103 protein-coding genes, 4 tRNA genes, 1 pseudogene and 1 riboswitch (2 of these 109 only partly in view) are annotated in these 114,120 nt (G+C 60.8%); of the genes and pseudogenes, 41 read left to right on the top strand and 67 right to left on the bottom strand.

The window, feature by feature from the left end; genetic code table 11:
• Positions 1-414: the 3' portion of a DUF5680 domain-containing protein gene (locus tag ASD02_RS27070; RefSeq protein ID WP_025426603.1), read on the top strand. The gene continues 54 nt to the left of window position 1, outside the view; only the last 414 of its 468 coding nucleotides appear in the window; its start codon lies beyond the left edge, outside the window; it ends in the stop codon at positions 412-414.
• 63 nt (positions 415-477) lie between these two features.
• Here the strand turns inward: ASD02_RS27070 and ASD02_RS27075 are convergent, their stop codons facing one another.
• The 25 genes from ASD02_RS27075 to ASD02_RS27195 all read right to left on the bottom strand — a co-directional run bounded on the left by ASD02_RS27075 (position 478) and on the right by ASD02_RS27195 (position 24,641).
• Positions 478-1,164 (bottom strand): ABC transporter ATP-binding protein, encoded by a 687-nt coding sequence (locus ASD02_RS27075; protein WP_025426602.1) that lies wholly within the window; start codon positions 1,162-1,164, stop codon positions 478-480.
• A 16-nt stretch (positions 1,165-1,180) separates the two neighbouring features.
• Complete coding sequence (locus ASD02_RS27080; RefSeq protein ID WP_025426601.1) at positions 1,181-2,491, bottom strand: lipoprotein-releasing ABC transporter permease subunit; 1,311 nt, start codon at positions 2,489-2,491, stop codon at positions 1,181-1,183.
• A 20-nt stretch (positions 2,492-2,511) separates the two neighbouring features.
• Positions 2,512-3,840 carry a proline--tRNA ligase gene (proS, locus tag ASD02_RS27085; RefSeq protein WP_025426600.1) on the bottom strand — a complete coding sequence of 443 codons (1,329 nt, stop codon included), beginning with the start codon at positions 3,838-3,840 and terminating at the stop codon, positions 2,512-2,514.
• Positions 3,841-4,620: 780 nt separating this feature from the next.
• A complete protein-coding gene (locus ASD02_RS27090; protein WP_025426599.1) occupies positions 4,621-4,890 on the bottom strand; it encodes a DUF1467 family protein in 270 nt (89 codons plus the stop codon).
• 232 nt (positions 4,891-5,122) lie between these two features.
• Positions 5,123-5,527 carry a methylmalonyl-CoA epimerase gene (gene mce / locus ASD02_RS27095; protein ID WP_025426598.1) on the bottom strand — a complete coding sequence of 135 codons (405 nt, stop codon included), beginning with the start codon at positions 5,525-5,527 and terminating at the stop codon, positions 5,123-5,125.
• A 69-nt stretch (positions 5,528-5,596) separates the two neighbouring features.
• Positions 5,597-7,264: a ribonuclease J gene (locus ASD02_RS27100; protein WP_025426597.1), complete on the bottom strand. Its 1,668-nt coding sequence runs from the start codon at positions 7,262-7,264 to the stop codon at positions 5,597-5,599.
• 24 nt (positions 7,265-7,288) lie between these two features.
• Positions 7,289-8,053, bottom strand: a complete 765-nt coding sequence (locus tag ASD02_RS27105; protein WP_162249774.1) for a biotin--[acetyl-CoA-carboxylase] ligase — start codon at positions 8,051-8,053, stop codon at positions 7,289-7,291.
• The gene (nuoN, locus tag ASD02_RS27110; RefSeq protein ID WP_057211423.1) at positions 8,053-9,498 is read right to left on the bottom strand and encodes an NADH-quinone oxidoreductase subunit NuoN; all 1,446 of its coding nucleotides are present in this window, start codon (positions 9,496-9,498) and stop codon (positions 8,053-8,055) included. Before nuoN ends, ASD02_RS27105 begins: the two co-directional genes overlap by 1 nt.
• A 19-nt stretch (positions 9,499-9,517) precedes the next feature.
• Positions 9,518-11,029, bottom strand: coding sequence for an NADH-quinone oxidoreductase subunit M (locus ASD02_RS27115; protein ID WP_057211424.1), 1,512 nt, complete (start codon positions 11,027-11,029; stop codon positions 9,518-9,520).
• Positions 11,029-13,023 carry an NADH-quinone oxidoreductase subunit L gene (gene nuoL, locus ASD02_RS27120; protein ID WP_057221472.1) on the bottom strand — a complete coding sequence of 665 codons (1,995 nt, stop codon included), beginning with the start codon at positions 13,021-13,023 and terminating at the stop codon, positions 11,029-11,031. Before nuoL ends, ASD02_RS27115 begins: the two co-directional genes overlap by 1 nt.
• A 7-nt stretch (positions 13,024-13,030) precedes the next feature.
• A complete protein-coding gene (gene nuoK / locus ASD02_RS27125) occupies positions 13,031-13,339 on the bottom strand; it encodes an NADH-quinone oxidoreductase subunit NuoK (RefSeq protein ID WP_025426592.1) in 309 nt (102 codons plus the stop codon).
• A gap of 28 nt (positions 13,340-13,367) precedes the next feature.
• The gene (locus ASD02_RS27130) at positions 13,368-13,982 is read right to left on the bottom strand and encodes an NADH-quinone oxidoreductase subunit J (protein WP_025426591.1); all 615 of its coding nucleotides are present in this window, start codon (positions 13,980-13,982) and stop codon (positions 13,368-13,370) included.
• Positions 13,983-14,119: 137 nt separating this feature from the next.
• Positions 14,120-14,611, bottom strand: a complete 492-nt coding sequence (nuoI, locus tag ASD02_RS27135) for an NADH-quinone oxidoreductase subunit NuoI (RefSeq protein WP_025426590.1) — start codon at positions 14,609-14,611, stop codon at positions 14,120-14,122.
• A 64-nt stretch (positions 14,612-14,675) separates the two neighbouring features.
• On the bottom strand, positions 14,676-15,719 hold the full coding sequence (nuoH, locus tag ASD02_RS27140; RefSeq protein ID WP_025426589.1) for an NADH-quinone oxidoreductase subunit NuoH: 1,044 nt from the start codon (positions 15,717-15,719) through the stop codon (positions 14,676-14,678).
• Between the two features lie 20 nt (positions 15,720-15,739).
• Positions 15,740-17,812 (bottom strand): NADH-quinone oxidoreductase subunit NuoG, encoded by a 2,073-nt coding sequence (nuoG, locus tag ASD02_RS27145; RefSeq protein ID WP_025426588.1) that lies wholly within the window; start codon positions 17,810-17,812, stop codon positions 15,740-15,742.
• A gap of 103 nt (positions 17,813-17,915) precedes the next feature.
• Entirely contained in the window at positions 17,916-18,590 is a 675-nt protein-coding gene (locus tag ASD02_RS27150) for an NADH:ubiquinone oxidoreductase (protein ID WP_057221473.1), read from the bottom strand.
• Between the two features lie 6 nt (positions 18,591-18,596).
• The gene (gene nuoF, locus ASD02_RS27155; RefSeq protein WP_025426586.1) at positions 18,597-19,901 is read right to left on the bottom strand and encodes an NADH-quinone oxidoreductase subunit NuoF; all 1,305 of its coding nucleotides are present in this window, start codon (positions 19,899-19,901) and stop codon (positions 18,597-18,599) included.
• A gap of 11 nt (positions 19,902-19,912) precedes the next feature.
• A complete protein-coding gene (locus tag ASD02_RS27160) occupies positions 19,913-21,040 on the bottom strand; it encodes an NADH-quinone oxidoreductase subunit E (RefSeq protein ID WP_025426585.1) in 1,128 nt (375 codons plus the stop codon).
• A gap of 16 nt (positions 21,041-21,056) precedes the next feature.
• A complete protein-coding gene (locus ASD02_RS27165; RefSeq protein ID WP_025426584.1) occupies positions 21,057-21,311 on the bottom strand; it encodes a hypothetical protein in 255 nt (84 codons plus the stop codon).
• Entirely contained in the window at positions 21,311-22,501 is a 1,191-nt protein-coding gene (locus tag ASD02_RS27170) for an NADH-quinone oxidoreductase subunit D (RefSeq protein ID WP_025426583.1), read from the bottom strand. The genes ASD02_RS27165 and ASD02_RS27170 overlap by 1 nt, the downstream gene beginning before the upstream one ends.
• A gap of 57 nt (positions 22,502-22,558) precedes the next feature.
• Positions 22,559-23,164, bottom strand: a complete 606-nt coding sequence (locus tag ASD02_RS27175) for an NADH-quinone oxidoreductase subunit C (protein ID WP_025426582.1) — start codon at positions 23,162-23,164, stop codon at positions 22,559-22,561.
• An 18-nt stretch (positions 23,165-23,182) separates the two neighbouring features.
• The gene (locus ASD02_RS27180; RefSeq protein ID WP_025426581.1) at positions 23,183-23,761 is read right to left on the bottom strand and encodes an NADH-quinone oxidoreductase subunit B; all 579 of its coding nucleotides are present in this window, start codon (positions 23,759-23,761) and stop codon (positions 23,183-23,185) included.
• A complete protein-coding gene (locus ASD02_RS27185) occupies positions 23,752-24,117 on the bottom strand; it encodes an NADH-quinone oxidoreductase subunit A (protein ID WP_025426580.1) in 366 nt (121 codons plus the stop codon). The genes ASD02_RS27180 and ASD02_RS27185 overlap by 10 nt, the downstream gene beginning before the upstream one ends.
• 295 nt (positions 24,118-24,412) lie before the next feature.
• Positions 24,413-24,489, bottom strand: a tRNA-Asp gene (locus ASD02_RS27190).
• Between the two features lie 75 nt (positions 24,490-24,564).
• Positions 24,565-24,641, bottom strand: a tRNA-Asp gene (locus ASD02_RS27195).
• 471 nt (positions 24,642-25,112) lie between these two features.
• Here ASD02_RS27195 and ASD02_RS27200 point away from each other — a divergent pair.
• Positions 25,113-25,188, top strand: a tRNA-Val gene (locus tag ASD02_RS27200).
• 298 nt (positions 25,189-25,486) lie between these two features.
• Here the strand turns inward: ASD02_RS27200 and ASD02_RS27205 are convergent.
• Genes ASD02_RS27205 through ASD02_RS27215 form a run of 3 tightly spaced genes read right to left on the bottom strand, consistent with a single transcriptional unit; the run spans position 25,487 to position 30,676 of the window.
• Positions 25,487-25,885 carry a cupin domain-containing protein gene (locus ASD02_RS27205; RefSeq protein WP_025426579.1) on the bottom strand — a complete coding sequence of 133 codons (399 nt, stop codon included), beginning with the start codon at positions 25,883-25,885 and terminating at the stop codon, positions 25,487-25,489.
• 52 nt (positions 25,886-25,937) lie between these two features.
• Positions 25,938-29,399 (bottom strand): AAA family ATPase, encoded by a 3,462-nt coding sequence (locus tag ASD02_RS27210; protein ID WP_057211428.1) that lies wholly within the window; start codon positions 29,397-29,399, stop codon positions 25,938-25,940.
• Positions 29,399-30,676 (bottom strand): exonuclease SbcCD subunit D, encoded by a 1,278-nt coding sequence (locus ASD02_RS27215; RefSeq protein ID WP_025426577.1) that lies wholly within the window; start codon positions 30,674-30,676, stop codon positions 29,399-29,401. Before ASD02_RS27215 ends, ASD02_RS27210 begins: the two co-directional genes overlap by 1 nt.
• A gap of 376 nt (positions 30,677-31,052) precedes the next feature.
• Here ASD02_RS27215 and ASD02_RS27220 point away from each other — a divergent pair, with 376 nt between their 5' ends.
• Positions 31,053-32,891, top strand: coding sequence for a HAMP domain-containing methyl-accepting chemotaxis protein (locus tag ASD02_RS27220; protein WP_025426576.1), 1,839 nt, complete (start codon positions 31,053-31,055; stop codon positions 32,889-32,891).
• Positions 32,892-33,074: 183 nt separating this feature from the next.
• Positions 33,075-33,548, top strand: coding sequence for a MarR family transcriptional regulator (locus ASD02_RS27225; RefSeq protein ID WP_025426575.1), 474 nt, complete (start codon positions 33,075-33,077; stop codon positions 33,546-33,548).
• 94 nt (positions 33,549-33,642) lie between these two features.
• On the opposite strand, the gene ASD02_RS27230 is transcribed toward ASD02_RS27225, so the two are convergent.
• The 9 genes and pseudogenes from ASD02_RS27230 to ASD02_RS27270 form a co-directional block, all read right to left on the bottom strand.
• Positions 33,643-35,838: an esterase-like activity of phytase family protein gene (locus tag ASD02_RS27230; RefSeq protein ID WP_057221474.1), complete on the bottom strand. Its 2,196-nt coding sequence runs from the start codon at positions 35,836-35,838 to the stop codon at positions 33,643-33,645.
• A gap of 98 nt (positions 35,839-35,936) precedes the next feature.
• Positions 35,937-36,836, bottom strand: coding sequence for a DMT family transporter (locus ASD02_RS27235; protein WP_057212386.1), 900 nt, complete (start codon positions 36,834-36,836; stop codon positions 35,937-35,939).
• Positions 36,837-36,922: 86 nt separating this feature from the next.
• Positions 36,923-37,175: riboswitch (FMN riboswitch) on the bottom strand.
• A 122-nt stretch (positions 37,176-37,297) separates the two neighbouring features.
• A complete protein-coding gene (hupB, locus tag ASD02_RS27240) occupies positions 37,298-37,573 on the bottom strand; it encodes a DNA-binding protein HupB (protein WP_025426572.1) in 276 nt (91 codons plus the stop codon).
• 222 nt (positions 37,574-37,795) lie between these two features.
• Positions 37,796-40,216 (bottom strand): endopeptidase La, encoded by a 2,421-nt coding sequence (gene lon, locus ASD02_RS27245; protein ID WP_025426571.1) that lies wholly within the window; start codon positions 40,214-40,216, stop codon positions 37,796-37,798.
• A 378-nt stretch (positions 40,217-40,594) separates the two neighbouring features.
• Positions 40,595-41,872, bottom strand: a complete 1,278-nt coding sequence (clpX, locus tag ASD02_RS27250; protein WP_025426570.1) for an ATP-dependent Clp protease ATP-binding subunit ClpX — start codon at positions 41,870-41,872, stop codon at positions 40,595-40,597.
• A 294-nt stretch (positions 41,873-42,166) separates the two neighbouring features.
• Entirely contained in the window at positions 42,167-42,799 is a 633-nt protein-coding gene (clpP, locus tag ASD02_RS27255) for an ATP-dependent Clp endopeptidase proteolytic subunit ClpP (protein WP_025426569.1), read from the bottom strand.
• Between the two features lie 291 nt (positions 42,800-43,090).
• Entirely contained in the window at positions 43,091-44,650 is a 1,560-nt protein-coding gene (locus tag ASD02_RS27260; RefSeq protein WP_025426568.1) for a phospholipase D family protein, read from the bottom strand.
• A gap of 22 nt (positions 44,651-44,672) precedes the next feature.
• Positions 44,673-45,530: an endonuclease/exonuclease/phosphatase family protein gene (locus ASD02_RS27265; RefSeq protein WP_025426567.1), complete on the bottom strand. Its 858-nt coding sequence runs from the start codon at positions 45,528-45,530 to the stop codon at positions 44,673-44,675.
• A gap of 236 nt (positions 45,531-45,766) precedes the next feature.
• A pseudogene (locus tag ASD02_RS27270) lies at positions 45,767-46,337 on the bottom strand (VOC family protein).
• Between the two features lie 257 nt (positions 46,338-46,594).
• On the opposite strand from ASD02_RS27270, the gene ASD02_RS27275 reads away from it, so the two are divergent.
• On the top strand, positions 46,595-47,842 hold the full coding sequence (locus tag ASD02_RS27275) for a cytochrome P450 (RefSeq protein ID WP_025426566.1): 1,248 nt from the start codon (positions 46,595-46,597) through the stop codon (positions 47,840-47,842).
• Positions 47,843-47,936: 94 nt separating this feature from the next.
• Here the strand turns inward: ASD02_RS27275 and ASD02_RS27280 are convergent, their stop codons facing one another.
• Positions 47,937-48,755, bottom strand: a complete 819-nt coding sequence (locus ASD02_RS27280; protein ID WP_025426565.1) for an SDR family oxidoreductase — start codon at positions 48,753-48,755, stop codon at positions 47,937-47,939.
• Between the two features lie 128 nt (positions 48,756-48,883).
• Between ASD02_RS27280 and ASD02_RS27285 the strand changes: the two genes are divergently transcribed.
• Positions 48,884-49,372, top strand: coding sequence for a MarR family winged helix-turn-helix transcriptional regulator (locus tag ASD02_RS27285; protein WP_025426564.1), 489 nt, complete (start codon positions 48,884-48,886; stop codon positions 49,370-49,372).
• Positions 49,373-49,380: 8 nt separating this feature from the next.
• Here ASD02_RS27285 and ASD02_RS27290 read toward each other — a convergent pair whose 3' ends face one another.
• From ASD02_RS27290 to ASD02_RS27300, 3 genes are all read right to left on the bottom strand, one after another.
• A complete protein-coding gene (locus ASD02_RS27290) occupies positions 49,381-49,725 on the bottom strand; it encodes a cupin domain-containing protein (RefSeq protein ID WP_025426563.1) in 345 nt (114 codons plus the stop codon).
• 56 nt (positions 49,726-49,781) lie between these two features.
• On the bottom strand, positions 49,782-51,065 hold the full coding sequence (locus tag ASD02_RS27295; protein WP_025426562.1) for an O-acetylhomoserine aminocarboxypropyltransferase: 1,284 nt from the start codon (positions 51,063-51,065) through the stop codon (positions 49,782-49,784).
• A gap of 212 nt (positions 51,066-51,277) precedes the next feature.
• The gene (locus tag ASD02_RS27300) at positions 51,278-51,706 is read right to left on the bottom strand and encodes a CoA-binding protein (protein ID WP_025426561.1); all 429 of its coding nucleotides are present in this window, start codon (positions 51,704-51,706) and stop codon (positions 51,278-51,280) included.
• 198 nt (positions 51,707-51,904) lie between these two features.
• Here ASD02_RS27300 and ASD02_RS27305 point away from each other — a divergent pair, with 198 nt between their 5' ends.
• Positions 51,905-52,741, top strand: coding sequence for an EamA family transporter (locus ASD02_RS27305; RefSeq protein WP_025426560.1), 837 nt, complete (start codon positions 51,905-51,907; stop codon positions 52,739-52,741).
• 19 nt (positions 52,742-52,760) lie between these two features.
• On the opposite strand, the gene ASD02_RS27310 is transcribed toward ASD02_RS27305, so the two are convergent.
• Positions 52,761-53,582, bottom strand: a complete 822-nt coding sequence (locus tag ASD02_RS27310; protein WP_025426559.1) for an enoyl-CoA hydratase — start codon at positions 53,580-53,582, stop codon at positions 52,761-52,763.
• Positions 53,583-53,754: 172 nt separating this feature from the next.
• Here ASD02_RS27310 and ASD02_RS27315 point away from each other — a divergent pair, with 172 nt between their 5' ends.
• The 3 genes from ASD02_RS27315 to rpsI all read left to right on the top strand — a co-directional run bounded on the left by ASD02_RS27315 (position 53,755) and on the right by rpsI (position 55,343).
• Entirely contained in the window at positions 53,755-54,186 is a 432-nt protein-coding gene (locus ASD02_RS27315; RefSeq protein ID WP_025426558.1) for a PaaI family thioesterase, read from the top strand.
• A gap of 225 nt (positions 54,187-54,411) precedes the next feature.
• Positions 54,412-54,876 (top strand): 50S ribosomal protein L13, encoded by a 465-nt coding sequence (gene rplM / locus ASD02_RS27320; RefSeq protein WP_025426557.1) that lies wholly within the window; start codon positions 54,412-54,414, stop codon positions 54,874-54,876.
• Entirely contained in the window at positions 54,876-55,343 is a 468-nt protein-coding gene (gene rpsI / locus ASD02_RS27325) for a 30S ribosomal protein S9 (RefSeq protein WP_025426556.1), read from the top strand. Before rplM ends, rpsI begins: the two co-directional genes overlap by 1 nt.
• Before the next feature lie 54 nt (positions 55,344-55,397).
• Here the strand turns inward: rpsI and ASD02_RS27330 are convergent, their stop codons facing one another.
• Positions 55,398-55,871: an Lrp/AsnC family transcriptional regulator gene (locus ASD02_RS27330; RefSeq protein WP_051509158.1), complete on the bottom strand. Its 474-nt coding sequence runs from the start codon at positions 55,869-55,871 to the stop codon at positions 55,398-55,400.
• A gap of 112 nt (positions 55,872-55,983) precedes the next feature.
• Here ASD02_RS27330 and ASD02_RS27335 point away from each other — a divergent pair, with 112 nt between their 5' ends.
• Together ASD02_RS27335 and speB are read left to right on the top strand one after the other, a co-directional pair.
• Complete coding sequence (locus ASD02_RS27335; protein ID WP_025426554.1) at positions 55,984-56,775, top strand: phenylalanine 4-monooxygenase; 792 nt, start codon at positions 55,984-55,986, stop codon at positions 56,773-56,775.
• Between the two features lie 183 nt (positions 56,776-56,958).
• Positions 56,959-57,921, top strand: coding sequence for an agmatinase (gene speB, locus ASD02_RS27340; protein ID WP_057221475.1), 963 nt, complete (start codon positions 56,959-56,961; stop codon positions 57,919-57,921).
• 12 nt (positions 57,922-57,933) lie between these two features.
• Here the strand turns inward: speB and ASD02_RS27345 are convergent, their stop codons facing one another.
• A complete protein-coding gene (locus ASD02_RS27345; RefSeq protein WP_025426552.1) occupies positions 57,934-59,619 on the bottom strand; it encodes a sulfatase-like hydrolase/transferase in 1,686 nt (561 codons plus the stop codon).
• 300 nt (positions 59,620-59,919) lie between these two features.
• Here ASD02_RS27345 and argC point away from each other — a divergent pair, with 300 nt between their 5' ends.
• Positions 59,920-60,852: an N-acetyl-gamma-glutamyl-phosphate reductase gene (gene argC, locus ASD02_RS27350; RefSeq protein WP_025426551.1), complete on the top strand. Its 933-nt coding sequence runs from the start codon at positions 59,920-59,922 to the stop codon at positions 60,850-60,852.
• A 71-nt stretch (positions 60,853-60,923) separates the two neighbouring features.
• Here the strand turns inward: argC and ASD02_RS27355 are convergent, their stop codons facing one another.
• The gene (locus ASD02_RS27355) at positions 60,924-62,027 is read right to left on the bottom strand and encodes a COX15/CtaA family protein (RefSeq protein WP_025426550.1); all 1,104 of its coding nucleotides are present in this window, start codon (positions 62,025-62,027) and stop codon (positions 60,924-60,926) included.
• A gap of 156 nt (positions 62,028-62,183) precedes the next feature.
• Here ASD02_RS27355 and ASD02_RS27360 point away from each other — a divergent pair, with 156 nt between their 5' ends.
• From ASD02_RS27360 to ASD02_RS27370, 3 genes are all read left to right on the top strand, one after another.
• The gene (locus ASD02_RS27360; RefSeq protein ID WP_025426549.1) at positions 62,184-62,396 is read left to right on the top strand and encodes a DUF2842 domain-containing protein; all 213 of its coding nucleotides are present in this window, start codon (positions 62,184-62,186) and stop codon (positions 62,394-62,396) included.
• 16 nt (positions 62,397-62,412) lie between these two features.
• Complete coding sequence (locus ASD02_RS27365) at positions 62,413-63,156, top strand: metallophosphoesterase family protein (RefSeq protein WP_025426548.1); 744 nt, start codon at positions 62,413-62,415, stop codon at positions 63,154-63,156.
• Positions 63,157-63,369: 213 nt separating this feature from the next.
• A complete protein-coding gene (locus ASD02_RS27370) occupies positions 63,370-64,542 on the top strand; it encodes a GNAT family N-acetyltransferase (RefSeq protein ID WP_244494304.1) in 1,173 nt (390 codons plus the stop codon).
• Positions 64,543-64,566: 24 nt separating this feature from the next.
• Here the strand turns inward: ASD02_RS27370 and ASD02_RS27375 are convergent, their stop codons facing one another.
• Positions 64,567-66,759 (bottom strand): exopolysaccharide transport family protein, encoded by a 2,193-nt coding sequence (locus ASD02_RS27375; protein ID WP_057211434.1) that lies wholly within the window; start codon positions 66,757-66,759, stop codon positions 64,567-64,569.
• A gap of 206 nt (positions 66,760-66,965) precedes the next feature.
• Between ASD02_RS27375 and ASD02_RS27380 the strand changes: the two genes are divergently transcribed.
• The 7 genes from ASD02_RS27380 (at position 66,966) to ASD02_RS27410 (ending at position 74,798) form a co-directional block, all read left to right on the top strand.
• On the top strand, positions 66,966-67,541 hold the full coding sequence (locus ASD02_RS27380) for a polysaccharide biosynthesis/export family protein (RefSeq protein WP_025426545.1): 576 nt from the start codon (positions 66,966-66,968) through the stop codon (positions 67,539-67,541).
• Between the two features lie 5 nt (positions 67,542-67,546).
• On the top strand, positions 67,547-68,719 hold the full coding sequence (locus ASD02_RS27385) for a glycosyltransferase family 4 protein (protein WP_025426544.1): 1,173 nt from the start codon (positions 67,547-67,549) through the stop codon (positions 68,717-68,719).
• Positions 68,720-68,775: 56 nt separating this feature from the next.
• Positions 68,776-70,338, top strand: coding sequence for an undecaprenyl-phosphate glucose phosphotransferase (locus tag ASD02_RS27390; protein WP_057211436.1), 1,563 nt, complete (start codon positions 68,776-68,778; stop codon positions 70,336-70,338).
• Entirely contained in the window at positions 70,335-71,579 is a 1,245-nt protein-coding gene (locus tag ASD02_RS27395; RefSeq protein ID WP_025426542.1) for an O-antigen ligase family protein, read from the top strand. Before ASD02_RS27390 ends, ASD02_RS27395 begins: the two co-directional genes overlap by 4 nt.
• Positions 71,576-72,766 (top strand): glycosyltransferase, encoded by a 1,191-nt coding sequence (locus tag ASD02_RS27400; RefSeq protein ID WP_225906178.1) that lies wholly within the window; start codon positions 71,576-71,578, stop codon positions 72,764-72,766. Before ASD02_RS27395 ends, ASD02_RS27400 begins: the two co-directional genes overlap by 4 nt.
• Before the next feature lie 122 nt (positions 72,767-72,888).
• The gene (locus ASD02_RS27405) at positions 72,889-73,944 is read left to right on the top strand and encodes a glycosyltransferase family 2 protein (RefSeq protein ID WP_081788848.1); all 1,056 of its coding nucleotides are present in this window, start codon (positions 72,889-72,891) and stop codon (positions 73,942-73,944) included.
• A gap of 11 nt (positions 73,945-73,955) precedes the next feature.
• A complete protein-coding gene (locus ASD02_RS27410; protein ID WP_025426539.1) occupies positions 73,956-74,798 on the top strand; it encodes a glycosyltransferase family 2 protein in 843 nt (280 codons plus the stop codon).
• Positions 74,799-74,908: 110 nt separating this feature from the next.
• Here the strand turns inward: ASD02_RS27410 and ASD02_RS27415 are convergent.
• Positions 74,909-74,985, bottom strand: a tRNA-Pro gene (locus tag ASD02_RS27415).
• Between the two features lie 344 nt (positions 74,986-75,329).
• On the opposite strand from ASD02_RS27415, the gene ASD02_RS27420 reads away from it, so the two are divergent.
• On the top strand, positions 75,330-75,563 hold the full coding sequence (locus tag ASD02_RS27420) for a hypothetical protein (protein ID WP_025426538.1): 234 nt from the start codon (positions 75,330-75,332) through the stop codon (positions 75,561-75,563).
• 409 nt (positions 75,564-75,972) lie between these two features.
• On the opposite strand, the gene ASD02_RS27425 is transcribed toward ASD02_RS27420, so the two are convergent.
• The 6 genes from ASD02_RS27425 to ASD02_RS27450 all read right to left on the bottom strand — a co-directional run bounded on the left by ASD02_RS27425 (position 75,973) and on the right by ASD02_RS27450 (position 80,505).
• Positions 75,973-76,509: a MerR family transcriptional regulator gene (locus ASD02_RS27425; RefSeq protein ID WP_025426537.1), complete on the bottom strand. Its 537-nt coding sequence runs from the start codon at positions 76,507-76,509 to the stop codon at positions 75,973-75,975.
• A 139-nt stretch (positions 76,510-76,648) separates the two neighbouring features.
• Positions 76,649-76,987 (bottom strand): integration host factor subunit alpha, encoded by a 339-nt coding sequence (locus ASD02_RS27430; RefSeq protein ID WP_025426536.1) that lies wholly within the window; start codon positions 76,985-76,987, stop codon positions 76,649-76,651.
• Between the two features lie 92 nt (positions 76,988-77,079).
• Positions 77,080-78,051, bottom strand: coding sequence for a beta-ketoacyl-ACP synthase III (locus tag ASD02_RS27435; protein WP_057211437.1), 972 nt, complete (start codon positions 78,049-78,051; stop codon positions 77,080-77,082).
• 4 nt (positions 78,052-78,055) lie between these two features.
• Complete coding sequence (gene plsX, locus ASD02_RS27440; protein WP_025426534.1) at positions 78,056-79,114, bottom strand: phosphate acyltransferase PlsX; 1,059 nt, start codon at positions 79,112-79,114, stop codon at positions 78,056-78,058.
• 201 nt (positions 79,115-79,315) lie between these two features.
• On the bottom strand, positions 79,316-79,867 hold the full coding sequence (locus ASD02_RS27445; protein WP_025426533.1) for a DUF177 domain-containing protein: 552 nt from the start codon (positions 79,865-79,867) through the stop codon (positions 79,316-79,318).
• A 98-nt stretch (positions 79,868-79,965) separates the two neighbouring features.
• On the bottom strand, positions 79,966-80,505 hold the full coding sequence (locus ASD02_RS27450; protein ID WP_025426532.1) for a ubiquinol-cytochrome C chaperone family protein: 540 nt from the start codon (positions 80,503-80,505) through the stop codon (positions 79,966-79,968).
• A gap of 138 nt (positions 80,506-80,643) precedes the next feature.
• Between ASD02_RS27450 and ASD02_RS27455 the strand changes: the two genes are divergently transcribed.
• Entirely contained in the window at positions 80,644-81,150 is a 507-nt protein-coding gene (locus ASD02_RS27455; protein WP_025426531.1) for an outer membrane protein assembly factor BamE, read from the top strand.
• A gap of 70 nt (positions 81,151-81,220) precedes the next feature.
• On the opposite strand, the gene ASD02_RS27460 is transcribed toward ASD02_RS27455, so the two are convergent.
• The 4 genes from ASD02_RS27460 to ribH all read right to left on the bottom strand — a co-directional run bounded on the left by ASD02_RS27460 (position 81,221) and on the right by ribH (position 85,733).
• Positions 81,221-83,356, bottom strand: coding sequence for a sodium-translocating pyrophosphatase (locus tag ASD02_RS27460; RefSeq protein ID WP_025426530.1), 2,136 nt, complete (start codon positions 83,354-83,356; stop codon positions 81,221-81,223).
• Positions 83,357-83,555: 199 nt separating this feature from the next.
• Positions 83,556-84,761: an MFS transporter gene (locus tag ASD02_RS27465; RefSeq protein ID WP_038576864.1), complete on the bottom strand. Its 1,206-nt coding sequence runs from the start codon at positions 84,759-84,761 to the stop codon at positions 83,556-83,558.
• A gap of 31 nt (positions 84,762-84,792) precedes the next feature.
• Positions 84,793-85,275: a transcription antitermination factor NusB gene (gene nusB, locus ASD02_RS27470; RefSeq protein WP_025426528.1), complete on the bottom strand. Its 483-nt coding sequence runs from the start codon at positions 85,273-85,275 to the stop codon at positions 84,793-84,795.
• Complete coding sequence (gene ribH / locus ASD02_RS27475) at positions 85,272-85,733, bottom strand: 6,7-dimethyl-8-ribityllumazine synthase (protein ID WP_025426527.1); 462 nt, start codon at positions 85,731-85,733, stop codon at positions 85,272-85,274. The genes nusB and ribH overlap by 4 nt, the downstream gene beginning before the upstream one ends.
• A gap of 278 nt (positions 85,734-86,011) precedes the next feature.
• On the opposite strand from ribH, the gene ASD02_RS27480 reads away from it, so the two are divergent.
• The 4 genes from ASD02_RS27480 to ASD02_RS27495 all read left to right on the top strand — a co-directional run bounded on the left by ASD02_RS27480 (position 86,012) and on the right by ASD02_RS27495 (position 88,616).
• Entirely contained in the window at positions 86,012-86,725 is a 714-nt protein-coding gene (locus ASD02_RS27480) for an HAD family phosphatase (protein ID WP_057211439.1), read from the top strand.
• 171 nt (positions 86,726-86,896) lie between these two features.
• Positions 86,897-87,397 carry a cupin domain-containing protein gene (locus ASD02_RS27485; protein ID WP_025426525.1) on the top strand — a complete coding sequence of 167 codons (501 nt, stop codon included), beginning with the start codon at positions 86,897-86,899 and terminating at the stop codon, positions 87,395-87,397.
• Between the two features lie 33 nt (positions 87,398-87,430).
• A complete protein-coding gene (locus tag ASD02_RS27490) occupies positions 87,431-88,009 on the top strand; it encodes a GNAT family N-acetyltransferase (protein WP_025426524.1) in 579 nt (192 codons plus the stop codon).
• Positions 88,010-88,265: 256 nt separating this feature from the next.
• Positions 88,266-88,616, top strand: coding sequence for a hypothetical protein (locus tag ASD02_RS27495; RefSeq protein WP_025426523.1), 351 nt, complete (start codon positions 88,266-88,268; stop codon positions 88,614-88,616).
• 83 nt (positions 88,617-88,699) lie between these two features.
• Here the strand turns inward: ASD02_RS27495 and ASD02_RS27500 are convergent, their stop codons facing one another.
• From ASD02_RS27500 to ASD02_RS27530, 7 genes are all read right to left on the bottom strand, one after another.
• Complete coding sequence (locus ASD02_RS27500; RefSeq protein WP_025426522.1) at positions 88,700-89,320, bottom strand: riboflavin synthase; 621 nt, start codon at positions 89,318-89,320, stop codon at positions 88,700-88,702.
• Entirely contained in the window at positions 89,320-90,429 is a 1,110-nt protein-coding gene (gene ribD / locus ASD02_RS27505) for a bifunctional diaminohydroxyphosphoribosylaminopyrimidine deaminase/5-amino-6-(5-phosphoribosylamino)uracil reductase RibD (protein ID WP_025426521.1), read from the bottom strand. Before ribD ends, ASD02_RS27500 begins: the two co-directional genes overlap by 1 nt.
• A gap of 18 nt (positions 90,430-90,447) precedes the next feature.
• Complete coding sequence (gene nrdR, locus ASD02_RS27510; RefSeq protein ID WP_003529310.1) at positions 90,448-90,921, bottom strand: transcriptional regulator NrdR; 474 nt, start codon at positions 90,919-90,921, stop codon at positions 90,448-90,450.
• 10 nt (positions 90,922-90,931) lie between these two features.
• Entirely contained in the window at positions 90,932-92,227 is a 1,296-nt protein-coding gene (glyA, locus tag ASD02_RS27515; RefSeq protein ID WP_025426520.1) for a serine hydroxymethyltransferase, read from the bottom strand.
• Between the two features lie 183 nt (positions 92,228-92,410).
• Entirely contained in the window at positions 92,411-93,736 is a 1,326-nt protein-coding gene (locus ASD02_RS27520) for a murein L,D-transpeptidase (RefSeq protein ID WP_025426519.1), read from the bottom strand.
• 388 nt (positions 93,737-94,124) lie between these two features.
• A complete protein-coding gene (locus ASD02_RS27525; protein WP_025426518.1) occupies positions 94,125-94,637 on the bottom strand; it encodes a MarR family winged helix-turn-helix transcriptional regulator in 513 nt (170 codons plus the stop codon).
• A 130-nt stretch (positions 94,638-94,767) separates the two neighbouring features.
• Complete coding sequence (locus ASD02_RS27530) at positions 94,768-95,205, bottom strand: DUF6163 family protein (RefSeq protein WP_025426517.1); 438 nt, start codon at positions 95,203-95,205, stop codon at positions 94,768-94,770.
• A gap of 183 nt (positions 95,206-95,388) precedes the next feature.
• Between ASD02_RS27530 and hemB the strand changes: the two genes are divergently transcribed.
• The 4 genes from hemB (at position 95,389) to ASD02_RS27550 (ending at position 98,796) form a co-directional block, all read left to right on the top strand.
• Positions 95,389-96,405: a porphobilinogen synthase gene (gene hemB, locus ASD02_RS27535; protein WP_025426516.1), complete on the top strand. Its 1,017-nt coding sequence runs from the start codon at positions 95,389-95,391 to the stop codon at positions 96,403-96,405.
• Positions 96,406-96,508: 103 nt separating this feature from the next.
• Positions 96,509-96,973, top strand: a complete 465-nt coding sequence (locus tag ASD02_RS27540) for an RDD family protein (RefSeq protein ID WP_025426515.1) — start codon at positions 96,509-96,511, stop codon at positions 96,971-96,973.
• A 134-nt stretch (positions 96,974-97,107) separates the two neighbouring features.
• Positions 97,108-97,896, top strand: coding sequence for an arginyltransferase (locus tag ASD02_RS27545; RefSeq protein WP_025426514.1), 789 nt, complete (start codon positions 97,108-97,110; stop codon positions 97,894-97,896).
• 3 nt (positions 97,897-97,899) lie between these two features.
• On the top strand, positions 97,900-98,796 hold the full coding sequence (locus ASD02_RS27550; RefSeq protein ID WP_025426513.1) for a DMT family transporter: 897 nt from the start codon (positions 97,900-97,902) through the stop codon (positions 98,794-98,796).
• A gap of 50 nt (positions 98,797-98,846) precedes the next feature.
• Here ASD02_RS27550 and ASD02_RS27555 read toward each other — a convergent pair whose 3' ends face one another.
• Together ASD02_RS27555 and parC are read right to left on the bottom strand one after the other, a co-directional pair.
• Positions 98,847-99,185, bottom strand: coding sequence for a helix-turn-helix domain-containing protein (locus ASD02_RS27555; protein WP_025426512.1), 339 nt, complete (start codon positions 99,183-99,185; stop codon positions 98,847-98,849).
• A gap of 136 nt (positions 99,186-99,321) precedes the next feature.
• Positions 99,322-101,598 carry a DNA topoisomerase IV subunit A gene (gene parC / locus ASD02_RS27560; RefSeq protein ID WP_025426511.1) on the bottom strand — a complete coding sequence of 759 codons (2,277 nt, stop codon included), beginning with the start codon at positions 101,596-101,598 and terminating at the stop codon, positions 99,322-99,324.
• A gap of 451 nt (positions 101,599-102,049) precedes the next feature.
• Between parC and ASD02_RS27565 the strand changes: the two genes are divergently transcribed.
• The 5 genes from ASD02_RS27565 to groL all read left to right on the top strand — a co-directional run bounded on the left by ASD02_RS27565 (position 102,050) and on the right by groL (position 108,331).
• Positions 102,050-103,243, top strand: a complete 1,194-nt coding sequence (locus ASD02_RS27565) for a hypothetical protein (RefSeq protein WP_057211441.1) — start codon at positions 102,050-102,052, stop codon at positions 103,241-103,243.
• Between the two features lie 526 nt (positions 103,244-103,769).
• Entirely contained in the window at positions 103,770-105,200 is a 1,431-nt protein-coding gene (locus ASD02_RS27570) for a cytochrome P450 (protein ID WP_025426509.1), read from the top strand.
• On the top strand, positions 105,190-106,197 hold the full coding sequence (locus ASD02_RS27575) for a hypothetical protein (RefSeq protein WP_057221476.1): 1,008 nt from the start codon (positions 105,190-105,192) through the stop codon (positions 106,195-106,197). Before ASD02_RS27570 ends, ASD02_RS27575 begins: the two co-directional genes overlap by 11 nt.
• 171 nt (positions 106,198-106,368) lie before the next feature.
• A complete protein-coding gene (locus ASD02_RS27580; protein WP_025426507.1) occupies positions 106,369-106,587 on the top strand; it encodes a hypothetical protein in 219 nt (72 codons plus the stop codon).
• 115 nt (positions 106,588-106,702) lie between these two features.
• Positions 106,703-108,331 (top strand): chaperonin GroEL, encoded by a 1,629-nt coding sequence (gene groL / locus ASD02_RS27585; RefSeq protein ID WP_057211442.1) that lies wholly within the window; start codon positions 106,703-106,705, stop codon positions 108,329-108,331.
• 186 nt (positions 108,332-108,517) lie between these two features.
• On the opposite strand, the gene aspS is transcribed toward groL, so the two are convergent.
• A complete protein-coding gene (aspS, locus tag ASD02_RS27590; protein WP_057212547.1) occupies positions 108,518-110,305 on the bottom strand; it encodes an aspartate--tRNA ligase in 1,788 nt (595 codons plus the stop codon).
• A 316-nt stretch (positions 110,306-110,621) separates the two neighbouring features.
• Between aspS and ASD02_RS27595 the strand changes: the two genes are divergently transcribed.
• The 3 genes from ASD02_RS27595 to rnd all read left to right on the top strand — a co-directional run.
• On the top strand, positions 110,622-111,860 hold the full coding sequence (locus ASD02_RS27595; protein ID WP_025426504.1) for an MFS transporter: 1,239 nt from the start codon (positions 110,622-110,624) through the stop codon (positions 111,858-111,860).
• Positions 111,861-111,963: 103 nt separating this feature from the next.
• A complete protein-coding gene (locus tag ASD02_RS27600) occupies positions 111,964-113,364 on the top strand; it encodes a multicopper oxidase family protein (protein WP_025426503.1) in 1,401 nt (466 codons plus the stop codon).
• A gap of 78 nt (positions 113,365-113,442) precedes the next feature.
• Positions 113,443-114,120 carry the 5' portion of a ribonuclease D gene (gene rnd, locus ASD02_RS27605; protein ID WP_038575996.1) on the top strand. It continues 474 nt past the right edge of the window, so 678 of the gene's 1,152 nt are visible here — the first part of the coding sequence; it begins with the start codon at positions 113,443-113,445; its stop codon lies off the right edge, out of view.

Below are 114,120 nucleotides of genomic sequence, written 5' to 3' on the forward strand. Positions count from 1 at the left end.
TATGTCGGTGGCGGGATAACAAGCCCGCCATCGCGCGCGGGCTCGCGCGATATCGGCTACCAACGCGACCGGTGGCGGTATCTCGACAGTTACTTCGGTGGGACCGATTTCGCAGGACAGGAAACCGTCTGGTTCGAGGACGACACCCGCTGGGCCATGAATTATTTCGGCCGCGTCATCCGGCCCGATCTGATCGATGCGGAACGCGCCGGCATCGTCATCAAAGCCGCGCTCGATACCATGTATCGCGAGAAGCGGCACTTTCTCGGTGGAATGGAATATCGCCACGCCTACGGCTACTACATCGACAACAGCCGCGGCGACACCGGGCACTTTTCCGGACGTGAAGTCATCTTTGTCGACGGCGACGAAGCCTACGAACTCGACTATCGAGGTGGCCTCATCGTGCCTTAAACTAAAGGTTTCGCATCACATTGATATCGCGCGCTCCATTGGAAACGGGCTTTGACGCGAGCGTTATTTCAGCTCGACGACCTTGCCGTCCTCGATCGTCACCCGCCGGTCCATAAGCGATGCCAGCTCGTGATTGTGCGTGGCGATCAGGGCTGCAAGACCGGACTGGCGAGCCAATGCTTCGAGCGCTTCGAAGACGTATCCCGCAGTTTCCGGATCGAGATTGCCGGTCGGCTCATCGGCCAGCAATACCAAGGGAGCATTGGCAACGGCGCGGGCGATCGCCACGCGCTGCTGTTCGCCGCCTGAAAGCTCCGACGGGCGGTGATCGGCGCGGTGGCCGATACGCATGTAGTCGAGCAGCGCCCGCGCACGCTCGGCGGCCTCAGCCTTGCCAAGGCCGGCGATCAGCTGCGGCATCATGATGTTTTCGAGAGCGGTGAACTCCGGAAGCAGATGATGGAACTGGTAGACGAAACCGATCTCGTTGCGACGGATAGCGGTGCGCCTGTCGTCGTTGAGACCGTCGCAGGTCACGCCGTTGACCACGACCTTTCCGCCATCCGGCCGCTCCAGCAGGCCCGCAACATGCAGAAGCGTCGACTTGCCAGTGCCTGACGGCGCCACAAGCGCAACGGTCTCGCCGCTTTTCAGCGTGAAGTCCGCGCCCTTGAGGATCGAGAGGAAGGTGTCCCCCTGCCCGTAATTACGCTCGATGCCCGAAAGCTGCAGTGCCACGCGCGCATTCATTCAGATGATGTCCTTGTCATTCGTACCGCAGGGCCTGCACGGGATCGAGGCGCGAGGCGCGCCATGCCGGAAAGATCGTGGCAAGGAACGACAGGCTGAGGGCCATGACGACGACGAGGATCGTCTCGTCGGCGTTCATATCTGCCGGCAACTGGCTGAGGAAATAGAGCTCGGGGCTGAACAGCGTCGTGCCTGAAATCCAGGAGAAGAATTGGCGAATGGACTCAATGTTCAGGCAGACGACGACACCGAGCAGCACGCCGGCAACGGTTCCCGCCGCACCGATGGCAGCTCCAGTCATGAAGAAGATGCGCATGACGGAGCCGGAGGTCGCGCCCATCGTGCGAAGGATGGCGATGTCGCTCCCCTTGTCCTTCACCAGCATGATCAGTCCGGAAATGATGTTCAGCGCCGCGACCAGAACGATCAACGTCAGGATCATGAACATCACATTACGCTCGACCTCGAGCGCCGAGAAGAACGTCTTGTTGCGGTCGCGCCAATCGGTGATGAAGATCTGCCGCTCGGCAGCGTCCTCGACCGGCTTGCGCAAATCGTCGACCATATCGGGGTGCTCGACGAAGATCTCGATCTGCTGGGCCAAGCCTTCGGCATTGAAGAACAGCTGCGATTCCTCAAGCGGCATGAAGATGATCGACGCATCATATTCCGACATACCGATCTCGAAGATTGCCGAGACCGTATAGGCCTTGACCCGCGGGTTCATGCCCATCGGCGTGACGTCGCCGTTCGGCGATGTCAGCGTGATCGTGCCGCCCACCTGAATGCCGAGCTGCTCAGCCATACGTGAACCGATCGCCACGCCGGTGCCGGCGGCGAAGCCGACGAGATCGCCGGATTGAATATGGTCGGAGACCGACTTCATCTTGCTGAGGTCATCGGCGCGGATGCCGCGCACGAGCGCACCGGTCGAAGAATCGCCGACGCCCTGGGCCAGAACCTGGCCTTCGACCAGCGGGATCGCCATCGTCACACCCTTCACACCGGAAAAGCGGGTGGCGAGGTCGGGGTAATTGTTGAGCGGACCGTCGATCGGTTGCACGATCATGTGGCCATTGATGCCGAGGATGCGCGAGATGAGCTCGGTGCGAAAACCGTTCATCACCGCCATGACGATGATCAGCGTCGCGACGCCGAGCATGATGCCGATGAAGGAGAAGCCGGCGATCACCGAAATGAAGGCTTCCTTGCGCCGCGAACGCAGATAGCGCCAGGCGACCATGCGCTCAAAGGCGGAAAAAGGGCGGCTGGCGGACTTTGCAGACTGGCCAGCGGCCTGCACCTGATCTTCCGTCACGGCGGTCATCCTGCCTCCCCTTGCCTCACTTACTTCGTCGCGATCAGCTTGTTGAGGGCTGCCTCGACAGTCATGGTCTCGCGCTCACCGGTCTTGCGATCCTTGAGCTCGACTTCGCCGTTGGCGATAGAACGCGGTCCGACGATGATCTGGACAGGTACGCCGATAAGATCGGCAGAGGCGAACTTGGCGCCGGCGCGGTCGTCCGTATCGTCGAGCAGCGCATCGAATCCTGCGGCGCCGAGCTTCGAATAGAGCGTCTCGCAGGCTGCGTCGCAAGCGGCATCGCCCGCTTTCATGTTGATGATCACACCATCGAACGGCGAGATCGACTTCGGCCAGATGATGCCGTTGTCGTCATGCGACGCCTCGATGATCGCCGGAACCAGCCGTGTCGGGCCGATGCCGTAGGAGCCCATATGGACCGCGTGTTCCTTGCCATCCGGACCGAGAACCTTCGCGCCCATCGCCTCGGAATACTTGGTGCCGAAGTAGAAGATATGGCCGACTTCGATGCCGCGTGCCGACAGGCGATCGCCTTCGGCGACTTCGTTGAACGCCGCTTCGTCGTGCATTTCGGACGTGGCCGCGTAGCGCGAGGTCCACTTGTCGAAGATCGTCTTCAGACCAGCGACATCATCGAAATTGGTGTCTTCGCCGGGAATATCGAAGCCGAGGAAGTCCTTGTGGCAGAACACTTCGGATTCACCGGTTTCGGCGAGAATGATGAATTCATGGCTGAGATTGCCGCCAATCGGTCCGGTGTCGGCACGCATCGGAATGGCACGCAGCCCCATGCGCGAGAAGGTGCGCAGGTAAGCGGCGAACATCTTGTTATAGGCGTGCTCGGCACCTTCGCGGTCGAGATCGAAGGAATAGGCATCCTTCATCAGGAACTCGCGCGAGCGCATGGTGCCGAAGCGCGGACGGATCTCGTCGCGGAACTTCAGCTGGATATGGTAGAGATTGAGCGGCAGATTGCGGTAGGACTTCACGTAGGAACGGAAGACATCCGTGATCATTTCCTCATTGGTCGGACCATAGAGCATCGGCCGATCCTGGCGGTCCTTGATGCGCAGCATTTCCTTGCCATAGGCGTCATAACGGCCGCTCTCCTGCCAAAGCTCGGCGGACTGCAGCGTCGGCATCAAAAGCTCATTCGCGCCGGTGCGGTTCTGCTCTTCGCGAACGATCGCATTGACCTTGTCGAGAACCCGCTTTCCGAACGGCAGCCAGGTATAGATCCCCGAGGACTGCTGCCGGATCATGCCCGTCCGGAGCATAAGACGGTGGGAAACGATTTCCGCTTCCTTCGGATTTTCCTTCAAGATGGGCATGAAAAAGCGGGACAGGCGCATGACGGGTTCCAGAACTTGATGAACGTCGCACTATCGACGGATTCGGGCGAAATGACGTTGAGCTCAGGTACGCCGGTCTCGCCGAAAACAGGCAAAGGCGACCATTGCTTCTTGGGGTCGGCTCTCAAATTTCCGTCACCGACAAGTCGGCAGGAACCTTTCCGAGCCCTGCGTTCATAGCCGCTTCGCGCCCGGATGAAAACCCTGCTTGCAGAAGGAACCACACAGAGTGGATCGAGAGATTCGAAGGAGAACCGACAAGCCAAAAGCTGCGTCAAAAGAGCACGGTAGTAACAGTATTGCGACGATGCTTGTCAACGGAGAAATTTTATCCAACTGTAGCAAAAATGCAAAAAAATAAGGTGACATCGCCCAATGTTTGGGCTAATTTCGGCTCACAAAACAGGCATGAAGTCTAAATTCTTGCCGACTTTCGCGGTCAAGTCTTGGGAGGATAAGATCTTAGGCGCGCTTCGTCGCTGCCGCCGGAAACGGATTAAAGATCACGCGATACTTGAAAAACAAGGCTTTTAGCCTTGTTTTTTTTTGCCTTTCGCCAAGCGAACCCTCATCGGAGCACCCGGGCTTTCTTGAACTATGTCAATTTCGGGGCGGTCAATCGTAGGATTGCCCGGGTTTCGCGCAGAGAGGCACCCGAGAGAACTCTACGGGCCTGTGCAGCGGTAAATCGATAATACTTAACTGGGGATTGTGAGGAAGCGGACACGATCACTCGATATCCCTAGACGCCGAGCGCCCACATGCTTGCCGATGCTTGGCTCAATAGAACTTCGGATAGAAGCGCGGAATGCTGTCGATGCCGTAGCCGAGCCGCACCGACACAATGTACCAGGCAAGCTGGATGACCGCCGCGATTGCAGTTGTCAGCAGGATGACCCGTTTGGCACGGAACCGCGCCGGCGCGCTTTCGACAGTGCCGGGCACCACCTCGTTTTCCTCCGCCTGCGTGCGCACGCCAAGCGGCAGCACTGCAAACAGCGTCAGCCACCAGATAATGAAGTAGATGGCAAAGGTTGAAAAAAGCGGCATTTCCGGCTCCTGATGAAGACCTGTCCCGAACTGGCTACTGGCCCTCAACGGAACGATCCTCGCGATATTCTACTGCATAATTCCTTAAATCGGCATCGATTTAAGGAGAAAATTATGCAGCAAGTTTAAAGTGTTACAGCGTGCTGAGCGCGTCAAACTTGACGCGCGGCGCTGTAGCCCGCTTATAACGCCACCGGCGCGATCACACAAACCGGCATCGCGCGGTCAACTGTCACACCTGTTCAAGCTCGATCAACGTGCCTTGAAAATCCTTCGGGTGCAGAAAAAGCACCGGCTTGCCGTGAGCGCCGATCTTCGGCTCGCCGTCACCGAGAACCCGCGCGCCGGACGCCTTCAGCGTGTCACGGGCAGCAATGATGTCCTCGACCTCGTAGCAAATGTGATGCATGCCGCCGGACGGGTTCTTGGCGAGAAACGCCGCAATCGGCGAGGCATCGCCGAGCGGCTCCAGCAGTTCGACCTTGGTGTTGGGAAGCGCGACGAAAACGACGGTGACACCGTGCTCGGGCAAGGCTTGCGGCTCGGTCACCGAAGCGCCGAGCGTCACTCGGTAGCCCTCAGCAGCGGATGCCAGATCCGGCACGGCGATTGCCACATGGTTTACACGTCCAAGCATCGCGATCCTCCAACCTTCGGGCTGTTTTCAAGCCCCCGGACGTCTACAGCGCCGGGAGCCTGAAGGAAATCAGACTTTGGTGACGAACACGGTCACCACGGGCTTCTTGCCCCAGATCTGGTTGACGGTGCTACGCACGGCGCGGCGCACCGCCTCCTGCAGCATGGCCAGATCCTTGCGCTTGGCACGCGGGATGCTTTCGACAGCACCGAGCACGGCGTCATAGAGCGTGTCTTCCATGTCCTCGCCCTCGTCGTCGAACTCGGGCAAGCCGATGGCAACGAGGTCAGGATCACCGAGGAAATCGTAGCGGTTGTCGAGCACGACGTTGACTGAGACATGTCCGGCAAAGGAGAGCTTGCGCCGCTCACCGATGCCCATTTCCTCGAAATCACCGATCAGCGAGCCATCCTTGTAGATCCGGCCATGCGGCGCAGTGTCGATGACTTCGGCCGGACCTGGCGCCAGCCGCAGCATATCGCCGTTGCGAAGCCGCGGAACGCTGGCGATACCCGACTGCAGGCCAAGTTCGGCATGCGCCGTCAGGTGTGCGGCCTCACCATGCACCGGCACGAGGATCTGCGGACGGACCCACTGGTACATCTGCTGCAGCTCGCTGCGACGCGGGTGGCCCGACACATGCACCAGCGCTTCACTGTCGGTGATGATGTGAATGCCCTGCTCGATCAGGCCGTTCTTGATGTCGTTGATCGCCTTCTCGTTACCGGGAATGGTACGCGACGAAAACACGACCGTATCGCCGGCGGAAAAGGCGACGTTGCGCATCTCGTCGCGGGCGATCTTGGCAAGTGCGGCACGGGGTTCGCCCTGGCTACCGGTCAGGATCACCACGACCTTGTCGCGCGGCACATAGCCGAACTCGTCTTCGGCGAGGAAAGGCTTGATGCCTTCCATCAGGCCGAGATCGCGGGCGACGGCGACGACGCGCTTCATCGAGCTGCCGAGAAGCAACACCTCGCGGCCCGCCTCTTCCGCAGCTTCCGCAATCGAGCGGATGCGCCCGACATTGGAAGAGAAGGTGGTGATCGCCACACGTCCTTCAGACTTGGAGATGATCTGCGTCAGGCTTGCCGAAACCTCCTGCTCGGACGGCGAGACCCCGTCACGAAGCGCATTGGTCGAATCGCAGACCAGCGCCAGCACGCCCTCGTCACCGATCTTGCGGAAGCGCTGCTCGTCGGTCAGGGGCCCGAGCGACGGCTGAAGATCGATCTTCCAGTCGCCGGTGTGAACGATCGCGCCAAGCGGCGTGCGGATGATCAGCGACATCGGCTCGGGGATCGAGTGGTTGACGCCGACCGCTTCGATTTCGAACGGGCCAACATTGATGCGGTCGCCCTGCTTGAAGATCGTTATCGGGATTTCGCCGCGGCTCCTTTCGAAGTCGCGTTTCGCCTCAAGCATGCCCGCGGTAAACGGCGAGGCATAGACCGGTACGTTCAACCCCGGCCAAAGATCGTTGAGACCACCATAGTGATCCTCGTGGGCATGGGTGATGATGATGCCCTTGAGATTGCGGCGTTCTTCCGCCAGGAAACTGATATCGGCCAGAACCAGATCCACTCCCGGCAGCTCCGGCCCCGGGAAGGTGACGCCGCAATCGACCATTATCCACTGTCGATGACCGGGTTTGCCATAGCCATAGAGGCCGAGGTTCATCCCGATTTCACCGACGCCGCCGAGCGGCAAGAACACCAGTTCTTCTTCTTGCGCCATGTTTTTGATGCGCCCTTGTTTTGATTATCCGAAAAATACGTCGCCGGCGGCGATCGTCTGCATCGTGTCCGAGCCCGTATCGAGCATCAGCCGGCCGTCCTGATCAATACCGGCAAAGCGGCCGGAAAGCGACCGATCCGGCAGGTTCACCGTAATGGTCTCGCCGATGCCGCGCGCTGCCGCCCGCCATTGGTCTATGATGTGTGCCACACCCCTGCCCTGGTCCCAAACGGAGAGCGTTTCGGCCATGGTCAGGAAAAGGTGGGCAAACAAGTCGTCCGGCGATACCGACGCCCCTTCGTTGCGAAGCGAAGTCACCGGGTAGAGTGCCTCGTCGGGCATGACGGCGATGTTGATGCCGCAGCCGATGACCAGCGCGCGACGTCCGTCTGCAAGACTCTCGCCTTCAAGCAGGATGCCGCAAGTCTTCTTGCCGTCGATGAGGATATCGTTCGGCCATTTGATCTCGACCGGAGCGCCGGCCAGCGGCATTACCTGTCGGATGGCCCTGTGAACCGCCACTGCCACTGCCAGCGGCAGCGAGTGCAGCAGCTCGATCGGAGCCGGCTCGATCAAGAGGAGCGAAGCATAGAGATTGCCGGGCTCTGAAAACCAGGCCCTACCGCGTCGACCACGTCCACCTGTCTGGCGGGCGGCGGTGATCCAGAGATTTCCCCTGTCCCCCTCGCGCGCCCGCACCAGGCATTCGCTGTTGGTCGAACCGACTTCATTGAGAGCGACGTGCCGGAAATCGTCGAGCGAAACCCGGCCGCCGCCTTCAAGGCCTATCAAAAGAAGGTCCGAGCCGCGACTTCAGCGGCGTTGCCGAGCGGACCACCGATCAGGACGTAGCCAAGCACGAACAGGCCCGAGAGACCGAAAACCAGGCGAAGCTCGCCGGCCGTCCGGGCAAACTCGCCCTTGGCATCGTCGAACCACATCACCTTGATGACACGCAGGTAGTAGTAGGCGCCGACGACCGAAGCGAGCACGCCGATGATGGCAAGCGCATAGAGATGGGCTTCGATAGCCGCCATGAACACGAAGTACTTCCCGAAGAAGCCTGCCATCGGCGGGATGCCGGCGAGCGAGAACATCAGGATGGTAAGGACCGTGGCCATGAAGGGGTTGGTCTGCGACAGGCCAGCGAGATCGTCGACGCTTTCGACGTTCTCGCCATCCTTGCGGCGCATGGCGAGGATGCAGGCGAAGGTGCCGAGCGTCATGACCATGTAGATGAGCATGTAGAGCAGAACGCCGCGAACGCCCGCCATAGAGCCGGCGGCGAGACCGACGAGCGCGTAGCCCATGTGACCGATGGAGGAATAGGCCATCAGGCGCTTGATGTTCTTCTGGCCGATCGCCGCAAAGGCTCCGAGCAGCATCGAAGCGATCGAGATGAAGACGACGATCTGTTGCCACTGGACAACGACCGGCTCGAACGCGTTGATGACGATGCGAACGAAGATGGCCATGGCGGCAACCTTCGGGGCCGCGGCGAAGAATGCGGTGACCGGCGTCGGCGCACCTTCATAAACATCCGGCGTCCACATGTGGAACGGAACGGCAGAAATCTTGAATGCAAGGCCGGCAAGGATGAAGACCAGTCCGAAGATCAGGCCGAGCGACGGCGTGCCCGTAGTCGTCAATGCAGCGGCAATCTCGTCAAAGCCGGTGTGGCCGGTGAAGCCGTAGACCAGCGACATGCCATAAAGCAGCATGCCCGAAGACAGCGCGCCGAGGACGAAATACTTCAGGCCGGCTTCCGTCGAACGGATGCTGTCACGGTTGATGGCGGCTACGACGTAGAGCGCCAGCGACTGCAATTCCAGCGACAGGTACAGCGACATCAGGTCGTTGGCCGAGATCATCAGGAGCATTCCGAGGGTGGCGAGCACCAGCAGCACCGGGAACTCGAAACGATCGATCTGCGCGGAACGGGCATGGCCGACCGTCATCACCATGGCGGTGATCGAGCCGATCAGCGCCAGCACCTTCATGAACTTGGCGAAGGGATCGGACAGGAAGGCGCCGCCGTAAGCTTCGCCCTCGCCCGTCTTCAGGACGAGCCAGAGGCCGGCGATGATGAGAAGGGCAACCGCAAGGCCGGTGACGGTCGAGGTCGACTTTTCACCGGCGAACACGCCGATCATCAAGAGCGCCATCGCGCCGACCGCGAGGATCAACTCGGGGATCGAGAGCTGCAGGCTAGCGAGGAGGATTTCAGCAGTCATGTCCAATCACGTCCTGTGGTCATTGCACCGAAAGCGCAACGTTTTGCGCTGCCTGCAGGGCTGCGGAGTAGTTGTTGACGAGCAGATCCACGGAGGCTGCGGTCGCATCGAAGATCGGCGCCGGATAGACACCGAAGAAGATCGTCAGGATCACCAGCGGGTAAAGGATCGCCTTCTCGCGAGCCGAAAGATCGAGCAGAGCCTTCAGGCTTTCCTTTTCCAGCGCACCGAAGATCACTCGGCGGTAGAGCCAGAGCGCGTAGGCAGCCGAGAGAATAACGCCGCTCGTTGCAAAGAACGCAACCCAGGTATTGACGCGGAAGACGCCGACGAGCGTCAGCACTTCGCCGACGAAGCCTGATGTGCCGGGTAGGCCGACGTTGGCCATGGTGAACACCATGAAGGCGACGGCGTATTTCGGCATGTTGTTGACGAGGCCGCCATAGGCCGAGATCTCGCGGGTGTGCAGCCGGTCATAGACGACGCCGACGCAAAGGAAGAGCGCGCCGGAGACGATGCCGTGCGACAGCATCTGGAAAATCGCACCCTGAACACCCTGCGTATTGGCCGCGAAGATACCCATCGTCACGTAACCCATATGTGCGACGGACGAATAGGCGATCAGTTTCTTGATGTCGGTCTGCATCATCGCCACCAGCGAGGTGTAGATGATCGCGATGACCGACAGCGTGAAGACGAAGGGCGCGAAATAGTCGGACGCCAGCGGGAACATCGGCAGCGAGAAGCGCACGAAGCCGTAACCGCCAAGCTTCAGGAGGATGGCGGCCAGGATGACCGAACCCGCCGTCGGCGCCTGAACGTGCGCGTCGGGAAGCCAGGTGTGCACCGGCCACATCGGCATCTTCACCGCGAAGGAAGCGAAGAAGGCGAGCCATAACCACGTCTGCATCTCACGCGGGAAGTTGTAGGCGAGAAGTTCAGTGATGTCGGTGGTACCGGCCTGCCAGTACATCGCCATGATGGCGAGCAACATCAGCACCGAGCCGAGCAGCGTGTAGAGGAAGAACTTGTAGCTCGCATAGACGCGATCCTTGCCGCCCCAGACACCGATGATGAGGAACATCGGAATGAGGCCGGCTTCGAAGAACACGTAGAACAGCACGATGTCGAGCGACACGAACACGCCGATCATGAACGTTTCCAGGATCAGGAACGCGATCATGTATTCCTTCAGCCGCTTTTCGACCGAGAACCAGCTTGCGAGCACGCAGAACGGCATCAGGAAGGCAGAGAGAACGACGAAGAGCACCGAGATGCCGTCGACGCCGAGATGATAGGAAATCCCGGTGCCGAGCCATTCGTGCTTCTCGGTCATCTGGAAACCCGGGTTCGAGCTATCGAACTGGTACCAGATATAGACCGACACGGCGAACGTGAAGAGCGTCGTCAGCAGCGATACGTTCAGGATGTTGCGGCGGCCGTAGGCGCTGTCTTCTCTTGTCAGCAAGAGAAGCAGGACGCCGACGAGCGGCATGAAGGTGACCGCGGAAAGTACGGGCCAATCGGTCATCAGAAGGAACTCCCGAGCATCATCCATGTAACGAGCGCAGCAATGCCGATCAGCATGGCGAACGCGTAGTGATAGAGGTAACCGGTCTGCAGCCGGACCACACGATCGGTGACATCAAGCACGCGTGCCGCAATTCCGTTAGGGCCAAGGCCGTCGATGACCCGGCCGTCGCCTTCCTTCCACAGGAAGACGCCGAGGCGCTTGGCCGAGCGTACGAACAGGAAGTCGTATAGCTCGTCGAAGTACCACTTGTTGAGCAGGAACTGGTAGAGGCCGCGATGCTGTTCCGCCAGGTACTTCGGCAGCTCAGGCCGACGGATGTACATGTACCAGGCCGTGAAGAGACCAAGCGCCATGGCGCAGAACGGGCTCCACTTAACCCACAGCGGAACGTGGTGGTACTCATTGAGGATTTCGTTTTCAGCCGAGGTGAACAACGCACCCTTCCAGAACTCGGCATAGCCCTCGCCGAAGAAGTGGTCGTGGAACAGGAAGCCTGCGAGCAGAGCACCGGCAGCCAGGATGTAGAGCGGCACCAGCATGACCTGAGGTGATTCATGGACGTGATGCATGACATCCGACGAAGCGCGTGGCTTGCCGTGGAAGGTCATGAAGGTCAGGCGCCAGGAATAGAAACTGGTGAACAGAGCGGCGATCACCAGCATCGCAAAGGCAAAGCCCGAAACGATGCTGTGCGAAGCGAACGTCGATTCGATGATGGCATCCTTCGAGAAGAAGCCGGCCGTACCGATGACGGTGCCGGGGATGCCGACGCCGGTGAGCGCGATCGTGCCGATGAACATCATCCAATAGGTGACCTTAATATGCTTCCGCAGGCCACCCATGTAACGCATATCCTGTTCGCCATCGACGGCGTGAATGACCGAACCTGCACCCAAGAAAAGGAGAGCCTTGAAGAAGGCGTGCGTGAACAGATGAAAGATGGCCGCGCCATAGGCGCCGACGCCGAGGGCCACGAACATGTAGCCAAGCTGCGAACAGGTCGAATAGGCGATGACGCGCTTGATGTCGTTCTGGACCAGACCGACGGTTGCGGCGAAGAAGGCCGTGATCGCGCCGATCAGCGTGACGACCGTCAGTGCAGTCGGCGACAGCTCAAACAGCGGCGACATGCGAGCGACAAGGAAGACGCCGGCGGTGACCATGGTTGCGGCGTGAATGAGGGCCGAAACCGGGGTCGGGCCTTCCATCGCGTCCGGAAGCCAGGTGTGCAGCAGGAACTGAGCCGACTTGCCCATCGCGCCCATGAAGAGCAGCAGGCATGCGGCCGTGATGGCATCTGCCTTGTCGAGGTGCATGCCGAACAGCGTAACAACCGCCTCCCCTGCTGCGGCACCTTCGGCCGGCAGGTAGGTCTGGGCTGCTGCAAAGATGGTTTCGAGGTTGACCGAACCGAACAGCACGAAGACGAGGAAGATGCCAAGCGAGAAACCGAAGTCGCCAACGCGGTTGACGATGAACGCCTTCATCGCCGCCGCGTTCGCCGACGGCTTCTTATACCAGAAGCCGATCAGCAGGTAGGATGCGAGACCCACGCCTTCCCAGCCGAAGAACATCTGCACCAGGTTGTCCGACGTGATCAGCATCAACATCGCGAAGGTGAAGAGCGACAGATAGGCGAAGAAACGCGGACGATGCGGATCGTGGTGCATATAGCCGATCGAATAGACATGCACGAGCGTCGACACTGTGTTGACGACCACGAACATGACTGCGGTCAGCGTGTCGACGCGGAACGCCCATTCGACGTCGAAGCCGCCGGACTGGATCCAGCGCAGCACCGAAACCTTGATCAGTTCCTGCTCGCCCATCGCGACGTCGAAGAAGACGTACCACGACAATGCGGCGGCGATGATCATCAGTCCGCTGGTGACATATTCAGAAGCCTTGGCGCCGATCGAAGTGCCGAAAAGGCCGGCGACCAGAAAGCCAATCAAAGGCAGGAAGACGATAGCCTTGATGATGGTATCCATAGCCCAATCAGCCCTTCATCATGTTGACGTCTTCAACAGCGATCGAGCCGCGGTTGCGGTAGAAGACGACGAGAATTGCAAGCCCGATGGCGGCTTCCGCGGCCGCGACGGTCAGAATGAACAGAGCAAAGACCTGGCCAGTGATGTCGTTCAGGAACGACGAGAAGGCGACCATGTTGATGTTGACCGCAAGCAGGATCAGTTCGACCGACATCAGGATGACGATGACGTTCTTCCGGTTCAGGAAGATGCCGAAGACACCAAGCGTGAACAGGATGGCGCTGACGGTGAGATAGTGGGAAATTCCGATTTCCATTTTTTGGTTCCTCGACCTCGCGTCCGAATTAAATGCCCTGCCCGGGCTTGACCGTGATCACCTCGACGGCGGTCTCGGGCGTGCGGGCAACCTGCTGCGGAATGCTCTGGCGCTTGATGTTCGTGCGGTGGCGCAGCGTGAGGACGATGGCGCCGATCATGGCGACCAACAGCACAAGGCCCGCGATCTGGAAGAAGTAGACGTAGTGGGTATAGAGCACGTCGCCGAGTGCGGCGGTGTTCGTCCGGTCGGCAACCGCCGGGATCGGCATCGAGATGCCCTTGGCAATCTCCGGCGAGAAGGTCGCGCCGCCGACGACGATGATCAGTTCGGCAGCCAGGATCAGACCGATCAGCGCACCGACGGGCGCATATTCAAGCACGCCGGCTCTGAGTTCGGCGAAATCGATATCGAGCATCATGACGACGAACAGGAAGAGCACCGCAACCGCGCCGACATAGACCACGAGCAGGATCATCGCCAGGAACTCGGCGCCAGCCAGCAGGAACAGGCCCGCCGAATTGAAGAAGGTCAGGATCAGGAACAGCACCGAATAAACGGGGTTCCTGGCCGCAATGACCATAAATGCCGATGCCACCGCGATGAAGGCAAAGAGATAGAAAAAAAGAACCTGCAGACCCATGATCGGTGCCTTTTTCGTCTTGCACGGCGTGAGGCTCTTGCAGCCCCCACTCCACTGGCAAAGCCGGACTGATGTCCGGCCTTTGCCCCAAACTGTTTCACATGTGCCGCCTTGAAGGGCGACACCACGCATCGGCCTCAGCGATAGGGCGAGTCCATTGCGATGTTGCGTGCGATTTCCCGCTCCCAACGGTCGCCATTGGCGAGGAGCTTGTCTTTGTCGTAGTACAGCTCTTCACGCGTCTCGGTGGCGAATTCGAAGTTCGGTCCCTCGACGATGGCGTCGACCGGACAGGCTTCCTGGCAGAAACCGCAATAGATGCACTTCACCATGTCGATGTCGTAGCGCACCGTGCGGCGGGTGCCGTCGTTGCGGCGCGGGCCGGCCTCGATGGTGATGGCCTGGGCAGGACAGATCGCCTCGCAGAGCTTGCAGGCGATGCAGCGCTCTTCGCCGTTCGGATAACGGCGCAGGGCGTGTTCGCCACGGAAGCGCGGGCTGACCGGCCCCTTTTCGAAGGGGTAGTTCAACGTCGCCTTCGGCTTGAAGAAGTAGCGCATCGACAGAAAGAACGCGCCGACGAATTCCTTGAGGAACAGCGAGCTGACGGCTTGCGAAAGACCGGCCATCATTTACCTCCAGACTTGCCGACCTGGGAGCGGCCAGCGGTATGCAACCGAGCGAAAGCCAGCATCATGCAGCTCCCGTCAGCTTGAGAACGAATGCAGTGATCACGACCATTGCCAGAGAAATCGGCAGGAAGACCTTCCAGCCGAGACGCATCAGCTGGTCGTAGCGGTAACGCGGAACGAAAGCCTTCACCATCGCGAACATGAAGAACACGAAGGATGCCTTGAGAACGAACCAGATGATGCCCGGGACCCAGTTGAGGAACCAGACGTCAACCGGAGGCAGCCAGCCGCCGAGGAAGAGAATGGTCGTCAGCGCGCACATCAGGCAGATGGCGGCATACTCGCCGAGCATGAACATCATGTAAGGCGTGGAGCCGTATTCGACCATGAAGCCGGCGACGAGTTCGGATTCCGCTTCCGGCAGATCGAAGGGCGGGCGGTTCGTTTCAGCCAGCGCCGAAATGAAGAACACGATGAACATCGGGAACAGTGCGAGCCAGTGCCAGTCGAGGAACGATGCGGGCAGACCCAAGTTCGTACCGATGCCGTTGCTCTGCGCATTGACGATATCAGTCAGGTTCAGCGAACCCACGCACAACAGGACGGTGACGATGACGAAGCCGATCGAGACTTCGTAAGACACCATCTGCGCGGCAGAACGAAGCGCGCCGAGGAAGGGATATTTGGAGTTCGACGCCCAGCCACCCATGATGATGCCATAAACTTCAAGAGAAGATATGGCGAACACGAAGAGGATGCCGACGTTGATATTCGCGATCACCCAGCCGGCATTGAGCGGAATAACCGCCCAGGCGGCGAGCGCCAGCGTCACGGAGACGAGCGGCGCGAGCAGAAAGATTGCCTTGTTTGCGCCAGCCGGAATCACCGGCTCCTTGAAGACGAACTTCAAAAGGTCGGCAAAGGACTGGAAAAGACCCCAGGGGCCCACCACATTCGGACCACGGCGAAGCTGGACAGCAGCCCAGATCTTGCGGTCGGCCAGCAGAACGTAGGCGATGAAAAGCAGCAGCGCGACCAGCAGCAGCAGCGACTGGGCGACCATGATGATCGCAGGCCAGACATAGGTCGAAACGAAAGCGTCCATGATACTCTATTCCCTCGCGCTCATTCCGCCGCAGCTTTGAAGTTGTTGCGTGCCAAAGCCGAGCATTCGGCCATGACGGCGGATGCGCGCGCTATCGGGTTCGTCAAATAGAAGTCTTTGACCGGAGACGCAAACACGGATTTGCCCATCTCACCGGCTTTTTGAGCAAGTGCGGCAATTTCGTCGCCACTGCCGACGGCAATCGCGTCGACATCGGCGAAATGCGGCTGCGCGGCGTAAAGCTTCGAGCGTAATTCGCCAAGCGAATCAAAGGGCAGCTTCTTGCCGAGAACGTCGGAGAGCGCACGGATGATCGCCCAGTCCTCGCGGGCGTCGCCCGGAGCGAAGCCGGCACGGTTGCCGATCTGCACGCGGCCCTCGGTGTTGACCCAGGTGCCGGATTTTTCGGTGTAGGTGGCGGCGGGCAGGATGACGTCGGCAGCGTGGGCGCCATTGTCGCCATGCGAACCGATATAGACAGTGAAGCCGGACTTGCGGCCAGCAAGATCGATCTCGTCGGCGCCGAGCAGGAAGAGAACGTCAGTGGCCGAAACCATTTCGGCGGCCGTCTTGCCGTTCTTGCCCGGGACGAAGCCGAGGTCGAGACCACCGACGCGGGACGCTGCGGTGTGCAGAACGGCAAAGCCGTTCCAGTCGGCCGTCACTGCGCCGACAAGCTTGGCGGCAGCGGCGAGAACGGCGGCACCGCCCTCCCCTGCAACGGCGCCCTGGCCGATGATGATCATCGGACGCTGCGCCTTCTTCAAGGTCGCAGCGAACTTGCCCTTGCCGGACACGAGTTCGGCCAGCGTGTCGGTGCCTGCACCGAGGTATTCGTATTCGTAGCGCAGTTCACCCTGCTCGCCGATGACGGCGATCGGGAAATTGCCCATCCGGTAACGCTTGCGGATGCGTGCGTTGAGAACGGATGCTTCGAAGCGCGGGTTCGAGCCGATGATCAGCAGCGCGTCGGCGCTCTCGATCCCCTGAATGGTCGGGTTGAAGATGTAGCTGGCGCGGCCGAGCGACGGATCGAGCGCTGCACCATCCTGGCGGCAGTCGACGTTTTCGGAACCGAGCGAAGCAAGCAGTTCCTTCAGCGCGTACATTTCTTCTACGGAAGCAAGGTCACCGGCGATGGCGCCGATCTTGTCGCCGGAGGTCGCTGCAACGGCAGCCTTGACCGCCTGGAACGCTTCGCTCCACGTTGCAGCCTGCAGACGGCCGTCCTTCTTGACATAAGGACGGTCGAGACGCTGAGTCTTCAGGCCGTCCCAGATGAAGCGGCTCTTGTCGGAGATCCACTCTTCGTTGATGTCCTCGTTGACGCGCGGCATGATGCGCATCACTTCGCGGCCACGGGTATCGACGCGGATGGCCGAACCGAGCGCGTCCATCACGTCGATCGATTCGGTCTTGTTCAGTTCCCACGGACGCGCCGTGAAGGCGAACGGCTTGGAGGTCAGCGCGCCGACCGGGCAGAGGTCAACGACATTGCCCTGAAGCTCGGAGGTCATGGCCTGTTCAAGATAGGTAGTGATCTCGGCGTCTTCGCCGCGGCCGATCAGGCCGAGTTCGGCAATGCCGGCCACTTCCGTGGTGAAACGGACGCAGCGCGTGCAATGGATGCAACGGTTCATCACCGTCTTGACCAACGGGCCGATATACTTGTCTTCGACAGCGCGCTTGTTTTCCTGGTAGCGCGAACTATCGATGCCGAAGGCCATCGCCTGGTCCTGCAAGTCGCATTCGCCACCCTGGTCGCAGATCGGGCAATCGAGCGGATGGTTGATCAGCAGGAATTCCATGACGCCTTCGCGCGCCTTCTTGACCATCGGTGTGGTCGTGAAGACTTCCGGCGTCTCGCCGTTCGGACCCGGACGAAGGTCGCGCACACCCATGGCACAGGAGGCGGCGGGCTTTGGTGGCCCTCCCTTCACCTCGATCAGACACATGCGGCAGTTGCCGGCGACCGACAGCCGCTCATGGAAACAGAAGCGCGGAACCTCGGCGCCGGCTTCTTCGCACGCCTGAAGCAGCGTGAAATGATCCGGGACCTCGATCTCTTTTCCGTCGACTTTCAGCTTTGCCATCTTCGTACTCAATCCTGTCTTCCATCCGTCCACCTTGAGGCGACGGACAATTCCAACACAGCCATGCTGCTTGCCGGTGGCGACCTCTGCCGGTCACCGCCTCTTATTCTTTTGCGCCTTTCAGCGCCTTTGCCTGCTTTACCCAGTCGTCGCGCAGAATACGTCCGCCAAAGCCCAGTTCGTCGTCGAAGCGGGCAATGTCGGCGTCACTCCAGGCGGCGATATCGGCGAACCGGCGAATGCCCTTGCCGTTCAGGACCTGCTCGAGCTTCGGGCCGATGCCGGAAATCCGCTTGAGGTCGTCGGCGGTGCGGGTCTTGGACCGCGAAGCTGCCGGCGCCTTCACGCGCTCCGCCAGCTTGTTCTCAGCCTTCGGCTTTGATACCGCGCCTTTCTTGGCGACTACCGGCTTCACCGTCTCTTGCGGCATTGCTTCTGCCTGAACCGGAGCTGCTTGGGTCGGAACGACCTCAGCCGGGGCGTCTGTCTGCATCTGGCCAGCCAAGGCCGAGCCCTTCTGCAGCGCTTCGACGGCGCCCTGCATCGCGCCGAACATAACGCCGGCGATGTGGCTCGACAGACCGAAACCAAGCGCGGTGGCAGCTGCCACGGCGCCTGCCGGATGCGCCATCAGCGGATGCAGCGGCACTTTGGGCATGGTCTTCATCCATTCGGCCATGCCGAACGGATCGGCCGGATCACTGCCAAGCGGACGTGCGGACGGAATGCCGCTCTCGGCCTCTCCCCTCACCTGTCCATCCTTGCGTGTGCCGGCCATGGCCCGTTACTCCGCCGCTTCCAGCACCGCGCCGTGCGACGTCGCGTTGCGGGTGTATTCGTCGATGCGCTTTTCGATCTCCGGACGGAAGTTGCGGATCAGGCCCTGGATCGGCCAGGCGGCCGCATCACCCAGAGCACAGATCGTGTGACCTTCGATCTGCTTGGTGACGTCGAACAGCATGTCGATCTCGCGCTTCTGGGCGCGGCCCTGCACCATGCGTTCCATCACGCGCCACATCCAGCCGGTGCCTTCGCGGCACGGCGTGCACTGGCCGCAGCTCTCGTGCTTGAAGAAAGCCGAGATGCGGGCAATTGCCTTGATGATGTCCGTGGAGCGATCCATGACGATGGCAGCCGCCGTGCCGAAGGACGATTTGACTTCACGAAGCCCGTCGAAATCCATCGGGCAGTCAATGATGTCTTCCGCCTTGACCACCGGGCACGATGCGCCGCCGGGAATGACCGCCAGCAGGTTGTCCCAGCCGCCGCGAATGCCACCGGCATGCTTGTCGACGAGTTCACGGAAGGTGATGCCCATCGCTTCTTCGACCGTGCACGGCTTGTTGACGTGACCGGAGAGCATGAACAGCTTGGTGCCGACGTTGTTCGGACGGCCGATCGACGAGAACCAGCCAGCGCCGCGGCGCAGGATCGTCGGGGCAACTGCGATCGACTCGACGTTGTTGACGGTCGTCGGGCAGCCGTAGAGACCCATGTTCGCCGGGAACGGCGGCTTCAGGCGCGGCTGGCCCTTCTTGCCTTCAAGGCTTTCGAGCAGCGCGGTTTCTTCGCCGCAGATGTAGGCGCCGGCGCCGTGGTGGACGTAGATGTCCATGTCCCAGCCCAGCTTGTTGTTCTTGCCGAGCAGGCCGGCGTCGTAGCATTCGTCGATCGCAGCCTGCAGCGCCTCGCGCTCGCGGATATATTCACCGCGCACGTAGATGTATGCGGTGTGCGCACCCATGGCGAAGCTGGCGATGACGCAGCCTTCGATCAGGGTGTGCGGATCGTGACGCATGATGTCACGGTCCTTGCAGGTGCCCGGTTCGGATTCGTCGGCGTTGACGACCAGATAGTGCGGACGCCCGTCGCTTTCCTTCGGCATGAAGGACCACTTGAGACCGGTCGGGAAGCCTGCGCCGCCACGACCGCGAAGACCCGAAGCCTTCATCTCGTTGACGATCCAGTCGCGACCCTTTTCGAGGATCTGCTTGGTGCCATCCCAATGGCCGCGGCTCATCGCGCCCTTGAGAGACTTATCCTTGAGGCCGTAGATATTGGTAAAGATGCGATCTTCATCTCTGAGCATGGTTCACCTCTTTACCGCGGCTTCTTGCCGAAAACTCTGATGTATTCGGCTTCGCCACCCTTGGCGAGCGCCTTGGCCTGCTTGACCCAATCGTCACGTTCGATCCGGCCCTTGAAATTGAGATAGCTGTCGACCCATTCGCGCTCGGCCTTCTTCCACGACGCGACTTGCGCGAACGTGTAGATGCCGAGTTCGTGCAGCGTGCCTTCGATCTTCGGGCCAACGCCGGAGATCAGCTTGAGGTCGTCGACAGCCGCCGGCCTAGCGATGCCTGCCGGGCGGTTCTTGTCTTCAAGCGACGGCTTGCCGGAAACGTCGGCCGCCCTGGCGGGCTTCGACTTGTCGGCGGTGTCGCCCTCGACCTTGGCGTTTGCCGCCGCTTCCTTCTTCGCCGTCGCCGGCGTCTTCACGGCGGCGTTGGTTTCGCTGGCAGCGGTCTTTGCCCGTGCAGCGTTCGATGGCGGAACGCTGACAACAGGCGCATCGCTGACCTTCTTCGCGCTCGCGGGAGCCTTCCTGGCCGGCGCGTCCGGCGTCATGAGCGTGGTCGGGCCACCTTCCGGCGCCGAGAAGACACGATCGATCTGCGGACCGGTGGCGACTTCGGCACCCTTGCCTGCATCGAAGCGGTCGATGATCTGCTCGAGCTGCTCGGGCGTCAGGTCTTCATAGGTGTCCTTGAAGATCATGACCATCGGCGCATTCACACAGGCGCCCTGACATTCCACTTCTTCCCAGGAAAGCGTGCCGCTCTCGTTGAGGGTGAAAGGATCGTGGGCGATCTTGCTCTTGCAGACCCGGATCAGGTCTTCGGCGCCACGCAGCATACACGGCGTCGTGCCGCAGACCTGCACGTGAGCGCGCGTTCCGACCGGCTTCAGCTGGAACTGGGTATAGAAGGTCGCAACTTCGAGCACGCGGATATAGGCCATGCCGAGCATGTCAGCGATCGATTCGATCGCGGCCTTCGTTACCCAGCCGTCCTGCTCCTGCGCCCGCATCAACAACGGAATGACCGCGGACTGCTCACGGCCTTTCGGATACTTCTGGATTGTCTTCTTTGCCCAAGCGGCGTTTTCGCGATTGAACGCGAATGCGGCCGGCTGAACATTGTCTTCGGCTAGTCGACGAACAGACATTCTTCACGACACCTTATCAGTTAATCGACCCACACCGCGATTTCGTCACCGAAACGAATTCGCAGGCATAGGCTGACTGGTCTTTTTGTAAAAATACGATGTAGCGCGTGCCGTTGGCCACGGCCGCCTTGATCTCGTAGCCCTTGGCCACGAGATCGGCCATCGAGCCCCCACGCATCGCGGCAGACGCTTCGCTGTTGACGGAATCCTGTGCGGATGCCGCCGTCGCAAGCATAAGAAATCCTGCCATTGCCAGGGGCGCGAAACGCATCAGCGATCCACCTCACCGAACACGATATCGAGGGAGCCCAGCACGGCTGACACGTCGGCAAGCTGGTGTCCGCGACAGAGGAAGTCCATCGCCTGCAGATGCGCGTAGCCCGGGGCACGGATCTTGCAGCGATAGGGCTTGTTGCTACCGTCGGAGACGAGATAGACGCCGAATTCGCCCTTGGGCGCTTCAACGGCTGTATAAACCTCGCCGGCCGGCACGTGGTAGCCTTCGGTGTAGAGCTTGAAGTGGTGGATCAGCGCTTCCATCGAGCGCTTCATCTCACCACGTTTTGGCGGAACGATCTTACCGTCCATCGACGAGACCGGGCCAATCTTGGCATCGCCGAGCAGACGGTTCACGCACTGACGCATGATCTTGGCCGACTCGCGCATTTCGATCATGCGGATGAGGTAACGATCGAAGCAGTCACCGTTCTTGCCGATCGGAATGTCGAAATCCATGTCCGAATAGCATTCGTAGGGCTGCGAACGGCGCAGGTCCCAGGCAGCGCCGGAACCGCGAACCATCACGCCCGAGAAACCCCAGGCCCAGGCGTCTTCCAGCTTGACGACGCCGATGTCGACGTTGCGCTGCTTGAAGATGCGGTTGCCAGTCAGAAGCTCGTCGATATCGTCGACGGTCTTGAGGAACGGGTCGATCCACTTGCCGATATCCTCGACCAGCTCATGCGGCAGATCCTGGTGCACGCCGCCGGGACGGAAATAGGCCGAGTGCATGCGCGCGCCGCAGGCACGCTCATAGAACACCATCAGCTTTTCGCGCTCCTCGAAGCCCCAGAGCGGCGGCGTCAGCGCGCCGACGTCCATGGCCTGCGTGGTCACGTTCAGAAGATGCGACAGGATACGGCCGATTTCCGAATAGAGAACGCGGATCAGCTGGCCGCGGATCGGAACTTCGGTTCCGGTCAGCTTTTCCACTGCAAGCGCAAAAGCATGCTCCTGGTTCATCGGCGCGACGTAGTCGAGCCGATCGAAATAGGGAATCGCCTGCAGATAGGTCTTGGTTTCGATCAGCTTTTCGGTGCCGCGATGCAGCAGACCGATATGCGGGTCGACACGCTCGACGATTTCGCCATCAAGCTCGAGCACCAGACGAAGAACGCCGTGCGCCGCCGGATGCTGCGGACCAAAGTTGATGTTGAAATTGCGGACGTTATGTTCGGTCATACCGATTGCTCCAGGCCGGACGGCGCCCTCAAAGGGTCGCCGCGGGCCGACTTAGTCTCACCGTGCTTTCGCCTTCTCGTCGCCGGGCAGGACGTATTCCGTCCCTTCCCACGGGGAGAGGAAGTCGAAGTTACGGAATTCCTGCTTCAGTTCAACGGGCTCATAGATGACGCGCTTGGCTTCGTCATCATAGCGAACCTCGACAAACCCGGTGACCGGGAAGTCCTTGCGCAGCGGATGCCCTTCGAAACCGTAGTCCGTCAGGATGCGACGCAGGTCCGGATGGCCGGTAAACAGAATGCCATACATGTCGTAGGCTTCGCGTTCGAACCAGTCGGCGCCCGGAAAGACGCTGGTGGCCGACGGCACAGGCTCGCCTTCACCGGTCGCAACCTTGATGCGCACGCGGAAATTCTGGCGTGGCGACAGCAGGTGGTAGACGACATCGAAACGGTCCGGCCGCTGAGGCCAGTCGACACCGCAAACATCGACGAAGTTGATGAAGGCGCACTGCACGTCGTCGCGCAGGAACGTCAAGAGCTCGATCAGGTTTGCAGCCGTCGTCGTCAGCGTCAGTTCGCCGTAGTTGATGGCGGCATCCGAAATCAGCTGGCTGCGCGTCTCGCGCAGATAGGAGGCAAGCTCGTTCAGGGCTTCACTCATGTTAAGGACCCCCTACCCTTAGCGTTCGATCGTGCCGGTCCGGCGGATCTTCTTCTGCAGCAAAAGCACGCCGTAAAGCAGCGCTTCTGCTGTGGGAGGACAGCCTGGCACATAGATATCAACGGGCACGACACGGTCGCAGCCACGCACGACGGAATAGGAATAGTGATAGTAGCCGCCGCCATTGGCACACGAGCCCATCGAGATCACGTAACGCGGCTCCGGCATCTGGTCGTAGACCTTGCGGAGCGCTGGCGCCATCTTGTTGGTCAGGGTGCCGGCGACGATCATCACATCGGACTGGCGCGGTGAAGCGCGCGGCGCGAAGCCGAAGCGCTCGGCGTCGTAACGCGGCATCGACATCTGCATCATCTCGACGGCGCAGCAGGCAAGACCGAAGGTCATCCACATCAGCGAACCAGTGCGCGCCCAATTGATGAGCTCGTCGGTCGACGTAACCAGAAAACCCTTGTCGGCGAGCTCATTGTTGATCTCGCCGAAGAATGCATCATTGCTGCCGATCGGCTTGCCGGTCGAGGGATCGATGATCCCCTTCGGCTTGGGCGCAACGAGCGTGGTGCCGGATGCTAGTTCCATTCCAGCGCTCCCTTCTTCCATTCATAGATAAAGCCGATCGTCAGCACACTGAGGAAGACCATCATGGACCAGAATCCGAACCAGCCCAGCTGGTGGAACGAGACGGCCCACGGAAAGAGGAAGGCGACTTCCAAGTCGAAGATGATGAAGAGGATCGACACAAGATAGAAACGAATGTCGAACTTCATTCGAGCGTCGTCGAACGCATTGAAACCGCATTCGTAGGCCGACAGCTTTTCCGAATCAGGCGCCTTGAACGCGACGGCGAAGGGGGCAATCAAAAGTGCCACGCCGATCACAAGTGCGATTCCAATGAAAATCGCGATCGGAACATAGGAACCGAGAAGTTCAGTCATTGTTATCCGTCCCTGCCTGCGGGAGGGCGCATGGGAGAGCGCCAAACAACAAATCTCGCAGGCCGAAAAATATGTTGCAACGCCAGAGTGGTTAGCGCAGCCCGCGCTTGCGCGCAAGCCTTCGAGGGCCATTTAAACCGGTTCGCGGCACAGGATTGGACGACGTGTCGCGGCAAAGCGCTGATTTGCAGGCACGGGCAGACTTTACGGTAAAAGCGACGCCAGAAGGACAGATTGCCGCACTGCAAAAAACAGAATTTGCAGTGACGTTGTATCGGAGGAATCAAGAGGTAAATGGCGCGAGTGACGGGGCTCGAACCCGCGACCTCCGGCGTGACAGGCCGGCACTCTAACCGACTGAGCTACACCCGCGCATATGACCCAAGGGGTCAGTATTACCACCATCGGCGCTTCGTGAGAATGCCTCAAGTCAAACCATGTCAAGAATGGCGCGAGTGACGGGGCTCGAACCCGCGACCTCCGGCGTGACAGGCCGGCACTCTAACCGACTGAGCTACACCCGCATCATCTTGAAGTGGCTGGAGCGTTTCCGCCCCGGCACCGAGCGGGCTTGCCCGTTCGATGAGCGGCTAACTAAGCGGTTCGCATTTGGGTGTCAAGCGTGTTTGGAGACAAATCCATAACGGAGCCAATTTTGATCCACAGGCAATGTCAAAGCCGCCCTCGACCTCCCCTTAAGAGAGAGGGCCCCTGCCCTTTGCGCAGCAGCCGGCTCTGGCGTGAGGAAAGACAATGCACAGATACATGCCAGCGACTGATGGATTCGGATGAAAGTCGTCGCGTGGCCAATCACCTTTTTCCACAGTCGCCGCTCTCCGCTTTTTTCCACAATGTGAAAACCCGGCAACTCCTGCACTTTTGTCGCCTCGTGCAAAAAAAATCAATAAAACGACGGAAATGCTCTTGCGGTTTTTTTCGGTTACGCCTAGATCACGGCCACCGACGCGGCGGACACATCCGGTCCGAACGCTGAAGGGCGATTAGCTCAGTTGGTAGAGCGCCTCGTTTACACCGAGGATGTCGGGAGTTCGAGTCTCTCATCGCCCACCATTTTTTCCTTGGAACTTCCACCGCCGACTCAACAAGCGCATTTGCGTTCATGTTTTCACTGTCGAACTGTCCGTGGCCAAAATTCTGCGCTTCCTGTGTTCAGGCGTTCATCAGATCGAGCTGTCGGTACCGTGACCCAAGGCAAACGCCCGCACAGGCTTCGACGATAGAGCGACCTGCGCCTTTCGCGCGATGCAACCGAATTTGTTGAAAGCGATCCTTACGCCACGTGCGCTGTGAACGCGCTGGCGACAGATTCGTCACGAATCGCAAAGCAGCAGACGAGCAAAAGAATCAGCTAGCTGCCGCGATACTGTTCGTCGGTGACATGCTCCAGCCAGTCGACCGCCTTGCCGTCGAGCGCTTCCTGGATGGCGAGGTGAACCATGGCCGTGTCAGGCGCGGCACCGTGCCAATGTTTTTCGCCTGGCGGAAACCAGACCACGTCTCCCGTACGAATCTCACGCACCGGCTCGCCCCAGACCTGCGCCAGGCCTCTGCCCGATGTCACCACCAGCGTCTGCCCAAGCGGATGCGTATGCCATGCGGTCCGCGCGCCGGGCTCGAAGGTCACGTTGACGGCGCGCACACGGGCCGGCTCTGCTGCCTCGATGACGGGATCCTGCCTGACTGTCCCGGTGAAGTAGTCGGCCGAGGGTCGTGTCGACGCTCGCGATCCGCTGGGTATGATTTCCATCTGCCGTTCCTCCGGGTTTCCGTCACGATCATTCGCCGACGGCATGTCGGCATCATAACCTGTGGATAGTCACTTCCGGGCACGCCGTTCGGGCAATATCGCAAAGATGCTCGTGGTGCGTCAGGTAGATCACCTGCCCGACGCGGGCCATATCCGCCATCAGCTCGAAGGCGCGACCGGCGCGGCCGTCGTCAAACGTCTCCATGATGTCGTCTGCGATGAAGGGCAAGGTTTCGCGCGCCGCGGCGACCTCGTGATAGCCGGCGATCCTGAGCGACAGATAAAGCTGAAAGCGCGTCCCCTTGGAAAGATCGCGCGCCAGCTTGGACCCGCCAGTTGCGGCGTTGGCAATCAGGAATTCCTGACCCTTGTCGGCCTGCGCCGACAGGCTGGAATATTCTCCACCGCTGATGCGGCTGAAGGTTTCCGAGGCGCGCCGCATCATGCCGCTGCGATGGCGCTCGCGAAAGAGCCGGAGTGCCTGCTCGGCGGCGATCAGGCCGGCTCTCAGCTTGAGATAGCCGAGCGCCTTGGCCTCGATCTCCAGAAGCAGCGTGCGGCGACGCTGATCGAGTGCTGCGACAGCGTCGTCGCCGGCGATATTGGCGAGCGCCCCTTCCTTCGTCCGCATGTCGGCGTGCAATTCACTTACATCACGGTCACTCTCTTCAAGCAGCGCCTCGACGCGAGCCAGTTCCAGCCGCACCGCTTCGTCGTCAAGCGCAGCCAGCAACGCCTCGGCGTCTTCGCTGCGGGCGACACCAAGGCGCTGCGCAAGGTCGGCCTCCGATTCGGCAATGCGCTGGCGCAGCCGTTCCTGCTCGCGGGAAGCGTCGAGCCGCAAGCCGGCTTCATCCAATGTCTCGCAGTCGAAGAAGTCGAGGACCAGACGTTTGCGGGCAATGTGAAGATCCTGCTCGGCAGCAACGCTGCGTTTCTCCTCCTCAAGGCGGGCAAGCTCCGTCAACAGCGTAGCGCGCCGATCCTCCTGCTTTTCAGCCTCTGCGGCACGCGCCTTCATGGCGGCGAAAATCGCAAGCGTATCTCCGGTGTCGGGCACACCGGCAAGATTTGCGATCGCCGCTTCAAAAGCCACTTGATCCTTGCGCATGCCGGCGACGCGGTGATCGAGATCGGCCTTGCGCTGCACCAGCTTGTCGAGATCCTGCAAGACCGCGAGCATGGGGGCGATTTGATCCGGCAGCAGCTGTTCCGGCCGACCGGCAAGCCAGGTGGTTGAGAGCAGATCGTCCCATTGCTCCCGCCAGGAGCACAGGGCGTCCTCGGCTTGCGCCAAGATCGACTTACGCTGCTCCAGCGCGTCACTGGAACGTCGGACCGCCTCGCGCGCCGCCTTGCCGGCAGAAAAAGCCGCCTGGGCCTGCCCGACAGCATTCTCGGCAAAGGCCATGAGATCGTCGAGCCGTTGCGGCAAACGCTCGGTCACACCGATCTCGGCAAGTGAATCCTTCAGAACATCGCGCGCGTCATTCTCGTCGGCCTGGGCGCGATCGAGCTCCAGCCGCGTAGAACGCTGTTGTGTGCGGACATCGAGCGCCGCGAGCCGGGACACGAGCCAGGCTTCCAGCTGCGTCAACTGCGTGACGTCAGGTAAACCGCTTGCAGAGGCTGTTGCTTTGACCGCCTGTGCAAGTGCAGACGCCTCCTCGGCGAGCGAGCATTGTTGTCGCCCAAGCTCATCAAGACGCGCCCGGCGCTCGGCGATCGACAAAGCGAGCGAGCGCATATCCGCGACCTTTGCTGCCTCGGCGAGCCGCAATGCCGTCGCATCGTCGTCGCGACCCAACGCGTCCTCAAAGATTTCCGCAGTCGTCGCATCCAACCGGACCTTGTGCCGCTCCCAGGCGTGTTGTCGCTGCTGGCGAATCTCGATGGACGCCCGGTCGTCAAGGGCGCCGCCCGAAGCAATCAGGGCCGCGAGGCGAGCTTCCTCTCCGGCCAGTTGTTCAGTTTCGCTCGCGACGCGGTCGGCAAGGCGCAGGCGCCTTTGGTCCTGCGCCGCCGTGTCGCGTCGCCAGGTCTCGATCGTGCCGGCAGCGGGCACAGTCAGGCCAAGCAGATCATCGGCGCTGCCTGAATAGGGTTTCAAAGCCGCCAGCTTGTCGGCAAGCTCTGCATCCAGGCGTTCGAGCACTTGTCGGGTGGCCTGCAGGCGCAGGGAGCAATCATCCTGCCGAACACGCCGCAAGCGCTCGACAAACGCGCTCGGATCGATGGCCGAGCTGCGTTCGGCCTGCAGCCGCGCCAGCTCGTCTGTCGCCTCCCGCTCCATCCGTTTTGCCCCATCCGCCTCCTGTCGAGCCGATGCCGCACGCTCCTGCAACGCGGAATGCCGCCGTGAGAGTTCCTGCAGGCGAGCGCCTGTGGCCGTCGGCAACAGCAGCGATGCCGGATCCTGGTCGCCGCGCTCGCCGAGCCTAACGAGGCAGGCAGAAATTTCGATATTTGTCCGCGACAGTTCGTCGATCCGTGCGGGCATGTCGCGCGCGGCTGTGACGTAACGCGCATCGAGCGCCGTCTCCTGCAGCGCGTTCAAACGTTCCACCAGGATGAGGGCCGCCTTGTCATGCGGCAGGACCTCCAGCTCTTCCTGCCGACGGCGACTTTCGTCCGCGAGTTGACGCAACCTGGTCGCAATTTCGATGTCGCGCCGTCGCAGTGCGGGCAGTTCTGCGGCCCACTCGGCCGGCGCTGGCGGCAAGGCCGGCGCCTTTGCCAGATCAATGCGCAAGCCACACAGGCGCCGGAAGAGCGGCAAGGCATCGATCTGCGCTCGCAGGCGATCGCGCTCCACTCGCAGTTCGACGCGCCGCGCCATGGCCGCGTCGTGGCGCTCGCGGGCGGCAAGAAGCGTCTTGCGCAGCGATGCATATTCACGCGCATTGACGTCCAGCCCGTTGCGCTCGACTTTCAACGCATCGAGTTCGGCCTTCAGCTCGGAAAGCTGATGCTTGCGTGCCTGGGGTCGATAGAAGGCATCCGCCTCGGCGCGCAGGATAGACAGGATCGCAGCGCTGTCCGGCAGACCTGAACTGGCGGAAAAGAGCAGGGAGCCGAGTTCGCCCTCGCTCTTCAGGATCGCCTCCCCTCCCTGCTCGATACTGTCGTCGTCGAGCGAGAACATCATGCGGTAGGTCGCGCGGTCGATCGAGCCGAGCGCGGCGGAAAACAGATTGTCCGGCAACGGCTGATCGTCGGCACCGACCAGCGTGTTGGTCTTGCGCTTTATCCGGAAGGCCTGATGGGTGCGGCCGGCCGCCTCGATCGTGCCGCCAACCCGCATCGTCTGATAGGCGTGCAGAAAGCCGTAGGAGCTGTAATGCTCGATGCCGAAGAGCAGGTCGAGGAAGCCCGAAAACAGCGTCGACTTGCCGGCCTCGTTCGGGCCGTAAACGATATGCAGGTCTGGCCTACCTGATATCGCCGGACCGAAGTCGAGGCGCCGCTCGGTAAACTTGCCGTACCGCACCAGGTCGAGTTCGCGCAGCCGCATCAGCGTGAACCCTCGCCTGCATTGCCATGAAGGTGTGCGAGCACCTCCGCAGCACCGGAGACACCGGCATCGAACGCCAGTCTTTCGACCGCCGCCTCATCCGGCGCCAGAACCTGGCGCAGGTCCGGCGGCAACTGCTGCAGCAATTCCTCGACCGCAGAGCGCACTTCCTGACGGAAACCGTGGGCCGGCAGGACATCGCTGCCGACAAGGGCCGCCAGTTCGTCGACCGGATCAGCCATAACCGCCCCCGCCTCTGCACCAGGACTGCGGCAATCGAGCTCGATTTTCTCGACCCAGCAGCCGCCGTTGCCCGCAGCCACATTGTCGATCTCGGCCCGGAGCAGATCGCCATCACGGCGCATGCGCCAGGAAAGCGGCGTCGCGCCAGTCAGTGTCAGGCGGAAGATCACATTGTCGGCAGCGGTCGTCTCGCGCGACTGCAAGAAAGCGTTCCCGACCGTATCAAGCATATCGCCCCACTCGGAAACGCCGGTGAGGTCAAGGCTGATCCGCTCGAAGGTGGCAAGGCCGATTGCCCGCTCCTCGATCGAAACCCGCCCTTCGTCGGTCACCGTCACCAACGTCACGCCCTTGCTGCCGGCTTCGTTGATGTCGCGCCCCTGCGGCATGCCCGGCATGACGACGAAAGGTTCGCTGGCATGGACCTGACGCTGATGGACATGGCCGAGCGCCCAATAGTCGAAGCCGTGCGCCTGGAGATCCGCCACGCTGCAGGGAGCATAGAGGTCATGGCCGGCAGCGCCGGCGAGGCTCGTGTGCAACATGCCGATATTGATCGCGTCGGCGACCGGTGACTGAAAGGACGGCAGCAAGCTTTCCGACGCATGGGGGTTCGCAAAGCTCACACCATGGATATAGACATCGCGGCCGCTCTCCAGCGTCTTTGCGAGGACTGCCTTGCCGCGGCCCTTGAAGACGTGTGTCGATGGCGAGAGCGTCAGCTCGTTCGTCACTTGCGATTGGGCATCGTGATTGCCGCGGATGATGAAGACCCGGATGCCGGCCTCGTCGAGCCGGCGCAGTTCGCCAGCGAGAAACAGCGCGGTGTTCATCGAGGTCTGGCTGCCATCATAAAGGTCGCCGGCGATCAGCAAGGCATCGACCTCTTCGGCAAGGCAAAGATCGACGATCCTCACAAGCGCTTGCCTGGTCGCACCGCGCACGATGTCGGCGAGCTCGGCATTTCGAAGCGCAAGGCTGCGCAGCGGGGAATCAAGATGAAGATCGGCGGTGTGAACGAAGCGGAAGGACATGGCCGACCATGGCCCGTGGGAGCAGCACCCGTCAATGCGCCGGACACCGTCATCCACGCGGATGCGCCCGTCACTCGCCGTTATTTCAGGGCAGTTAAGTAAAGCCAGCGCTCATACGTAATGACTGGAGTTTCGACTTGAAACGTTCTGCCGCAAAAGCGCGCGCCCCTATGTGCAAATATCAGATTATACTCACTTTAATCGATTAGCGCTTTTGTAAGAACTTGTTGGCTAGGTTCCGCTCGGCTGCATTTTGCGTGCGGCCAAGCACAGGAATGACTCCCTGCTTCGGCATCCGCTCCGTCATGACGATCAAGAGCCGGAACGACTTATTCATGCACAAGCTTTTACGGACGCCGTTCCTCCGGAGTTATTCATGTCGCGCCTAAAGATATCACACACCCTTATTGCCCTTTTCCTGATGGTTGGCCTCATCGTCACCGTTCTGGCCGTCGCCTCGCTTGGCGGCATCAAGATGATGAACGAGCGCAACAACGAGATTGCCACCACGTGGCTGCCGCGTGTCTCGCTCTCGCGCGCACTGGAAACCCAGCTTTCGGACACACGCATGTCGTTTGCCCGGCACCTGATCTCGCTGACCCCCTTCGAGAAGAAGGCGGCCGAGAAGGTCATCGGCGAAACCGTAGATGGCTTCAACAAGCTTTCGGACGAATACGCCGCCCTGATGGTCAACGACGCCGACAAGGCAGCACTTGAAAAGGTCAAGAGCGCCTATGAGGCCTACCTCTCGGTTTCCGCCGGCATGGTCAAGCTCTCCAACAATCTCGAGAATATGAAGGCGCAAAGCGTGTTCAAGGTCGAGATGCGCGAGAGGGAACAGCAGGTCGACCAGGCGATCAAGGAAATGCGCGCGCTCAATCTGGCCGGCGCCGACGCTGCCGTTGCTGACAGCTCCACCACGCACGACCAGATCCGTATGATCGAAATGGCTGTCATCGCGGTTGCGGCTCTCATCGTCCTCGGCGCTATTTTCTACGCAATCCGCGGCATTGCCCGTCCAATCCAGATCATCACCCGCTCGATGGCAGGTCTCGCAAATGGCGATACGGCCACCGCCATTCCCTATGGCGTGCGCAAGGACGAGATCGGCGAGATGGCGCGCGCCGTCGAGGTCTTCCGCGAGGCGGCCATCTCCAATCTTCAGCTCGAGGAAGATGCCAAGGTCCAGCGTTCGCAGGCAGAGGCCGAGCGTCACCGCGTGACCGAAGAGGCCGAGGCGGCCGCACAGCTCCGTCTGCAGGAAGCGACAGCCGGCCTTGCAACCGGTCTTCGCCGCCTGGCGGCCGGCGATCTCGCCTTCCAGCTCAACGAACCTTTCGCACCGGATTTCGAACAGCTGCGTCACGACCTCAACCAGGCCGTTGCCCAGCTGGCCGATACACTGGCTGCCGTCTCCTCCAGCTCGGGCAGCATCGACAGCGGTGCACGCGAAGTCAGCCAGAGCGCCGACGATCTGTCACGTCGCACCGAACAGCAGGCCGCGTCGCTGGAAGAAACGGCAGCCGCCCTCGACCAGATCACGGTCAATGTCGGCAGCTCGTCCAAGCGCACCAACGAAGCCCGCGCCATTGCCAGCCAGGCAAACGAAAGCGCCCACAAGTCCGGCGCCATCGTCTCCGGCGCAATCGACGCCATGGGCCGCATCGAGCATTCGTCGAGCCAAATCTCCAACATCATCGGCGTCATCGACGAAATCGCCTTCCAGACCAACCTGCTGGCGCTGAATGCCGGCGTGGAAGCAGCGCGCGCCGGTGATGCCGGCAAGGGATTTGCCGTCGTCGCCCAGGAAGTGCGCGAACTCGCACAGCGTTCGGCCAATGCCGCCAAGGAGATCAAGGACCTGATCCGCAATTCAGCGGTGGAAGTGCAGAGCGGCGTCAAACTCGTGCGTGAAACCGGCGAGGCTCTGCGCACGATCGAAGGCTTTATCGTCACGATCAACCAGCACATGGACGCGATCGCCGTTTCGGCACAGGAACAGTCCGCCGGGCTTTCCGAGGTCAACACCGCCGTCAACCAGATGGACCAGGTGACCCAGCAGAACGCCGCAATGGTCGAAGAGGCGAACGCCGCAAGCGCGACGCTGGCACAGGAGGCCGGCCGTCTTCGCGAACTGATCGCTCGCTTCACATTGGCCCAGGATTCGGGCCACGGTTACGCGCCTTGGACCGGCTCATCGCGCCGGGCAGCATAGTCCGAACGGGTGAAATTCTTGGCACTACAAGTGAAACGGCCTCCGGAAACGGAGGCCGTTTCTTGCTTGCGGAGGTCGTTACCGTGAAATTGCAGAGGTTTTAGTCGACAAATGTAGCAATTGTAACTATCAATAATGTTGCTGCCATTTGACATGGCACCTCACAATTTTCCAATGATGATCATGAAGAAGACATTCGAAGTTTCCGACAGACTGTTTGAGCTTTATCACCGCGTCCACCGGCTCGTGAACGAGTCGATGACGGAGGAAGGCGTTTCGCTGGCGCGGAGCAAATTCCTGTTCTTCCTGAGCAAGCTCGGCCCCTGTCGCTCGACGGATATCGCCTGCGCGCTGAACTTTGCGCCGCGCACCGTCACCGAAGCGATCGACGGCCTCGAGCGCGACCGATTGGTGATGCGCAAACCCGATCCCGAGGATCGCCGCGCCAAGATCGTCTCGATCACCGACACGGGACGCGTGATCCTGGAGGCAGCCGAACACCCGCGCAAACAGCTGATCGAGGAGATCTTCTCCGCGCTCGACGACAAGGAGCTCGGTCAGCTCTTCGATATCGTCGGCAAACTCGTCGACAAGACCGACGAAATTCGCAAGCGCAAGGATGAGGCCGAAGCAGCACAGATTGCGGTCGCTCGCTAGGCCCGCCCTTCCCCCAGCCTTTACAGATAGCCGAAACAGAAAGAGGCCGGGACGTCATGTCCCGGCCTCTTTCGTTTTTCTCCTGGCCCGACGATTACATCGCGTCGATGGCACCGATGGAGAAGAACAGTGTCTCGCCGGAGGAATCGTCGACGCCGTCATTGTCGGTGACGACATAGCCGTTGCCGGCGGCATCGACGGTGAAGCCTTCGACCTTGTCGACGACGTAACCCTTCAGGGCCCTCAGATCGGGAAGGAGGTCGCGAACCTCTTCCTTCTTGACGACAGGAAGCTCGCCGCCAAGGGCTGCCGGCTTCAGGTCGGCAAGGGCGACACGGTAGAGCTTCTTCAGCTTGGCTGCCTGGCCGATCAGGTTGTCTCGCTCGATGATATAGGCATAGTCGCCGTGGACGGAGATTTCCGACAGGCCGACCCAGCCGCCATCCGCCTTCTCGAGCGGATAACGCACAGCACCCCATTCCTCGCTCGACGGCTTGTAGGAGACGAGCTTGACGAAGCCCTTCTCGTCGTCCTTCCATTCGCGCTGGACGGCCATCCAGAGAACCTGATCGTCGCCTTCGCCGACAACCGTTACACCCTCGAAGCCGAAGCGGCTCTCGCCTGCACGCAGAGTTTCGGGCAGGGCGATCTCCTTCTTGATCTCGCCCTTCTTGTTCACACGCAGCAGCGCGTGGCTGTAGAGCTTGTCGGCGTTGCCTTCCGAAGCGAGCCAGAAGCCCCCTTCCCCATCATTGGCGATGCCTTCGATGTCGAGCTTCTGTGCCGGGGCGCCATCGCGGGTGATCCGAAGCGTCTCGGTGATCAACGCCGGCTTCTGCGTCGCATCGATGGTGAAGATGGTCGGCTGCGATGCATAAACCGAATCGTTGACTGCGCGCAGGAAGCCCGGCTTGTCGGCAACGGCTGCGAGGCCCGACAAGGCTCCGAAGCCCACCGGCAGACCATCCTTGTCCGCCGAACGGATCTGCGGATAGGCGGCTTCACCTTCGCCACGCTCGTAGATCATCACATGCGAGCGAGCGCCGCCGTCTTCGCCGAGATCGACCTCGTTGGCGGTCGCAAGCAGATTGCGCGACGGGATCGCGACGGCACCCTCCGGCGAGATGCCCGACGGCAGCAATTGCAGCAGTTCCGGCTCGGCGCCGGTGTCCTTGTAAACGCCGACGACGGATGCACGTTCGGCAAGCACGAAGAACAGATTGTCTTCGCCGAACTTGGCAGCCTCGAGGCCTTCCGGCTCGACGCCCTTGGCCGACGAGCGCTTCTCGGGATAGTGGCCGATCGAAGCGATCTCGTGTTCGAAACTCGCACCCGATTCGAACAGGACCTTACCGGCCGTATCGAAGATGGTGAAGCCGCGCGAACCGCCCTCATAGTCACCTTCGTTGGCGACGACGATGCGATTGTCGTCGAGCCACTTGACGGCGTCAGGCTCGCGCTTGCGGCCCGGTTGCTCGTCCATGAAGGCGATAGCGCCGTCACGCTTGGCGTCGATGTCCCTAAGGTCGACCGCGCCAGCGGAGAAATGCGTCTTTACCGTCGCCGACTTGCCGTCGATGATGACGATGTGGTTGTTCTCCTGCAGCGTCAGCGCAATCTCGTCCTTGCCGTTGAAGGACACGAATTCCGGCTCCGGGTCGTCGCCTGCAACCTCGGCAAGACCGGTGAGGGTCACGTGCTTGATCGTCGCGCAATCGGCACCACCATCCTTCAGAGACAGGATCACCAGGTCGCCGGCAGGCATCTGCGGGATCTTGCCGTCGTTGACCTCTTCATCGCGCTCATTCTCGATCGCGATCGCAGCAATGGTCCGGTCCTTGTTGACCGCGACGGAGTCCGGCTGGCCGCCGAGATCGCAGGTCGACTCGACCTTCTTCGAGGCAACGTCGACGGTAGCGAGAAAGCCGGAAGGCTTGGTGAAGCTTTCGCGTGTGTTGACCGCGATCAGGGCCTTGGTACCGGCGACGGTTACCGAGGTCGGCTCGCCATCGAACGACACGATACCGGCCGCCTTCGGCGCCTTGGCGTCGGTGATATCGATAAGGCCGATGCGCTTGCCCGGGCTATCGGAATAGATCAGCGTATTGCCGTCTTCGGTGGCGGTAATGATTTCCGCGGATGTCGCGTCCTTGCGGGCATCGCCCTCCGGCAGATTGTCGGCAACGGCGAAGGACGCAATACGATTGAACACCGGTTCGGCGGCAGCCGGAAAGGCAACGGACGCAAGAAGTATGGCGGCAAGTGCCGTTCTGCATGATGAAATGGTCATGAAAAATCCCCCATGTCGAATATTCAAAACAAGGGGGTTCTGCGGGATGGCGATGACAGGCGCATGACAGTCCCGCGCCTTTGTTGTGCAGCGTTGTCTTACGCGGTCGCGCGCTCGCGTTTCATCTCGTTGCGCATGATGAAAAGCGAGGCGCCGAGGATCAGGACCGCCCCCAGCCACAGATAGCCGCTCGGCGCATAACCGAAGACGAGCCAGCCGGCGAGAACGTTGAGCGGTAGCTTGAGATCGTCGAAAGGCTGCACATACGCTGCGTCTGCGACGGTATAGGCAAGCGTCAACAGATACTGTGCCACCACGGTCAAAAGCCCCGCCAGCACCAATAGCGCAAGGATAGTTCCACTCGGCACGACAAACCCTGCCGACAGCGCCAGCACACCATTGATCGGCGTCAGAAGCACGAGCAACCAGACCGTTATCGTCTCAGGGCGCTCGATGCCTGTCAGGCTCTTGGTGATCAGCGACGCCGCCCCCCAGAGCAGCGCCGAGAAAACCGGCAGCAGCGCTGCCCAGGTGAAGCTTTCCGACCAGGGCTGCAGGATGATCGTGGCGCCGGCAAAGCCGACTGCCGCCGCTGCCCAGCGTGCCGGACCAACGCGTTCGCCCAGGAAGAGCCGCGCACCAAGAATGATGAAAAATGGCGATGTCATCACCAGCGCGATCGCCTGCCAGATCGGAACAGAAGCCAGGCCCGAAACCCAGGCCCCTACGCCGAGCGCCGCAAAGGCAACGCGAATGACGTGACGCCAGGGGTAATCGGTGCGCATGGCCGACAGGCCGGCGCGAAACAGGAACGGCAGGGAGAAGACGAGTGCAAATGCATATTGCCAGAAGGCAGTCGAGGTGGCGGAAAAGCCGAGTTGCATCGTCATCCATTGCGTGACGACATTCAGGAGAGCAAAGGCGACGCCGGCCAGTATCATCCAGGCCGCACCGGCCATGGCACGGGAGGTGAAAAGTGCTTGGGTCGTCTCGCTCATGTCCTTCATCCGCAAACAGGGACCTACACAAATCAGGACACATGAGCGCAGGATGCGACGACGGACCGCCCGCCCGTCGCACCCACGATCATTCTCTTTCATCCGGACTGTGACCGTCGGCTCCGGAATCGCACCGGATCTGCTAACCTTCCGACACGACAGCGCCTGAAGTGCTCGCGGGCTTGGGCCTGCTGCATAATTCCTTAAATCCAATCCGATTTAAGGAGAAAATTATGCAGCAGCTTTCAAGTGTCACAGCGTCCGTTGCGCGTCATATTTGACGCGCGGCGCTGAGCCCTTACCGCCGGTGGGGAGTTTCACCCCGCCCTGAGAACAGGGCTGAGCCGTAGACCAAAGACCGCGCTGCTGCAAGGGCAGCCGAAACGCAAAAGGGTCCGGCGTGAACCGAACCCTTCAAGACTTGGACGGCCGGCCTCGTATCCGGCCGTCAAGCAAACCTATCAGCCGTTAACGGCATCCTTCAGGCCCTTGCCGGCCGTGAACTTCGGAACGTTGCGTGCCGGGATGTCAACTTCAGCGCCCGTGGACGGGTTGCGGCCCTTGGAGGCTTCGCGACGCGAAACGGAGAAGTTGCCGAAACCGACGAGGCGAATGTCGCCACCGTCCTTAAGTTCAGCCTGGATGGTCTCGAAAACTGCATCAACTGCGGAAGATGCGTCGGTCTTGGAAAGTCCGGCCTTCTCAGCAACGGCAGACACGAGCTCATTTTTGTTCATGTTTCCACCCCTTTCAAAATGGTTCGAAACGACTGTGTTTTTAAGCCGCGGCGGCTTGCGCATCGCCCGCGTCTTGCCATTCCCAATTGCGCCTAATCCCTTGGAATGCAAGGCTTGCAGCATGCTTTTACAACAAAAAAGACCGGCCAGAGGCCGGTCTTCCTTGTTTTTCTGCCAAATGGGCCTGACGGGAACACAATTGCACCCGCCCGGTCCTGTCAATCAGTGGGCGATGGAAGCGCCCGCTTCGTCCTGCGAATCAACCGCGGCGACGGTTGCCGGCTCATTTGCCGGGTCCCATTCGATCGGCTCCGGGACGCGGACCAGAGCGTGCTCGAGCACTTCACCCATCCGCGAAACGGGGATGATCTCCAGCACGTTCTTCACGTTGTCCGGGATCTCGGCGAGATCCTTGGCGTTTTCCTCGGGGATCAGCACCTTCTTGATGCCGCCGCGAACGGCCGCCAGCAGTTTTTCCTTCAGTCCTCCGATCGGCAGCACGCGGCCGCGAAGGGTGATCTCACCCGTCATCGCCACGTCCTTGGAGATCGGAATACCGGTCATGACAGAGACGATCGCTGTTGCCATGGCAACACCGGCCGACGGGCCATCCTTGGGCGTCGCGCCTTCCGGCAAGTGCACGTGGATGTCGCGCTTGTCGAACAGCGGCGGCTCAATGCCGAAGTCGATCGCCCGCGAGCGGACATAGGATGCCGCCGCCGAAATCGATTCCTTCATCACGTCGCGCAGGTTGCCGGTGACGGTCATGCGGCCCTTGCCGGGCATCATGACGCCTTCGATCGTCAGCAGTTCGCCGCCGACCTCGGTCCAGGCAAGACCTGTGACCACACCGACCTGATCGTCGCGTTCGGCTTCGCCGTGACGATAACGCGGTACGCCAAGGTAGTCCTGGATGTTGCCGGCAGTGACTGCCACTGCCTTGGCCTTGCCCTTGATGATCTCGGTTACCGCCTTGCGGGCGAGCTTCATCAGTTCGCGCTCGAAGTTACGAACGCCGGCTTCGCGTGTGTAGGTCTGGATGATCGCCATCAGCGCACCGTCGGTGACCGAAAACTCTTTCGGCTGCAGCGCGTGATCGCGGATCGCCTTCGGCAGCAGGTGCCGCTTGGCGATTTCAAGCTTTTCCTCTTCGGTGTAGCCGGCAATACGGATCACTTCCATGCGGTCCATCAGCGGCGCCGGAATGTTCAGCGTGTTCGCCGTGGTGATGAACATCACGTTGGACAGATCGTATTCGACTTCAAGGTAGTGATCCATGAAGGTCGAGTTCTGTTCTGGATCCAGCACCTCCAGCAGAGCCGAGGACGGGTCGCCACGGAAGTCCTGGCCCATCTTGTCGATCTCGTCGAACAGGAAGAGCGGGTTGGACTTCTTCGCCTTCTTCATCGACTGGACGACCTTGCCGGGCATCGAGCCAATGTAGGTGCGGCGGTGACCGCGGATTTCGGCTTCGTCACGAACGCCACCCAGCGCCATGCGCACGTATTCGCGGCCGGTCGCCTTGGCGATCGACTTGGCAAGCGAAGTCTTGCCGACGCCCGGAGGGCCGACGAGGCACAGGATCGGGCCTTTGATCTTCGTCGAACGGGCCTGGACGGCGAGATATTCGACGATGCGCTCCTTGACCTTGTCGAGGCCGAAGTGATCGACGTTGAGCACTTCCTCGGCATGGTTCAGATCGGTCTTGATCTTGGACTTCTTGCCCCACGGCATGCCAAGCAGCCAATCCAGATAGTTGCGCACGACGGTTGCTTCCGCCGACATCGGGCTCATCTGGCGCAGCTTCTTCAGCTCGGCGTCGGCCTTTTCGCGCGCTTCCTTGGAAAGCTTGGTCTTGGCGATGCGCTCTTCGATTTCGGCCATCTCGTCGCGGCCGTCTTCACCGTCGCCGAGTTCCTTCTGGATCGCCTTCATCTGTTCGTTGAGGTAGTACTCGCGTTGGGTCTTCTCCATCTGGCGCTTGACGCGCGAACGGATACGCTTTTCCACCTGCAGGACGGAGATCTCACCTTCCATGAAGCCGAGCGCCTTTTCCAGGCGCATCTTCACGCTGGTGGTTTCCAGCATTTCCTGCTTTTCGACGATCTTGATCGATAGATGCGATGCGACGGTGTCGGCAAGCTTCGAATAATCTTCGATCTGGCTCGCGACGCCGACGACTTCCGGAGAAATCTTCTTGTTGAGTTTCACGTAGCTTTCGAATTCGGAGACGACCGAGCGGCTGAGCGCCTCGATCTCGACCGGATCTTCTTCCGGCTCGTCAAGCGCCTGTGCGGACGCTTCGTAGAATTCTTCGCGCGGCGTGTAGCTGTCGATCTTGGCGCGCGTGCGCCCTTCGACCAGCACCTTGACGGTGCCGTCGGGCAGCTTCAGGAGCTGCAGGACATTGGCAATCGTGCCCACCTGGTAGATCGCCGAGGCTTCCGGATCGTCGTCCGTCGCGTTGATCTGGGTGGCAAGCATGATCTGCTTGTCGGTCCCCATGACTTCTTCAAGCGCACGGATGGACTTTTCACGGCCGACAAAGAGCGGCACGATCATGTGCGGGAAGACTACAATGTCGCGAAGCGGCAAGACCGGATAGGTCGCGCTTTCAGTCGCCGGAGACGTTTTGCTCGTCATGTCATTTCCTTTCCGTCCCGATTTCGGGCCCGTTCCCGGGAGCCACAGCGGCACTCCCGGTTGTCATATTTTCCACATGAAAGTGGAGTGCTAGAGAGTCCTTTTCAAGGCTCGCCGCAACATCCACCATCAGTGGCCGGGTCCTTCTGACTACGCTTTATTGCTGTTGCGTACCTTGCGACGGAAAACGAGGCTTCAAGGATATGCAACGGCCGAGGCCCTCTACTGAATCGTCACATCATTGCGTTGTTAAGACACTTTAGCAACAACCGAATTGTTAAATCGTCCCCCGCGCAAGCCATCTCAACAACTAAGTGCAAGGCCATGAAAAAGCCCGCACGAGGCGGGCTTTTTCAGGTCCGATCTGTGGGCCTGCGATCAGGCCGAAACGTTCGCCTTCTCTTCCGAGCGCTCGGAATAGATGTAGAGCGGCCGCGCCGCACCCTTCACCACCTCGTCGGAGATCACGACTTCGCGAACGCCTTCGAGCGTCGGCAGCTCGAACATCGTGTCGAGCAGGATCTTTTCCATGATCGAGCGCAGGCCACGGGCGCCGGTCTTGCGCACGATGGCGCGACGGGCGATCTCGCGCAGCGCGTCCTCGTGGAAGGTCAGTTCGACGTCCTCCATCTCGAACAGCCGCTGGTACTGCTTGATCAGAGCGTTCTTCGGCTCGGACAGGATCTGGATCAGCGCGTCCTCATCGAGGTCTTCGAGCGTTGCCAGAACCGGCAGACGGCCGATGAATTCCGGGATCAGGCCGAACTTAACCAGATCTTCCGGCTCGAGTTCGCGCAGAACTTCGCCGACGCGGCGATCTTCCGGCGAGCGAACCGTCGCGCCGAAACCGATCGACGTCTTCTCGCCACGGGCGGAGATGATCTTATCGAGGCCGGCGAAGGCGCCGCCGCAGATGAACAGGATATTGGTGGTATCCACCTGCAGGAATTCCTGCTGAGGATGCTTGCGGCCACCCTGAGGCGGCACCGAAGCAACAGTGCCTTCCATGATCTTCAAGAGCGCCTGCTGCACGCCCTCACCGGAAACGTCACGGGTGATCGACGGGTTGTCGGATTTGCGCGAGATCTTGTCGACTTCGTCAATGTAGACGATGCCGCGCTGGGCGCGCTCGACATTGTAGTCGGCAGCCTGCAGCAGCTTCAGGATGATGTTTTCGACGTCTTCACCGACATAGCCGGCTTCCGTCAGCGTCGTCGCATCGGCCATCGTGAAGGGCACGTCGATGATGCGTGCAAGCGTCTGTGCGAGATAGGTCTTGCCGCAACCGGTCGGGCCGACGAGCATGATGTTCGACTTCGCCAGCTCCACATCGCTGCCCTTGGCCGCATGGGCCAGACGCTTGTAGTGGTTGTGCACGGCGACCGAAAGAATGCGCTTCGCCTGCTGCTGGCCGATGACGTACTCGTCGAGGACCTTGATGATTTCCTGGGGGGTCGGAACGCCATCGCGGGACTTGACCATCGAGGTCTTGTTCTCTTCGCGAATGATGTCCATGCAGAGCTCGACGCATTCATCGCAGATGAAGACCGTCGGTCCGGCAATCAGTTTGCGGACTTCGTGCTGGCTCTTGCCGCAAAACGAACAATAAAGCGTATTCTTCGAGTCACCGCCGTTGCTACCGCTGACCTTGCTCATTTCCATTTCCTTCCAGCACGCCGGACATCTTCGGAAAAGATATCACGGACCACTCAATTCGCCCCGCGCAAAGACCTGCGCCGCATTAAGAGGGCTTCCGGGAGTACTCACCGTATCAGGGCATTTTGCCCAAGATTCGGCCGCAACGACTCTCCCACCTAACTCTGAACCCTATGTCTTCACAGCTCAATAGAACATTAAGGGGTCATCTTAGCGGCTTTACCCCCTCGATAAAGCCCTTTCACCATTACAATTGTGTCACAATTGCATCTATCGTGACACAAAAGCGCGTTATCACGCCTGCTCTGCAGCCTCGATCGCTTCGCGCGACGTGATGACCTTGTCGATCAGACCCCAGTCGAGCGCTTCGTCGGAACTCATGAAATGGTCGCGATCGAGCGTCTGTTCAACCTCTTCGTAGGTCCGGCCGCAATGCTTGACGTAAACCTCGTTCAGGCGCCGCTTCATCTTGAGGATGTCCTTGGCGTGACGCTCGATATCAGAGGCCTGGCCCTGGAAGCCACCGGACGGCTGATGCACCATGATGCGCGAGTTCGGGGTGGCGAAACGCATGTCCTTGTGGCCGGCAGCCAGCAGGAGCGAACCCATCGAGGCGGCCTGACCGATGCACAGCGTCGAAACCGCCGGCTTGATAAACTGCATGGTGTCGTAGATCGCCATACCGGCGGTAACGACGCCACCCGGCGAATTGATGTAGAGAGCGATTTCCTTCTTCGGGTTTTCTGCCTCGAGGAAAAGAAGCTGGGCGCAGACGAGCGTTGCCATCTGATCTTCGACCGGACCGGTCAGGAAGATGATGCGCTCTTTCAGAAGGCGCGAAAAGATATCGTAGGAACGTTCGCCGCGGTTGGTCTGCTCCACAACCATCGGCACCAGCGCCATGGCGGTATCAACTGGATTTCTCATATCGAACCTTCATCAATCGGGCCCGCAATGCCTTTGCGAACCGGGAATCACAGGATTAGCCTTCTGCCCCTACATAGAGTGTCAACACCCTTCACTTCAAGTCGCCAACCTCCGATAACCTTAATCGGCGGCGCCCTTCCAGCCTAAGAACAGCGGTCCTCCACACGTGATTGCTGATAGAACATTTTTTCGCCGCCGCCTTTGCCAACGCCCTGGCTTTTGCGCTTTCCGCACAGCATTCGCCACCGCTGGGTAAACGGACGGTAAACGGCGCGCGCGCCACGGCGGACCTCAAAGCTGCGATTCGATCGGCAGGATACGGATGATCCCGGCGATAACGCGCCTCAGCAGGCTGGCGTCGGGCTCGCGCCGCAGCCGCCGCTCGGTCCCGTTGGTTCGGTCACGCCAGACGAGCCGCGCACCTTCAAGGCTTAGCCGATAACTGACGGACGGGGCCGTCTCGTCCTCAAACATCGTGGCGAGTTCGCCGGCAAGTGCTGCATCCACAAACACAACGCCCATTTCGGTGTTCAGCGATGCCGACCGCGGGTCGAAATTCATCGAACCGACGAAGCCGTTCAGACCATCGACCACAAAGGCCTTGCTGTGCAGGCTCGCATTGCGCCGGCCAAACAGCGACATACGATGACTCTCGACCGTATCGCCCTGCTCTTTCAGTTCGAAAAGCTCGACACCGGCGCGAACGAGGTTTCGACGGTACTTCACATAGCCACCATGAACGGCCGCGACGTCGGTCGCAGCCAGTGAATTTGTCAGCACCGCGACGCGGATGCCCTTTTTCACAAGCGCCGTCAGTTCGCGCGTCCCGGCCGTGCCGGGAATGAAATAGGGCGAAATGATGCGCAGATCGTTCTTTGCCGCCTGGATCAGCGGGAAGAGTTCGCGCAGCAGCCAGTTCTGCCGCTTTTGCATCAGCGCCTTCTCGGGCGGGTCGGCCTCAAGGCGAACGTTGTCGATCCAGTACAGCCTTCTCGAGCCGCTATAGAACGTCTCTTCGGCCATCGCGTCAGTCACGCGCTCCAGATAGAAACGGGCGGCAGGCGTGCGCGCATGGGCATCGAGCGCCTCCCTCAGCGCCGGCAGATATTGCTTGCGGGGGGTGCGCAGTTTGGCGATCGGCAGCACGGACGTGCTGTTCCAATAGCGATCGAACATTGCCGTTGCCTGATCGACCACCGGCCCGATCATCCAGAGATCGAGGTCACGAAAGTTTGAAAGCTCGGCCGCGTCGAAATAGGCATCGCCGATATTGCGCCCGCCGGCGATGGCCAGGCGCGCATCGGAAACCCACAGCTTGTTGTGCATGCGGCGTGTGGCGCTGAAAGCGCGGATGGCCATCTCGAAACCCCGGCGGATACGATCGGTGCGGGCACGGCTTGGATTGAAGAGCCGGACCTCAATGTTCTCGTGGGCATCAAGCGCGATGCACATCCGGTCGTGGATGCCGGCGTTGATATCATCGAGCAGCAGGCGGACGTGGACGCCGCGGTCGGCAGCCGTCAGGATTTCACGCGTGAGCAAGAGACCGGTCAAGTCATCCTTCCAGTAGTAGTATTGCAGGTCGAGGCCGCGGCCGGCCCTGCGAGCCGCATGCGCCCTGACGACGAAAGCTTCGATGTTGTCAGAGACCAGCGATATGCCGTTCTTTCCGGAACGGGTGCGAAGCAGCGGGCCTATGGCCCGATCGAGTTCGGTATCGGCGTCAGCGACAGGGAGTGCAGCAGACGGGTCTCCATGGGGACGCCGACCGAAGCGGCCATAGACATAGAAAATCGCCGCACCGAACGCGCCGCCGATGGCGACAACGGCAACAATGACAAAGGACAACATCACCTGCCCGCCAGAAAGTGTCTCAGGCCGATCCGGCCCGGCTCACTTCAATCCGTTCGTTGTTATGGTCTTCCCGCTTGCCGACCTTCAGATCGATCGATGCCTTGACCGGCAAATGATCGGAAGCGATGCGGGCCAGAGGAGAATCGTGCACTGCGACCGATGTCACCAGGCTGTGCGGGTTGCCGAGAACGCGATCGAGCGGCAACAGCGGAAAGCGAGAGGGAAAGCTCGCGACGGTCGCATGCGAGGGGTCGAAGACGGGGCTAAGGAAGGACAGCGACGACCGTTTGCCCATGCGCCACTCGTTGAGGTCGCCGATCAAAAGCGTGGGTCGCCCGCCCGCATCGGAGGCCGCCTCGATGATCGCCTCGGCCTGTTGCGCGCGGGAATGACGAAGCAATCCGAGATGGGCGGCGATCACGCGCAGCGGCCCCATCCTGAGGTCAAGATCGACAACGAGCGCTCCGCGCGGCTCGACACCCGGAAGTTTCAGTTGCTGTACGTCGGAAACCGCACCTTCACGCAGAAGCAGCACATTGCCGTGCCAGCCATGCCCCTTGGTGGAGAAGCCCGAGATCGGAACGGATACGAGATGCGCTTCGCGCCGCAGATGTTCCAGATCGAGGAGCCCTGCCCGCTCACCGAACCGCTGGTCGGCTTCCTGAAGGGCGACGATATCGGCGCCGAGTTCGCCGATCACTTGGGCCGTGCGGCCCGGATCAAAGCGGCCATCGGTGCCGACACATTTGTGGATGTTGTAGGAAGCGATGACGATATCACCGCGGTTGACCGCCGCCTCACGGCTGACGACGGTGGGTCGCCGCTTGCGGATTGCCGCTACGATGCCCGCCGATAGACTGGTCTGGTTTTTTGCCATGCCGCTCCCTGCTTGCTGCCGCATCATGCGCAAATAGGTCGCCGGACGCCACTGAAAAAGGCTCCAGACCAAAACTTGTTCCGTTCGAAATGGCGGCAGTGGCGCTTTTTCGAACTGCTCCACAGTCATCGGCGCCGCTCAGACCTCAAGGCACAGGTAGACTGTTTCCCGCATTTTTGAGGGCTGGAGAATGACGGCCGGCCGCCGGGCCACCCGCCGTTGCGCAAACGCGACCTTCAATCCGCCGGACCGGCAAAGAGGATCAGATTGCCGTCGGGATCAAGGACGATGAAGTTCCGCGCACCCCAAGGCTCGGTCCGCAATGTTTGGTGAAAACGCACGCCGGCGGCCTGATAGTCGAGGAACAGGCGCTTGAGCTCATCCGATGTGGCGACGGTCAAGGAGGCGGAAAGCAGATGCTCCCGCTCTCTGATGTCGCCGACGAAGACAGGCTCGCAGACCAGGCGCAATGCGAGCAGCGCATTGTCGCGTTTCACCTGGCCATAGAAGGGTGGATCGCCGTAGACGAAGTCGACGGCAAAACCGAGTTTGTCGGTGACGAAGTCGCAAGACGCCTTGATATCGGCGACGAACAATTGTGCCGAAGTCGATTGCAGAACAGGGCGCGGTGCTGCTTGTTTTGCTTGCATGGTCATTGTCAGGGCTCCTGATTTGAGCGCCTGCCAGCCGTCAAAACCCATCTGGCGTGCGACCAGTTCCTGGGCGTCGGCGAGCTTGAAGTCTGCCTTCAATATTTCCCGATCATCCAGGTCGGGCCTGCTTCTTGAGGTTTTCGAGGTTCGGCATGGGCGCAACTAAGGTCTATCTACCGTAGGTGGGCGTTGCCCTTTCGACCTTGCACCGATGCGCCCTACGCAGCGTCAGAACATTGACTCGCGGTGAGCTATCTTGTCAACGCGCTGATACCGCAAGCCGATGACCCGTTGCGACAACCACTCAGTCGCGCTGTCGATCGGTCAGGGCTCTGCAACTTGTACTCTTGCGGGGCGAACCCGGTCGCCCTTAGAAATAGCTGTCGCACCCGCCTTGCAAAGAGCCAGATCATGCCGCCCAAGCCCGCCATCATCATCGACAGCGCCAAGCGAAGCGTTTCGATCGACGTGCACGACCCGGATTTCTACCGTGCGCCACTGTCGGCTTACGCGGAAATTCACGCCCATTGCCCGGCATTTTACTGGAGCGAGCGCGAACAATGGTATTTCGCGGGCTACGACCAGGTGAACGCGTTGCTACGCGACCGGCGTTTTGGCCGGCAGATCCTACACGTGGCGACACGCGAAGAACTCGGCATGCCGGCACCGAAGCCGCATCTGAAGGATTTCGACGCACTTGAGGAGCATTCGCTACTGGAGCTCGAACCGCCGACCCACACCAGGCTTCGCACCCTCGTCAACCGCGCCTTCGTCTCCCGGCAGATCGAACAGTTGCGGCCGGACATCGAACGGCTTTCGCATACGATCATCGACGGTTTCGAGCAGGACGGCGAAGTCGAGCTACTGAAGACCTATGCCGAAACGATCCCGGTCACGATCATCGCCAGGATGCTCGGCATTCCCGTCGACGCCGCGCCAAACCTGCTCGATTGGTCGCATCGCATGGTGAGAATGTACGTCTTCAATCGGAGCCACGAGACCGAGTTCGACGCCAACCAGGCCTCCGCCGACTTCGCCGACTACCTCAAGACCATCATCGCCGAGAAGCGCCGCAAGCCGGCCGACGATCTGCTGACACATATGATCACGTCGGAGAAAGATGGAGAGCGATTGTCCGAGGCAGAGCTGGTTTCGACGGCCGCCCTGCTTCTCAACGCCGGCCACGAGGCGACCGTCCATCAGATCGGCAACGCGGTCAGAACGATCCTGCAGTCGGACCACGCGCCGGGAGATCTGTTCGCAACGGAGGCGACGACCGATCTTGCGATCGAGGAGTGCCTCCGATTTGCCGCACCGCTGCATATCTTTCAACGCTATGCGCTGTCGGATATCGAACTCGACGAAGGGATTGCGCTTCGCAAGGGCGACAAGATCGGCCTGCTTCTTGGTGCCGCCAATGTCGATCCGCGGAAGTTCAGCGACCCTGACCGCTTCAAGCCTGCGCGCGACGAGGGCGTCAACGTCTCGTTCGGTGCGGGCCTGCACTTCTGCATCGGAGCGCCGCTCGCCCGGCTCGAACTCAAGCTGTCGCTGCCGATCCTGTTCCAGCGCTTGCCCGGGATGCGGCTGAAACACCCGCCGGAAGTGAAGGACAGTTTCCATTTCCATGGCCTGGAGCGGCTCGATCTCGTTTGGTGAAGGGACACCCCTGCCCGGTCTGCGCAAAGCAAACGGCTTCGACGCAACCGCCGAAGCCGTTTGATCCCAATTGCAGAGGCGAATGCGTTGGGGTTTAGACGGCGGCGGCCGTCTGTTCGACACCGTAGCGCGCCGCCGGCCTGTCATGCGAAAGATTGGGCGACAGCACCATGCGCGCCTTTGTGAAGGCGTGCCAGTCGGCAGCGTCGGGCAACGATGGAATGGTGACCAGTTCTCCCTGGTCGAAACCGGCAAGTGCCGCGTCGACGAGATCGGTGACGTCCATCACCATCGAAGGGTCGAGCCGGTCGATCGAGCCGCCGGCCCGGTCAAAGATCTCGGTGCGGGTCAGCCCGGGCAGCACCGCCTGAACCCTGACGCCCTTGTCTGCCGCTTCCACGTTGATCGATTGCGTCAGGTTAAGCACAAACGCCTTGGAGGCATTGTATGTGCCGTTGAACCGCTCGGGCACCAGCGCGACGACGGAGGCGATGTTGATGATCGCTCCCTTGCCGCGCATCGCGAATGTCTGGGCGGCGGCAATCGCCAACCGGTTCACGGCGACGACGTTCAGCTCGATCATGGCTTCGAGATAGTCCAGGTCATCAGTGAGCAGCGGTCCCTTCGGACCGATCCCCGCGTTGTTGACAAGGAGTTCGATTGCCTCGTCTTCGCGCAGGCGCTTCTCGACCAGCCTTACGTCATCCCGTAGCGTCAAGTCCGCCTTGAGCACGTCGACCGTCACACCGTATTGCGCCGACAGCTTGGCGGCAAGATCGGAGAGACGCTTTTTATCGCGTGCCACCAGAACCAGGTCATGGCCGCGTTGCGCCAAGCGGTCCGCATAGGTCGCGCCGATGCCCGACGACGCGCCCGTCACCAGCGCCTTACCCCTTTTCTCCACTGCACGCATTGTCGGTTTCCTTGTTCGGATTTCAATCTAGTGGTATATGCCACTAAATATACAGCAAACTGGACGTTGCGCAAGAGTGGCGCTACCAAAGTCGAAAATGGGCGCCGCAGCTCCCGACGGAGGAAACGATGGACGACACGCCGAAGGGAATCTGGGACTTCTGCACCAACAGTGCGCTGAAGCGCGCCTCGCGACAGTTAGGACAGCTCTATGAGGATGTGCTCGCACCAAGCGGATTGCGCGGCACGCAGTATTCGCTGCTGAGCCAGATCGCCCATAGCAAGAATGCGTCGCTGCGCACGCTCGCGGATCTGTTGGTGATGGACCTGTCGGCGCTTGGTCACACGCTGAAGCCACTCATCCGCGACGGCTATGTCGAGCTTGTGCCCGACGCGTCGGACCGGCGAGTGAAGCGCGTTCAGCTGACGCCCTTCGGCGCCAAGAAGCAGCGGGAGACGACGGATCTCTGGCGCAAGGCGCAGGCGCGCTTCGACAATGCTCTCGGTAAACAGGAGGCCGAAGCCTTGCGGCGGGCGCTGAACGGAATCTCGGAAGCCTCGTTTGCCGAAGCGTTCACCCGGGCATCGGACGGTACCGAGCCGGGCGCAAAGGGATAACGGGTCGATCAGAGGCGGATGACGTAATCCTTGCGGGTCGTCTCGATGACCTCCCACGTTCCCTTGAAACCGGGCTGGAGGATCATGCTGTCGCCGGCGCGCAGGTGCACCACTGCGCCGCCGTCGTCGGTGACGACCGAGTAGCCCGACAGGATATGGAAGTACTCCCATTCGTCATAGGCGATGCGCCACTTTCCGGGCGTGGATTCCCAGACGCCGGCATAAATCCCGCCATCGGCCTCCTCGACGTTCCAGGTGCGGAACCGAGGCGTGCCGGAAATCAGCCGATCGGCCGCAGGCCCGCCGACTTCGGGCTCGATCGCCGCCAAGTCGAATTTCTGCATCTTCACCATCACGCACCAACTCCATAAGGGGACGGAAGGTCCGTCCCCTCTTTTTCATATCAATATCAGATCTTTGCGAGCGACTGCTCGAGATCGGCGATGATGTCGGAAACGTCTTCGATACCGACAGACAGGCGCACGACATCGGGACCTGCCCCCGCCGCAACCAGCTGCTCCGGGGTCAGCTGACGATGGGTGGTCGAGGCCGGGTGAATGACGAGCGAACGGGTATCACCGATATTGGCAAGGTGAGAGAACATCTCGAGCCCCTCGACGAAGCGCTTTCCTGCCTCGTAGCCGTCCTTGAGACCGAAGGTGAAGACGGCGCCGGCACCCTTCGGTGCATAGCGCTTTTGCAGCGCATTGTTCGGATCGTCCTCAAGCCCGGCATAGTTGACCCAGGACACCTTGTCGTGGCCCTTCAGCCACTTGGCAACGGCGAGCGCATTGTCGCAATGGCGCTGCATGCGCAGCGGCAGCGTCTCGACGCCAGTCAGGATCATGAAGGCGTTGAACGGCGAAATCGCCGGCCCGAAGTCGCGAAGCCCGAGAACGCGAGCAGCAATCGCAAAGGCGAAATTGCCAAAGGCCTGATGCAGCACGACGCCTGCATATTCCGGGCGCGGCTCCGACAGCATTGGGTACTTGCCGGACTTCGACCAGTCGAAGGTGCCGCCATCGACGATGACGCCGCCCATCGAATTACCATGACCGCCGATGAACTTGGTGAGCGAATGCACGACGATATCCGCACCGTGCTCCAGCGGACGCAGCAGGTAGGGTGTCGCCATCGTGTTGTCGACGATCAGCGGCAGGCCATGCTTGTGTGCGACCTCGGCAATCGCGGCGATATCGACGAAGGTACCACCCGGATTGGCGAGACTTTCGATGAAGATCGCCTTGGTGCGCGCATCGATCTTCGCCTCAAAGCTCGAAGGATCGCCCGGATCCGCCCAACGAACCTGCCAATCGAAGGACTTGAAGGCATGGCCGAACTGATTGACCGAGCCACCGTAAAGACGGTTGGCGGCGACGAAATTGTCACCCGGGCTCATGATCGTGTGGAATACGAGAAGCTGGGCCGCATGCCCGGAAGCAACCGCCAGCGCCGCAGTGCCGCCTTCCAATGCGGCGAGGCGCTCTTCCAGCACCGCCTGCGTCGGGTTCATGATGCGGGTGTAGATATTGCCGAACTGCTGGAGGCCGAAGAGTGCTGCCGCATGGTCGGTGTCGTTGAAGACGAAGCTGGTCGTCTGGTAGATCGGCGTCGCCCGGGCGCCCGTCGTCGGATCTGGTTGCGCTCCGGCGTGGATTGCGAGCGTGCTGAAACCAGGATTGTCTTTCGTCATTCGTCCCTCCCATGACCGCGCCGCACCTCCCATGGAGGCGCCAAACGCACCCTATCCCTTTGATTCCAGGCATCGTGCGCGTCGAAGAACAGCTTCGATTTCGGCTTCATGCGCTGGAGCGGCGGCACTATCCCAGAGCCGCCACGCGTGGTCAAAGAAAGATTTTTTCAAAACTGACGGTTGCACGAAACATCGCTGTGGCCGATGCCGTGTCAGCCGATCAGACGCGGATACTCCATCGCCGGACAGCGATCCATGACGACCTTGATACCGGCGGCCTCCGCCTTGGCAGCAGCGGCGTCGTGCCTCACCGACAGTTGGCCCCAGATCGCCTTCGGCAAGGTCTCGAGCGCCAGGATCTCGTCGACGAGCGCCGGCAGTGCATGGGCCGCGCGAAAGACGTCGACCATGTCGATCGGCTCCTTGACGTCGGTGAGCCTGCCGACGACGGGCTGATCGAGGATCGTCTTGCCGACATGACCCGGATTGATGGGGATGACGCGATAGCCCTTGCGCAACAGGAAGGCCATGACCCGATGGCTCGGCCGCTCGGCGTTCGGCGATGCACCGACGAGGGCGATCGTCTTTGTCGAACGCAGGATGTCGGCGAGGTAATAATCCGGGTAGGCGTCGTGGTTCATGTTCTGATCCGAACTCATCTGTTATACGCGTGTATAGTTCGCACGGTGGCGGCGGGTGTCAATCGAGCGCCCGATGGCGGCGGCGGAACGGCTGTAGCGCCGCACAGGCATCCTCCCGCCAATTTCCGGTTGCTTTTCCCGTACAGTGGCGCGACAACGCTGGCAACGGCCTGCCCCATTCTCCACTGAGGTTTCACCTTGCCCCTTGATGTCATTGCGCTCGTCCTCTTCGGGGCGCTGTTGCACGCGACCTGGAATGCGCTGGTCAAGGCGGGCTCGGAGAAATCGCTCGATGCGGCAATGATCGCACTCGGCGCGGCAGTCGTGGCCATTCCTTTCCTGCCGTTCCTGCCATTGCCGCAGCCGGAAGCCTGGCCGTTCATCCTGGTTTCGGCGCTTTTCCAGTTTGCCTATTTCCAGCTGGTCGCTGCCTCCTACCGTGCCGGCGATATCGGGCTAGTCTATCCCCTGATGCGCGGCGTCGCGCCACTGATCGTCGCCTCCACCAGCAGCGTCATCATCGGCGAGCAGCTGACAACCGGCGCCATGGCGGGTGTGTTGACCATCAGCGTCGGCGTGCTGACGCTCGCCTTCGAATCGCGAAAAGGCGGCAAACACGCGATCATCCTGGCGCTACTCAATGCCTGCGTGATTGCATGCTATACCTTTGTCGACGGCATCGGCGCGCGGGTGTCGGGCAACGCGATCTCCTACACTTTGTGGATGGCGCTGCTTCCGCCGGTGTTGCTGTTTACCTGGGCCTTTGCCCGGCGGGGCATCAAGCCGGTCGCCCGCCACGTCTACAAGAACTGGTGGCGCGGCCTCATCGGCGGCGCCGGCTCCATTGGCGCCTACGGCCTGGCACTGTGGGCGATGACGAAGGCGCCGGTCGCGACCGTCGCAGCGCTGCGCGAGACCGCGATCCTGTTCGCTGTCGTTATCTCCGTGGTGTTTCTGAAGGAGCGCGTCAGCATCTGGCGCATCGCCGCCGCCTGCGTAATCGCGCTTGGCGCCCTGCTCCTGAAACTGGCCTGACCGCTATTCCCAATCCCAATTATTCCCTATCCCACTCCGGCATCCGCTTGCCGAGGAAGGCGCCGATGCCGTTCTCGGCGTCGCCTGCCAGCATATTTTCGACCATGACGCCGACCGCATAATCGTAAGCCTCGGGAAGGCTCATTTCCGCCTGGCGATAGAACGCTTCCTTGCCGATCTTCAGCGCCTGCGGCGATTTCGAAGCAATGACGGCTGCATATTTGTCGACGACCTGGCGAAGATATTGCTGGGGCACGATGCGATTGACCAGGCCGAAATCCTTGGCGGTCGATGCATCGATGGTCTCGCCTGTCAGAAGCATTTCCATCGCCTGCTTGCGATGTGCTGCCCGCGACAGCGCCACCATCGGCGTCGAGCAGAACAGGCCGATATTGACGCCCGGCGTGCAGAAGGTGGAGCTGTCGGTGCAGATCGCCAGATCACAGCTGGCAACAAGCTGGCAACCGGCTGCCGTCGCCAGGCCGTCGAACTCGGCGATGACCGCCTGGGGCAGCCGCGTGATCTTGATCATCAAATCTGCAGCAAGGCGGATCGTCGTTTCGAAGAAGGCCCTGCCCCCGTCGGCATCGGCCCGATGTGCCGTCATTTCCTTGAGGTCGTGGCCCGCGGAGAACAGCTTGCCGGATGCCGCCAGCACGACAACTCTGATGTCCTTGGAATGGGCAACGGCATCGAGCGCCGTATGCAACGCCTCCATCAGCTCGATCGAAAGCACATTGGCTGGCGGGTTGTTGAGCGTCAGCCGAAGCACCGGTCCCGAAAGCTCGCGCACCAGCAATGCACTCGGCTCTTCCTTCCGAAATGAAACAACGTCCGCCATGCTTTTCTCCTGCTGTCCTGTCTATCCCCGTAAATGGGCATCCGTGGTACGCCGCCTCCTGCAACCTTTCAAGTCAGTGGTAGCTGTCGCGACTTAGACCTTTTTCCGCCTTGCGCAAAAACGCATGTCGGCTTCACTAAGTGTCGATGTTAGCGCAAAGGAATACCTGCCGATGAAGATCCAGCCCATCATGACGGTCGAGGAGCTGAACCGGTTTCTCGACACGGACTTTCCTCAGGTCCACACGGACGGCAAAGTGTTCCATGTCACCGAGGCCGGCCCCGGATTTGCGACGATGCGACTCGATCCGAACGAGCGTCATATCCGGCCGGGCGGCACCGTATCGGGCCCGACACTTTTCGCGCTTGCGGACGTTTCGGCTTATATCGCGCTGATCGCCCATATCGGACCTGTGGCGCTTGCCGTCACCACCAATCTCAACATCAATTTCCTGCGCAAGCCGGAGCCGCGGCCGCTCGAATGCACCTGCCGCATCCTCAAGCTCGGTAAGCGATTGGCCGTTCTTGACGCCGCTATCGCAATGGTCAGCAGCGACGATCTCGTGGCGCATGCGACAGCGACCTATTCGATTCCGCCTCAGTAAATTGAGGTATCACTGTACCACATTGCTAAGTCGTTGTTTTCGCAATACTTTATTTCGACCTTGCAAAATTCACGTTGTTGACGCCGGTTTAGGGCTTGGGTATAAGCACCCTCAGATCGCGGTCCCTCTCGGGCCGCTTTCTTCTTTTGGCTGAGTTTCAGTCAAAACCAAGCAACAAGAAACGCCCAACGGTTCGCCGTTCGGGTCCAGAGAAAGAGTTTTGTTATGGCAACCTTCGTTCAGAAGCCTGCAGAGGTGGAGAAGAAGTGGATCATCATCGATGCCGAAGGCCTCGTTGTCGGTCGCCTCGCTTCCATCATCGCGAACCGCCTGCGCGGCAAGCACAAAGCCACCTTCACGCCGCATGTTGACGATGGCGACAACGTCATCGTGATCAACGCCGAGAAGGCCGTGCTTACGGGCAAGAAGTACACCGACAAGAAGTACTACTGGCACACCGGCTACCCCGGCGGCATCAAGGAGCGCACCGCGCGCCAGATCATCGAAGGCCGCTTCCCGGAGCGCGTCATCGAGAAGGCCGTCGAGCGCATGGTTCCCCGCGGCCCGCTCGGCCGTCGCCAGATGAAGAACCTGCGCGTTTACGCAGGCACGAACCATCCGCATGAAGCACAGCAGCCGGCCGTCCTCGACGTCGCCAAGCTGAACAGCAAGAACACAAGGAGCGCCTAATGGCCGACCTTTCCGCTCTCAAGGAAATCGCCACGACTGCGGAACCGGCAGCTCCGGTTCACGTCAAGAAGGTCGATGCACAGGGCCGCTCCTACGCGACCGGCAAGCGTAAGAACGCTGTCGCCCGCGTATGGGTCAAGCCCGGCTCGGGCAAGATCACCGTCAACGGCAAGCCGTACCTCGACTACTTCGCTCGTCCGGTTCTGCAGATGATCCTGCAGCAGCCGATCGTCGCAGCTGCCCGTGATGGCCAGTTCGACATCGACGCGACGGTCGCCGGTGGCGGTCTCTCCGGCCAGGCCGGTGCCGTTCGTCACGGCATCTCCAAGGCGCTCACCTACTTCGAACCGGGCCTGCGTCCGGTCCTGAAGAAGGGCGGCTTCCTGACCCGCGACAGCCGTGTCGTCGAACGTAAGAAGTACGGTAAGGCCAAGGCCCGCCGTTCGTTCCAGTTCTCCAAGCGTTAATCGCTGGAAGACACTGCATTTTGGAAGGCCGGGTTCGCCCGGCCTTTTTTTGTTTCAGATCGGCAGCTCGGTCGTCGACTTCAACTCGCGCAGCACGAAGCTTGAAACCACCGTGCGCACATGCGGATTGCGCATGAGATAGCGCGTCATGAAGGCGTCATAGCTGTCGACGTCGTTCGCGCGGATCTTCAGCATGTAGTCGAAGGTTCCCGACAGCGCATAGCACTCCATAATCTCCGGCCGATCGCGGACAACCGCCGAGAAAGAGGCGATGGCCTCGTCATGATGATCCTCCAGCGTCACATGGGCGATGATGCAGAGTTTCAGATCCAGTTTCGACGGATCGAGCAGCGCCACCCGCTTGCGGATCACGCCGTCGGCCTCCAGTTCCTGCAGCCGGCGCCAGGCGGAGCTTTGCGACATGCCCGCGCTTTCCGCGAGCTCCGACAGCGACTGGCCGCTGTCGGCCTGAATCAGCCTCAGCAGCTTGCGCAATGGCTGGGAAGTTTCCTTCAAATCCGACGACATTTTGAAATTTCCTCCCGCATCAGCGGCTTCCGCCGGCAACTGTGAAACAAATACTCGCTCCATTCGCGATACAATTGCAACAACCGGATGTTTTGACGAATGAGGAGACGTCATGCCCAAGGAAAGCAGCTACACCGCGAAACTGCCGGAGCCCGATGGCAGCTACCACTACACGCCCGAGGAAGATGCGATCTGGGGCGAACTTTACCAGCGACAGATGGCACTGCTCGCCGACAAGGCCTGCGACGAATATCTGGAGGGCGCGCGCAAACTTGGCCTTGGCCCTGACCGCGTGCCGCAGTTGCAGGACGTCAACCGCCGCCTGCAGGAAACCACCGGCTTCGGTGTCGAAGGCGTACCGGCACTGATCCCGCCATCGCGGTTCTACGAACTTCTGTCTGAGGGCAAGTTTCCGCTCGCAACCTTCATCCGCAGGCGCGAACACATCGACTATATCGAAGAGCCTGATATTTTCCACGAGGTCTTCGGCCATTGCCCGCTCCTGACCAACCAGAGCTACGCCAACTTCGTCCGCCGCTTCGGCGAAAAGGCCGTCGCACTTGGCAAGGGTTATTCCTGGCATATGTTCCGGATCTTCTGGTTCACTGTCGAGTTCGGACTGATCAACACGCCGCAAGGTCGGCGCTGCTTCGGTGCCGGCATCGTGTCGTCGCCGAACGAGACCCGCACGGCGATGGAGCCGTCGGCGAGTGAATTTCGCCCCTTCGACCTGATGACGGTGCTGCGCACCCCCTATCGCATCGATATCGTCCAGCCGATCTACTACGTGATCGACAGCTTCGCGCAGCTCGAGTCCATCATCGAAGAGGACATCGGCGCGCGCATTACCGAGGCCAAGGCGCTGGGTGACTTCGCGCCGACCTTCGAAGCCAAGGCGTCCTGACAGCATTACAGCGCCGCGCGTCAAATATGACGCGCGAAGGACGCTGTAACACTTTGAACCTGCTACATATTTTTATCCTTAAATCGGAATCGATTTAAGGAACTATGCAGTAGAATTCGCCGGCAGGGACTTGCCTTGCCGGCGACGATTGTCCAACGTTCCGCCATACACGGGAGACGGGATATGGCGAACAGGACGATCGATCACGCGCTAACGGCGCGCTCACTCACATCGGCGGCATCGGACCCGACGCATGCCGGCATTCTCTCCTTCATGCGGCGCAAATACTCAAAGCAGCTGAAGGACGTCGATGCCGTCGTCTGGGGCATCCCGTTCGACGCCGCAACCTCCAATCGTCCCGGCGCCCGCTTCGGGCCGCAGGCCATCCGCCGCGCCTCGGCGATCTTCGACAACGATCCGCAATACCCGTTCGAACGTGACCTCTTTGCTGAAATGGCAACCATCGATTACGGTGACTGCCTGCTCGACTACGGCAACCACTCGAAAACGCCGGCGACGATCGAGCGCGAAGCGGCAAAGATCCTGAAGAGCGGCGCCTATCTGCAGACGCTTGGCGGCGACCACTTCATCACCTATCCGATCCTGAAAGCCCATGCGGCCATCCATGGCCCCCTCGCCCTCGTCCAGTTCGACGCGCACCAGGACACTTGGCCGGATGAACGCGGTCGTATTGATCATGGCTCGTCTGTCGGCCGTGCGGCGCGGGCGGGCCTGATCGATACCGACGCATCGATCCAGATCGGCATCCGCACCCATGCGCCCGAAGACTGCGGCATCCGCATTCTCTATGGCTACGACATCGAGGAAATGAGTGTTTCAGACATTGCCGACGCCATCATTCAGCAGGTCGGGGAACGCAAAGCCTATCTGACCTTCGACATCGATTGCCTCGACCCTGCCTATGCGCCCGGCACCGGCACCCCGGTCGCCGGCGGCCCATCCAGCGCCAAGATACTCTCGGTTCTACGCAAGCTCGGAGCCCTGACTGTCGTCGGAAGCGATGTCGTCGAAGTCGCGCCTGCCTATGACCACGCGGACATCACCGCCATCGCCGGCGCGACGGTCGCCATGTACATGCTCGGCCTGCACGCCGAAAAGCTGGCGGAGCGTTCGACGCTTCGCTGATTTCCTGCTCCGTCAATCGAGATTGAGCAGACCGGCGTCCTGACGCTGACGGAGATGCTGATCGACGAGCGCTCGATCAGGACACGCGTGATAGCGCCCCTCGCAAGCATCGCGTAGTCGTGCCAACGCCTCGAACGTCGGCGATGTCGGCAAGCCCGCAGCCTCGATCAGGCTTGCGGCAAGGAAACCGACGTCCAACGGTATGGCGAAAGGCCGCATATCGATATCGCGCCCGTAGCCGTGCACAGTGTAATAGGTCTTGTAGGCAATCGATCCCAGGTCGGAAAAGACATTGTTTCCCGGGGTACCGGCGGCAAGGTAGTCCTTGGTGGCAACCGCCTGGTGATCGCCGAAATCGAGCACGATCGTGCCATTGGGGCCTGGCATCCGTTCACGCTCGCGCCGAAAATCCTGCAGGTCCTGTTTGGACAATGCAACACGCCGCAGGTATTCGTCAACCTGGGCATCCGGAGCGAAAGCCTTGTCCGGCAAGGCGTCTTGCGGCACCAGCGTCATGTCGTAAGGGCCGTGCGGGAAAAGGGTCTGCATGGCAATGAACAGTGGTCGCCGATCCTTTTCGCGGTGCTCGCGCACAATTCGTTCTACGACATCGAAATAGAAACGATCGCGCACGAAGTGCGACTCCGGTTTCATTGCGTCGAAATCGACGATTTCCTGGAATCCGATCGAGGTCAGGAACGGCCCTTCATTGACGAAGCTCGCCTGCATCGGCATCACGGCGATGGTGCGATAGCCGCAGCGTGCCATGAGGCTCGGCAGGCTCGCCTTGACCCGGCCTTCCAGGATCTGCGTCACATAGGGGCTCTGCCAGCCGAAATCTGCTCCGGAGAGCCCCGTCATCACGGAGAAATTCGTGACCCATGTGCCGCCGCCGAACGTCTCGACCTGCATCGGATGCACCCGGCCGTCCTGTGATTGGAACGACGCACTCATCCATTCAGGGACCGTTACCTGCGGGAAATAGCTGGGGCTGGTCTGGCTCTCGCTGAGAACGAGAAACAGGTCGGGCTGGCTGGCCGCCACGCCGCAGCTGATGTCATCGCTGAGCTTCCCCTCCGCTTCGACATTTTCCAGTCGACCGGCAAGGACGATCCGCCCGAGCGGAAACTCAAGATCGCCGATCGACACGAAGAAGGACGAGGCGTCATAACCGGAGATGTAATGGACGTAGTCTGGCTCGCCGTTCTTCTGCGGATAAAGAGCGACAACACCGACTGCCGCTATGACAAACAGGCAAGCGCGCACGACAAAAGAGCGAGCCGACCGGCGGTCGCTCCTGAATGCCACGACCAGGAACACGAATGCTGCGGCCAGCGCAGCCAGTCCGGCAATCAACAAATTGAAGTAGGAGCCGACCAGAAAGGAAAGCGCAGATCGATCAAGGCCGGTAAAGGCGAAATCGAAAACGTGCAGGGAAAAACCCTTGAGGCGGAACTTGACCTCCGACATCGCCGCAATGAGCAATACCGTCAATCCCGCTGCCCAGAGCGAAAAAGTCGGCCGGCGCGACAAGAGGAACAGCAGTGCGGCGATCGCCAGCGTCACGGCGACGAGGAAGGGCACGAACCGCCACCGCGTATCGAAATAGTGTAAGGCCTGGAGCAGCGTCAGGAACGCCAGCGAGATAGGCAGCGGATGCCTGAGCACGCGCCCGGCCTGCTCGATCACGTATTTCACCCTCTGCTCCCATATGACAGTTTTATGACAGCGCCTCAGATGCAGAATTACCGACGACAAGGCAACCTCTGGGTTGTAAATCACAATTCATGGTTAAGCGTGGAATGCGCGGCGCGGCGTCGCCGGCCCGTTGCTTGCGCGGGCCGCCCAGTTGCGGGCTCCGGCCGCTGCTTATATATGAACACCACCGCGCCACCGGGCGGGCGCTTCACGCGCGAACGGGGCGTTGAGAAACTGAATCAAATCTGTGTCAGATTGATTCCGGAATGACTCGTAACCTTCTGGACGAACGGGAAAATCATGAAACCGAAGATCTTCATCGATGGCGAACACGGCACCACCGGGCTGCAGATCCGCACCCGCATGGCCGGCCGCAGCGATCTCGAACTCCTGTCGATACCGGAAGCCGAGCGACGCAATGCCGCGATGCGCGAAGATCTTCTGAACAATGCCGACATCGCAATCCTCTGCCTGCCGGACGACGCATCGCGCGAGGCCGTCTCCATGGTTGCCGGCAACAACCGGGTACGCATCATCGACACGTCGACCGCGCATCGCATCACTCCCGACTGGGCCTACGGCTTTGCGGAGATGGACAAGACACAGCCCGCCAAGATCCGTGACGCCCGCCACGTCGCCAATCCCGGCTGCTACCCGACGGGTGCAATCGGCGTGATCCGGCCGCTGCGTCAGGCCGGCATCCTGCCCGATGGATACCCGGTCACGGTCAATGCCGTTTCCGGCTATACCGGCGGCGGCAAGCAGATGATCGCGCAGATGGAAGACGAGGCGAACCCGGATCACATCAGCGCGCCACATTTCCTCTATGGGCTGACGCTCAAGCACAAGCACGTGCCGGAGATGAAGATGCATGGCCTGCTCGACCGCGCACCGGTATTTGCGCCATCCGTCGGCAAATTCCCGCAGGGCATGATCGTTCAGGTTCCGCTCTATCTCGACGATCTCGCCTCCGGCGCGACGATCGAGAACATTCATGCGGCGCTCGTCGAGCACTATGCCGGCCAATCGATCGTCGACGTTGTCCCGCTGGCCGTCAGCGAAAAGCTCGGCCGCATCGACGCCACGGAACTTGCAGGAGCAGACACGATGAAGCTGTTCGTGTTCGGCACGCCTGGCGGAACTCACGTGAACCTCGTCGCTCTGCTCGACAATCTCGGCAAAGGGGCCTCGGGGGCCGCTGTCCAGAACATGGATTTGATGCTGTCCGCCTGATCGGTTACAGCAATTGCAAACGAAAAAACCCGGCGAGACGTTCGCCGGGTTTTTCTTTGCGATTGTGGGTTTTAGTTGCGCAACTCGATTGCAGTCGGCTTCGGATATTCGCCGATGAAGCCGCGCCAATGGGCGATGGCAAAGCCGAGCACCACCAGCGCACCGCCCTGATGCAGGACGCCCCAGCCGACCGGCACCTGCAGCAGGAGCGTCGTGATGCCGATGATCGCCTGGACGCAGACGAGCACGAACAGCAATACCGAGCGGCGCGCATGGGTCGATTCCGGCGCCGCCCGCACCGAGGCGATCACGTGCATCAACGCCAGCGCAAACAGCACGTAGGCGCCGATCCGGTGGATGAACTGCACGGTCTTCGGGTTCTCGAAGACATTGATCCACCAGGGGTGCTGCAGGAAAAGATCGGACGGGATCCACGCGCCATCCATCAGCGGCCAGGTATTGTAGCTGAAGCCCGCATCGAGCCCGGCAACCAGCGCGCCGAGATAGATCTGGAACAGGCTCATGATTGCGATGATGGCGGCCATCCGACGCGAACGATCCGTCGGCGCCGCATCATCGGAATGCGGACAAAGGCCGCGCTGGATCCACATGCAGGCGGCGAAGATCAAACAGGCGATGACGAGGTGGGTCGCCAGCCTGTATTGACTGACTTCGGTCCGCTCCACCAGACCGGACGAAACCATCCACCAGCCGATAAAACCCTGGAAGCCACCGAGCGCCAGAATGCCGAGCAGCGGCCAGCGCAGCCGGCGTTCGACCCGACCCGTCAGCCAGAAGAAGGCGAGCGGCACGGCGAAGATGATGCCGATGGTGCGCGCCAGCAGCCGGTGCGCCCATTCCCACCAGAAGATCGTCTTGAACTCGCCGACGGTCATGCCGTTGTTGAGCTGTTGGTATTGCGGAATGCGCTGGTAGAGCTGGAACTCCTCCTCCCACTCCTCGGCCGTCAGCGGCGGGATCACACCGTGGATAGGTTTCCACTCCGTGATCGAAAGGCCGGATTCGGTCAGGCGCGTCGCGCCGCCGACAAGCACCAGCGCAAAAAGCGTAAAGAGAACGACGACGAGCCAGCCGCGGATCTGCCGGCGGTTGCGATCGGTCCTGCCAATCTCGCTTCGGAGCATCTGTTCTGTCGCCAATTCGACGCCTGCCATGGCTTTCCCTCTGGTATCGCGGGGTTGGCGGCGAGCGGTTCATCGCCGCGCCTGCCGGAAAGCCGTTGATTTGCACCAGAGCGGCATGCAAAACAAGGCCGAACCCTTTGCGGCATGCCGTCGCGGCCGGATCTCGCGCCATTTGAAAGAATTGAAATGCCCGTACGTCTCAGAAAGCTGATCGGTACGATCCTGATCATCATCCTCGTCATCGTCTATGCGCTCGCCGCCGTCACCTTCGCGTCACTGCTGCTCGGCGCTGCGCCGTGGTGGGTGCATCTGATGTACTTCTTCTTTACCGGCCTGCTCTGGGTGCTGCCGGCGATGCTGATCATCAAGTGGATGGAAAAGCCGGCGAAAGACCGCTGAGCCAAGGGGGACCTCGATGAAGGTTGCGATCATTTCCGATATCCATGGCAACGACCTTGCACTCGAGGCGGTGCTTGCCGATATCGACGCGCTGGGGATCGCCGATATTGTCAATCTCGGCGACCATGTCAGCGGTCCGCTCAATGCGGCGCGCACCGCCGATATCCTGATGGCGCGCAACATCCCCTCGATCTCTGGCAATCATGACCGATACCTGCTGACGCTCGATCCCACCGGCATGGGGTTGTCCGACCGCGCGGCCCATGCGGAATTGCAGCCTCGGCATCTTGAATGGCTAGCGACCCTGCCGGCCACCCTCGTCTATCGCGATGCATTCTTTCTTTGCCATGGCACGCCTGCGAGCGACGAGGCGTACTGGCTCGAAGCATTGACGGCGGAGGGCGTGGTCCATCTGGCAGCGCGCAGCGCCATCGAAGTCCTCGCTACAGGCATCAAGCAACCAGTCATTCTCTGCGGACACACGCACACTCCCCGAGCGATCCGCCTTGCGGACGGCCGGCTCGTAGTCAACCCCGGCAGCGTTGGTTGCCCTGGATATGACGCCGACAGCCCGGTCGCCCACAAGGTTGAAGTCGGCTCGCCGGATGCGCGCTACGCCATCGTCGAAAGCGTTGGCAATGATTGGAGTGTCACGTTCCGCACAGTTCCCTACCAGCACGAGACGATGGCAAGGCTTGCCGCGCAGCGAAACCGCCTGCAATGGGCGCAAGCTCTTGCAACAGGTTTTCTCGGTGGGTAGCAATCCGGGCTTCATGCTTTGCTAACTGCATTCGCCGGTTGTTGCCCGGAGGTCGCAGTCATATTTCAGGAATTAAACGGATTGTAGCGGAGTTGCCGTTGAATGGCAGCCGCAACCAGCATCCGGACGGCCTTGCCGATGACGAACACAGATCTGACCATCGGCCGGCCGGGCCATCGAGACGCACACGCTGCGTCCCGGTCTGATGCCGCCATGAGCCGATTCGAGATCTCCATCCATGATACGATGGCGCCGCTGGAGCAGGAATGGCGGTCGCTGGAAGCGCTGTCTTTCAACTCCCTGCATCAAGGCTACGACTGGTGCGCGGCATGGGCGCAGGCTCATGACAGCGAGTTGCAGGTCGTTCGCGGCGCCCTTGATGGCGAATTGCTGTTCATCCTGCCTCTTGAATTCGTGCCCGGTCGCCTGTTCAACACGGCGCGGTTTGTCGGTGCGCCCCACAGCAATCTCAATACCGGACTTTTCGCGGCAGATGCGCTGACCCTTCCCCGAAACGACTTCGCTGACCGACTGGCGCGCGAACTCACTCATCGGCTGCGCCATAAAGTCGATCTCGTGGCGCTCGAAAAGACGCCGCTTGCCTGGCGCGGAGCCGCAAGCCCGTTTGCGAACCTACCCGGCATCAAGAACCAGAATTCCTCGTTTCAGCTGCCGCTGTTTTCGAGCTTCGAACGCACGCTGGCACAGGTCAATGCCAAACGGCGGCGCAAGAAGATGCGGATCTCCGAGCGGCGGCTCGAGGCTCTCGGGGGGTACGACTACGTCATTGCGCAGGATCCCTGCGAAGCGCGGTCGTTGCTCGACGTCTTTTTTCGCCAGAAGGCCACTCGTTTTGCAGCTCTCGGACTTCCCGATGTCTTTCAGGGCACCCCGACCAGAACGTTCTTTCACGCAGTCGCGGGCAGTTGCGGCGCAGCTGACGAACGACTGCTCGAACTCAATGCCATCCGCCTTAAAGGCGAACATGGCGGGCGGATTGTGGCCGTCGCCAGTCTGTCGCGAAAGGCCGATCATGTCATCTGTCAATTCGGCTCCATCGACGAGGAATTGGCAGGCGACGCCAGCCCGGGCGAGCTCTTGTTCTACAGAATGATCCAAAGGCTTTGCGGCGAGGGCGCGGCGCTCTTCGACTTCGGCGTCGGAGACCAGCCCTACAAACGCTCGTGGTGTACAGTCGAGACGCCGCTCAGGGACATCGTCCTGCCGCTGACGGTGCGCGGCCGGTTTGCAGCCGGCTACCACCGGGCATTGGTGCAGGCGAAAGTGGCGATCAAGGCCAACAGGGCCGCCTATTCATTCTTCCAGCGGGTGCGGAGCCGCAAGCGGAAGACCGATCGACAGACCGGCGAGATCGATAGCGAATAAGCAGCGCCGTTAGCGCGCCTCGGCTCAGGCCGCGTGGCGGTCGGGATAATCCGGGCCGGGTTCACCCCGCCCAGTCATCAACACGATGTCCCGGTAGCCGGCCTCGCCGAAGCCGGTCAGGACTTCAATGATTCTCTCTTCGCTAACCGCCGGCGCCGACAGGATGATTTCCGCGCCGTCGCGGCGGGCAATCTTGTCGACGGCTCCCTCGTCGGCCGGTCCGCATTCGACCAGCACCAGATCATAGGCATTGGTCAACGCATCGATGATCATCTGCAGGCGCTCGATGCCGCGCATTGCGAGCCGCGGATCGGCATCGCCTTGCGGAATGATGTGCGCGTCGGAGAACCGATCGGCATGAATGGTTTCGGTGAACGCCACCTCGCCGGCCAGCAAGTTGGTGATGCCAGGCAGTTGCGCCGAACGCGCCATCAGGCGGGTCGGGCAGGCCGAACCTGTGAGGTCGATCAACACGACCTTGCGATCTTCCTCCGCGATCAGACGCGCCAGCATCACCGTCGCCGTCGACCCCTCGTCGCCACCGGGCGAAACAGAGATTGCGATCCGCACTGCGTTTTCACGCAGGTGATCGGCAACCGCCTCGATCGAGAAATCCGGTTCGGCCGTCTCGCCGCTCGGGTCGTCGACAACATCGTCCGTCTCGTCCTCGGCCAGTGGCGCCAACGGTGGCAGATCGATGGCGTCGTTCAATGCAGGCGAGATGTTGAGCTTCTTCTCATCGAAACCATCAGCAGCAGCGACGGCGGCAATGGCCGGCCGCGAACGTGCCGGCGGCCGCTCGGCACCGACTGACACCGGCCGCAGTGCACGACCGCTGAACAACTCCCCGAGCATGATGATGATGCAGCTCAGAAGAAAGGTCGCAAGTGCCGCAACGATGGTGATCGGCATCACCTTCGGGAAGCTGGCGCCGGTGGGGACGACCGCGCTTGAAATGACACGCGCATCGGCGGGCGTTGCATTCTCGACCGTGCGCGACGTCGCTTCGCGATAGCGCGCCAGATAGGTCTCGAGCAGTTGCCGTTGGGCGGTCGCCTCGCGCTCGAGTGCACGCAGGCCCACCTCTTCCTCGCCGGCCTGGGCCGATTTGGCCTTGAGCGCGTTGAGCTGCTGCGTCAGCTGTTGCTCGCGCAACTCGCCGACCTTCGCCTCGTTTTCCAGACTGCTGAGGATCTTGCGGGTTTCTGAGCGGATCTGCGCCCTGATACCTTCGACCTGCGATTTCAGGGCCTTCAGCCGCGGATGGCCGTCCAGAAGCGTGGTCGAAAGGTCAGCCACCTGCCCTTGCAGGTTTGCTTCCGTCTCCTTGAGGCGCTGTATCATCGGCGAACCAACGACGTCGGCGATGGTATCAGCCTCGCGGCCGCTCGCCAGCGCCGCCCGCACACCTTCGGCGCGCGCCTCGGCATTAGCCCGCTCGCCACGCACGCGGGTCAGCTCGGTCGAGATATCCGTGAGTTGCCGGGTTGCGAAATTCGTGGTCTCGCCGGTTGGCAACAGATCGGACGACGAACGATAGGCCGCCACCTTGGCTTCGGCATCCCGCACCTTCTCGCGCAGATTGGCGATCTCCGGCTCAAGCCAACGGCTGGCTTCAGAATTGGTGTCGAGCTTCGCGCCGCTTTGCAGCGAAAGGAATACCTTTGCCATCTCGTTCGGGATCGCAGCCGCCAACTGTCGATCCTTCGAGGTAAAGGCGATCGCGATCACGCGCGACTTCTCGACCTGATAGACCTGCAGTTTCGATGTGAACTCCTTCAGCACCCGCTCTTCGGGCGGCATTTCCAGTGGGTTCTTCTTCAGGCCCAGCATGACCATCAGGTCGGAAACCGCCGAAGGTGCGGCCGAAGGATCAAACTCCTTCTGCTCGTGTAGCTTCATGTTGCGCGCGACCTGCTTGATCAGGTCGGCCGAACGCAGCACCTGAACCTGGCTCAGAATGCCGGATTCGTCGAAGACGCGGTCGGACCCTGTCTGCGCGTTCTGGTTGGAGCCGCTGAATTCAGGCTCCCGCGATTCGATGAGGACGCGCGTCTCGCTCTGATAGTCCGGTGCGATCATCTTCGCGGCGCCGAAAGCGAGCGCTGCAACACACGCAGTGGCGAGCAATACCTTGACGCGTCGATCCCACACGGCGCGGAACAGCCCGCCGAGATCGATATCCACATCCTGTTGTCCGCTGCCGTTTCCCGACATGCTTCTGGCTCCGAACCTTAAAATCTCGCTGGAAGGTAAATGAACATGGTAACGCAAGGGTTAATGGCTGCTCAACCTCTGGGCGATTTCGCCCCTCCTCTGCCGCAGGTCCCCCGTTGAAAATTCTACCGCGAGTTTACCAGCTATTAACCCTAACGGATCGATAACGGCGAGAGAGGTGGTCGTTTCCGGAGCCGAAGAGCAGCATGTCAACCGCAGGTATGAAGACGGGTCTCGCTATTACGGTGGCAGCACTGTCGATGTTGCTCGGCGGCTGCACAAGCTATCAGCCGGCACCCAAAGCGTTCAGCGAAGCAACGATCCAGCCCTATCGGCTGGACAGCGGCGACCGGCTGCGCATCAACGTATTCGAGCAGGCAGGCCTAAGTGGTACCTACACGGTCGATCAGGCAGGCTATGTTGCCTTTCCGCTGATCGGCACCGTCGCCTCGCGCGGCCACACGCTGCCCGAACTCGAAGGCATGATCGCCGCAAAGTTGAAACAGGGCTATCTGCGCGATCCGGATGTCACCATCGAAGTCGATCGCTATCGCTCGGTCTTCATCATGGGCGAAGTCGGCCAGGCAGGACAATATGCCTATGTGCCGGGAATGACGATACAGAACGCGATTGCGGTTGCCGGCGGCTTCTCGCCGCGGGCCAACCAGGCCAGCGCCGACGTCACGCGTAAAATCAACGGCCGGATCATCACCGGTCGCGTGCCGATTACCGATGCCGTACTGGCTGGCGATACGATTTACATTCGCGAACGGCTGTTCTGATCTCGATGCAGCCGCAGCGTCCCTTGCGCATCATTCACTGCTTCAGATCGCCCGTCGGTGGTATTTTCCGCCATGTGCGCGAGCTGGCGGAGGCGCACGCGGCGGCGGGTCATGAGGTCGGCATCCTCTGCGACAGTACCACTGGCGGATCCTATGAGGATTCGCTCTTCGACGGAATCCGGCCCTATCTGGCGCTGGGCCTCGTCCGCATGCCGATCCATCGCTCGATCGGCCCAAGGGATTTTGCCGCGCTCTGGCGCTGTTACAAGGAAATCAGAAGTTTGCAACCGGATGTGCTGCATGGGCACGGCGCCAAAGGTGGCGCCATAGCCCGCCTCATCGGTTCAGCCTTGCGGGTCAACAGGTATCGCGTAGCCCGCCTCTATTCCCCGCACGGTGGCAGTCTCCACTACAGCCCGAAGTCGTTTGTCGGGCGGATCGTCTTCCCGCTGGAGCGGCTTCAGGAACGCCTGACCGACGCGCTCGTCTTCGTCTGCGACTTCGAGCGCCAGACTTATTTTTCCAAGGTCGGCGAGCCGCGCGAGCACTACGAGCTGATCTACAACGGCATCGACGATCGCGAGTTCGAGGCCGTAGAGGCGCGGCCGGATGCGGTCGACTTCCTCTATATCGGCATGATGCGGGACCTGAAGGGTCCCGATCTTTTTGTGGATGCCTTTGCCCGCACGGAACGGCTTGTCGGGCGGCCGCTCTCGGCGTTGATGGTCGGCGACGGCCCACAGCAGCAAGAATACCGCGACCTCACGTTCGAGCAGGGCCTCGGGCGACGGATCACCATGCGCCCTGCCATGAACGCCCGCGAAGCCTTTGCGCTGGCACGAAACATCGTCATTCCATCCCGGGCAGAATCCATGCCCTATATCGTGCTCGAGGCGCTCGCGGCGCAAAAGCCGGTGATTGCCAGCCGCGTCGGCGGCATACCGGAAATCCTCGGCAAGCACAGCGCAGCTCTTGCCGAAGCGGCAGACGCGCAGTCACTTGCCACGATCATGGCTTCTGCAATCGTCGAGAAGGACTGGTCCGCGCGCGTGATGCCCGACCCGAAGACATTCAAGTCCCGCTTCGCGGCCTCGGTCATGACGGCGGAGGTGCTGCGGCTCTACCGGGATTTGTGCCGGGACCAATCGGCTCCGATAAGGCCTCAGGTTGCAACGTAAGCGTTTCTTAGTGGCTTTCTGCTATCCCGTGCGGACTTCAGTGCCGGAAGGAAGCCATGAACGAGTTTAAGCGGTCGGAAGCCTTCGACCCCGAAGCGCTTCGCAAGAAGATTTCGGAGATCCGTACCCGTGCGCCGGACGAAAAAGCCGGTGACGAACCGTCGACGGAACTCAACCCCCTCGCCCGACAGATTGCCGAACAATTCCGCGCAGACACCTATTCGCCCGCCATGATCATGGGCCTGATGCGTCTTTTCGAGTTCTGCGCACTGTTCGCCATCGGCTATGCCATCAATGCGCTTTATGTGCAGCCCGGCTTCGATCAGCTGCCGCTTTACCTGACGATCCTCGTTGGTGGCTCCGCACTAGCCGTTGCCGCGATGCAGATCGCCGACACCTACCAGGTCCCTGCTCTTCGCGCCTGGTTGCGCTTTACTCCGCGTATCCTCGCCTCTTGGGCGATCGCATTCGGCGGCATTGCCATCGCGCTTTTCTTTCTAAAGTCCGGTCATCAATATTCGCGTGTGTGGTTCGGCGGCTGGTTCGTCGCCGGTGCGCTCTTCCTCGTGGCAGAACGCGCATTCATTGCCTATTCCATCCGGCATTGGGCCCGCAACGGAACGATGGAGCGTCGTGCCGTCGTCGTCGGCGGCGGCCAGCCGGCCAAGGATCTGATCCGCACACTCGAACATCAGACCGACAACGACATCAGGATCTGTGGCATCTTCGACGATCGCGACGAACGTCGGTCTCCGAATGTCATCGCCGGCTACCCCAAGCTCGGAACGGTCGACGAGCTGGTGGAATTCGCGCGCCTGGCGCGCATCGACATGTTGATCATCTCGCTGCCGTTGACGGCGGAGAAACGCATCCTGCAGCTCCTGAAGAAGCTCTGGATACTGCCGGTCGACATCCGTCTTGCAGCGCACGCCAACAACCTGCGCTTCCGGCCGCGCAGTTATTCCCACGTCGGTGAAGTGCCGATGCTGGATATCTTCGACAAACCCATCGCAGACTGGGATTCCGTCGCCAAGCGTGGCTTCGACATCTTCTTCAGCATCGTCGCCCTGGTGTTGTTGTGGCCGGTGATGCTGGGGGCTGCGATCGCGGTCAAAGCCACCTCGCCCGGCCCCATCATCTTCAAGCAGAAGCGCCACGGTTTCAACAACGAGACCATCGAGGTCTACAAGTTCCGCTCGATGTACACGCATTTGAGCGACCCGAGCGCCCGCAACGCTGTGACGAAGGGCGACCCCCGCGTCACGCCGGTTGGGCGTTTCATCCGCAAGTCCTCGATCGACGAACTGCCGCAGATCTTCAACGTGCTCAAGGGCGAGCTCTCGCTCGTCGGCCCGCGCCCGCATGCCGTGCTAGCGCAGACGCAGAACCGCACCTATTCCGACGTCGTCGAAGGCTATTTCGCCCGTCACCGCGTCAAGCCCGGGGTCACCGGCTGGGCGCAGATCAACGGCTGGCGCGGCGAGATCGACAGTGACGACAAGATCCGCCTGCGCACGGCCTTCGACCTCCACTACATCGAGAACTGGTCGCTGCTCTTCGACCTGAAGATCCTGTTCCTGACACCGTTCCGGCTGCTCAACACGGAAAATGCCTATTGAGCACCGTCGACACACCACCGCCGATCGTCTTTAGACCCCAGCTCGCCGCGCTTTCGCTCTTCGGCTCATGGCTGGTTGCGCTTGTGGTGTTTCTGTCGGGTTTCGTGATTGCCGAACCAGCGCCCTACGAGCTATTCCTGGTGGTCCTCATTGGGCTCTGGGCGCTCTTCGGCCTGAAAATCTCGCGCTATGTCGCGCCGCTTCTTACTCTGCTCACCCTGTTCATGATCGGCGGGATCCTGTCGCTGATGACGATGGTCGACCTGACCAAGGGGCCGATGTACATGGCGGTCTCCGGATTTCTGGCGCTGTCGGCGGTCTTTTACGCCGCCATCATCGAGGATCGCTATCAGCGGCTCCGGCTGATCTTCAACGCCTGGGTCACGGCTGCCGTCCTGACCGCCCTGCTTGGTATTCTCGGCTACTTCGGCGCAATCCCGGGCGCTGAAAACTTCACACTCTACGACCGGGCCAAAGGCGCCTTCCAGGACCCGAACGTGTTCGGCCCATTCCTGTCGGTTCCCGCACTCTATCTAATCCACGGGTTGTTGACGCAGCCGATCCACAAGGCCCCGCCCAAGATCGCCGCGCTTCTGGTGCTGGCGCTCGGCGTGTTCCTGTCGTTCTCGCGTGCTGCATGGGCGCTCAACCTTTTCTGCGTGGTTGCCTTCGTCTTCGTGATGCTGCTCAAGGAGCGCAACGGCCTCTTCCGCCTGCGCATCCTCGTCGTCGCCCTGGTCGGCGGTGTCTTTGTTGTCGGCGCCCTGCTGGCCGCGCTGCAATCGGAGCAGGTGGCAACGCTCTTTTCCAGCCGCTCGCAGCTCGTGCAGGACTATGACGGCGGCCACCTCGGCCGCTTCGACCGTCACCGCATCGGTTTCCTGATGTCGATGGAGAAACCGCTCGGCATCGGTCCGATGGTCTTCAGCACGATCTTTCCCGAGGACGAACATAACGTCTGGCTGAAGTCGCTGACATCCTACGGCTGGCTCGGTTTCGTCAGCTACGTCACGCTTATCATCTGGACGCTGTCGCTCGGTTTCCGCTTCCTGCTGCTCGAGCGCCCCTGGCAGGTTTATCTGATGATCGCCTGGGTCGCGCTGATCGGTCATGTGGGCGTCGGCAATGTCATCGATACCGATCACTGGCGTCATTTCTACATGCTTCTCGGCATCATCTGGGGATGTGCCGCCCTCGAATACCGCCATCGTCGAACAATGCGGGCCGGATGGCAGCAATGAACATGGAATATCCTTTGCCAAATCGCCCCGCCGCCGCGCCGCTGCGCCTGCTCGAAGTCCTCGAGCCGAGCGGTGGCGGATCGGGCCGGCATTTCATCGATCTCTGCCGCGGCATGCATCTCCGCGGGCATCACGTCGAGGCGGTCTACTCACCGGTGCGAGCCGAGGAAAGTTTCGTGCGCGAGCTGAAGGCTATTGGCCTTCCCGCTGTTCACGCCGTCGACATGAAGCGTGCCCCAGGGCCCACCGACATCCCAGCCTTCCTGACGCTGCGTCGTATTATGCGCGATCATGGCCCTTTCGATATCGTTCACGGCCACAGCTCCAAGGCCGGAGCGTTGACGCGCCTGCGCTTGCCCGGTCGCCATTTGCCGCGCATCTACACGCCGCACGCTTTCCGTACGCTGGATCCGACACTGGGACGCGGCGGCAGGCTGATCTATGGCGCGATCGAATGGGGTCTCGCCTGGTTCTATACCGACCATCTCATCTGTGTGTCCGACGACGAGCGCTCCCACGCCGTTTCGCTATACATGCCGGAGGAGCGGATGTCGGTGATCGTCAATGGCGTTGCTCCGCCCTCACGGGATATGGCAACGACCATAAGGGCTAGTTTCGGCATTGCGCCGAACGCATTTGTCTTCGGGTTCATCGGCCGGCTGACCGCGCAGAAGGCACCCGAACGGCTCGTTGCCGCCTTTAAGAACATCGCCGCGACGGTGAAAGACAGTCATCTCGTCATGGTTGGCGCCGGCGAGCTCGAAGGCACGGTTCGCACCGCCATTTCCGAGAGCGGCCTACAGAACCGGATGCATCTGACATCCGCATTCACAGGTCCGCAAGCGGCCCCTGCCTTCGATGTGCTGGTCATGCCGAGCCGCTACGAGGCGATGTCCTACGTCATGCTGGAGGGGGCGGCGGCCGGAAAGCCGATCATTGCCAGCGATATCGGCGGCGCACGAACCGTGATCGAGGATGGTCACAACGGCTTCATCGTGCAGAATACCGACGATATCTCGGAGCTTGCCAAGACTATGGCTGCGTCCGCTACGCCAGCCACCTTCAGGAAGCTCGCGGCGGCAGCCGACAGCCTCAAGGAGCGCTTCACGCTCGACGCGATGCTCGACCAAACCGAGATGCTCTATTGGAAGCTGGCGGAACGACGACGTATCAGGGTAACCGCCTGATTACATAACACGGTTTTGGGACGACGACCTGCATGACGACATGTAGGCATACCGCAAACATTGCGAAACCGTAGCTTTTCATCTAAGTCGAAATAATATCTGGAAGCTATACTGGGGCGGGAATGGCCGAAATCAACTATCCCTTCAGGGCTCAAGCCGACGCGACTTCGATCGCTGACAGGGGGGTACTGGAGCGTCTCTCCACTTGGTATGAAACGCTGAAGGTCGAACGGCGCGAACGGCGCAAAGCGACATCCGTTAGCCTGCGTTGCGTCAGTCATCACGGCCAAACGTCACTATATCCCGACGAACTTCCGCTTGTTTTCCTGACGCACAACGACGCAAAGCTGGTTCCCGCATTCCTTTCGCACTATCGGCAGCTAGGTGTAACGCGCTTCATTTGCGTGGACGACGTCTCCACGGACGGAACAAGAGAATTCCTCCTCAAACAGGACGATGTGGACCTGTGGGTTTCGCCTGTCCGCTACAAGGACGCACGCCGCGGCCGAGCATGGCGCGAGACACTTTTGGGCCTCTATGGCGGCCCAAGGTGGTACGTCAATGTCGATTCCGATGAATTCCTCGTCTATGACGGGTTCGAAACCAGGACACTCTGGTCTGTTATACACTGTCTTGAAAAGGCAGGCGCGCTGAGACTGCCGGCGCCCATGCTCGATATGTATCCCATCGACCTATCTAAAGCGGACGCCAATCTGCTGAGCTCGCGCGCGCCTTGGGAAATCGCGGACCACCTCGATAGCTCCGGGTACACGCTGTCTACAACCAAACGGGCGATTTCAATCAAGGGCGGAGCGCGCAAACGAGAATTCGACGCAGACCTCGAACTCATCAAGTACCCCCTGATATACTGGGACGATGACTGTCGCTTCGGCCCCAGCATACATCAACCGCTTCCATATCGGAGAAACTTCGCGAGCATGATGGGCGCCCTGCTCCACTTCAAGTTTTTCTCAGACTACGAGAAGGAAATAACGGAGGCTGCACGCGACGGGCAATATTTCGACAATGCGGCTGCGTATTCGAAGATGACGGATGTCATCGCGAAAAAAGGGACGCTGCAGCTACAGTCCGACGACTCATTGAAGTTTACCGGCTCGCAGCAGTTGCTCGACCTTGGCTTCATTACGCCAATTGCTCCAACTGAGCCCAGACGGTAACACGTGTAGCCATGCCTGAAAAATCCAAGATCGTCGTCGTCTTTCCGGTCCACAACGGCGCAAAAACGCTTGAGCGAAGTCTGCAGAGCATTGCGGACCAATCCCTGTCCGATTTCAGGGCACTTATCCTGGAAAATGGCTCGACCGACGACACCTTAGAGATCGCCAGAGCATTTTGCGCAAGGGATCCGCGATTTTCCGTTATTCAGAACGCCAATTTTCTGAGCGCGCTCGAGCAATTTGCCAAGGCGTTCAGAATAGGCGCATGCGAAGGCGAATACTTCTGCCTTCGCGCGTGCGACGACACGTCAACACCCGACTTCCTGCAGGAACTCGTCGCATCGCTGGATGCGGATCCAAGTAAAATGCTGGCCGTGGGCAACGTCGAGCGCGTCGACGGCACAAAAGTAAAACACGCCAAGCCGAACCAGGACATTTTCCGTTTCAAGGAACGCTACGTACGCGGCCGAGCCCCGCGGAATCTCATGTATCCGTCCGAGTGGATCTACGGCGTCTTCCGGTCTGCTGCAGCCGACGAGATCGTTCTCAAGCGGTGGCACGAAGGCGCGGTCTGGGCGCTCAGCTCCTATGTCGTCACGGAGTTCGTCGTTCGCGACCTCGTCGCCTACACCGACGGCCCTGTCTACGAATTCACCGAGGGATCCGGTTCGGACAAAAAATACATGGTGACATCCATCACAGCAAAAATTCGAGCTCGCTGGCAATACACGATCGGCTGCTACAAGCTCAAAGACAAGCTTCCTCCCGCATCCCTCTACAGCCGATTGATGCTATTCCGCATGTGCTGGAACGATGCCAGGCGTAAGACCAGGTATCGGATTTTCGGCCTCTGACGCTCAGACGGGTGAGTTGGCGGCGCCGTATAGCCGCCTAGTTGGCGACAACGGAAAATCAACAAACGAAGGAATTTATCAATCACCCCTTGGGGGCTTGGTGATTGAAATGGTCGGAGCGGCGGGATTCGAACCCACGACCCCTTGACCCCCAGTCAAGTGCGCTACCGGGCTGCGCTACGCTCCGGACCGAGGAAATCCCTATATTCTCAACGCTTAGAGCGCAAGCGGGAATTTCGGGCCCGGCAGGAAAAAGGAACAAACGGCGTGGATAAGTGGAAAATGGGACGAGAAGTCCCACAGGTCAAAACTTTGCGATTGTCGGTCTAGAATACACTCCATGTGAACGCGGCGGTCACTGCCGGCAACGGTTGTCGCCACACCGCCGCTTCGCCCCTCCCTTCACAGGGCTGGCAACCCAGCTAGGCCCGTCTTTCTGCAGCGCAAACGAGCGATTGGTCTCCCGCAGAATTAAGCCGTTGACTTCTGACCAGCATCAGAACATTTGTAGAACAAATTGGAGGCTTTGCCATGTCAGAGAAATTTATCATCATGCCCTTTAAACGCGTTCGCGGTGGGCTCGCGCCCGGCGAGATGCGTGCCGCCACGACCGCGGCTGGGGCAGAGAAGGTTGCGGCGGCTATGGCGCCGAGGCATGTCGGCGTCGCCGCCTATGCTGTCCAGGTGGACGAAGAAAGCGGCGACATGAGTAGCCCTCGCCTATTGGTCCAGTTCGGCGAGATTGCGGATCTGAACGCTGCCTGACATGCAGGACCGCTTTCCGCCTATCCGCGATCTTCCAGAACCATCAGGACCTCGCGCAAAATAGCTCAGGCCCTGGGGTCCCTTTGCGATCAGCTCTCGCTCTCAGGCGAACGCCGACGGGTGTACGTCGAATGAGTCACGGCTAAAGGCCCGCCGCAGCCCCCTTGAATCACCGTCAATTTAAGGAGTTGTGCAGTCCATCAAAGGACACCCAAAGAACACCCTTAGCGCGCACCTGCATCGGTGAAGTGATTCGACTATGCGACAGGATCGAGGCGTGCTTCATCAGCTCGGGACCGGCGTAGTTGCCGCAATCCTCCGGCGTGACCTGCACAGCCCCTCTACTTTCGCGGCCTGCGCCTCTGCCTCGCCGACGCGCAACCTTCGCTGCCGAATCAGCAGGCGCCAGTTACCGCGCCTGATCAAGCAAACGCTTGCATTCCAGGAGATCGTAAAGCGCCTCTTGAAGCAGCGCCCGATCTTCCTTGCCGACGGAGGAGGACTTGCCGAGAGAGATTTCCGGAACGTCGTCATTGCCGCCGCCGAAGGAGAAAAAGCGGCGGCTGGCTGGCGCCTTGGCGCGACCGACGATCTGATCCTCGTCGGACAAGCCGGCCTTCGGCGGTAGCGGCTCCTCGTTGCTCGAGGCGGCCAGGGCCTCAACCGTCGCCAGATCGCCGCTGGCGATCGCCGCCACGAATTTGTTGCCGTTGGCCTTCAGCAGCTTCTGCACGCCTTTGATCGTGTAGCCATGATCATAGAGCAGGTGACGGATGCCCTTCAGCAGGTCGACATCTTCAGGGCGATAATAACGCCGGCCGCCACCACGCTTCATCGGCTTGATCTGCTGGAAGCGTGTTTCCCAGAAGCGCAGGACGTGCTGCGGCAGATCGAGATCGTCGGCGACCTCGCTGATGGTGCGAAAAGCGTCGGGGCTTTTTTCCATTTCGTTCCCATTCCATGTCATGCGACTCAGGGCAAGCCTAAGCGCAATGAACCGATGTCGTGCGATGATCGCACGAATCGGCTCCATTTCAACGGCTTATGGATGGGTTTTCAACCACATTGTGGTTGCCGACCTCCGCTTACGATACGGGAGAGGCCGGCTTCAGCTTGGCCTTGCGGCTCAGATGCGATTTCAACACCCGCTGCTTCAGGACGTTAGACGCCTTGAAGGTCATCACCCGCCGCGGCGAAATCGGCACTTCCTCACCGGTCTTCGGGTTGCGGCCGATGCGCTCGTTCTTATCGCGAACTTGAAAGGTCGCGAAGGAGGATAGTTTCACACTCTCGCCACGCACGATTGCGTTGCATATTTCGTCAATGACGGTTTCCACCAACTCGGCAGACTCTGTACGAGACAGACCCACCTTGCGAAAAACCGACTCAGCCAAGTCTGCTCGTGTTACTGTTTTTCCGCTCATCTTCCCCCACCGATGTCTGGCACGCCGATCAGCGACCGAAGACTATTGCCCTTGCCTTTTGCGGTCAAGCGCCTGCGTTGCCTCAGCATTTTTTACCAGCGTATCAGAACGGAGCCCCATGTGAAGCCACCCCCCATGGCTTCAAGCAGAACGAGATCGCCCTTCTTGATCCGGCCGTCCGCCGCCGCGGTGTTCAGAGCCAGCGGAATGGACGCGGCAGAGGTGTTGCCATGGAGATCGACTGTTACCACAACCTTATCGAGCGGGATGCCGAGCTTCTTGGCCGAACCATCGATGATACGGCGGTTGGCCTGGTGCGGCACGAGCCAATCGATGTCTTCCGCCGTCGTTCCCGTGGCCTCGAAGGCGGCCTCGATCACGTCGGTGATCATGCCGACGGCATGCTTGAAGACTTCGCGGCCTTCCATCTTGAGATGGCCGACGGTACCCGTTGTCGATGGTCCGCCATCGACATAAAGCTTTTCGCGATGCGCACCATCGGAGCGCAACTTGGCAGTGAGCACGCCGCGATCGGCAATCGTGCCCTCGCCTTTCTGGGCTTCCAGGATGATCGCGCCAGCGCCATCGCCGAAGAGCACGCAGGTCGTGCGATCGGACCAATCGAGAATGCGTGAGAACGTCTCGGCACCGATCACCAGAACACGCCTTGCCAGCCCACCACGGATATAGGCGTCCGCCGTCGTTACCGCGTAGATGAAGCCCGAACAGACCGCCTGCAGATCGAAGGCCGCGCCATGGTGCATGCCGAGCCGGTTCTGAATGTTGACCGCAGTTGCCGGAAAGGTGTTGTCTGGCGTTGACGTCGCCAGAATGATCAGGTCGAGATCAGCCGCCGTCAGCCCGGCATTGTCCAGTGCTGCGCGTGCAGCGGCCTCGCCAAGCGACGCCGTGGTTTCGCCTTCGCCGGCGATGTAGCGCTGGCGGATGCCGGTGCGCTGCACGATCCACTCGTCTGACGTATCGACCTTGGATTCCAGCTCCTGATTGGTGACAATGCGCTTCGGCAACGCTGCACCGAAGCCGCGAACGACGGAACGGATCATTTATTCAAACCTCATCATTCATGCCGGCGGGAAGCGCGCTCGGCGGCTCGGCGCCATGGTACTTCGCCAGATCGATCTCGATCTTCGCCTTCAGGCCATTTTTCACCATGTCATAGCCGACGTCGATAGCGGCCGCAAAGCCCTCGCCATCGGCGCCACCATGGCTCTTGATCACGACACCATTGAGGCCGAGAAAGACGCCGCCATTAACCTTGCGCGGGTCCATTTTTTCGCGCAGGCGGTCGAAGGCACCTTTGGCCAGGATGTAGCCGATCTTGGCCATCAGCGTGCGCGACATGGCCGCGCGGAGATATTCGGCGATCTGTCGCGCCGTTCCTTCGGCGGCCTTGAGCGCGATATTGCCGGAGAAGCCCTCGGTGACAACTACGTCGACGGTGCCGCGTCCGATATCGTCGCCTTCGACGAAACCGTAATAATCGAAGCCTTCGATATTGGCGTCACGGATGAGGCGCCCGGCTTCCTTGACTTCTTCCTGGCCCTTGATTTCTTCGACGCCGACATTGAGCAGGCCGACGGTCGGGCGTTCTATCTCGAACAACGCTCGTGCCATGGCGCCGCCCATCAGCGCGAAATCCATGAGCTGCTGCGCATCGGCACCGATGGTGGCGCCGACGTCGAGCACGATGCTCTCGCCCTTGAGCGTCGGCCAGATCGCGGCGATCGCCGGGCGCTGGATGCCCCGCATCGTGCGCAGGCAGAAGACCGACATGGCCATCAGCGCGCCGGTATTGCCGGCCGAGACGACGACGTCGGCCTCACCGGCGTTGATCGCATCGATCGCCCGCCACATGCTCGACTTGCCGCGGCCGCGCCTCAGCGCCTGGCTCGGCTTCTCATCCATGGCGACTGCGATCTCGCAATCGTGGAAGGTGCTATTGGCCTTGAGCTTGGGGTGTTTGGCCAAGATATCAGCGCATTGCGCTTCTATGCCGAACAGGACAAACCTTATGTCCGGATGACGTTCAAGCGCCCGTGCGGCGCCCGGGATGACGACTTCAGGACCATAGTCGCCGCCCATCACGTCAAGAGAAATTCTGACCACGCGTGTCTTATCCTTTTTTCCTGCCACACAACACGTGCTGCCGTGGCGCACGCTTTCGAACGCAACGACGATACATATTGCTTCTGACGCTTGAGCCAGGCACGCGGCAGGTCGCTGCGGCGGCTCATTTGGCCGGAGTCGGGCCAAAATACTGCTTTTCGCCCGCGTGACAACCGAATTGTAGGGGAGGCTTTGGCGGCCTCAGTCCTTTTTCCAGTCCTTCAGCGCTGCAAACGGGTTCGGCTTCTCGTCGTCGGCCGCCGTGCTTTCGATGCGCGCACCGAAAGTCACGCCCGGTTTGCGCGGATAAGGTTCGATCGCCAGCGCCACATGCTCGCTGACGACGACGCCGGCATCGATCGTGTCGCCGGTAAAGGTATCGGGGATATCGGGGCCGTCGGGGCTGAGGATCATCTCACCGCCATCATTGCTGGCCTGGCGGGCGAGCCTCGATCCTTCCGGTACGAGGATAGAATCGATGGATTCCTTGATATCGGCCTCGACTGGCTCGAGGGTCACGACGCAGGACTGCACGATCCGAGCGGTAACGTCACCCTTGATCTTGACACCGTCCTTCTTCCAGCGCGCGATCTGCAGATCCGCTGAAAGCGACAGGACTTCGCGCACATCCCAGAGTTCGGCAAGCGCTTGCCGTTCGCTCTCGTTTGCCGAGAGCCGCACGGTCACGGCATTGGCCGAGATATGCCCGACCTTCACCGGGTAGGAGAATGCCGGTCGGCTATCGTCTTTCATGATCAGATCCTTCCTCGCGCGGGCGCCGTTGCCGGCACGCTCTTCGCGGATAGTGCCGCACGCCAGGTTCAAGGGCGCACGGGCATCGATGGCGTCTCTTACTCTCCGGCGGTGGGGATGCGCAACTGGCCGGTTTCGACGCGCTCTTCCGGTTCAGTCGCGAGCCGCTCCTCGACAGAGAGGAGATAGGCAGCCAGGCCATCCATCCCCGGCTCACCCTGATCGCCCTTCGGATAGAAGTTACGCTTCAGCGCCGCAGCAAGCGAGGACGCATCTCGACCTTCGAGTGCCGCCGCATAGGATTCGAGCCGGCCATAGAACATTCCGGCCAGCTTCTTCATCTTCTTCGGCACGCCGGCATCACCGACGCCAAGCTCGCGGATCGAATGGTCGACATCCTCGAAGAAGGCGTCGACGATCTCCTGAGCGATCTCCTGGCCGGCGCGCGCCGACCCGCGCGTGCGCCGGAAATAAAGGATCAGCACGGCCGACAGCATCTCGAAACGCCCCATCACCGTGTCGGGCACGTCGAGGTCCGTATAGAGGTGCGGCTGACGTGCCGCCGCGGTCAACAATGCATATTGCCGTTCGACAATCGCAATATTGCCGCTTTTTCTTTTGAACAGTCCAAAAATCATCACAAAGCCCAGCTTTGGCTTTCTCGAAATGCGCGCAAGCGCCCATGACGTTGTTGCATGATAGCCGAAGCTGGTTTACCGAAGCATGCACGAATTGCAATGGCGGATATGCCATCGTTACTCCAAAGGGAGCTGTCGTTGACGAAGCGGTTTTTCAGAACAAATTTGAAGGTCCTAGGCCGAGTTGCGGCCGTAGCGACTGTTAGCACCATTGCTCTCTCCGCCTGCCAGTCCGCTAATGTCGGTGAAGTTCTCCACCAGGGTTATGTGGTTGACCAGGAAACGCTAAATCTCGTTCCGGTCGGTTCCAGCCGTGAACAGGTCATGCTTTCGCTCGGCACACCGTCGACGACCGCGACCTTCGACAACGAGGTATTCTACTACATCTCGCAGACCCGCAAACGGCCTGTCGCGTTCATGAAGCCGCAGCTCGTCGACCAGTCGATTCTTGCCGTCTATTTCGACAAGGAAGGCACGGTCAGCCAGCTCGCGCACTACACGCTCAAGGACGGCAAGGTCTTCGACATGCTGACGCGTACGACGCCGACCGGCGGCAAGGAAACGAGCTTCCTCGGCCAGTTGCTGACCGGCCCCGGCGCCGGACAGGCTGCAGCGCGAAGCCTGTTCAAGGACTTCGGCAACTAAGTTCACCCGATCGCAAAGAAAAGGCCCGCGGAACGATGTTCCGCGGGCCTTTTGCGTTTTGGGGATAGGATCAGGCAAGGACTGCCAGAAGCAGCAACGCCACGATGTTGGTGATCTTGATTGCCGGGTTCACCGCGGGGCCTGCCGTATCCTTGTAGGGATCGCCGACAGTATCACCGGTCACCGACGCCTTGTGCGCTTCGGAGCCCTTGAGGTGCCGAGTGCCGTTCTTGTCGACGAAACCGTCCTCAAAGCTCTTCTTGGCGTTGTCCCAGGCGCCGCCGCCCGAGGTCATCGAGATCGCCACGAACAGGCCATTGACGATCACGCCAAGCAACGACGCGCCAAGTGCCGCGAAAGCGGATGCCTTCGAGCCGGACAGCAACAGCACGCCGAAATAGACGACGAGCGGCGCCAGAACCGGCAGCAGCGACGGAACGATCATTTCGCGGATCGCCGCCTTGGTGAGCAGGTCGACCGCGCGACCATAGTCCGGCTTTTCCGTGCCGGCCATGATACCCGGCTTTTCGCGGAACTGGCGGCGCACTTCCTCGACGATCGAACCTGCCGCACGCCCGACGGCCGTCATCGCGATGCCGCCGAAGAGATAGGGAATGAGGCCGCCGAAGATCAGTCCGGCAACGACATAGGGGTTCGAGAGATCGAAGGAGATCTGACCGACATCAGCGAAGTACGGATATTTGTCGCCATTGGCGGCAAAGTAGCTGAGGTCGTTGGCGTAGGCCGCAAACAGAACCAGCGCGCCGAGCCCGGCCGAGCCAATGGCATAGCCCTTGGTTACGGCCTTCGTCGTATTGCCGACGGCATCGAGCGCGTCGGTAGACTTGCGCACTTCCGGTGGCAGATGCGACATCTCCGCGATGCCGCCCGCATTGTCCGTCACCGGACCGAAGGCGTCGAGTGCAACGATCATACCGGCAATGCCAAGCATCGCGGTTACGGCAATCCCGGTGCCGAACAGGCCGGCCAGTTGGTAGGTCGAAATGATGCCCCCGACAATGACAATCGCCGGCAATGCCGTCGATTCCAGCGAGACTGCAAGGCCCTGGATGACGTTCGTGCCGTGACCGGTGACCGACGCCTGCGCGATGGAGTTCACCGGGCGCTTGTTGGTGCCAGTGTAGTATTCGGTGATGACCACGATTAATGCGGTGACCACGAGGCCGAGGATACCGCACAGGAACAGGTTCCAGCCGGTAATATCCTGGCCCGCGACGGTGCCGATCGAACCCCAGCCGATCGTCAGCGATGTGGCCGCACCCAGGCCGACGATCGACAGCGCACCCGTCACGATCAGGCCGCGGTAGAGAGCGCCCATGATCGAGTTGTTGCTGCCGAGCTTGACGAAGAAGGTGCCGATGATCGAGGTGATGATGCAGGTCGCGCAAATCGCCAGGGGGTAAGCCATCACGGTCGAGAGCACTGGCGTGCCGGCAAAGAAGATTGAAGCCAGCACCATGGTTGCGACCACCGAGACAGCGTAGGTTTCGAACAGGTCGGCCGCCATGCCCGCGCAGTCGCCGACATTATCGCCGACGTTGTCGGCAATCGTCGCAGGGTTGCGCGGATCATCTTCCGGGATTCCGGCTTCCACCTTACCGACGAGGTCGCCGCCGACATCAGCACCCTTGGTAAAGATGCCGCCGCCGAGACGGGCAAAGATCGAGATCAGCGATGCGCCGAAGCCGAGCGCCACCAGCGCGTCGATCACTTCACGCGAACCGGGCTCGTGACCCAGACCTGCTGTCAGGATGAGGTAATAGACCGATACGCCGAGCAGGGCGAGGCCTGCGACGAGAAGGCCGGTGATCGCGCCGGATTTGAAGGCAATATCGAGGCCGGATGCGAGGCTGACCGAAGCCGCCTGCGCGGTGCGCACGTTTGCGCGAACGGAAATGTGCATGCCGATGAAACCGGCAGCGCCCGAAAGCACTGCCCCAACGAGAAAGCCGAACGCGGCTGCGGAAGAAAGTAGAACCCAGGCGCCGATGAAAACGACGACGCCGACGATGGCAATGGTTCTGTACTGACGTGTGAGATAGGCCTGCGCCCCCTCACGAATGTAGCCTGCGATTTCTTGCATGCGGGCGTTCCCCTGGTCGGCGGCAAGCACCGACCGTGTTGCCCAGATGGCATAAGCCACCGCGAGCAACCCGCATGCGATAACGCCCAACAAAATGGTCATTTCGCATTACCCTCCGTTTCAACCCGCGGACTCACTCCCGGCCGCAGGCCCCTCAAATCCGCGAATCACGCACCACCTCCTCAAGCAGCACCCCTCACGGCGCGGCCAGAGTGCGGTTGCAACGAAAGATCGTCAAGCCCCGGAAAACTAACTACCGGCGGACCTTTGCGAACGGAAGATTTTGGAGAAAAGCGGTGGCTCAGGCCGCAACGCTGGGACGAGTACGCATCAGCAAGAAGAGCAGAAGAAGGCAGACTGATGTCACCGGCCAGACGACGGCGTTCAGCATATCCCAGCCATAGACCGAGAGAACCTTGCCAGAGGCAAAGGACGAGAGCGCGACGGTGGTAAAGAGGATGATGTCGTGGAAGGCCTGCACCTTGTCGGCCTCTTGTGGGCGATAACTGCCGGCAACAATGGCGGTCGAGCCGATGAAACCGAAATTCCAGCCCAGACCGAGAAGCACCAGAGCGCCCCAGAAGTTCCAGAGTTCCAGACCCATGTGGGCGACGGCCGCGCAGGCCATGAGCAGCAGCAGCCCGCAGGCGACGATGCGCTCGGCGCCGAAGCGTGTGATCAGCCACCCCGTAAAGAAGCTGGGCGCAAACATTGCGAGCACGTGCCACTGGATGCCGAGCGTGGCAAGCTCGGTGGAAAAGCCGCAGCCGACGACCATGGCGACCGGTGCACCGGTCATCATGAATGTCATCAGCGCGTAGCTGGATATGCCGCAGACCATGCCGGTGATGAAGCGTTGGTTGCGAACGATCTCACTGAGCGAGCGGGCGGCCTGGCCATGATGCTCGCTAGCCACGGTCCCCTGCTCCGGCAGACGCAATGGCGCGAAGAAGAATGCGGCCAGCAGGCAGACCGGCAGCAAGGCGATGAAGGCCCCGACAAAGGCAACGGGCGCGAAGAGATCACCGGCGAAAATGACGATCTGTGGGCCGAGAATCGCGGAAACGATGCCGCCGCCCAGGATCCACGATATCGCCTTCGGTTTGTAGAAGGACGGCGCAGCATCGGCGGCCGCGAAGCGCAGCTTTTGTGTAAACCCGTTGGAGGAGCCGAGAATGGCAAGACCGAAGGCAAAGAGCCAGAAGCTCTCGCGGAACAGCGCAACCGCGGCGATTGCGGCGCCTACCGACGCAATCCCGGTGCCGACCATGAAGGCGAAGCGTCGGCCGATGAGGCGCGAGAGCGTTGCCACGAGAATGACACCGAGCGCCATGCCGACGTTGTAGGCAGTCAGAGGTGCTGTCGCCAGCGACTTGTCGTCTGCCAGCAATTGATAGCCGGCAACGCCGCCGACGGCAAAACAGATCGGGCCGACGACGCCAAGGATCGCCTGCGCCGCCGTTAGAAGGAAAACGTTGCGGCGCGCTTCGCGAAGGGCAGAGCCCATATCATCGACGGCAGCCGCAACCATGGCCGCGCTACTTCTTGGGTTCGCCGCGAACCTGCCGGGCAATTCGGTCAAGAACGGCGTTCACCAGCTTCGGCTCGTCGTCTCCGAAGAAAGCCTTGGCAATTTCGACATATTCGGTGACGATCACCGCAACAGGCACGTCCTTGCGCTCCAGCATCTCGAATGTCCCGGCGCGCAAGATGGCACGAACGGTGGAATCGAGCCGCGACAGCGCCCAGTCGTCCTGCAATGCCGAGCCGATCAGCGGGTCGAGCTTGCGCTGATCGCGCACGACGCCTGCAACGATCGAGCGGAACCAGGACGCATCAGCCTTCAGATAGGTATCGCCGTCCAGTTCCTGGCCGAGGCGGTGCATTTCGTATTCAGCGACGACTTCGAGCACGCCGGTGCCGCCGATATCCATCTGGTAGAGCGCCTGCACGGCCGCGAGACGCGCCGCGCCGCGTTGGTTAGCCTGTTTCAACGGCTGATCCGAGGGGGTGTTCGTCACTGTTCCGTGCCCAATTTGTTCTTCAGTTCAATCATCGTCAACGCAGCGCGCGCTGCAAAGCCGCCCTTGTCGCCTTCCGACCGGCGCGCCCGCGCCCAGGCCTGATCATCATTTTCGACCGTCAGGATGCCGTTGCCGATGGCAAGGCTTTCGCTGACGGCGAGGTCCATGATCGCACGCGAGGATTCGTTCGCGACGATATCGAAATGATAGGTCTCGCCGCGAATGACCATGCCGAGCGCGACGAAGCCGTCGTAGCCCGTGCCGCCGTCGTCCGCGCCATCGAGCGCCATGGCGATTGCCGGCGGGATTTCGAGTGCGCCGGGAACTGTCACGATATCATAGGTCGCGCCGGCTGCATCCAGCGCATGTTTGGCGCCATCGAGCAACGCGTCGGCCATATCGTCATAGAAGCGTGCTTCCACAATCAGGATGTGGGCAGCCTTGGTCTTCGCCATGGGTCACCTGTCTTGAGATTTCTGCGCCGGTGCGACCGGCTGAGGCGGCGGTCAAACCATGACCGGCGTCGAATGGCAAGCAAATTCCGCTCTCGGCGCCCTTTTGCCGCGTCGCACGCCGGTAGCGCCCTGCCCGCTCCAGATGGGGCGGTACGCTTGTGTCACGCTTGAGGGGGTAGCCAGGCGTTGCCGACAATGACAATAATCAAACCTTACACAACGCCTGGCCGGAGAGAAAGCCGGCCCGGACAATGGAAGTCGAGCGAAGGTTGTCCCTAATGCATGATGTCGATCCGTCGATATCTATTCGTCTGCCCAGTATGCCTCAGGCCGTCGTCTTCGACATGGACGGCCTGCTCTTCGATACCGAGGCACTCTATCGCGACGCGATGCTTACGACTGCGCAGGCGCTCGGGCAGATCATGCCGCTGTCGCTTTATCTCGCGACCATAGGGCTTTCCGGCGAAGCGACGCGACAATCACTCAGCAGACATTTCGGAGCAGACTTCGATCTCGACGGGTTTTGGCGGCAGGCGTCCGCCACCTTCCATACCCTGACAACGACCGAACTGCGGTTGAAGCCGGGTGTGGTCGAACTCATCGACCTATTGGAAGACCTCGGCATTCCCTTTGCGATCGCCACATCGTCAGAGCATCACGATGTCGAGCGAAACCTCGGCCTTCATGGATTGTTCGACCGCTTCCCTGTCGTCGTCGCTCACGGCGACTACCAACTGGGCAAGCCGCATCCCGAACCTTTCCTGACGGCTGCTCGGCGGCTCGATGTCCCGCCCGAGCTTTGCCTTGCGCTTGAGGACAGCCATAACGGCGTGCGCTCGGCATCATCGGCCGGCATGATGACGATCATGGTGCCGGATCTGCTGGCGGCAACGGAAGAGATCCGCAGCCTTTGCGTCAATGTCGCCGCCCACCTCGGCCAGGTTCACCACGCGCTCCTCAACCATTCGCGAGGCGCCCATGCCCCTGCCTGAAGACAGAATTGCCACGCGCCTTTCTTCACGTTTCGAATGCAAATTTTCCCGTAAGAACGAATGGCCGCCGCCGGACACCTGACCGATTGTCGGCAGACCAAAAATCAAGCGCGACACGGAGGAGCCACTAAGGTCGCCCCGTGCGACGCCGATAGCGCCAGGGAGGAATACATGGCGGACACCAACAAACCCATCATCAACCCGAGGGATCTTGCCCTCGACCATTGGTCGGAAGGCACGTTTTTCGAGTCACGCGACGCGTCTTTCGGCGGCCGGCTGGGGCTGAAAGACCTAGGCATCGGCTATGGCGAAGTGCCACCGGGCAAATCCGGTTGCCCGTTCCACAACCATCATGTGGAAGAGGAACTGTTCGTCATCCTCGAAGGCGAAGGCACCTATCGGTTCGGCGCCGAGCGCTACGCTGTCGGGCCTGGGGACATCCTGGGCGCACCTGCCGGCGGCCCCGAGACGGCACACCACCTGATCAACACCGGAACCGTGCCGCTCAAATATCTCTCCATCTCGACGATGGCCGCAACCGAGATCTGCGAATACCCGGATTCCGGAAAGTTTCACGCCAGGACGCGCACGGCCGGCGGCGAACGCCGGTTCCAGTTCACCGGCAGGCCTGAAAGTGCCGTCGACTACTGGGACGGCGAGCCCGGCATCTGATCCCCTTTCCAAACCAATAGCAGTGGATAAAACATGCACAGTGTTCCTATCATCGAGACCGAACGCCTGGTCCTGCGTCCCTATCGACGTGACGACTTCACGGCCTATGCCGCCCTGTTTGCCGACAGTGAGGTAACGCGTTTCGTCGGCGGCGTTCCCTACACGCGAGAGCAGTCCTGGACGCGGTTCCTGCGCCAGGTCGGCATGTGGCACTATTTCGGCTTCGGCTTCTTCGCCATCCAGGATCGAGCGACCGGCACCTTTCTCGGAGAAGCGGGTTTTCATGACGTTCATCGGCTGATCACGCCATCGCTCGAAGGAACCATGGAAACCGGATGGGCGCTTTCGCCCAAGGCACATGGCCAGGGGCTTGCAACCGAGGCTGTTACCGCCGCGCTCGAATGGGCCGACCGACAGTTTCCGAAGTTGCGGAAGACCTGCATCATCGATGTCGGCAACAATGCTTCGATCCGCGTCGCAGAAAAGCATGGCTTTAAGGAATTCTGGCGCACGTCCTATCACGGAACCCATGTGATCATGTTTGAACGGCAACGACCGCTTGCTGGTGCCACGGCCCATTTGGGGCAAATGCCTGCGAATTTGGCAACGTAAACAATCCTGAATTGCCAAACGCCTAGATCGCAAGTAAGGTTGCTGGGCCTCGGGTGGAGGCGAATTATAACCTTAGGCAACACCACCTGATCAGTCGACGTCCAACAAATTTCGCTGCGGGTAAGTCACCCGTAATACAGCCCGCTGGCGACTGCCATGCGCATCCCCAGCAGGCCCGCCAGAAACCCGCACTGGGTAATATGTTCGGGTATCAGGTTACCGGTTACTGCGCCGCAAACAACCAGGGAGCATGACCATGAATCGCATTGCCAAGCTATCAATCATTGCTGCTTTCTCTTCCCTCGCCTTCGCAGCTATCCCCCACGCTCAAGACGCCAAAATGGAATGGCCGGCTGAAATCGAGAAGACGGTGCAAGAGTTCAAGGGAGACAACTTCACCATCGTCGATGTCGGTACGCTGAGCGAACAAGATCAGACACGCATGTGGATCGAGCATGCGACGCCAGAACAGCGCGCCGCCTTGCAAGCGGCGGTCAACAGCAACGCTGGATTAGCCGCCGCGCTGAAGGCCAAGAACGTCGAAATGGGCAATATAGCGGGCGCTGTGCAGAGTGCCAACGGAAGCCTCACCCTATACGTGCGTTGAACCGCGCGCGGTCAACCTAAAAAGGTGCACCATCTCCACATTCGAGGTGGTGCACCTTGTCGGGTCTCGGCGGCTGCGATCGCCTATTCAGCCTTCGGCGCGGGAAACTCCGCAAGGCGGGCGGCGTAGCGCGCCATCGTATCGACTTCGAAATTGACGAAATCGCCAGCCTGGCGTTCGCCCCAGGTCGTCACCTCAAGCGAATGCCGGATCAGCAGCACGTCGAACTCGGCGCCATCGACCTTGTTGACTGTAAGCGACGTGCCGTCCAGTGCGACGGACCCCTTGGGCGCAACGAACTTGGCCAGATGCGCTGGTGCACGCAACCGGAACCGGACAGCATCACCTTCAGATTCGATCGAGAGAATCTCGGCCTTGTCGTCGATATGACCGGAAACGAGATGGCCGCCGAGTTCATCGCCGATCTTCAGTGACCGCTCGAGATTGATGCGTGTGCCCTTCTTCCAGCCGGCTATGGTCGTCAGCCGCAACGCCTCCTCCCATGCCTCGACCTCGAACCAGCGCTCGTTGCTGCCACCATCAGGCAAAGCCGTGACCGTCAGGCAAACGCCGGAATGGGCGATGGACGCCCCCATGTCGATGGTCTTCGGATCGTAATTGGTGGCGACGCGCAGCTTCACGCCTTCCTTCAGCGGCGTAACGGCGTCAACGGTACCGATATCAGTGACAATGCCTGTGAACATCAGTTCTCTCTTTCGTATTCTTCGAAAAGGTCGTCGCCGTATCGTGCGGAATTGACGAGCGTGAAGCCGGCAGGAACGGACTTCCGATCAAATGGGGACGCGATACCGTTTTCGCCAATCTGTTGCGGACCGGTATAGATCTGGATGCGATCGACGAGGCCACTCTCCAGGAAAGCACGAGCGGCAACGGCACCACCCTCGACGAGCAGCGAGGAAATGCCGCGAGAACCGAGCGCTGTCAGCAGATCGGCGACCGATCCGGTTTCCAGCACCTCGACACCGGCGGCCTCCAACGCCGCGCGGCGGCCAGCCCGGTCGCCAGCCGGCTCCAGTTCCGGTTGCCCCGACGGCTCGCCGGAGACGACAATCAGCGGGACATCGCGTGCTGAGCGCACGAGCTTCGATCCGGGAGAAAGGTCCAAGCGTCGATCGAGAACGATGCGGACGGGCGAGCGGTCTTCAAGTCCGGGAAGACGCACGGTCAATTCCGGATCGTCGGCGGTCGCCGTACCGATGCCCACCAGGATCGCGTCGCTTTGCGCCCTGAGGATCTGAACCTGCGCCCTGGAAATCGGACCGGTAATACGGACCTGTCCAGCCCCTTTGCGGCCGATCATGCCGTCGGCAGAAATGGCAAGCTTGAGAGTCACATGCGGACGTTTGCTGACCTGCCGCATGAGATAGGCTTCGAGCGCGCGATGCCCCTCCTCCGGCAGTAGGCCGATATCGACCGTGATTCCAGCATCGCGCAAACGCACGACGCCGCGGCCGGCAACGCGTTCATCGGGGTCGAGGATCGAGATGACGACACGGGCAACGCCGGCGGCGACAAGCGCATCGGCGCAGGGCGGCGTCTTGCCGTGATGCGAGCACGGTTCGAGGGTGACATAGGCGGTCGCGCGCCGCGCCCGTTCTCTGGCTTCGGCAAGCGCCTGGGCTTCCGCATGCGGACGACCGCTGCTGGCGGTTACCGCCCGTCCGACGACAATGCCATCCTTCACGATCAGGCAGGCGACCGATGGGTTTGTGGATGTCTGTCCGAGATGATGGCGTGCCAGCCGCAGCGCCGCCGCCATAAACCTCTCGTCCTCACGGGTGGGATTGGCCATGGCGATCCGGGCGCTTTCCTATTCGCCGGGGTCGCGCGCAATCTTGGCGCTGATCTCGGCGATGACCTTCTCGAAATCTTCGGCGTGGGAGAAATCCCGATAGACCGATGCGTAGCGGACGAAAGCGACATCGTCGAGGCTCTTCAGCGCTTCCAGCACCTGCAGGCCGATCTCTTCCGAAGGGATCTCGGTCTCGCCGGAGCTTTCGAGCCGTCGCACGATGCCGGAAACTGCCCGCTCGATGCGGTCGCGATCTACAGGGCGCTTTCTCAGTGCGATCTCGAAAGACCGCAGTAGTTTGTCCCGGTCGAAAGGCACCTTCCGACCGGTCTTCTTGATGATCATCAGCTCACGCAGCTGCACCCGTTCGAAGGTCGTGAAGCGACCACCGCAATCCGGGCAGATACGGCGACGACGAATGGCGTTGCCGTCCTCTGCCGGACGGCTGTCCTTCACCTGGCTGTCTTCGGAACCGCAATAGGGGCAGCGCATGATGAGCCGATCACATGTAGCCGTACATCGGGAAGCGTTCGGTGAGCTTCATCACCTTCTCGCGCACACCCGCTTCGACGGCAGCATTGCCTTCGTCGGAGTTGGCGACCTTGAGGCCGTCGAGCACTTCGACGATCAGTTCACCGATTTCCTTGAATTCGGCTTCCTTGAAGCCACGCGTCGTGCCGGCCGGAGTGCCGAGACGGACACCCGACGTGACGAACGGCTTTTCGGGATCGAACGGGATGCCGTTCTTGTTGCAGGTGACATAGGCGCGGCCAAGGGCTGCCTCGGCGCGCTTGCCGGTCGCGTTCTTCTTGCGCAGGTCAACCAACATCAGGTGGTTGTCGGTGCCGCCGGAAACGATGTCGAGGCCGTTCGCCTTGAGCGTCTCTGCAAGCGTGCGGGCGTTGTTGACGACCTGGGCCGCATAGTCCTTGAAGGACGGCTGCAGCGCTTCGCCGAAGGCAACGGCCTTGGCGGCGATGACGTGCATCAGCGGGCCACCCTGGAGACCCGGGAAGACCGCCGAGTTGATCTTCTTGGCGATATCCTCGTCATTGGTCAGGATCATGCCACCGCGCGGGCCGCGCAGCGACTTGTGTGTGGTCGTCGTTGCAACGTGGCAATGCGGAACCGGCGACGGATGCTGGTCACCGGCAACGAGGCCGGCAATGTGCGCCATGTCGACCATCAGATAGGCGCCGATTTCGTCGGCGATCTCGCGGAAACGCTTCCAGTCCCAGATGCGGGAATAGGCGGTGCCGCCGGCGATGATCAGCTTCGGCTTATGCTGGCGCGCTTTCTCGGCGACGGCGTCCATGTCAAGCAGGTGATCGCTCTCGCGAACGCCGTAGGAAACCACGTTGAACCACTTGCCGGACATGTTGACCGGCGAGCCGTGCGTCAGGTGACCGCCCGAATTGAGGTCGAGACCCATGAAGGTGTCGCCTGGCTGCAGGAGTGCCAGGAACACGGCCTGATTCATCTGCGAGCCGGAGTTCGGCTGCACGTTGACGAACTTGGCACCGAAGAGCTTCTTGGCACGCTCGATCGCCAATTCCTCGGCGATATCAACGAACTGGCAGCCGCCGTAATAGCGCTTGCCCGGATAGCCCTCGGCATATTTGTTGGTCATGATCGAGCCCTGGGCCTCGAGCACGGCGCGCGAAACGATGTTCTCGGAGGCGATCAGTTCGATCTCGTGGCGCTGGCGACCCAGCTCCTTTTCGATCGCACCGAAGATTTCCGGATCGCTGTCGGCGAGAGAGCGGGTGAAGAAGGCATCATTGTTCTGTGCAAGCATCGGGCGAGGCTCCTCTCAAAGGTGGCAGTTCTTTAGCTTCCTCGCACGGCGAGAGCAATATCCGCTGTGCGGTTTGCGTCATTTCCCCCATCTGCCGCGCCTAAACATCGCAGCCATGGACCAACGAAAAAGCCGCACTGCCAAGGCAAGCGCGGCTTTTTCAAATTATTGTCCCGACTTTGCTTATTGCGGCAGAGCGTCCTGCTCGACCGAGCCGGAGGACTGCTCGACGCCATAGGGCGTCTGCAGTGCAAGTTCTGTCGCGCCATCGCGCTGATAGATGTCGTCGCGGAACTGGACGACGCCATCTGTCGCCGACCAGGCGGTGATGTAGGTGAAAAAGACCGGAACTTCTTCGGCCAGCGTGATCGGAGTGTTGACGCCGGTCTTGATCGTGGCTTCCATCTGCTGGCGCGACCAGCCGGGTGTTTCCTTCAACAGCCAGCTCGAAAGGTCGCGAACGTTCTGGACGCGAACGCAGCCGGACGATTCGAAACGCATCAGCTTGTTGAACAGGCCCTGCTGCGGCGTATCGTGCATGTAGACCTGATGCTCGTTGTGGAAGTTGATCTTCGTCGACGACATCGCGTTGATCTTGCCCGGATCCTGACGGAACATCAGGTTCGGCGCCTTCTCGGCATTCCAGTCGACCGTTTCTGGCGACACTTCGCCACCGCTGCCATCGAACAGGCGGATGGCATTGCGCTTCAGGTAGGTCGGATCCTTGCGCATCAGCGGCATGATATCCTTCTGGATGATCGAGCGCGGCGCGGTCCAATAGGGGTTGAGAATGACCTCGTAGATCTTGGAATTGAGGATCGGCGACTGGCGGTCGATCTTGCCGACGATGGCGGTGTGGCGCAGCGCGACGCGGCCGTTCTCCACAGCTTCGATGTAGGCAGCCGGGATGTTGACCATCACGTAGCGGCGGCCGAGGTCACCGGACATCGACTGCAGGCGCACGAGATTGGTCTGCAACTGGCCGAGACGGGTGGTCGCCGGAACGTTGATGGCCTTCAGCGTGTATTCGCCAATGACGCCGTCCGCCGGGAGGCCGTGGCGGGCCTGGAAGCGCTTTACGGCGCCGTCGACGTAGGAATCGAACTGCGACGAAATGCCGGCCGAACGCGGCAGGTCGCCGGAAACCATCAGGCGCTGGCGCAGTTGCTGCACCGAAGGATCGGTAACGCCGATCTCGAGCTTGAGGCTGGTTGCCACCATCGGCCAACCGCCTGACGAAACGATGTTCTGATAGTCGAAGATCGCCTGCTGGACATGGCTGATCGTCTCCGGGCCGAAGACCGGCGTATTGGACACGACCGTGGTCGCCGTGCGCGATGCCTTGGCGTCGTACTGGTCGTCCCAGGAGCCGCGGCGTGGCGAATTGATGATCTCGTTCAGGGCGTCCTGTGCGCCCGCGGCTCCCGCGCAAGCGACGGCACCGAAGGTTGCGGCCGAGCGCAGAAATGCACGGCGCGAGAATGCATCAATTCCATTCTTTTTCGACATATTCCTACCATCCCAATGCGTTGGCACGCGCCCTATGCGCAGGCACGCATGTTGCCGGAGCCCTAACACGATCGTGGTTAACAAAGGTCAACCAACGAGCCACCCTGCCCTCGCATTCACGATACCGCGAGCGAGGTCCCTCATCCGGCAGGCGTACGCGAAACGAAACCACATCGATGAAAACACGTGGGCGCACCTACCGCATGCTCTCGTCGCTGTCACACCAATATGGCCAATTCGTGTCTCGGGCGGCGGCCGAAGGCATGTGGCACGCCTCTTGCTTGGGCCCACTGCGGCCTTTCGGCAACATCGCCGGGACCGAAAAACGGCAAAGGCCGGACACGCAAGGATTGCGTCCGGCCATTGAACTGGAGGTAAGCGACGCCGATTACAGGCGGTACATGATCGAGTCGTTCCAGAAGCGATCGAGGCGCTGCAGCAGCTTGTTCATCTGGGTGAACTCATCTGAACCGATGCCGCCAACCTTCTGGATCGAGCCGATGTGACGCTCGTAGAGCTTGGCGACGGTTTCGGCGATTTCCTGACCGTCTTCCGTCAGGCTGATGCGGACCGAACGACGGTCGACCCGTGAGCGCTGGTGGTTGATGAGACCGAGGTCGACGAGCTTCTTGACGTTGTAGGAGACGTTCGAGCCGAGGTAGTAGCCGCGGGAGCGAAGCTCGCCGGCGGTCAGCTCGGAGTTGCCGATGTTGAACAGCAACAGAGCCTGGACGGCGTTGACATCGTCGCGACCCTGACGGTCGAACTCGTCCTTGATAACGTCGAGCAGACGGCGGTGCAGACGCTCGACGAGGTGGAGGGATTCCATGTAGAGACCGCGGATGGTTTCTTCCTGAGGGTCTCGGGGCGCAGCGACCTGCGGCTTCATCTTCGTGTTCATTTGACTGCCTCACTGTTTTGTTTGGCGGTGTCTGTTTGTCTTCCCGCCTTGAGTGAGACCCTATCGAATACGTCTAAAATTCTACTTAAACCGCAGCCTTAACATGAGCTTACCATTCGGCGAGTCTGTCTCAGGGTGAATCAACTCTTACCTGTCTCGCCTGCCGGTAGCGTTGATAGAACAGCGCGGCCCTGAAAAGGATGAAGGTAACGGCGACGGCCCCGTGCAGCGCAATCAGCAACGGACGGGCGCCGAAACTGACGGGATAGAACTCGTACATCGCGATTTCGATCGCTGCCGCTACCACCCAGACCACCGGTCCCCAGGAGACCAGCAGCCACAGCCCGAGGGCAGCCACGGGGTAGACCACGGCAAGCGCGGTAGCCGCTGCCCGCCACTCCGGCGTCAATAGATCGAAACGGCCGGCACCGCCATGGGAGAAGCCGATCAGCATGGCCCAATAGTTCAGCGCGAACCAGAAGCACGAGGCCGACACCAGCCGCAGGAACAGACCGAAAAGGATCTCGGTCAGCGATGGTTTCGGCACATGGGCAGAATCATGAAGCATGGGCGGCAAGATAGGGCGGGTCGACGCCATCCGCCAGCACGAAGGAAGCCCCTCCCCCCCTTTGTCGATTGGCGACGGGGAAGAAATGCCGCAGGCCGGTCGTGCGCGGCGCGGTTTCCAAGCGTGGCCCCCACATGATAAAGCGCATGCCACCTCACAGTTTCCAAGGAAAGGCGCGGCGCGATGAACGACAGGACGAATCTTGTGGACAGGATTACCGGACACCGCCGCATGCGCCGCAACCGCAAGGCCGATTGGACGCGCCGGCTGGTGCAGGAAAACCGCCTGACGGTCGACGACCTGATCTGGCCGATCTTCATCGTGCCGGGCAGCAACATCGTGCAGCCGATCGATGCCATGCCTGGCGTCAACCGCATGAGCATCGACACGGCGGTGGAAGCGGTGAAAGAAGCCGCCGATCTCGGCATCCCGGCAATCGCCACCTTTCCCAATATAGATCTGTCGCTGCGCGACGAGACCGGCTCCAACAGCCTTGCCGCCGACAATCTCATCAACCAGGCGACGCGCGCCTTCAAGAAGGCCGTGCCCGAGATCGGCGTCATAACCGACGTGGCGCTCGACCCGTTCACCAGCCACGGCCACGACGGCATCCTGCGCGATGGCGAAATCGTCAACGACGAGACGGTGGAGACGATCGCCAGGGCCGCTGTCGGCCAGGCCGACGCCGGCGCCGATATCATCGCGCCTTCCGACATGATGGACGGTCGCATCGGTGCGATCCGCCAGGCGCTCGACGCGGCGGGCCACCAGAATGTCGGCATCATGGCCTATGCGACGAAATTCGCTTCCGGCTTCTACGGTCCCTATCGCGAGGCGATCGGCACCGGCGGTCTGCTCAAGGGCGACAAGAAGACCTATTATATCGACCCGGCCAACGGCACCGAGGCGATCCGCGACGCCGCACTCGACGTCGAGGAAGGCGCCGACATGCTGATGGTCAAGCCCGGCCTGCCCTACCTCGACATCTGCTGGCGCATGAAGGAGGCCTTCGGCCTTCCGGTTTTCGCCTACCAGGTGTCGGGCGAATACTCTCAAGTCAAGGCGGCGGCCGCCAATGGCTGGATCGACGGCGAGAAGGTGATGCTCGAAACGCTGCTCGCCTTCAAGCGCGCCGGCTGCGACGGCATCCTCAGCTACTTCGCCATCGAGGTCGCAAGGATCCTGGCCAAGGGGCGGTAACGCCCTCACCTTTGCAAACTGCAGGCGGCGCGTGGCGGGCAATCCTTGTTTTGCACGCAATGCCAACCCATATCGAGCTTACAACTATGCGGGGCCTATAGAGATGACGATGCACAACGAAGAACTGCGGCTGCCGAGCAATGACTGGCGCGCCTATCAGGGTGTGCTGTCGCGGCGGGTGTTCGCCTTCATTCTCGACTATGTCATCATCGCGCTCTTGTGGATCCCGGCCGCCGTCGTTGTGTTCTTCCTCGGCATCCTGACGCTCGGCCTCGGCTTCCTGCTCTATCCCGTGCTTTTTGCGCTGGTAGCGATGCTCTATTTCGGCGTGACCGTGGGCGGCCGCGAGCAGGCATCGCCCGGCATGCGGATGATGGGACTGGCGATTGCGCGCACTGACGGACGACCAATGGACTTCCTGACGGCGATCGTGCATCTCGTCATCTTCTGGATCGCCAACGCGCTGTTGACGCCGCTGATTCTGCTGATCGGACTGTTTACAGATCGCAGCCGCCTGCTGCACGATCTGCTGATTGGCACCGTAACGGTCCGTCGCGACACCTACTGAACCCTGCCGAAGCAATCGACGACGAACAATCCGCGCGCAAGGGGCGACCGCCCCAAACGTGTGAGTTGACGTTTTCCATTCTTCCGCCATGCTACTGTCATGAACAACCGCGCGAAGAGTGACCGCCGCACTCGATGAACACACAGACCACACCGTCTCCGCAATTCTATCTCACTGCACCGGCAGCCTGCCCTTATCTGCCGAATGAGATGGAGCGAAAGGTGTTTACCCACATGGTGGGCGAGCGCGCACCGGAGCTCAACGACCTCCTGACCCAGGGCGGCTTCCGCCGCTCGCAGAACATCGCCTATCGGCCCGCCTGCGAAACCTGTCGCGCCTGCATTTCCGTTCGAATTCTCGCCAACGAATTTTCGCCGAGCCGGTCGATGCGCCGCGTGCTCGCGACCAACAGCGACGTGATCTCATCGGAATATCCGGCCGAGCCGTCGAGCGAACAGTACAACCTCTTCCGCCGCTATCTCGACCGACGACACCAGAAGGGTGGCATGTCCGACATGTCGGTTCTCGACTATGCGATGATGGTCGAAGACACCCATGTGCACACCAAGATCATCGAGTATCGCTTAAGGACCGAAGGCGACGGCATCAGCGAGAGAGCGCGCGGACCGCTGATCGCGACAGCGCTGACCGACCGCATGGGTGACGGGCTTTCGATGGTCTATTCCTTCTTCGACCCTGCGCATGAGGAGCGCTCGCTCGGCACCTTCATGATTCTCGATCATATCCGGCGCGCCAAGGAGCGCGGCCTCCCGCATGTCTATCTCGGCTATTGGGTCAAGGGGTCGCGCAAGATGGGATACAAGACGAAATTTTTGCCGCAGGAGCATCTTATGCCGCGCGGCTGGGAGCGCTACGATGGTCCTGACGCTCCTTCAGAAATGCCCTCGACGGAAACGGATTGAAAATTGAACCCTTCCACTGATGCCGCGCTGCACCGGCGCGGACTTGCGATCACCGGCCTTGGCGGCCTTGCTCTCTCCTTCGACATTCCGCTCATCCGATCCGCCGGCGGCGAGGTCTGGTCGCTGCTCGCGGTGCGCAGCCTTTCGACTTTCTTCATCGGCCTCCTGGCATGGTTCGTGCTCAATCGGCTGCTTCGCCGCAAGATCTCACTCATTCCGGGCAAGACCGGGCTGGTCGTCGGTCTGTTTTACGGCATCAACTCGTGCACGTTCCTGCTGGCCGTCTTCAACACGTCAACGGCAAACGTCGTCTTCATTCTTGCCTTCACGTCGATGTTCGCGGCACTGCTTTCCTGGATCTTCCTGAAGGAACGCCCTTCCAACGCAACGCTCGTGACGATGGCAGCCATGGTGATCGGCGTGGGGCTGATCGTGCAGGACGGGCTTGAAAGTGGCCATATCTTCGGCGACGCGATGGCGGCAAGTTCCGCCTTCCTGCTCGCCAGCGCCATCACCATCAGCCGGGCAAGCGGCCGCGACATGGCTTTGGTGCCGCTGGTGACCGCCATCTTTCCGGCCGCAGTCGCGCTTCTGCTCTTGCCTGCCGGCGGCTTCGCGATCGCGGCTCCGCAATACATCCTGTTCAACGGCCTGGTGATGATCCCGCTTGCCTTCTTCTGTCTGGCAACAGGGCCGCGGTTCCTGTCGGCACCGGAAGTGGGTATGTTCTATCTGCTCGAAACCATCCTGGCACCGATCTGGGTCTGGCTTGTCTTCGCCGAAAGCCCGACGACGCAGACGCTTGCCGGCGGCGCCGTCCTTATCCTTGCGCTTATCGGCCACTCTCTCTGGCAGATGCGCAGCCGCCCCGTCCGCGCGGCTCTGCCCTGCCCCGAATAGGTAGCGGCCGTCCGCAAGGCGGCGAAATAACGATTGTCAGCGAAGGTTCGTCAGGCTGACGTTCTACCGCCCTCCAAAGAGTACGCCACTTGGCTGTGCATCGACCAAAGCGCACGGTTCATGTCGATCCAGGCGGCAGCGACATCAAGAGGTGCGGGATTGCCGCACACGGCCTCGCCATCACGGGCAGGTAGACGCGAAACCAGGCTGGCTTCCTCAAGGATGCGCAGGTGCTGCTCGAGTGCATCCGGCGTCACGGCGACGGCGGCGGCCACCTCGACAACCCGCGTTTCTCCGCCGAGCAATATCTCGAATATCCGCCGGCGAACCGGATTCGCGAGTGCGAGCAGAATGTCGTCAAGGGCAGCAGAATTTGGCATGGTCTTCATCCTGTTGGACGATTATTGATCCACGACCGCACGTTGCTTTCAAGCGCCGAAAACGGGGCATTCTACTAAATTTCAGATTGCTTTAGAAGCAGATGGGTATCGGCCTGCGCAGCCAAGCCGCGCAGGCAGCGATGGATCAGCCGCTGAACTTGCCGCTGCGCGGGAAGCCCTTGGGCACGACGCGACCGGCAGAGGCGCGATCGGCCAGCCACTCAATCAGTTCGTCCTTGCCCTTGGTGAAGACGCGGCCGGCGCTGTCTTCCCAGACGAGGCCGTCTGCGATTGCAAAGCAGCGGATATCGGAGATGCCGCCATCCTTGTAGCGCTGCAGCCGGACGCCCTTGCCCCGCGCCATTTCCGGAATCTGCGCCAGCGGGAAAACGAGCATCTTGCGGTTTTCGCCGACAACGGCGACATGGTCGCCCTTGACGGAAACAACCAACTTCGCCTCATCGTTGTTGGCGACATTCATCACCTGCTTGCCCTTGCGGGTATTGGCGACGATATCGCTTTCCGTCACGACAAAGCCGTTACCGGCAACAGAGGCCACGATGAGCTTTCTCGCCGGGTCGTGCACGAATGCCGTCAGCACGTCCTGGTCATTTTCCATATCGACGATGATGCGCAAGGGTTCGCCATGACCGCGACCGCCGGGCAGCTTGTCGCCGCCGAGCGTATAAACCTTGCCGCCCGTGGTGAAGACGAGGATCTTGTCGGTCGTCTGCGCTGGGAACGCCACCTTGAGCGCATCCCCCTCCTTGAATTGCAACGTCGAGGTATCGGAGATGTGGCCCTTCAGCGCCCTGATCCAGCCCTTTTCAGAGATGACGACGGTGATCGGTTCCTTCTCGATCATCGCCTGCTGGATGGCTTCGATGTCGGCGTCCGGCGCATCCGCAAAGGTGCTGCGCCGCTTGCCGATCTCGGTCGCCTTGGCAAACTTTTTCTTCACCTCGCCGATTTCCCAGGCGACAGTCTGCCACTGCTTCTCCTCGGAAGCGAGCAGCGCCTCGATCTCGGCCTTTTCGTTCGACAACGCGTCGAACTCCGTGCGAATCTCGAATTCTTCCAGCTTGCGCAAAGAGCGCAGCCGCATGTTGAGGATCGACTCGGCCTGGAGGTCGGTGAGCGAAAACCGCTCCATCATCACGGCCTTCGGCTCATCCTCCTCGCGGATGATGCGAATAACCTCGTCGATATTGAGATAGGCGACGAGATAACCGCCAAGAATCTCGAGGCGCCGCTCGATCGCAGCCAGGCGGTGGCGCGAACGACGCTGCAGGACGTCGCGGCGGTGAGCAAGCCACTCCGTCAACACTTCGTTGAGCGCCATGACGCGCGGCACGCGTCCCATCGACAGCACGTTCATGTTGAGCGGGATGCGGCTTTCAAGCTCTGTCAGCTTGAAGAGCGATTCCATCAGGATGCCGGCATCGACGGAACGGCTCTTCGGCACCAGCACAATGCGGATATCTTCCGCCGATTCGTCCCGGATATCCTCCAGCAGCGGCAGTTTGCGCGCAACGAGCAGTTCGGCGATCTTCTCGATCAGCCGCGACTTCTGGACCTGATAGGGGATCTCGGTGATGACGATCTGGTAGCCGCCGCGACCGAGCTCTTCCGAAACCCAGCGCGCCCGCACGCGAAAGCCACCGCGACCGGTGCGATAGGACTCCGCCATGCTCGCACGGCTTTCGACGATGATGCCGCCGGTCGGGAAATCCGGCCCTTCGATCCCGCCCCGCTGCGGATTGGCAGGATCGTAGAGCAGATCCTCGACGGTCGCCTCGGGATGGCGGATCAGATGCAGCGCTGCGTCGCACAGTTCATGGGCGTTGTGCGGCGGGATCGATGTCGCCATGCCGACGGCAATGCCGGTCGCACCATTGGCAAGCAGGTTCGGGAAGGCGCCGGGAAGCACCGCCGGCTCCTGGTCTTCCTCGTTGTAGGTGGGACGAAAATCCACCGCGTCCTGATCGATGCCCTCAAGCAGAAGCGAGGCGACGTCGGTCATCTTCGCTTCGGTGTAACGCATGGCAGCGGCGTTATCGCCGTCGATATTGCCGAAGTTGCCCTGCCCGTCCACCAGCGGATACCGGATCGCGAATTCCTGGGACAGGCGCACCAGTGCGTCGTAGATCGAGGCGTCGCCATGGGGGTGGAACTTACCCATGACGTCGCCGACGATGCGGGCGCATTTCTTGAACGAGGTGTTCGGCCTGAGCCCCATCTCGCTCATGGCATGAACGATGCGTCGATGCACCGGCTTCAAGCCGTCGCGGACATCAGGAAGCGCGCGATGCATGATGGTCGACAAGGCATAGGCGAGGTAACGCTCTTCCAGCGCCGCCTTCAGGTCAACCGGCTGAATATGATCATCCCCGCCAGACGGGGGAGTAAGGCTTTGTCCCATATGTTCTTGCTAGCGCAACAAACCCGGAACATCAAGGATTTCAGGGGATCGCGCTGTGGAGAACCACAAGTCGCCGCCGGCGCGCTATTGAACGGCGCAGACCGGGCGCTGCAATGTTCATGCAACGCTTAGACGGTTATGCCATGGATGAGCGATCGCCACCAGTAACGCCCTGGAAAGCATCCGGGCGCGGAAGCTGTGTGATTTCATCAAGCGAATATAATTTCGCCCTGTTTCGTATTAGGTTCGGCTGCTGTTGATTTGGATGATTTGCGAGGGGGACATTGCGGGACGCGAACTGAGGGGAGATGGAGCCATAGGCACGGCATATTTCGTCGGCCGACACGGCTGTCCACCTCAGTTGACGCAGCTTGCCGATATGAACCAGATTAGCGACACCGCTTCTTCAACACAGCTAAACAATCAAATATTTTCACGAAGGAACTCCACAATGATGCATACGCGCAAGATCCGCCTGATGATGGCCAGCGCCGCACTCCTGACCCTGACCGGCCCGGCCTTCGCGCTTGATGGTGCGGACATGATGAAGAAGCTCGATGCGGCGACGAACTCGAACGGCACCACGCTCACCTTCGACAAGGCCGAAGTCAGCGGCGACACCGTCACGGCCTCGGGCGTCCAGGTCAAACTCGCGGGCCAGCCCGGCGACGCGCTGAAGATCGGCGACATCACTTTTGAAGGCGTCGAAGAAACCGAAGGCGGCGGCTACTATGCCGAGACCGTCTCCTTCCCCGACGTCAATGTCACGCAGGACGCGGGCAGCTTCGCCGTCAAGGATATTCTCGTTTCGGGTCTGTCGATCCCCGCCAACCCGGCCGGCGGCACGATCAACGATATCCTGCTCTACGAGAGCGCCAGCACCGGCCCGATCACGGTCAGCGCCAAAGGCAAGGAAGTTTTCTCGCTCGAAAGCAGCGAAGCAAACCTCGCCCGCCAGGAAAACGATGCCGGCTTTGACTTCGACGCAACGGCTGCCGGCCTCAAGGCCGACCTTTCCGAAGTCGAAGACCCCAAGACCAAGGACGCCATCGAGAAGCTCGGCCTGACCAAGCTTGATGGCGCCGTGACCATGAAGGGCAGCTGGGAAATCGAAAGCGGCAACGTCGCGCTGGAAGAATATGCCTTCGACTTCAAGAATGTCGGGCGGCTGAACCTCGCCGTCGACATCTCGGGCTACACGCTTGCCTTCATGAAGTCGCTCCAGGAAGCCATGAAGACCGCAGAAGCCAACCCGAACAAGGAAGAGGCCAATCAGGCCATGGGCCTTGCTATGATGGGGCTGATGCAGCAGTTGACCTTCAACAGCGCCGAGGTCCGCTTCGACGACGCCTCCATCACCAAGAAGGCGCTCGACTATGCGGGTTCGCAGCAGGGCGTTACCGGCGATCAGCTGGCCCAATCGCTGAAGGGCCTCGTTCCATTGATGATGGCGCAGCTCAACGTGCCGGAACTGCAGAATCAGGTATCGTCCGCGGTCAACACCTATCTCGACGGCCCGAAGAGCCTGACGATCAGCGCCGCACCGGAAAAGCCGGTGCCGTTCCCCATGATCATGGGTGCGGCAATGGGCGCGCCGAACACCATCCCTTCGGTGCTGGGCGTCAAGGTGACGGCGAACGATTGATCGCTAAAGTCATAGTCTGACAATCGCCGCCGGCGACTTCGCAAGACACTGTTGTCATCGAAGTCGCCGGCGTTTTAGCATCGGCGCCCGGTGCCGGCGCTGCCGGTTAAACGGACGATCAAGCCGGCCGGCGCGTACTGGAATAGCTGTTGCCCCGCGCTTTTCGGTTGAAAACCCGCATTTCCGTGCGCCGTTTTATTTCGCCTGCCTTGCTTCCCCATGTCCGCGCAGCCACTATTACTGGCGCGCCTCTCGCGGGCGACTGCATCTTTTTTCAGCATGACTTGCAAGCGTAAGACCTGAATGGCGCTTTGCCTGACACCTCTTTCTGCGCGACTTTTTCGACCGCATACCGATACCGACAGCCAAACAAATCCACGCTGACGACTTCGATCCAAGGAAGAACAGCTAAGAATACAAGCGGCGGATTTCCTGTTTGGAGAGCCGTTTTCTTGCGAACAACCAGCTGAACTGAACGCCGAACGCAGAAGTAATCATCTCTCTTTTTTCGACAGATCGGACGTCAATGGCTGGGTGGTTCCATCAACCGGTAAAGTTCAGGGAAGAGCTGTCGGAAGAAAAATTTGAGCCTGCGCGCGCCGAATATTATGCAGGCCCACCAGGCAAGCCCCTCAGACTTCTGCTTCAGGCGAGAACAGATTTCCTATCCATCTGGCGAAACAACGACTTTACCGAGAAGGTTTCCCAGATCCGGCTGATCGGCCGGCAGGTCATTCTGGTCAACTCGCCCGACCTCATCCGTCAGGTCGTCGTCAAGCGTCATGAGAACTTCGAGCGCAAGAGCCCGCAGATGCGCCGGGCGCTCGAGTTCCTTTTGGGCGACGGCCTCTTCATCTCGGACGGCGAAACCTGGAAACAGCGGCGTCCCCTGGTCGCCGACATCGTGCATGCCAAAAGAGTGCCGGCCTTCGGTCCGGTGATGGAGCGCACGACCACCGAATTGGTCGAGCGCTGGAACGGGATGCCGGACGGCACGCAAGTCAACGCCCTGCACGAAATGGCTGGACTGACCGCCGAAATCATTGCCCGCAGCGTTTTTGGAAACCAGCTCGGCGACGACAGTGCTGCGGCGGTCACCGACAGCTTCACGAGCTACCAATCGCTGGTCGATTCGATCAACCTCGGCTACTTCCTCGGTTTCGACGACGGGCTACCGATCTTGCGAACGCCGACGCTTCGCCGCTCGGTCAAGCGTATCCATCAGATCATCGACAAGGTGGTCGAGGATCACCTGGAAGGTCGCGGCGATCACAATTCGATGGTTGAGCTGCTGATCCGTCGACAACAACGAAACCCGGAGTTGAAACTCGACCTGGTTGCCCTGCGCAACGAAGCGGCGACCATCTTCATGGCGGGCCATGAAACGACAGCCGCCACGCTGACCTGGGCCTGGTATCTGCTGTCTCGCGCCAAATGGGTGGAAAAGGCGCTCCATGAAGAGATTGGCCGTGTCTGCGGCGATCGCGTTCCGACGATCGACGACGTACCGCAACTCGAATGGTGCAAGGCCATCATTGAAGAGACCCTTCGCCTCTATCCGCCCGTCCCCATTCTCGCGCGCCAAACGCGCCAAGCCGAAATGATCGGCGATATCGCCGCTGAACGCGGATCGCTCGTTCTGATCGTCCCGTGGCTTCTCCACCGAACGGAAAGCCTGTTTGAGGACCCGCACCATTTCCGCCCGGACCGCTTCATGGGCGGACGTCGCCCGACGCCCTATAGTTACATTCCGTTTGCAAGCGGACCACGCGTGTGCCCGGGCTTGCATTTCGGCCTGACCGAAGCAATCCTGTGCCTGGCGATCATTGCACAGCAGTTCCGGGTGACCGTCGTCGACGGCCACAAGGTCGAGCCCATCTGCCGCCTGACGCTGCGGCCAAAGGGCGGGCTTCCGGTGACCCTTCATCGACGGCAGAAAGCATCCCATGACCACTGAAGAGCCGAGCCAGGCCGAAAGAATCGCCAAGCGAAAGGCGTGGACATTCGCCAGCGAAGGGCGGCCCTCCTTTGTGGATGCCCTTTCCGGCCGCGAAGGCTTCCGCGCCTTCTGGCGCTATTGGGTGACGGCCAATCTCTGGAACCTCGCGCACCTCTCCGGGCATTTCGGGATGAAACTCCTGCCGATGGACGCCTGCTCCAACCTTGGTGCAGCCCTTGGTCTGTTTGCCGTGCCGCGTTTCCACAAGGTGGCATCACGGCGTGCGCAAGAAACGATCCGCGCACTGCGACCCGATCTCAACGAGGCCGAGCAGGCGGCGCTCTTTCGCGAGAACTGCCGGGCACAGGGTCGGCTGATGACCGAATTCTCCGTCGTGAACCGGTTGCAAAACAACCGTGACCGCCTGACATTGCACGGCCTCGACATTATCGGCGAAGCGGCCAAGGCCGGCCCGGTCATCATCGTCGGTATGCATCTTGGCAACTGGGAAGTTGGTCCGACTGTACTGCAGAGCATCAATGTCCACCCCCATGCCTTCTACCTCCCGCCCAAGGGCCGCGCCAAAGCCTGGATCGCCGAGCGCGTCCGCAGCAAGGCGGGCTTGCGGTTCCTGCCGCCGGGCGCCGAGGGCATTCGGCCGGCGATCAAGATCCTGAAGAATGGCGGCGTCGTCAGCACGTTCTGCGACGAAGGTTTTGGCGGCTTCATTCGCGGACCATTCTTCGACCGCAAGCCGCATCTCGAAGGAAACTTTGCCATTGCCATTCGTCTGGCACGCATGACCGGCGCCACCATTTGCCCGTGGTACAATCTGCGCACCGAGGGTTTCCGCTTCGAATGCCGCGCGCTGGCGCCTATCCGGCTCCCGCCCGAAGAGCGCCCCGGGGCACGCCAGCTTGACGATATCCTGATGCTGAACAACGCCATCGAGCCGGTTATCCGGGCAAATCTCGACCAGTGGTACTTTCTCGACAATTCGCTCCGACCGGAGTGACCCGAACCGGGCCATGGCAAGTATAGCGACTTCCGCCGGGCTTTTTCGCGCGCGTGCGTTCCATGTTATGATCGTATCTGCTTGATGCCCGCGAGCAGTCGCCTATCTACATCTGTCTGAAGACAAGACTCCATCCCGCATTCCTGACCGATCACACGGAAGGAGAACGCCATGGGACTGAAACACGCGGATATCACCGCCATTCTTGGCCCGGTCGACGAAACGCTGATGGCAGAGCTGCTGGCTACCGGGGCCAGTGCGGCCGAACTCGCCGAAGCGATCGCCTGGGTCAACAACGACGAAGCGCTGATCGGCGAAGGACGACATCTGCCGGCCGGGCGCGTTGCGGCTTTGATCGACATCCTGACGCCGGATGACGGCGAGGAATGAACTTTGGGGCGCTGAGGAGACGCCCGACGAGGCAGATGTAATGACCAAGACGTCAGGAGCCATCTCGTGATGGCTGGCCACGTGACTGCGAGTTTCGTGTTGAGGGAGGCCGACTATGACAGCCAAGGAAGTCAAGTTCAGTAGCGATGCCCGCGATCGCATGCTGCGCGGTGTCGATATTCTTGCCAATGCCGTGAAAGTGACGCTCGGGCCAAAGGGACGAAATGTCGTCATCGAAAAGTCCTTTGGCGCCCCGCGCATCACCAAGGACGGCGTGTCCGTCGCCAAGGAGATCGAGCTCGAAGACAAGTTCGAGAACATGGGCGCGCAAATGCTGCGCATGGTGGCGTCACGCACCAGCGATGTTGCCGGCGATGGGACAACGACGGCAACCGTGCTCGCGCAGGCGATCGTGAAAGAAGGCGTCAAGGCGATTGCCTCCGGCATGAACCCCATGGACCTCAAGCGCGGCATAGATCTCGCCGTCGACGCCATCGTCGCCGAACTTAAGGTCCGCGCCCGCAAGATCGCCAATAATGAGGAGATCGCCCAGGTCGGCACCATCTCCGCCAACGGCGATACGGAGATCGGCCGATATCTCGCCGAGGCGATGGCCAAAGTCGGCAACGAAGGCGTGATCACCGTTGAGGAAGCCAAGACCGCCGAGATCGAACTCGAAGTCGTAGAGGGCATGCAATTCGACCGGGGCTACCTTTCGCCCTACTTCATCACCGACCAGGAGAAGATGCGGGTCGAGTTCGAAGATCCCTACATCCTCATCCACGAAAAGAAGCTCTCCAACCTGCAGGCGATGATCCCGATCCTCGAATCGGTCATCCAGGCGAGCCGCCCGCTGCTCATTATCGCCGAAGACGTCGAAGGCGAGGCATTGGCGACGCTGGTCGTCAACAAGCTGCGTGGCGGGCTCAAGATCGCCGCCGTCAAGGCACCGGGTTTCGGCGACCGGCGCAAGGCGATCCTTGAGGATATCGCGGTGCTGACGGGCGGGACGGTGGTTTCCGACGACGTCGGCATCAAGCTTGAGAATGTCACGCTGGAAACGCTCGGCCGCGCCAAACGCGTGATGATCGAGAAGGAAAACACCACCATCGTCGATGGCGCCGGCACCAAGGCCGACATCGGTGGCCGCATCAGCCAGCTCAAGGCGCAGATCGAGGAGAGTACCTCCGACTACGACCGGGAGAAGCTGCAGGAACGGCTTGCTAAGCTCTCGGGCGGTGTTGCCGTGATCCGCGTCGGCGGCTCGACCGAGGTCGAAGTGAAGGAAAAGAAGGACCGTGTCGATGACGCGCTGCATGCGACGCGCGCGGCCGTCGAGGAAGGCATCTTGCCGGGCGGCGGCGTCGCCCTGCTTCGGGTCGTCAACGCGCTCGACAATATCAAGACTGCCAATGCGGAACAGCGCGTCGGCGTCGAGATCGTCAGGCGTGCAATCGAGACGCCCGTGCGCCAGATTGCCGAGAATGCCGGCGCCGAAGGCTCTATCATCGTCGGCAAGCTGCGTGAGAAAACCGATTTCGCTTACGGCTGGAATGCTCAGACCGGCGAATACGGCGATCTGTTCAAAATGGGCGTCATCGATCCGGCCAAGGTCGTGCGCGCCGCTCTGCAGGACGCAGCGTCAGTCGCCGGGCTCCTGGTCACAACCGAGGCGATGATCGCCGAAAAGCCGAAAAAGGATGGCGCCGCGCAACTGCCGGGCGGACCCGGAATGGATTTCTAGGATCAACGGGCTAGCGCCATCGGCTGCGAGTTGGCGTGGGTCAGACCGAGGAATCGGACGGCACCGAGTTCACCCGGGGCGTTCGCGACGCGCTCTATGCCCAGCCGTAAGCCCTTGGATTGCCGAAATGAAAAAACCCGGCAGCGAGCGCTGCCGGGTCCGTTGCTTCTTTGATCGCTTCGGACCTTAGTCCTTCTTCTGCGGGATCGGGCGAAGCGCCAGTTCGCGCAGTTGGGCTGATGTCGCCTCGGACGGCGCGCCCATCAGCAGATCGACAGCCTGCTGGTTCATCGGGAAGATCGAGATCTCGCGCAGGTTCTTGGCGCCGACCAGCAGCATGACGACGCGGTCGATGCCGAAGGCCATGCCACCATGCGGAGGCGCGCCGTACTGGAACGCTCGGTAGAGACCACCGAACTGCTCTTCCACTTCCTGCTGCGACTTGCCGGTCAGCTCGAACGCCTTGACCATGACTTCCGGCAGCTGGTTACGGATCGAGCCGGACGCGATCTCGAAGCCGTTGCAGACCATGTCGTACTGGTAGGCCTTGAGCGACAGCGGATCTTCGCTGTTCAGCGCCTCGAGGCCACCCTGCGGCATCGAGAAGGGGTTGTGGGCGAAGTCGATCTTCTTTTCGTCTTCCAGCCATTCGTAGAACGGAAAGTCGACGATCCAGCAGAATTCAAAGCGGTCACGGTCTACGAGGTTCAGTTCCTCGCCTGCCCGCGTGCGGGCTTCGCCTGCAAACTTGTAGAATTTCGACGGGTCGCCGGCGACGAAGAAGCAGGCATCGCCATCATCGAGGCCGAGTTGGGTGCGGATCGCATCGGTGCGCTCCTCGCCGATGTTCTTGGCAAGCGGACCGGCGCCTTCGAGCTTCTCGCCTTCCTTGCGCCAGAAGATGTAGCCGAGACCCGGCTGGCCCTGGCTCTGGGCCCAGGCGTTCATGCGGTCGCAAAACGCGCGCGAACCACCGGTCTTGGCCGGGATGGCCCAGACTTCGACCTTCGGGTTCGAGGCGATCATGTTGGCGAAGACCTTGAAGCCTGAACCGGCAAAGTGCTCGGTAACGGCCTGCATCTCGATCGGGTTGCGCAGGTCCGGCTTGTCGGAACCGTATTTGCGGATCGCCGTGTCGTAAGGAATGCGCGGGAACTTTTCCGTCACCGGCTTGCCGTCGGCAAACTCGACGAAGATGTCGCGGATCACCGGCTCCATCGTCGTCCAGACGTCTTCCTGCTCGACGAAGCTCATTTCGAGGTCGAGCTGGTAGAATTCGCCCGGCAGGCGGTCGGCGCGCGGGTCTTCATCGCGGAAGCACGGCGCGATCTGGAAGTAGCGGTCGAAACCGGCGACCATCAGCAGCTGCTTGTACTGCTGCGGCGCCTGCGGCAGCGCGTAGAAGCTGCCGGGATGGATGCGCGACGGCACGAGGAAGTCGCGTGCGCCTTCCGGCGACGACGCCGTCAGGATCGGGGTCGTGTATTCGGTGAAGCCGACGTCGCCCATGTGGCGGCGCATCGACGAGATGATCTGGGTGCGCTTGACGATGTTCTTGTGCAGCGTGTCGCGGCGCAGGTCGAGGAAGCGGTACTTCAGGCGCACGTCTTCCGGATAGTCCGGCTCGCCGAACACCGGCAGCGGCAGTTCCTTGGCGGCCGAGAGAACCTCGATCTCCTGGGCGTAGAGCTCGATTTCACCTGTTGGCATGCCCTTGTTGACGGTGTCGTCCATACGGGCCTTGACGAGGCCATCAATACGGACAACCCATTCGCCGCGGACGGTCTCGGCGGCCTTGAAGGCAGGGCTATCGGGATCGGCGACGACCTGGGTGATGCCGTAATGATCGCGCAGGTCGATGAAGAGCAGGCCGCCATGGTCGCGGACGCGGTGGACCCAGCCGGAAAGGCGAACGGTGGAGCCGACATCCGACTTGCGGAGGGCGGCACAGGTGTGGCTGCGGTAGCGGTGCATGGTGTTATCCCGGAATTGCAAAGCGCCGCGCAGGCTCGCCGGAACGGCGCGCGGCAACATGATCAAAATCGGGCGGAAAAGCGCATGATGCGCCGGCTTTGTCAAGCCGAGACCTCCGCGCTCCCCGAGGGAAGCGCCGCTCAACCGGGACAAGTTCGACCCTATTCATGGGCTTGAGACAAGTGCATTCGCCCAAACGGCGCGAAAAGAACGGATATCGTCACAATTCGCGACTGTGCGCCACGGGAATGCGCCGCTACACATAATGGGTCCGCCTTATCCGACTCGCGAGCACCATTCGGAAGTCGCCTGCCCCATGTCGCAAATTCGTCCGCTCATTCCGCTTCTCGTCACCGCAGGTATCCTCATCGGTGGCAACGGACTACAAGGCACCTTCATTTCGCTGCGGGCGCTGGAAGAAGGCTTTTCGACCTCGCTGATCGGTGTCATCGGCGCCGGCTACAACATCGGCTTCGCGCTCGGCTGCGTCTATGTCACGCGCATCCTGCGCTCGATCGGCCATATCCGCACGTTCTCGGCGATGGCAGCGATCGCGTCGGCGGCGGCGATCGCCATGGTGCTGATCATCAATCCGTTCATGTGGTTCCTGATGCGGCTCGTCGCCGGTATCGCTTTCGCCTGTCTTTTTGCGACCGTCGAAAGCTGGCTGAATGCCAGCGTCACCAATACTAACCGCGCGCGCACGCTTTCCGTCTATCGTCTGGTCGATCTCGGCTCGGTCACCGCGGCCCAATATATCATTCCCGGCGTCGGTATCGGCGGCTTCGAACTCTTCGCGATCATCTCGATGGCATTGACTTTGTCGCTCGTGCCGATTTCCTTTGCCGACCGGTCGAGCCCGGTGGCGCCGGAAGCGATCCGCTTCGACGTCAAGGCGCTCTGGAACATCTCGCCGCTCGCGACCGTCGGCTGCATCGTCGTCGGCCTCACCAACGCCGCCTTCCGCTCGCTAGGCCCCATCTACGCGCAGGGGATCGGCCTCTCGGTGACGGCAATCGCCACTTTCATGAGCGCCGGCATCATCGGCGGCGTGGTGCTGCAATATCCGCTCGGCCATTACTCGGACCAGATCGATCGGCGCCTGATCATCCTGATCGCCACCCTCGGATCATTGCTCGCCGGACTTTTCCTTGCGTTTGGCGCCGGCAATGATGAGTGGCTCAATTTCGCCGGTATCTTCCTCTTCGGCGCCTTCGCCATGCCGCTCTATTCGCTCTGTTCGGCCCATGCCAACGACCATGCGGCGGAAGGTCAGCATGCGCTGGTATCGGCGGGCATGCTGTTCTTCTGGTCGCTCGGCGCCATCATCGGCCCGCTGTTTGCCTCTTTCCTGCTCGAAATTTTCGGTCCGCAGGCGCTGTTCATCTATACCGCCGCGATCCTCTTCCTCTTCATGCTCTACACGGTCAGGCGCATGACAGCGCGCAGCGGCGTTCCCGCGGAAGCGCGCGTCATGCCTTTCCGCAACCTGCTGCGGACCTCATCGTTCTTCAACAAGCTCGCCGGCGGCAACCACGCCCGCAAAGACGACTGATACCAACCTGCGGCAAGATGTGCCTGCGGCAAAGAATTGCTGATTGCGGCGATCAGGTTTAAAAACCGAGCAGTCGTCCTATCCAGTTGCCGAGATTGCCAAAATGTCCCTGATCAGCCGCCGTACGTTCCTCCAGGGCTCTGCCGCTTTGGGAGGCGCCTTCGCATTCGGAGCCGGCATGGCGGCACGCGCCGGTGCGGCACCGGATCCGCAGGTCCTGACGGCACAGCTGACGCAGGCACAGATCGCCTCAGATGGCGTGACACCCAAGGTGATGACCTACGGGCTGGGCGATGCGACCACTAACGGCATGCCGCCTGTCTTGCGGATGCGCATGGGCGAGCCCTATGCCGCAAGACTGATCAACAAGCTCGACGAACCGACGACTGTCCACTGGCACGGACTTCGCATACCCAATGCCATGGACGGCGTGCCCGAGATGACCCAGCCCTATGTCTATCCGGGCGATCCCTTCGACTACATCTTCACGCCGCCGGATGCCGGCACCTTCTGGTATCACCCCCACTGCAATACGCTGACGCAGATGGGAAGCGGGCTGACCGGCGTCATCGTCGTCGAGAACCCGGATGATCCAGTATTCGACGCCGAGATCGTCTTGAACCTGCGCGACTGGCGGCTCGGCAAAGGCGGCGTTTTCATCGACCCGTTCAAACCGAGGGACGCTGCGCGCGGCGGCACCTACGGCACGGTTCGCACCGCAAACTGGCAGCAGGAGCCGAGCTACGACGCGCCGGCCGGCGGCCTCGTGCGGGTCCGTATCGCGGCGACGGATGTCACGCGGATATATACGGTCGGCCTGGAGGGGGCGGAGGCCATGGTCGTCGCGCTAGATGCAAATCCGGTCGACAAGCCCTTCCCGCTCGACCGCTACGACGTCGGCCCGGGCCAGCGCATCGACCTCGTCGTCAGGATGCCCGACAACGAAGGTGCGACGGTGAAGCTCGGCAATCTGCGTGGCTCGCATCCCTGGACGATCGCCAATTTCCGCGCAACGGGCCAATCCTTGAAGCGCGATATCCGCGATGTGGCTGCCCTTCCCGCCAATCCGATCGCCGAGGCGGACCTGTCGGTTGCCACTCGCGTTCCGATCGATCTGACGGCCACGGCAGAACACAAGGCGACGCCGTCGATCTGCGGCTCGCTCGGCTACACCTTCTGGGCAATCAACAAGGTACCGTGGCCGGGTGACACGCCCGATCCGATCGCGCCGATCGAGGAGATGAAGCTCGGCAAGAGCTATGTCCTGCAGATCGCCAATCGGACGCCGCATGCCCATCCGATCCACCTGCATGGCATGAGCTTCCGAATTCTCAATTCGAACAAGCGGACCTTCCTGCCACCACCGACGGACACCATCCTGCTTTTGCCCGACGAACAGGCGGAAATCGCGCTCGTCGCCGACAATCTTGGCGATTGGGTGTTCCATTGCCACATCATCGAGCACCAGAAGACCGGCATGACCGGTTATTTCAAGGTGGTTTGAGATTTTCGATTGTGACGGATGGCATGAAGGGCTACACGAAAAACCTAGCCGCATTTTTGCCACAGTGATTTAAATCCGATGATTGAAACAACCGCAGATCTAGAGGCCGCCTGCCAGCAGCTGGCCCGCTCAAGTTATATTACGATAGACACGGAATTCCTGCGTGAGACCACCTTCTGGCCAGAGCTTTGCCTGATCCAGATGGCAAACCCGGATATGGCCGTCATCGTCGACCCGATGGCCAAGGGCATCGATCTCACGCCGTTCTTCGCGTTGATGGCCAACCCCGACGTGATCAAGGTCTTCCATGCCGCGCGCCAGGATATCGAGATCATTTTCCATCTCGGCAATCTGATTCCGCATCCGATCTTCGACACCCAGGTTGCGGCCATGGTCTGCGGCTTCGGCGACAGCGTCTCCTATGACCAGCTCGTCAACCGCATCAAGGGCGAGCAGATCGACAAGTCCTCGCGCTTCACCGATTGGAGCCGGCGGCCGCTGACCGAGAAACAGCTCGATTACGCGCTGGCCGATGTCACGCATCTGCGCGACATCTATCAGTACCTGAATGCGCAGCTCGAGCGCGAAAGCCGCTCGCTATGGCTTTCCGAGGAAATGGCGATCCTCGAAGCCCGCGATACCTACGACCTGCACCCGGACGATGCCTGGCAGCGCCTGAAAATGCGCGTCAAGAAGCCGATCGAGCTTGCCGTGCTGCAGAAGGTCGCAGCCTGGCGTGAACGCGAGGCACGCAAC

This window comes from Ensifer sp. Root1252, assembly GCF_001425885.1.
Lineage (GTDB): Bacteria > Pseudomonadota > Alphaproteobacteria > Rhizobiales > Rhizobiaceae > Ensifer > Ensifer canadensis.

What these genes read in the sequence shown, in the direction of transcription:
- nuoK (WP_025426592.1), bottom strand. Translation starts at nt 13,339, where the DNA reads ATGGAAATCGGAATTTCCCACTATCTCACCGTCAGCGCCATCCTGTTC.
- ASD02_RS27210 (WP_057211428.1), bottom strand. Translation starts at nt 29,399, where the DNA reads ATGCGGCTGCGCGAACTCGACCTGGTGCGGTACGGCAAGTTTACCGAG.
- hemB (WP_025426516.1), top strand. Translation starts at nt 95,389, where the DNA reads ATGAACGACAGGACGAATCTTGTGGACAGGATTACCGGACACCGCCGC.
- ASD02_RS27355 (WP_025426550.1), bottom strand. Translation starts at nt 62,027, where the DNA reads ATGGCAGGCGTCGAATTGGCGACAGAACAGATGCTCCGAAGCGAGATT.
- ASD02_RS27115 (WP_057211424.1), bottom strand. Translation starts at nt 11,029, where the DNA reads ATGACCGATTGGCCCGTACTTTCCGCGGTCACCTTCATGCCGCTCGTC.
- ASD02_RS27450 (WP_025426532.1), bottom strand. Translation starts at nt 80,505, where the DNA reads ATGATTTTTGGACTGTTCAAAAGAAAAAGCGGCAATATTGCGATTGTC.
- ASD02_RS27390 (WP_057211436.1), top strand. Translation starts at nt 68,776, where the DNA reads ATGAACGAGTTTAAGCGGTCGGAAGCCTTCGACCCCGAAGCGCTTCGC.
- ASD02_RS27540 (WP_025426515.1), top strand. Translation starts at nt 96,509, where the DNA reads ATGACGATGCACAACGAAGAACTGCGGCTGCCGAGCAATGACTGGCGC.
- clpX (WP_025426570.1), bottom strand. Translation starts at nt 41,872, where the DNA reads ATGAGCAAGGTCAGCGGTAGCAACGGCGGTGACTCGAAGAATACGCTT.
- ASD02_RS27490 (WP_025426524.1), top strand. Translation starts at nt 87,431, where the DNA reads ATGCACAGTGTTCCTATCATCGAGACCGAACGCCTGGTCCTGCGTCCC.
- argC (WP_025426551.1), top strand. Translation starts at nt 59,920, where the DNA reads ATGAAACCGAAGATCTTCATCGATGGCGAACACGGCACCACCGGGCTG.
- ASD02_RS27280 (WP_025426565.1), bottom strand. Translation starts at nt 48,755, where the DNA reads ATGCGTGCAGTGGAGAAAAGGGGTAAGGCGCTGGTGACGGGCGCGTCG.
- nrdR (WP_003529310.1), bottom strand. Translation starts at nt 90,921, where the DNA reads ATGCGCTGCCCCTATTGCGGTTCCGAAGACAGCCAGGTGAAGGACAGC.
- ASD02_RS27365 (WP_025426548.1), top strand. Translation starts at nt 62,413, where the DNA reads ATGAAGGTTGCGATCATTTCCGATATCCATGGCAACGACCTTGCACTC.
- ASD02_RS27370 (WP_244494304.1), top strand. Translation starts at nt 63,370, where the DNA reads ATGAGCCGATTCGAGATCTCCATCCATGATACGATGGCGCCGCTGGAG.
- ASD02_RS27100 (WP_025426597.1), bottom strand. Translation starts at nt 7,264, where the DNA reads ATGGCGCAAGAAGAAGAACTGGTGTTCTTGCCGCTCGGCGGCGTCGGT.
- nuoG (WP_025426588.1), bottom strand. Translation starts at nt 17,812, where the DNA reads ATGGCAAAGCTGAAAGTCGACGGAAAAGAGATCGAGGTCCCGGATCAT.
- ASD02_RS27360 (WP_025426549.1), top strand. Translation starts at nt 62,184, where the DNA reads ATGCCCGTACGTCTCAGAAAGCTGATCGGTACGATCCTGATCATCATC.
- ASD02_RS27215 (WP_025426577.1), bottom strand. Translation starts at nt 30,676, where the DNA reads ATGTCCTTCCGCTTCGTTCACACCGCCGATCTTCATCTTGATTCCCCG.
- ASD02_RS27480 (WP_057211439.1), top strand. Translation starts at nt 86,012, where the DNA reads ATGCATGATGTCGATCCGTCGATATCTATTCGTCTGCCCAGTATGCCT.
- ASD02_RS27430 (WP_025426536.1), bottom strand. Translation starts at nt 76,987, where the DNA reads ATGAGCGGAAAAACAGTAACACGAGCAGACTTGGCTGAGTCGGTTTTT.
- ASD02_RS27435 (WP_057211437.1), bottom strand. Translation starts at nt 78,051, where the DNA reads ATGATCCGTTCCGTCGTTCGCGGCTTCGGTGCAGCGTTGCCGAAGCGC.
- ASD02_RS27380 (WP_025426545.1), top strand. Translation starts at nt 66,966, where the DNA reads ATGTCAACCGCAGGTATGAAGACGGGTCTCGCTATTACGGTGGCAGCA.
- ASD02_RS27300 (WP_025426561.1), bottom strand. Translation starts at nt 51,706, where the DNA reads ATGAACCACGACGCCTACCCGGATTATTACCTCGCCGACATCCTGCGT.
- ASD02_RS27310 (WP_025426559.1), bottom strand. Translation starts at nt 53,582, where the DNA reads ATGGCGGACGTTGTTTCATTTCGGAAGGAAGAGCCGAGTGCATTGCTG.
- ASD02_RS27180 (WP_025426581.1), bottom strand. Translation starts at nt 23,761, where the DNA reads ATGGAACTAGCATCCGGCACCACGCTCGTTGCGCCCAAGCCGAAGGGG.
- nuoL (WP_057221472.1), bottom strand. Translation starts at nt 13,023, where the DNA reads ATGGATACCATCATCAAGGCTATCGTCTTCCTGCCTTTGATTGGCTTT.
- ASD02_RS27265 (WP_025426567.1), bottom strand. Translation starts at nt 45,530, where the DNA reads ATGGCAAAAAACCAGACCAGTCTATCGGCGGGCATCGTAGCGGCAATC.
- ASD02_RS27160 (WP_025426585.1), bottom strand. Translation starts at nt 21,040, where the DNA reads ATGTCTGTTCGTCGACTAGCCGAAGACAATGTTCAGCCGGCCGCATTC.
- ASD02_RS27335 (WP_025426554.1), top strand. Translation starts at nt 55,984, where the DNA reads ATGCCCAAGGAAAGCAGCTACACCGCGAAACTGCCGGAGCCCGATGGC.
- aspS (WP_057212547.1), bottom strand. Translation starts at nt 110,305, where the DNA reads ATGCACCGCTACCGCAGCCACACCTGTGCCGCCCTCCGCAAGTCGGAT.
- ASD02_RS27225 (WP_025426575.1), top strand. Translation starts at nt 33,075, where the DNA reads ATGAAGAAGACATTCGAAGTTTCCGACAGACTGTTTGAGCTTTATCAC.
- ASD02_RS27185 (WP_025426580.1), bottom strand. Translation starts at nt 24,117, where the DNA reads ATGACTGAACTTCTCGGTTCCTATGTTCCGATCGCGATTTTCATTGGA.
- ASD02_RS27090 (WP_025426599.1), bottom strand. Translation starts at nt 4,890, where the DNA reads ATGCCGCTTTTTTCAACCTTTGCCATCTACTTCATTATCTGGTGGCTG.
- ASD02_RS27130 (WP_025426591.1), bottom strand. Translation starts at nt 13,982, where the DNA reads ATGGGTCTGCAGGTTCTTTTTTTCTATCTCTTTGCCTTCATCGCGGTG.
- ASD02_RS27445 (WP_025426533.1), bottom strand. Translation starts at nt 79,867, where the DNA reads ATGAAAGACGATAGCCGACCGGCATTCTCCTACCCGGTGAAGGTCGGG.
- ASD02_RS27230 (WP_057221474.1), bottom strand. Translation starts at nt 35,838, where the DNA reads ATGACCATTTCATCATGCAGAACGGCACTTGCCGCCATACTTCTTGCG.
- ASD02_RS27525 (WP_025426518.1), bottom strand. Translation starts at nt 94,637, where the DNA reads ATGAACACGAAGATGAAGCCGCAGGTCGCTGCGCCCCGAGACCCTCAG.
- nuoH (WP_025426589.1), bottom strand. Translation starts at nt 15,719, where the DNA reads ATGGACGCTTTCGTTTCGACCTATGTCTGGCCTGCGATCATCATGGTC.
- ASD02_RS27580 (WP_025426507.1), top strand. Translation starts at nt 106,369, where the DNA reads ATGGGACTGAAACACGCGGATATCACCGCCATTCTTGGCCCGGTCGAC.
- ribH (WP_025426527.1), bottom strand. Translation starts at nt 85,733, where the DNA reads ATGGCGAAGACCAAGGCTGCCCACATCCTGATTGTGGAAGCACGCTTC.
- ASD02_RS27555 (WP_025426512.1), bottom strand. Translation starts at nt 99,185, where the DNA reads ATGAAGACCATGCCAAATTCTGCTGCCCTTGACGACATTCTGCTCGCA.
- ASD02_RS27260 (WP_025426568.1), bottom strand. Translation starts at nt 44,650, where the DNA reads ATGTTGTCCTTTGTCATTGTTGCCGTTGTCGCCATCGGCGGCGCGTTC.
- ASD02_RS27400 (WP_225906178.1), top strand. Translation starts at nt 71,576, where the DNA reads ATGAACATGGAATATCCTTTGCCAAATCGCCCCGCCGCCGCGCCGCTG.
- ASD02_RS27165 (WP_025426584.1), bottom strand. Translation starts at nt 21,311, where the DNA reads ATGCGTTTCGCGCCCCTGGCAATGGCAGGATTTCTTATGCTTGCGACG.
- ASD02_RS27080 (WP_025426601.1), bottom strand. Translation starts at nt 2,491, where the DNA reads ATGACCGCCGTGACGGAAGATCAGGTGCAGGCCGCTGGCCAGTCTGCA.
- ASD02_RS27410 (WP_025426539.1), top strand. Translation starts at nt 73,956, where the DNA reads ATGCCTGAAAAATCCAAGATCGTCGTCGTCTTTCCGGTCCACAACGGC.
- ASD02_RS27295 (WP_025426562.1), bottom strand. Translation starts at nt 51,065, where the DNA reads ATGACGAAAGACAATCCTGGTTTCAGCACGCTCGCAATCCACGCCGGA.
- mce (WP_025426598.1), bottom strand. Translation starts at nt 5,527, where the DNA reads ATGCTTGGACGTGTAAACCATGTGGCAATCGCCGTGCCGGATCTGGCA.
- ASD02_RS27205 (WP_025426579.1), bottom strand. Translation starts at nt 25,885, where the DNA reads ATGGAAATCATACCCAGCGGATCGCGAGCGTCGACACGACCCTCGGCC.
- ASD02_RS27315 (WP_025426558.1), top strand. Translation starts at nt 53,755, where the DNA reads ATGAAGATCCAGCCCATCATGACGGTCGAGGAGCTGAACCGGTTTCTC.
- ASD02_RS27150 (WP_057221473.1), bottom strand. Translation starts at nt 18,590, where the DNA reads ATGGCCGGCACACGCAAGGATGGACAGGTGAGGGGAGAGGCCGAGAGC.
- ASD02_RS27405 (WP_081788848.1), top strand. Translation starts at nt 72,889, where the DNA reads ATGGCCGAAATCAACTATCCCTTCAGGGCTCAAGCCGACGCGACTTCG.
- ASD02_RS27465 (WP_038576864.1), bottom strand. Translation starts at nt 84,761, where the DNA reads ATGGGCTCTGCCCTTCGCGAAGCGCGCCGCAACGTTTTCCTTCTAACG.
- ASD02_RS27500 (WP_025426522.1), bottom strand. Translation starts at nt 89,320, where the DNA reads ATGTTCACAGGCATTGTCACTGATATCGGTACCGTTGACGCCGTTACG.
- ASD02_RS27530 (WP_025426517.1), bottom strand. Translation starts at nt 95,205, where the DNA reads ATGCTTCATGATTCTGCCCATGTGCCGAAACCATCGCTGACCGAGATC.
- nuoN (WP_057211423.1), bottom strand. Translation starts at nt 9,498, where the DNA reads ATGACTGCTGAAATCCTCCTCGCTAGCCTGCAGCTCTCGATCCCCGAG.
- rplM (WP_025426557.1), top strand. Translation starts at nt 54,412, where the DNA reads ATGGCAACCTTCGTTCAGAAGCCTGCAGAGGTGGAGAAGAAGTGGATC.
- ASD02_RS27545 (WP_025426514.1), top strand. Translation starts at nt 97,108, where the DNA reads ATGAACACACAGACCACACCGTCTCCGCAATTCTATCTCACTGCACCG.
- ASD02_RS27075 (WP_025426602.1), bottom strand. Translation starts at nt 1,164, where the DNA reads ATGAATGCGCGCGTGGCACTGCAGCTTTCGGGCATCGAGCGTAATTAC.
- speB (WP_057221475.1), top strand. Translation starts at nt 56,959, where the DNA reads ATGGCGAACAGGACGATCGATCACGCGCTAACGGCGCGCTCACTCACA.
- ASD02_RS27460 (WP_025426530.1), bottom strand. Translation starts at nt 83,356, where the DNA reads ATGACCATTTTGTTGGGCGTTATCGCATGCGGGTTGCTCGCGGTGGCT.
- ASD02_RS27170 (WP_025426583.1), bottom strand. Translation starts at nt 22,501, where the DNA reads ATGACCGAACATAACGTCCGCAATTTCAACATCAACTTTGGTCCGCAG.
- nuoI (WP_025426590.1), bottom strand. Translation starts at nt 14,611, where the DNA reads ATGGCCGGTCTTTCGCAAGCCGTCAGCTCGCTGTTCCTCAAGGAATTC.
- ASD02_RS27595 (WP_025426504.1), top strand. Translation starts at nt 110,622, where the DNA reads ATGTCGCAAATTCGTCCGCTCATTCCGCTTCTCGTCACCGCAGGTATC.
- ASD02_RS27290 (WP_025426563.1), bottom strand. Translation starts at nt 49,725, where the DNA reads ATGGTGAAGATGCAGAAATTCGACTTGGCGGCGATCGAGCCCGAAGTC.
- ASD02_RS27565 (WP_057211441.1), top strand. Translation starts at nt 102,050, where the DNA reads ATGATGCATACGCGCAAGATCCGCCTGATGATGGCCAGCGCCGCACTC.
- ribD (WP_025426521.1), bottom strand. Translation starts at nt 90,429, where the DNA reads ATGGCCAATCCCACCCGTGAGGACGAGAGGTTTATGGCGGCGGCGCTG.
- parC (WP_025426511.1), bottom strand. Translation starts at nt 101,598, where the DNA reads ATGGGACAAAGCCTTACTCCCCCGTCTGGCGGGGATGATCATATTCAG.
- ASD02_RS27425 (WP_025426537.1), bottom strand. Translation starts at nt 76,509, where the DNA reads ATGGAAAAAAGCCCCGACGCTTTTCGCACCATCAGCGAGGTCGCCGAC.
- ASD02_RS27330 (WP_051509158.1), bottom strand. Translation starts at nt 55,871, where the DNA reads ATGTCGTCGGATTTGAAGGAAACTTCCCAGCCATTGCGCAAGCTGCTG.
- clpP (WP_025426569.1), bottom strand. Translation starts at nt 42,799, where the DNA reads ATGAGAAATCCAGTTGATACCGCCATGGCGCTGGTGCCGATGGTTGTG.
- lon (WP_025426571.1), bottom strand. Translation starts at nt 40,216, where the DNA reads ATGACGAGCAAAACGTCTCCGGCGACTGAAAGCGCGACCTATCCGGTC.
- proS (WP_025426600.1), bottom strand. Translation starts at nt 3,840, where the DNA reads ATGCGCCTGTCCCGCTTTTTCATGCCCATCTTGAAGGAAAATCCGAAG.
- groL (WP_057211442.1), top strand. Translation starts at nt 106,703, where the DNA reads ATGACAGCCAAGGAAGTCAAGTTCAGTAGCGATGCCCGCGATCGCATG.
- ASD02_RS27285 (WP_025426564.1), top strand. Translation starts at nt 48,884, where the DNA reads ATGGACGACACGCCGAAGGGAATCTGGGACTTCTGCACCAACAGTGCG.
- ASD02_RS27375 (WP_057211434.1), bottom strand. Translation starts at nt 66,759, where the DNA reads ATGTCGGGAAACGGCAGCGGACAACAGGATGTGGATATCGATCTCGGC.
- glyA (WP_025426520.1), bottom strand. Translation starts at nt 92,227, where the DNA reads ATGCTTGCACAGAACAATGATGCCTTCTTCACCCGCTCTCTCGCCGAC.
- ASD02_RS27175 (WP_025426582.1), bottom strand. Translation starts at nt 23,164, where the DNA reads ATGAGTGAAGCCCTGAACGAGCTTGCCTCCTATCTGCGCGAGACGCGC.
- ASD02_RS27570 (WP_025426509.1), top strand. Translation starts at nt 103,770, where the DNA reads ATGGCTGGGTGGTTCCATCAACCGGTAAAGTTCAGGGAAGAGCTGTCG.
- ASD02_RS27235 (WP_057212386.1), bottom strand. Translation starts at nt 36,836, where the DNA reads ATGAGCGAGACGACCCAAGCACTTTTCACCTCCCGTGCCATGGCCGGT.
- ASD02_RS27275 (WP_025426566.1), top strand. Translation starts at nt 46,595, where the DNA reads ATGCCGCCCAAGCCCGCCATCATCATCGACAGCGCCAAGCGAAGCGTT.
- ASD02_RS27600 (WP_025426503.1), top strand. Translation starts at nt 111,964, where the DNA reads ATGTCCCTGATCAGCCGCCGTACGTTCCTCCAGGGCTCTGCCGCTTTG.
- ASD02_RS27420 (WP_025426538.1), top strand. Translation starts at nt 75,330, where the DNA reads ATGTCAGAGAAATTTATCATCATGCCCTTTAAACGCGTTCGCGGTGGG.
- hupB (WP_025426572.1), bottom strand. Translation starts at nt 37,573, where the DNA reads ATGAACAAAAATGAGCTCGTGTCTGCCGTTGCTGAGAAGGCCGGACTT.
- ASD02_RS27220 (WP_025426576.1), top strand. Translation starts at nt 31,053, where the DNA reads ATGTCGCGCCTAAAGATATCACACACCCTTATTGCCCTTTTCCTGATG.
- rpsI (WP_025426556.1), top strand. Translation starts at nt 54,876, where the DNA reads ATGGCCGACCTTTCCGCTCTCAAGGAAATCGCCACGACTGCGGAACCG.
- nuoF (WP_025426586.1), bottom strand. Translation starts at nt 19,901, where the DNA reads ATGCTCAGAGATGAAGATCGCATCTTTACCAATATCTACGGCCTCAAG.
- ASD02_RS27385 (WP_025426544.1), top strand. Translation starts at nt 67,547, where the DNA reads ATGCAGCCGCAGCGTCCCTTGCGCATCATTCACTGCTTCAGATCGCCC.
- ASD02_RS27575 (WP_057221476.1), top strand. Translation starts at nt 105,190, where the DNA reads ATGACCACTGAAGAGCCGAGCCAGGCCGAAAGAATCGCCAAGCGAAAG.
- ASD02_RS27520 (WP_025426519.1), bottom strand. Translation starts at nt 93,736, where the DNA reads ATGTCGAAAAAGAATGGAATTGATGCATTCTCGCGCCGTGCATTTCTG.
- ASD02_RS27495 (WP_025426523.1), top strand. Translation starts at nt 88,266, where the DNA reads ATGAATCGCATTGCCAAGCTATCAATCATTGCTGCTTTCTCTTCCCTC.
- ASD02_RS27485 (WP_025426525.1), top strand. Translation starts at nt 86,897, where the DNA reads ATGGCGGACACCAACAAACCCATCATCAACCCGAGGGATCTTGCCCTC.